The organism is Microcoleus sp. PH2017_35_SFW_U_B, from assembly GCF_020737865.1.
GTDB lineage: Bacteria > Cyanobacteriota > Cyanobacteriia > Cyanobacteriales > Microcoleaceae > Microcoleus.
This window is the reverse complement of sequence record NZ_JAEQDE010000063.1, coordinates 1-109,768: the sequence shown is the minus strand read 5'-3', so window position 1 is coordinate 109,768 and position 109,768 is coordinate 1. Positions and strand designations below refer to the sequence as shown.

Genomic DNA, 109,768 nt, shown 5'->3' with positions numbered 1-109,768 from the left:
GCTTGCATCGCAACAACATACCTTTCTTGGTACGTAGTTGCGCTTAAGCGCTCTTTCTTGGATTATTAAACAGCGCTTGCATCGCAACAACATACCTTTTCAATCCTTAAGAATCTCCCGGTAACAAACCGGGAGACTTGAAAATTATAACCTAACCAACTAGCCCGATCGCCCTTTTAGTCAAAGCATCAGCCGTCAACCCATTAAACGCCATCAACTCACCAGCGCTAGCAGTGGTTTCCCCCCGCTTCCATGCGAAAGTATCGCGCGGGCAATTGCTGCGAAGCATCACCGGCTCCAACATCCCAGAAGCACCGCCTGTCACGCCAATCAAGGCATCTCCACCAAACATTTCGGCAAATTTCTCATCGCTCAAAAAGCCACCGTCAGCTTCCGAACAAGTATTCCAAGCAACATCGCTGGGACGGTACAAACGGCGGGGATTCACAACAGAAACAATCCGCACTCCCAAGCCTTCTTTCTCCAATGATGCCGCCGCTTCAAACACCGGCATTAAAGTCATATCGCCGACAACAGCAAACACAACTTTCTTATTTCCGGTTGTTTCGTGCAACACAATTCCACCATCTTCTAAACCTTGGCGAGTCTGTGCAAAAGTAGTACGAATTGGCAGCGGCGACTTGCTCGCAGTAATCACAACTCCCTTATTTCTGGCACTCAAAGCCCAATCATAACAAGCTTGAATGCTGTTAGCATCCGGTGGAAACAAAGGAAACACATTTCCGTTACGCATCATCGCCGCAAAATAAGCCTCAATTTCCGGGCGTTGGTGCGTCCAACCGTTGCGGCCTTGCTCCAATGCACCCGCTGTAAATAAGGTGACAGTTGCCGGAGTTGCACGGCGCAATTCTGCCATTGCTTGCGTTACTGTTTGCCAAATTGGTAAACCGTTGATGGCAAAAGATTCGTAGGAACACCACAAACTCCGCGCTCCAAATAGCGACAATCCTACTGCCAAACCCGCGCAAGCATCTTCGCTCAAAGGTTCGTAAACTTGACCGTTTGGCGATTGATTGTACAAATCATCCGTCGTCGGGTGAATGATTTTGAGAGCTTGGTTGATGTTGGCAATTGCTGATGCTTCGTTGCCGTCTGCATTGGTGACAAGAAAAGTGCGATCGCGCTCGCCGACAGTTCCCACCAAACGTCCCATTGCAGTTGTCGAAATCTTCGCTTCTCCACCAACCGCAAATTCTTCTAAAGGCAATTCTCCCAAATCTGCTAGCGGCAATGTAAACTCAGTAACAACGGTTTTCGCAGCAGGCCCGCCACCAGCACGTTCGCAATTTGTCCGCACCAACTGCCACGCCTCAGCAGTCAAAGCCCGCTGTTTTAAGGCGCTGACAATGTGCGGAGCATCCAGCGTATCTTTCGGATAAAGGTTGTGAGATTTTGCACCCAATGCGTGTACGCCTGCACCTTTTAACTGTTTGATAATAAACACAGTTAATTTGCCGCCGAGAGCAGATTTGGCTGCTTTGTCAACTCCTTCTAAAACAGCTTTGGTAAATGCCATCCGCTGTTCGAGGGAAAAAGCCGTGCTGTCAACATAAGCTTCCGGTTGATTTTTGTCATCAAATTCCTTAGCGTCAACTAAGATGACTTCTTTAAAACCGTTTCCTTGCCAATAAGCAATCATTTCAGCATTAGTTTTAGTCGAAACCATACTGTGATGTTCTTGGGAATATCCGTTCCAAACTAACACTGGCAAAAAGTTAGTAGCTTTCGGATAAGCAGTGTGAAAATGTCCCATGCTGCTCATCGGATAGGGTTCGCCCATCCCACCGTCGCCCATTGTGAAAGCAAACAGTTTGTCGGGGTGCAAAAGTGCGCCCGCCATTGCGAAATGCTGTCCTTGTCCGAGGGGGCCTGCTGGTGCTAAAAGGCCGGGAATGAAGCCGGAAAGATGTCCTAATAAACCGTCTTTTTCGCGGAATTTATCGCGCGCTTGCTGCACTTTGGTAATTCCCATGTCTTCTAAAGATCGATCGAGAAACATGGCACTATAAAATCCTGGCGCGTGGTGCCCGACTTCGGTGACAATGTTCTTGTGTCCCAACATCACCAACGCAGCGTAGGCCTCAGCTTGGCTGGCAAAACCCCCCGGATGTCCCGATGCCTTGCTGGCTGTGATTTGCAGCGTTAAGTAGCGCAGGGCGTCTGCTCCGAGCATCGTTTGAAAGACGGCGGCTGGATCTGCTGGATCGGCGATCGAATTGCTTCCTTGGGCGATCGCAGGTGTTTTCCCGTAAGTCTCAAAACCCGGCACATTCTCCGAGAAATACTGGATTCCTTCACAAAAACTAGGAATTGCTGACGTTGCCTTCGGCGTAGTTGCAGTCATGCTTCTTTATACCTGAAAAATTTGACTTGGATTAAGTAACAGTAATTTTATAGCTTTTGTGTTGCAAAAAATCATCACTTCTGCTATGTCGAATCATAAATCTGTCAAATATCTCAAATTTTTATAGCAATCCCCAAAACGGTGACAACTTTGTTGATTGCTGAAACCATTAATTTTATTCCCTCTTCCTTCTTCCGTCTTCCTTCTTTTTACCTTGAGCGAAGCCGAAAGGCTATCTGCTTTTTTTACTCTGAGCGCAACCTTTCTATCGCGTCCGATCGATTGACTCCAATAAGTAAGGTTTGTAGTGCGGACTTCAGTCCGCAGCATAAAGCGGACTGAAGTCCGCACTACAAACTGTTTCTTTAGGGTTCGGCAATATCTACATCTAGTCGTTCCCCAAGATTAATATAAATCGGAGCGCCGCTTTCAAAAAGAGACGGTCTAGCCTTTTGATTCGCCAACCAAACGAAGAAAGTGCTAAGTGCAGGAGCTGGATCTTGATCGCGGCGCAACGTGTAGATCAAACCTTCGCAGGGCCCGTTAATCCGGCTGCTCGTGCAAATCGCTTTTTGATTGTTTACCAGACCGACAGTGACATAATTAAGCTGTTTGTTGCGGTTATAATTATCTAGGCGTTGAGTCACTTGTTGACAGCGAGTCAGAGGATCGTAGCCAGCACTAGAAAAGAAATTAGAATTCCAGCGAATCCAAGGCTCTCTAAACCCTTGGGGATTTTGATATACAGTCACTGGTTCTCCTGTTGAGGTATCGCACACAAATCCCCCCCGCTGGAGATTCGGTTGAGTTTGGGGAGAGCTGCGGTTGATGGCAATATTGCTGAGAATATCAAACCCGTTAGGTAAGGTTTGCGATCGCAACGCCGTAAAAGCATCGATCGGGATGGCGGCATTCAACCCAGTTTTAATTTCCTCAGTCTGACCGTTCCACTGGCTCTGCACCGTACCAACAGTATCACCCTGGCCGTGAATTCCCACAACCCTGCCATCAGCATCAAATACAGGCCCGCCACTCATCCCACGCCTTGTCACAGCTTGATAGCGCAATCCGTACCCGGATGATGCGCGACCGACGCGAGAAGAGATAATACCAGCAGTAAATTCGAGTTTTCTTTCAGATCCAGAGGCGACTGGTAGCGGATAGCCAGCAACGTAAATAGTAGAACCGACAACAGCACGTTGCGATTCGCCGATCGGCGCTACTGGATACCGATCTCGGCTCTGAAACTGGATCAAAGCTAAGTCTATATCGCGATCGTTTTTCGGGAGTCGCTGTATTCTGATTGCTGTATAGCTTTTTTCCGAATGAGTGCGAATGCTGTATTCTTGGGCGAGACTTGCCACTACGTGATTCGCCGTCAGAACAGTGTAAATATTCCCCTGTTTAGCAATAATTACTCCTGAGCCACCAGCCGCAAAACCCAGCGTGTTGTTCACTTCTACAGTTGTGAACATCGCTACCTCTGCAATTTCTTGGGCTGTTTTAGCACAAGCAGCATATTGTGGGCCGACAATTGCTGCCGCCGTTACTGCACCGGTCAAAATGACTGTCAGCGCATCAAACCGCAAACCCCACGAATTCATCGCTAACTCTCCACATGAGACGAGACGAACTGCAAATATGTACTGATAGGAATTCCCCAACTAGATTTAACCATCTTTTCCAATAATTCCGGCGTCGGTTCACTTCCATCTTCAAAAGCATAGACGCCAAAACCGGGATCTCGATACTTACCTCGACCGTTAATCCCAACCAAGAAACCTTTGGCATTAAAAATCGGGCCGCCGCTCATGCCAATTTTAACCTCATTTGTATAGCCCAAGCTATAGCCTTCAGGTAAAGATTTTGGCAGCAGCAGTTCTACGAACCCCTGCGCTACGGCCAACGCCCCAGTCTCCGCAGGGAATCCGGCCGCCAGCAGCGGCTCTCCCACCGCTGGCTGCTGCGCGCCAATCGGCGCTACTTTATACTCGATCGCGCTGCGAAATTTAGCGATCGCCAGATCCGTATCGCCCAGTCGCTGCGGAACTCCCAACAGTTGGTGGATCTGGCCGTCGCTCGTGATAATTGTGCGATCGCCCTTGTCGAAAGCCACAACGTGCCAGCTAGTCAACACAGTATACGTTTGTCCCTGGCGCTGGACGATCGCCCCAGAACCCGAGGATTTCGAGGTCTTGATGCGTATCGTCGCCTGTCGCGCCAAGTTTTCCACGTCACCCCCGGGAATTGGCAATGAGATTGGCAATTTTCCAGTCTTTACCGCAGTTCCGAGGGCCCAGAAAAAGGGGGCAGTTGCGCCCGATCGCCCATATTTTCCCCTAGTTTTTCCCCTAGCTTTTCTCTCACATCAATGTAAGGAATTTGGCTGCTTTCCTCCGTAGAGGGCATCCCCACCTGTCCTTGACGCCAAGCTAACAAATTATACAAAGAGCCGATCGGGTCTTGGCCCGGCCGCAGGGTATAAATCAAATTTTGGCACACACCATTGACTTGATTCGCCGTGCAGATGACATTTTGGCCGTTCATCTGACCAACGGTAATGTACCTCAGCATTCGGTTGCGGCGATAGCTTTCGAGGCGTTGGCTGACCAATTGACACCGAGTTGCCGGATCGTAGCCCGAACCGGAAAAATAATCAGAAGTCCACTCAATCCAAGGCTCTACTGCACCTTGAGGGTTTTGGTACAGCGTCACCGGCGCACCTGTCGAGGTGCTGCACCAAAATCCGCTTTCCCCCACTGTCGGCCGGGCATAACTTGGCGCAGAAGCCACTGTCAGAGCGCACAGGGCGATCGCTGCTGTCGCCAAAACTTTTGTTAATTGCTGTTCGATCATGTTTTCGCTCGATTTTTAGTAAATTTGTTACAAAAAGCACCTGATTCTGCGATAATAATCTTGATACGCAAGTTAATTAGAGATCCAAATCACAGCAAATTTCAGCTCGATCGACTGCACATCAGAAACTCGGAATCATGGCCGACACTCACAGGTGCAGCCTTACGGAAACCAGTTTTTTTTGTACTTCAGTTTGCTGAAATCTTCTGTATGTTGTTCGCTACTTGTACATTCCTTATCGCGGTGCTTTCGGCGCGGTTGTTGAACCATGCCACAATACGTGGCCAACTCTAAATTCTGTCGTCATTACTACTATCAAACTCAAGCTTTCGCCAACCGGAAAGAGGCTGTTACCTCAGACCTTGGAATAGCTAAATTTGCATCGGGTACATCACACCACTGACAAGGTATTTGATCTAACTTGTGATTTAAATCGCGAGGTCGATCTGCGGAGATACGAAGACGGCAGGGTTGCACCAATGAGGGGAGATACCCCTCTTGTGTAATCTAACACTAAAATAAAGGTATTAGCAAGCAATATTTCGGACATTTTTGATTGCCGACCGTAGAATCAGGGTTTCATGGCGATCCTCTGCGAGGGCTACGCTAACGAGGCACACGATACGCTTTCGGGTAAATCAAGGGTTTCAGGCTGCGATCTAAAAACTGTCCGGACTATTAAACAATAACTCTGAACTTATTTTCGTCTTCATACTGCGGAAATACTTCTAAGTGAGTGTAATTAGGGATTAAGTGCTTGCTACCACCAAAATTCTGCCCGACCTACACTGACGTTTAGTTGAGTATTAAAAAGTTATGAACCTTATCTGCAAACAGTTCGGGTATTTAGCGACTGGATTAATTTTGATCGGGGGTAGCAGTTGTTCTAGCTACGATGCAGCAGCTAAATCAGCCGAAAACCAGAGCCAACCCTCAGCAAGAACCCGTCAGTTCCCGCACCTACAGCTAACCGGCAATCAACTTGATAGTCGATCGGCCCCACCGGAGCCCTCTAACTCTGTTAGCTCGGTTTTACCGAGTACCAAAGTACCAGAAAGCACAGCTACAGTTACGGTTTATGAGGTAGACAATCTTTGTCAAAGTCTGAAGCCAGCAACAGTTACAGGCCCAGATAACCAGTTAATGTCATCGGCCGTTAATGAAGTATTAAAGCAGGAGATTTTCGCTAGTCTGGGTTTAGTTGGTTATCGGCTTAAAATCGATCGCGACCTCGGCATCGCTACCGTAGATTTACGGGCCTCAGGGAATTCGCGCCAGAAATTGCAAAATCTGTCAAGCTGTCAGATGTTAGGTTTGTTCGGAGGCGTGCGCCAAACCCTAACCAGTTATGCTCCTTGGCAAATTAAAACAGTCCGTTTTACAGAGCTCGGACAGGACATTGTGAGTACCGTTCGAGAATAATCTCTTAAAATTATGGGAGAGCGTACAACCCGCTTTCTGCGGGATTCCTATGGATGTTACCCGCGTCCTCTAACAGCGCCATAATTTTTATGACCCTACCTGACGGTCCCAAAACCCCCCGCTTCTTGCAGCTAATTCAATGGATTGGCGATCCGCTGACATACATGGACGGCAACGCCAAAAAGTACGGGGAGATTTTCACGACTCGATGGGGCAACCTTGAACCCTTCGTGATGATCCACAGCCCGCAAGCGATCCAGGAAATGCTCAACAGCAAGGCGCTTGATGCTCCAGGCGATATCAACGGTATTCTCAAACCAGTCCTGGGGGAACAATCGATGATTGTAATCTCCGGAGAAAAGCACAAACGGCAACGTCAATTATTGATGCCACCCTTTCACGGGGAACGGATGCGAAACTACGGCCAGCAAATTTGCGATATTACCCAAGATGTTGCTAGCAAGTGGAAGGTCGATCGACCTTTTGTCGCCCGCACAGCCATGCAGGAAATCACCATGCGGGTAATTTTGCAAGTAGTCTTCGGACTGAATGAAGGGCCGCGGTTGCAGCAACTTTCCCCGCTGCTGGCTTCAATTATCGATATGACCGGCTCTCCGGTGCGATCGAGTATCCTATTTCTGCCCTGGTTGCAGCAAGATTGGGGCCCTTGGAGTCCTTGGGGACGCATGAAACAGCAGCGCCAAAAAATTCACGAACTGATGGACGGCGAAATAGAAGAGCGCAAACAGCAACCAAATGCCGATCGTACCGACATTCTCAGCTTAATGATGGCCGCCCGCGACGAAAACGGCGAACCAATGACGAATGAAGAATTGCGCGACGAATTAATGACGCTGTTGTTTGCTGGCCACGAAACCACAGCAACAGCGCTAGCTTGGGCCTTTTACTGGATTCACAGTTTGCCCTCGGTACGCCAGAAACTGCTGCAAGAATTGGACAGTTTGGGCGAAAACCCCGACCCAATGGAGATTTCCCGCTTGCCTTACCTGAGTGCAGTTTGTCAAGAGACACTGCGAATTTACCCAGTGGGAATGCTGACATTTCCGCGAGTAGTGCGGGAACCCGTGGAACTAATGGGCCATCAACTCGAACCGGGTACGGTGGTTTTCGGCTCAATTTATTTAACCCACCGCCGGGAAGATTTGTATCCAGAACCGCTGCAATTCAAGCCTGAACGGTTTTTGGAGAGGCAATTCTCGCCTTACGAATATTTGCCCTTTGGGGGCGGTAGTCGCCGTTGTATCGGCTTAGCGCTGGCGCAGTTGGAAATGAAACTGGCGATCGCAACCATTTTGCGCGATTTCGACTTAACCTTAGCCGAGAAAAAGCCCGTACAAGCCAAACGCCGAGGGGTGACTTTAGGGCCGGCGGGCGGTGTGCGGATGGCCTTCCTGGGGCGACGGATGCGGCAGCAGATGCCTGAACCTGTTGCTACTGGGGTTTGAACTCGCAGCACCCAAGCGGGGGCGCAGCCATCGCACTTTTGCTCTTTGAATGCAAACAATTTAGGCCGATCGGGCGATCGACCCGCCTTTTTTATGTAGCGAGTGCTACACAAAAATAGCTAGAATCCTTAACCTGTAACCATCACCGCCCTCAAATTTCAAAATTCCAGTCTAAAATAGTAGAAGCCTTGCAAACATACCCAAAAAGTAAAAGTGGGTGATTGCAATAGTCCTCTTGATATCTAGAAGACTTGCCTGCCATACTTTAAAAACATATGCATACCCTGTTATTCAGCAAAGGTCGGAAGCGTGTTGGCAATGCCAGCAATCTTTCGGCCTCTTTATTTTTTGGGTACTGAAAACCTTCGGCTAGAGACGCACAAGGCAACTCAAAAATATAAATTCTCGCTATCTTCTCATCTGGCATCTCCTCAATTAGAGTGGTTTTGCCTCCAATTGAAAAAGGATCCGGCAGCAAGTTTAAGGAATTACTGTGGGTGATTGCAATAGTCCTCTTGATATTTATAAGGCTTGCCTGCCATACTTTAAAAACATATGCATACCCTGTTATTCAGCAAAGGTCGGAAGCGTGTTGGCAATGCCAGCAATCTTCCGGCCTCTTTATTTTTTGGGGTACCGAAGACCTTTGGCTAGAGATACCGAAGGCAAGGCAAAAGTATAAATTCTCCTCCTCTCCTCAATTAGAGTGATTTTGCCTCCAATTGAAAAAGCATCCGGCAGCAAGTTTAAGGAATTACTAAGGAATGATTAATAACTTGTTAAACAATCTCCTTGTGCACCCGATCTCAATCTTCTGTTTTGAGAAATTCCGATACCGAGACAGACTTGGGGAGGCTCTCGATATCTTGAATTTCGCTTTCATGGGCAAAAAACTCGACTTCTTTGTCATCAATCTGGATCTGATAGCTAGCGGTAGCAGTCACAATCCGCCGCTTTTTTTTATCTTCTATTAAAACCCAACACACCACAGGCCTTACCCACCTCTCAACGTGCTGGCTTTGCTTCGTACTCCCAAAGGCATACCAGCCTTTAGCTTCAATAATTTGAAGCACTTTAAAATCGTTACTTGCCATAAATATCAGGTTCGCGTTAACTTGACTATTATTCTGAGATCGAAGGGCACGCTTCCTAAGCGGAGCAAAGCTTTGGAAATTATAAGCTGGACTGGACAACCAGATTTTTCGTCGGGAATCAGCCAGTTAGCAGAGCATAGTCTGCTTTGTTACTCGCTAAAGTTAGTTCGATATTTTGCTACTCTCCCACAATTACGGGGAAGTATCGATACCGCCTCCTCAAAAAGTAGTCTTGCCCTCGGCTCAACACCAGCTAACTCAATCTTCGCTAGCTGCATTTAAGTGGATGCCAACTGCTTCTAACGCCTGGTTGGTAAGAGCGATGGGCATACAAGGCTGTTCGGATTTTATGCTGCAATCAACGGTCATTTTTACCAGCTCTGCTAAAAATTAACTAAAGATTGCCGCTTTCAATTCTAAGCCTGGGTGCGCGTAATTCTCAATTAATTGTATGGTGTAGTTGATTATTGCCAAACTGTCGATCGCACAAAACAGCCGTGTCTAACTCTTCGATTACCATCACCGTTAAACTATTCGCCGCCTTCAGTGAAGCCTACGGCGTTTCGGAACTTACACTAGAACTTCCTCCCGAAACCCCGGTATCTGAAGTGCTCGAAAGCTCGATCGGCCAATACCCTCAATTAGAACAGTGGCGCGATCGTACCCGCTTCGGCGTCAACCTAGAATTCGTCTCCCCCGACACCATCCTCCAAGACGGCGACGAAGTTGTACTCATCCCCCCCGTCAGCGGTGGATAATACAATTTTGGATTTCCTCAAGGTACGTAGTTGCGCTTCAGCGCTCTTTCTTTATATCTATGAAAGAGCGCTTGCATCGCAACAACGTACCTTTGCTTTAAATATGAGAGTTGCGTCTAGGACTTACCCAGCACAAAAAACTTTATAAAGTTTTGAAATTAGTTTTGCAGCAAAATTGTTCTTGAGTTCGGTTAATTGAGATAATTTTCCTCTGGGCCAGCATTCCCCAGCAGAGCTTAAAACCCTTTCTGAGAAAGAGATTGAGGACTATCAGTCAACCTCCAATTTCGGGCAAGAAACTGCCAAAAATTAATCCCGACTAAAAAAATCGGGTATAGTTGACGGGGTAGATCGAGCGTGCTAATCTTTCCTAAGACTTAAGAAAACATCGCAAAACTAGAGAGTTGAGCTATGACCCAGGCGACCAGAACCCAATCCACAGCAGCAACCTTCACAGCCCTCAAATGTAAAGAATGCGGCGAAGAGTACGAACTCCAAGCCAAGCACGTCTGCGATTGCTGTTTTGGCCCGCTAGAAGTCAAGTACGACTACGACGCCATCCGCCGCCGCGTCACTCGCCAAACCATCCAAGCAGGCCCCAACTCAATCTGGCGCTACCGCGAATTTTTACCAGTCGCTACAGAAAACGTCATCGATGTCGGCACGGGGATGACTCCTTTAGTAAAATCCCACCGCTTAGCGCGCCGCCTCGGTCTCAAAAATCTTTACATTAAAAATGATGCCGTCAATATGCCCACTCTGAGCTTTAAGGACAGAGTGGTGTCAGTCGCCCTCAGCCGAGCGAGAGAATTGGGTTTCACAACAGTATCTTGTGCCAGCACTGGCAACTTAGCTAACTCCACGGCTGCGATCGCCGCCCACGCCGGACTAGATTGCGTAGTCTTCATCCCCTCCGACTTAGAAGCAGGCAAAGTCCTAGGCACCTTAATTTACAATCCGACTGTGATGGCAGTTCACGGCAACTACGACCAAGTTAACCGCCTCTGCTGCGAAGTAGCCAATACACACGGCTGGGGATTTGTCAACATCAACTTGCGCCCCTACTATTCCGAAGGCTCGAAAACCCTCGGCTACGAAGTTATCGAACAACTAGGTTGGAAATTGCCCGATCACGTAGTTGCTCCCCTCGCTTCCGGTTCTTTGTTCACCAAAATCTATAAAGGCTTCAACGAATTCACCGAAGTCGGCTTGGTTGAAGGCAAGAAAGTCCGGTTCAGCGGCGCTCAAGCTGACGGCTGTTCCCCGATCGCCCAAGCATACCGCGAAGGTCGCGACTTCGTAACACCAGTCAAACCGAATACAATTGCTAAATCGATCGCGATCGGCAATCCAGCAGACGGAATGTACGCCCTCGACATCGCCCGCAAAACAGGCGGAAACATCGAATCCGTCAGCGACACCGAAATCATCGAAGGCATGAAACTGCTAGCAGAAACCGAAGGCATCTTCACCGAAACCGCAGGCGGCACGACGATCGCAGTCTTGAAAAAACTCGTAGAAGCAGGTAAAATCGACCCCGAAGAAACCACCGTCGCCTACATCACCGGCAACGGCTTGAAAACCCAAGAAGCCGTCCAAGGTTACATCGGCGAACCCATCACCCTCGAACCAAAACTGGAAGCCTTCGAGCGCGCCCTCGAACGCGCCCGGACACTCGAACGTTTGGAATGGCAGCAAGCTTCTGTTTAATAGTTATTGGTTGTTGGTTATTGGTTATTGGAATCAACAACTAACAATTAACAACTGACAACTCACAACTGACAACTCACAATTAACAACTAACCATGACCGTTAAAGTTTTAATTCCCACACCACTGCAAAAATTCACTAACAATCAAGCCACAATAGAATGCGGTGGTGCAAACATTTCCGAACTGATTGAAGCGTTAGAAACAAATTGTCCCGGCATCAAAAAAAGCCTGTGCGACGAACAAGGATCGCCTCGAAGATTTCTCAACTTCTACGTCAACAGCGAAGACATCCGGTTTTTGGAAGGTACGGAAACTGCTCTTAAAGATGGTGATGAAGTGAGTATTGTCCCAGCCGTTGCTGGTGGTTGATTTTTGACCGCAGATTTAAGCAGATAAACACAGATGAACGCAGATAGTTGTTAAATCTATCTGCGTTTATTTGTGGTTAAAATCGATTGATTTTTTTTGAGAAAATTTGACACTAAAAAAGCTGATTTATGAATCAATACGGTTCAGTTAACACTGTTAATTCCCCGGAGATCCCCCTCGCATCCCCCTGATAGTCGGAGGACGAAAGAGCAACTTCTTGTTTTCTTGTTCAGTATTCTGACCATAGCAATCCTAAATCATTTGTGAATTTCTTACTTTCTCCCCTTAGTAAGGGGAGGGTTGGGAGGGGTAAAACTTTTACGACTCCTGCAATGATTGCTATATCTGCATCATAAAATCAGTCAATAGTCTAATCTCAAATATTTACGCATTAACAGCTTTTCCTAATACTTGTCTTAGCTCATTCACCTGACAATTTTGTGCCAGTTGAATCAAGTGTTGAGCGAAAGCAGCGCATTCCGGATGAGTTTGTTGTACATATGCGGCAACTTCGGCAAGTTCGTCTAAATCCCCCCATTTGACTAAATCGTTCAGTTGCGCTAGAAGGTTGGCTGGGGGTAGCTGCGACTCTCGGATGTCGGATACAGGAGGTGTCGGTTCTGGTGTCGCCACATTTTCATACACCCATTCCAACTTCAGATATTTTTGTAGCAAAGCCAGCAACAATTCTGCGTCAATGGGTTTGGGCAAAAAGTCGTCTGCACCCGCATCCAAACTTTGAAATTGATCGGCTTCAAAGACACTGGCTGAGGAGGCGATCGCAACGACTTGTTTCAATGTTGGCGATTGGCGCAGGTGTTGCAGCAATTCAAAGCCGTGCATTACAGGCATCATTAAGTCTGTAATCACTGCATCGGGTGGCTGTGTAACGGCTTTTTCTAGCGCTTCTTTTCCATTGCTTGCTTCGATAACTTCAAATCCAATTGGTTCAAGAAGATTAACTAATACTGCACGATTTTCCCACTTATCATCCACCGCTAAAATGCGCTGTTTTGTGCCTCGATATCCTGCGATCGTACCTTGTTGAGAGGTGCGAGAAATTGTTGCCCAACTTTGCGATTCTGGAACTTCTATATCGAAAGAGAAAATACTTCCTTTACCCAGTTGGCTTTGTGCCTTAATTTGACTGCCCATTAACTCCACAATTTTCCAACTAATTGCCAGTCCCAAGCCAGTGCCTTCTGCTTGTTTTTTCGTATTTCCCACTTGTTCAAAGGGTAGAAAAATTGTGTCTAATTGCTCTGGAGTCATCCCAACTCCTGTATCGCTAACTTGGAAGCGCCAGCGATAGGTTGATGGATCTGATGCGATCGCCTGTGCTTGAATCGCGAAAGTCACGCCACCTTGTTCTGTAAATTTGATGGCGTTTCCCAGCAAATTAATTAAGACTTGTCGCAGCCGCTTTTCATCAGCATGAATACCGACAGGTAGGTTAGATTCGGGTACGTATATAAAGTCAATTCCTTTTTCTTCGGCACGGACGCGACAAATTTCGGTAACTGCTTCTAAAAAAGAGGGAAAATGGAAATCTGTGGGAATGAGTTCTAGTTTGCGAGCTTCAATTTTAGAGAGGTCTAAAATATCGTTAATTAAAGTTAAAAGGTGATATCCGCATTGATAAATAATCCCCAATCCTTTTTTATGTTTTTTCTCCAAGTGCTTGGAACGTTGAAGGATTTGGGCATAACCAAGAATGCCGTTGAGTGGAGTTCTCAGTTCGTGACTCATATTAGCGAGAAATTCGCTTTTGGCTTGATTGGCATTGTCGGCAGCTTCTTTAGCTTGTTTGAGTTCGATCGCGCGCTGTTGGGATTCTTCAAGTAAAATTTTATTTTCCTTTAAAGCCCCTGCTAATTGTTCAGTGCGATCGCGAACTCGCTGTTCTAAGTTACTTAGCAAATCGGATAATCGCTCAATTGTAGAGTTCACACCCAATTGCAGCTCTCCTATTTCATCGGATTGAATTTTGCGATCGCAGCGCACATCTAGACTGCCGGATTCAACTTGTTTGAGAATCTGTAAAATTTCTTTAATTCTGCTAAATATTGTAGAATTAAACAGCAATAAAATTGCAGCAGATGTTGCAGCAATACAAGCAGATGACCCCAGTAAAAATATAATAATAATGTCTTTCTTGCGGTTTTGAATTCGCTCGATTCCAGCTTTGATATACAAAAAACCAATCAATTTTCCATCTTCTAGACGCAGCGGTGCAATGTGGATTAATCCATCGGAAACTGCGATGACTTGCTTCACCTTAAAGGTTTGCTCGAAGTTTTCCTCAATCTTGAAGCCTGCGATCGCTTTAACCGATTTGCCTACATCCTCTGAATTCATCGAATAATAGACTTTGCCGTTAGTTCCAATTGCTAATGTATCTAATAACTTTTCTCCCACAAGGTTTTCCATCACAGCGCGATCTCTGACTGCTTCATAATTTAGCAACCCTTGAGCAATTAGTTTTGCTGGCAATTGGATTTGTGTTGTGAGTGTTTTATCAATCTCATTAGAAAATCGATTGACATAGTAAGAACCCATTAAAGTGAGTGCAACGATCTCAACACCAATGACTGCTGTCCCAATCTTAAATGCTAAGCTTTGCCAAAACTTTTTCATGATTTATTGAATTTTCGATAAAATTTGTTGGTAGGAATTTTTAGCAGTAATCTCACCCGCTAGAAGATTTCTGATTTGTTGATGAAGCACCTTCGATAAATTGCGATTTTTGGCTCCAAATAGATAACCCGTGTAGTTAGAATAATGCACATTGGCACCATACCGGGCAGTGATATCACTTTGAAACTCTCCGAAACTATCTATCCCAGATTCAGCAACAGCGAGATTTCCCCTAATTCCCGTCGGATTTCTGGTATAGCGAACCCATTTTTCTGCAACTTTTGGTGTACACCAATTCATCAGCAATTTAATAGCGCTATCGCGATTTTTAGAGTTTTTTAAGACTCCCCAAGTTGGGATATAACCTCCTAAATAATGGTTAGTTTTTTGAAAAGAAGGCAGTTCTACAGGGACAATCTTAGACATTTTTTGAGCATCCATTCCGTGCCAGTGGCTGTACATCCAAGTGCCATTGACATAAAAGAGAGCGCGATCGTCCAACATGAGATGTCGGGTATTTGCCCAATTATTTTCTCGATGCGATGGAATCAATGGATTAAACTTACCTAGCGTTTCTAATGCTTGTAATGTTTTGAAGAGGGCAGCATTCTTTTCAGATGAACCGACTTCCGATTTGGCTTCCTTAAAATCTAAAATTTCTGATTTGACTAAATTTTGAAACAGAATCTCTAGTGTCATCCAATCTTTGCTCTCATAAAATGTGGCGATGTTATTTTTAGTTTGGCGATTGTAGAGATTTACAGCTTCAGCATAACCGAGGAGGTCATCAAAAGTCATTCCTTCATATTTGATTTTAATGCCTATTTGAGCGGCAACATTTTTATTATAAAACAGCGCATGATAATATCCCTCTATATAAGGGCCGACTAAAAATCCCCCGGTTTGATTGCGATAGCTCGGATCTTGAATAATAAAAGGTTTTTGTGTTTCTGTAAATCCTGCAACTTCTTCAAAGTTGACGAGATGTTGTTCTCCCCATTTAGGATTGCCTAACTCTTCTGAAACTAGGGTGTAAATATCTTCATCCAACCAAACAATATCCCAATCTAACTTTCCCGATCGAATTGCAGATGCGATCGCTTTGGCTGTCCCCGGTTTATGCGCCAAATTCAGTTGTTGCCAAAATTTAAGTTTGAGAGCGATATTCTGATGTAAAAATGAGAACTCTTGTGCCACTTCTCGTACCAAAACCTCGCGTTTATCTTCCCTTAACCAGTGCCCCATCCAGTTAAGCTGATTTTGAGCAGCAAAGGAATTTGAATCATTTTCACCAGTCAACTCAATACCGCGCTCTCTAGGAGGGGAATCAGAATGAAATGGGAATGGATTGCAGCTTGTGAAGCCGAGTCCAAGTGCAAAAAAAGGTAGTGTATTAAATGTTCTACGTTTCATAAAGTTTATTGGTGTCACACCTTATTTATAGTCTACCCTAGGGCGTCGGTACAGTAGAATATTTTGACAAAAAGAACGAAATATGTGTTATGTAGGGGCGATCGCATGAGGGCGACAGTAGATCGCGACGCGATCGCCAACCATTTTTTTTTCCTCATGCGATCGCCCTGCCAAGGTCTACATCAACATACATACTATGCCACTTGTGTCAATTTCTTTTACTGAACCGATGCCCTAGTTGCTCGGTAAAATTAACTTTCGATGCTTTATAAAACATTCACACTGAAACGGTATAACTGAGGAAAGCGGTTGCTATAAATGCTTAAGTTTCAGCATTTAATTAAGTAAAATTAAATAATGGGAGTGGTGGTAAAAATAAAACTTTTACCACCACTCCCATTGTTTAATAAATACCATGAAAAATCGATCCAATTTAATAGCTAATCCTTCTTTTTAGGGTCGATAGGATTTAGATCGTTCCCGGTGGCATCCGAATAATATATTTGGATGATTGAAATACTCACCGACCTGAAGGAACGGTGATTCTTGACGCTTCATCGGGGAAAAGCTACCGAAGTAGTCTTACAGTCCCGAGCGCGTCCGTTTAAAGTCGTGGCGATTCCCCATCCCGACTTGTTCTATATTCTTAGCAGCATTCTCATCTCTATCTTGCTCGGTGCCACAACTTAAACAAAGAACCGAACGAATAGATAAATCAATCTTGCCCCATTTAAACCCACAGTCTGCACACACTTGACTGGTAGGTTCCCATCTACTAATTACTTTGAACTCCCTACCAAACTTCTCCGACTGACGCTCGCAAAGTGTTCGGAATTCTCTCCATCCTTGCCGACTAATTGCCCTGGAAAGCTTCCGGTTTTTGACCATGCCCGACACGTTCAAATCCTCCAAAACAATCACTTGGTTTTCGTTAACTATTTTGGTTGACAATTTGTGCAGGAAATCTTTACGGGTATCGGCAATTTGATTGTGCAACTTGGCAATTCTGATGCGAGTTACATTTCTTCTCCTAGAATCTTTTGGTTGGCGGGCTAATTTGCGTTGCAGTTTGCGAACTTTCTGGTCTAACTTTTTATAGCTAGGACTTTCGGCTTTCTCGCCATTACTCATCACCGCAAAGGTTTTAATCCCTAAATCAATCCCGATACTTGGATTCTTAGCCTCAGACTGAATTGGCTGAACTTCTACGACAAAACTCAGGAAATAGCGGTTTGTACAATCCTTGATTACCGTGACAGAGCTAGGCTCAGATGGTAACTTTTGCGACCAAATCGGCTTGACAATCCCAATCTTGGCTAAATAGACACCACCGTCCTCCGACCTGGAGAAACCGCGAAGAGTAAATCTAGCAGATTAATTGTTAGTCCTCTTTTTGAACTTGGGATACCCAACTTTACGTCCTTTTCTCTTGCCTTTGCAGGAATCGAAAAAGTTCTTAAAAGCTGTCTCCAAATCGGCTACGGATTGCTGCAAAGGAACTACCGATACTTCCCTTAGCCAAGCTCTTTCTTCGGATTGCTTGGCTTGAGTAATTACTATTTTCTGGAGTTCTGCTGATTTAAATCTTCTTTCTGATTGCTTGCAAAGTGCAAGAGCATCGTTCCAGGCTAGCTCGAACACAGCCAAACAATTGAGCCAAGCTCTGTCGTTGTTGGTCGGTTGGATAGATTCTGTACTGATACCTTGCTTTCATTATTTTTTGCTGTTTGATTTACTCGACCATACCATATATTATTGATCTAATCGATAAAATTAAAGAGAATTAAAGCCGTCCTATAAGGACGGGGCTTCAGACCCATTCTTTTGGTGAGAGTGCGAGCGGATCGAAAAGCGACATAGATCGATCGCTAAGACGATCGCACTCTTATAATTCCAATGCTACCGGATTTGATATTATCTGCCGTTGAAAAACAAATCCCTGGCGCAAAGCCAGGGATTACTAATACTAGGAGACAACGGAAGCTACTTTTGCAGCAGTCCGAGGACGACGACGACCTGTTACTGCGTTAGCCGGGACTGGTACTGGGGATGGCAATGATGGTGATGATGATGATGGTGATGATGATGATGCTAGCTTAGGTGCTTCAATCGAAAGCTGAGCTCTTTGCACAAATTCCGATCGCACTGCTTCTTCAGGAATTTGCATCAGGAATACCAGCATCGGATTGCTTTGCAGTTGCCGGCGCAGCACTCGCCCAATTGCTTTTTCGATTTGGGTTTGAACTCCTACCCAGTCAACATTAACTGGCGATTCAGCAGTAGCAGGTAGGACAAATTCCGACCAGCGATCGCTCAAAACTGTTTCAATGGTTTGATTGATTAGTCCGATCGTTTCCGCGCGATCGGCGGATGTCACTACACCTTTTAAGTGGACTTCTGGCTTAGCGACTAACTTGCCTTCCCAGTTCAAAGCTGCCGCTACCGTTACAGCGCCATCTCCGGCTAACTGCTGACGTTCCTTGAGGACGTTTGCTTTGACTACGCCCGATCGCGAAGAGTCTACCAATTCAATTCCTGAAGGCACTTTAGTACCGAGTCGCATCGAATTTTCGGTCAACTCAACCACATCGCCGTTGTCAATAATCACCATATTGCTCGCGGGAATGCCCATGCTTTGAGCAGTCTTGGAGTGCTGAACCAGCATCCGGTGTTCTCCGTGGACGGGTAAGAAGAACTTGGGACGAGTCATGTTAATCATTAACTTTTGGTCTTCTTGACAGCCGTGGCCGGAAACGTGAATTCCTTTGTCGCGGCCGTAAACCACGTTTGCTCCCAGCATCATCAGTTTATCGATCGTATTTACCACTGCGATCGTATTTCCAGGAATCGGATTAGCCGAGAAAATGACTGTATCGCCCTTTCTGATTTTCACTTCATGATGTTCGCCGTTAGCAATGCGAGTCATCGCCGCCATCGGTTCGCCTTGGGAACCTGTAGTTAAAATCAAAACCTTGTCATCTGGCAAATTGCGGATTTCTTTCAACGGTTTGAAAATACTATCTTCGCATTTGATGTAGCCGAGATTGCGGCAGTGAGCGATGACGTTCAGCATCGAGCGGCCAACCACTCCGACATACCGATTGTTTTTCTTAGCCAATTCCAAAACAATTTGCAATCGGTGTACCGAAGAAGCAAAAGTCGTCAGCATCACTCGTCCCGTTGCTTGAGCGATAATTCTGTCTAAATTCGGAGCTACAGAACGTTCTGAAGCGGTAAAACCAGGAACTTCCGAGTTAGTAGAATCGCTGATCAAGCACAGCACGCCTCTTTCGCCGTACTCCGCCAGCTTTTGCAAATCAAAATGCTCGCCGTCTACAGGAGTGTGGTCAATTTTAAAGTCTCCAGTGTGAATAATAATTCCGACGGGAGTGTGAATTGCCACAGTGAAACTGTCGGCCATCGAGTGAGTGTTGCGAATGTATTCAACTAAGAAATGCTTACCAATTCTGACCGTATCCCGGGGGCGAACAGTCCGCAATTCAGTGCGGTGAGACACTCCGGCTTCTTCCAATTTTCCGGCGAGCAAAGCCATCGCCAAGCGCGGGCCGTAGATGACTGGAATTTCAAATTGTTTGAGGTGATAGGGGATGCCACCGATGTGATCTTCGTGACCGTGAGTCACGATCATACCTTTAATTTTGTGGTTGTTTTCCCGCAGGTAAGTCATGTCTGGGAGGACAATATTTACACCGTGCATTCCATCTGTGGGGAAAGCTAAACCTGCATCTAAAAGAATTATTTCGTCGCCGTACTCGAACACACAAGTGTTTTTACCGATTTCGTGCAGCCCGCCGAGGGGAATAACTTTTAGAGCTGATGCAGTTGTATTTTTGATCATGCGTATCCTTTGTTAGTTATTTTTGTTATGAGTCTGTTGTCTGTTGTCTTTTGTCTGTCGTCTTTTTTCGGCTGTTGGTTAGTAGGGCGATTTTTTTCCACATATTTATGATGGAAAACTCCCCTGCGGGTTTTGCGAACCCGTACAGTCAGTTGTCTTCAGTCTTGAGTCTTTAATTCCCAGTCTTTAATCCTTGACAGTCAGTTACTTACTAACAGTTAATGACTAATGACTGATGACGTTCGCGAGTTCCGAGGCTCGCACTACTGACCGATCGCAACTAATATTCAGTTGTCTGAAAACTCGTTCTCGCCTATCTAGCTAGCAGATACTGCGGCTAGCTGACTCAGTACGTCCTTTAACTTTTGAGTTACCTCAAGGGGCGGAGCGCACAGGGGCGGACGGGTGGAACCCACATCCCAGCCTTGAAGTTTAAGAGCTGCCTTAACGGGAATGGGATTTGTGGTGAGAAAAAGAGCTTTAAACAGGTCAAAAAGTTGCAAGTGAATCTGGGTAGCGACTTGAACTTGACCGGCCTCGAAAGCTTTAATCATCTGTTGCAGTTGCTCTCCTACCAGATGGCTGGCTACGCTAACTACACCAGATCCTCCTACCGCCAACATTGGCAAAGTTAGGGAATCATCTCCAGAATAGATCGCAAATTCCGGTGATGTCAAGCACCGAATTTGACTTGCTTGATCTAGGTTGCCACTTGCTTCTTTGACTGCCACAATGTTGGGGATTTCTGCCAATCGAGCTACTGTCTCGGGCAACATATTCTGGCCAGTGCGACCGGGGATGTTATATAACATTATAGGCAATTCTGGAGCAGATTGCGCGATCGCCCGAAAATGATTGTACAAACCTTCTTGCGGCGGCTTGTTGTAATAAGGAACTACCTGCAAACAGCCGTCTAACCCGAGTTTAGCTGCTTTTTGCGTAGCTTCGATGGCTTCTGAGGTCGAATTCGACCCGGCTCCTGCGATTACCAAAGCTTTACCGGCTACTGCCTTTTGTACCACCTGAAATAATTGGTACTCTTCATCCCAGCTCATAGTGGGAGATTCGCCCGTAGTTCCGCACATTACCAAGCTATCCGTACCGCGATCGGCTAAATGAATTGCCAATTGTTCTGCTACCGCATAGTTAACACTGCCGTCTTCCTTAAACGGCGTAATCATTGCAGTCAGAACCCGTCCAAACTTTACCACACTTTCTCCGATTTTAGACTGTTGATTTTTGATTTTAAATTTTTGATTTCAGATGCAAGATTTATCTAAAATCTTCATTTCAATTGCCCTATTGTCAGATTCAGTCGATTTTAGATGTTAAATTTTAGATGTTAAATTGACTCCACAGATGAATCTGGGTTCTTCAACTAGGCTCTAAAATTTTGAGATCTCCACTCCTGACGTAGGGGACTTGCATCTATTTTTTGGGCCCACTCGCCCTAAGTAGAAATAGCCGCTGCTTGTTGGATTTGCAGCAAACCTTTGTCTGCTAGCAACTCAGCTATTTGCACCGCATTTAAAGCAGCCCCTTTGCGAATTTGATCGCCGCTCAGCCACATCTCCAACCCGCAGGGGTGAGAAATATCTTGGCGAATCCTGCCGACTAGCACTTCATCCTTACCGCTGGCCTCGACGGGCATCGGGAAATAATTAGCTTGCCAGTCTTCTACCAGCTTAACGCCGATCGCCTCCTTTAAGATTTCCTTAGCGTCGATCGGGCTAAAAGGCTCTGCAAACTCCAGATTAATCGCCTCCGAATGGGCGCGGAGTACGGGAACCCGGACGCAAGTCGCACTAATTCTAATCTCGTCAGTACCAAAAATCTTCCGAGTTTCGTTGACCATTTTCATCTCTTCCTCACAATACCCTAAATCGTTAATTGGTGTATTGTGCGGAAACAAGTTAAAAGCCAAGGGGTAGGGAAAAATATCGGTTTTGGGAATTTCCCCTGCCAAAATTGCTCTGGCTTGATCTTTCATTTCCTCCATTGCCCTGGCGCCCGCGCCGCTGGCAGACTGGTAAGTCGCTACAACTATGCGCTTGACTGGTTTAACTTTGTGCAGCGGCCAAACGGCAACTGCCATCAAAATCGTGGTGCAGTTGGGATTAGCAATGATACCTCGGTGAGTTGCCGCAGCTTGGGGATTGACTTCGGGAACAACTAGAGGTACCGTCGCATCCATACGGAAAGCGCTGGAATTGTCGATTACCACGGCCCCGGCTGCCACTGCTTTCGGAGCCCACAGTTTAGAGATAGAACCGCCGGCGGAGGCGAGCACTAGATCTACATTATCGAACGATCGCTCCGATACAGCTTCGACCGGCAACATCTCGCCGCCAAAGGGCAAAGTTGTGCCTGCTGAACGTTCCGAAGCCAGCAGCTTCAAGTCTGAAATGGGAAAACTCCGGCTGTGCAGGAGTTCTAGTAACTCGGCACCGACTGCGCCGGTGGCTCCTAAAATGGCAACTCGATAGGATTGAGACAAATTAGTTTCCTCCACAAATTAGAGTCTAAACGATCGAAATCTAAAATTTAAATAACTGCAATACTGAATAAGCTTTTGTGCATCTGGAGAGGGGGAGAGGGGGAGAGGGGGAGAGGGGGGGAGAGAGAGGATTTTTGATCGGTTTAGGAAATATACAATTTCAATGCACAGTAGCCGATCGAACTAAATTAATTTTATGCGACATCAGGGCGCGAGCAGATGGCAAGGGTGCAAGTAACCGAGGTGGTCGATCGTACTCAATCTTAGTTTAGCATCTTTTGCCATCTGCTCGCGCCCAATCCACATCAAGTTGGTTTTGGGATACCTGCATTTGAGCAAACGCATCCATTCAATCCGATCGCCCGCTCATGCCGGTCGGATTGACATCCGAGGGCGATATATGCTATGGTGCATCGGCTATTAGCTCGACAGACGGAAATCCCCACAGTATAGTAATACTCCACTTACTGTGGGATGAAAGGCGAGCGAGATGACGATTCCACCCGCCTGCCAACAAGCGCAGGTCTTGGGAGTGGGCGGGTGAATCAGGAGACGAGCAAATAGAACCAAAACTTTCCCCAGTAAGGGTTTGAGTGCTACGATTGTAGTTATTGGGCAGCCGAAAATGCTACCAATATACTGAACCTTGACAACTGAAGATAGGGGGTTTCGTAGGGAAGTGACACATTTAATTGTGGCGGCCTCCTGCGAGTAAAATTTTCAAGGCACGAAGGTGCTTGGAATTTCATTTTTGAAACCAAGAGTGGGGCGGGACGTGTTCCTCACTATAAAATGCCGTAGAGGGAAACAATTGGAGTACCTTGAAGGAAGATCTGGATATCCTTAACAGGACTCAGATGCCTACACCATAACGCTTGCAATTGGTGTAGGAGCGTCACTGGACTTAACCTCCACATTCCTAGCAGCAAAACCTAGTATCCTCAAACCAAAACTATTTGGCAAGAGCGAAAAAAGTAGCCGGAAACGACTTACAGTCTCATCCGGTAGAGGTGTTGGTAGTTATGTCGCTACAAGTCAAAGCGTACAAACTTAAAATGCAAGCAAAGTCAGATTTGTATGTATTTTATCAAAATTGTTAAATATCACAAAAGCCGATGAAAGTAACCCAGGAAAAACTTCCAGCCAGTCAAATTGGTTTGGAAATCGAAGTGCCATCAGAAAAATCAAAACAAGCTTACGAGCAGGTAATTAAACAATTCGCTCGCGAGGTCAATATTCCTGGGTTCCGCAAAGGCAAAGTTCCCCGCCAAGTTTTGCTACAGCGCCTGGGCCAGACTCGCTTGAAAGCTACAGCTTTGGAAAATTTGATTAATGATTCACTGCAAAAAGCTCTCGAACAAGAAAAAATTCCGGCAATTGGCAGTTTTGAACTCCGCACTGAGTTTGAAGAATTGCTAGGAAAGTTCGATCCAGAACAGCCTCTGACTTTTTCGGCTAAGGTTGATGTAGAACCCGAAGTAAAAATGGGTCAGTACACCGGCTTGCAGCTTCAAGCAGAAGAAGTTAAGTATGATGAGGCTCAGGTAGATGAGGTACTGGCAAAATATCGATCGGACAAAGCGACTTTAATCCCCGTAGAAGGCCGGCCAGCTCAATTGGGAGACATGGCTTTGGTTGATTTCGCAGGTAGATTTACCGAAGCAGCCGAAGGTGAAACTCCCGCAGAAATTCCCGGCGGCGATGCCGAAGACTTTCAAGTAGAATTGTCGGAAAATCAGTTTGTACCGGGCTTTATTCAAGGCATGATCGGGATGAACCCCGGAGAAACTAGAGAAGTTTCCGTCCAGTTCCCTGATGAATATAGCAGTGAAGAATTGGCGGGAAAACCAGCAGTATTTACGATTACTCTGAAAGAACTGAAGGAAAAGGAATTGCCGGAGTTGGACGACGACTTTGCCCAAGAAGTTAGCGAGTTTGAAACTTTAGCACAACTGCGCGAATCCCTCGAAACTCGGTTTAAAACAGAGCAAGAAAACAAGTTATCAGTTAATAAGGAAAAAGCCATATCAGCAGCACTGGTTCAGCTCATAGATGTGGAAATTCCCGCAACAATGGTCGATCGCGAAATCGATTATTTGCTCAACCAACAAGCCATGCAGTTGAAAAATTATGGCATAGATATCAACCAACTGTTTACCGAAGAAAATATCGGGCCGATGCGGGAACGCTCTCGTCCGGAAGCAGTAGAAAGGCTCAAACAAACTCTAGCTCTGGCAGAAGTAGCCAAGCTGGAATCCTTATCTGTTGAACCAGCAGAAGTAGTAGCAGAAGTAGCAAAAGTCAGAAAGCAGTTTCCCAAAGGGAATTTTGACCCTGAAAAGTTGCGGGAATTTGTAGCAGAAGACTTGCTAAAACAAAAAACCCTGAAATGGTTGGAAGAAAAAGGGACAATTGAACTCCTACCTGAAGGCTCTTTGACTCCAGCAGCAGAGGAAGAAGCAGAAGAATCAGACGCCGAAGAGTCTGCTGAAGCAGTCACGAGCGCGATCGACGTGGAAGTGGTAGGCCAAGAGTAAAACCTTCTAGTTTTGCTTCTAGAAACTACCAGCGTAGGGTGCACAACGCGTAGATTTGTGCTAAAAAGCACGTCAAACGCAGTTATAGATTGTTGTTGGATGGTGTGGTCCAGATCCGGAGGTACTCAAATTCCCCCTTCTTAAGGGGGATTTAGCCTAGGGGGCAAACGAATATTTATCAACTCTTAAGCTTAAATTGATACGAATGCCTCGCACCTGATGCTTGCTATAACATGGCGCGCGGGGGCTAGAAACCCGGTTTCTTAGGGTCACGCAGTCAAACCAAGTTTTTGCAACAGAAACCGGGTTTCGGTTGGCGCATACTAAAAACAGCCACGATTGGTGAGTAACTCTTTTAACTCATTCACTCTACCAGCGTTACGCCGATCGCAGCCATCAATCTCGATCGCTCAAAACTCTCCATTCCCCCCATCTGGCTTCAGAAGAGGCATAATAGTTAAAAGCTGGCGGCTTAATTTCAAGCTTTCATCAGCAGCAAATTGTCTAGAATCCTTGACTGGTGTCTTATGGTGGTATCTCAATCTTCCAATTACCTAATTACAAGCTATAACGATTTTGATGTCAGCTCCAGCCCCAGCAATGTAGTGCCGATGGTACTAGAACAGTCGGGGATGGGCGAGCGGGCATTTGACATTTACTCGCGCTTGCTGCGGGAGCGCATTGTGTTTTTAGGAACTCCCGTAACTGACGAAGTGGCTGATTCGATCGTAGCTCAGCTATTGTATCTAGATGCCGAAGACCCAGAAAAAGATGTCCAAATGTACATCAATTCCCCCGGCGGCTCGGTAACGGCGGGTATGGCAATTTATGATACCATGCAGCAAATTCGCCCGGATGTGGTGACGATTTGTTACGGTTTGGCTGCAAGTATGGGCGCATTTCTGCTGACAGCGGGAGCCCACGGAAAGCGGATGTCTCTTCCGAGTTCCCGGATTATGATCCACCAGCCGCTCGGAGGCGCTCAAGGTCAAGCAGTAGATATTGAGATTCAAGCCAAAGAAATCCTTTATCATAAGCGTAAGCTGAATCAATTGTTAGCGCACCATACTGGTCAACCGATCGACAAATTAGAGGCAGATACAGAACGCGACTTTTTTATGTCAGCCGATGAAGCCAAAGATTACGGATTGGTCGATCGAGTTATCGCAAAAGAAAACCTTCCGGCTGCGGGAGAAAACGTCACTGCACTGAATTAAGAGGCTGTTATGTCTAAGTACGACTCCCATCTAAAATGTTCGTTTTGCGGCAAGTCTCAAGAGCAAGTGCGAAAGTTAATCGCAGGCCCCGGGGTTTATATCTGCGATGAATGCGTTGATTTGTGCAATGAAATTTTAGATGAGGAGTTGTTTGATTCGAGTGCTGTGCCCGCAGCAGCAGCGGTTCCGAAGCAGGAAACAACGCAAAAACGCCGCGCTACCTCGGGCAAAAGTATCTCGATGAGCCAAATTCCCAAGCCGAGGGAAATTAAAAATTATCTCGACGAAAATGCGATCGGTCAAGAGGAGGCGAAAAAAGTCCTCTCGGTGGCAGTTTACAACCACTACAAGCGCCTCAGTTTTATCCATGCCAAAAATAGCGGCAAGCACCCGCCGGAAGAAGTAGAACTGCAAAAATCGAATATTTTGTTAATCGGGCCGACGGGCTGCGGCAAAACTCTCCTGGCTCAGACTTTGGCGGATATGCTGGACGTGCCGTTTGCGGTGGCTGACGCGACGACGCTGACGGAAGCCGGCTATGTCGGAGAAGATGTGGAAAATATTTTGCTGCGGCTGCTGCAAGTGGCAGATATGGACGTGGAAGAGGCGCAGCGCGGAATTATTTATATTGATGAAATTGACAAAATTGCCCGCAAGAGCGAAAATCCTTCGATTACTCGGGATGTCTCTGGGGAAGGAGTGCAGCAGGCTTTGCTGAAAATGCTGGAGGGGACGATCGCCAATGTACCACCCCAAGGCGGCCGCAAGCACCCGTATCAAGATTGCATCCAAATTGATACCAGCAATATTATGTTTATTTGCGGTGGCGCTTTTGTCGGTTTGGAAAAAGTGATCGAGCAGAGAACGGGTAAAAAGTCAATGGGTTTTATTCAGCCGGGAGAAGCTCAGCCGAAGGAAAAGCGGGCCGCTGATGTGCTCAAGCAACTGGAACCGGACGATTTGGTAAAATATGGGATGATTCCAGAGTTTATCGGGCGGGTGCCGGTGGCGGCGGTGTTAGAGCCGCTGGATGAGGAAACGCTGATGGCGATTTTGACGGAGCCCCGCAATGCTTTGGTGAAGCAGTATCAAAAGCTGCTAAAAATGGATAATGTACAGTTGGAGTTTAAGACGGATGCGATTCGGGCGATCGCGCAAGAGGCATACCGCCGCAAAACAGGAGCGCGGGCACTGCGGGGAATTGTCGAAGAATTAATGTTAGATGTGATGTACGAGTTGCCGTCGCGCAAGGATGTGACACGGTGTACGATTACTAAGGAAATGGTTGAGAAGCGATCGACTGCCGAATTGTTGGTGCTTCCGTCTTCGTTGCCAAAACCAGAATCGGCTTAAAAGCATCGGTTTTCAGGATAGCAATTTGATCGTACAAAATTGTAAAATTCCTTCTCATCAAATTTTCGGACGGGCAAGATGCCCATTCCACAAGAAAAAAAAGTTTTTGTGGGATGGGCATCCTGCCCGTCTTATTTTCGGACGGGCAAGATGCCCATTCCACAAGAAAAAAAAGTTTTTGTGGGATGGGCATCCTGCCCGTCTTATTTTCGGACGGGCAAGATGCCCGTTCCACAAGAAGAAAAAAAGTTTTTGTGGGATGGGCATCCTGCCCGTCTTATTTGTGGGATGGGCATCCTGCCCGTCTTATTTTTGGACGGGCAAGATGCCCGTTCCACAAGAAGAAAAAAAGTTTTTGTGGGATGGGCATCCTGCCCGTCCTAACTATTTTTGCAATAAATCTATGGAATCTCGCATTCAAGCATACCTGCGTTTTGCCGCCAGCCAGCAGCGCGACACCGAGCATATCGGCCCCTTCCTCGCTACATTCAGCCCCCACACCACCAACCCTTATCTGAATTATGCGATTCCCGAAGATGGCGCCACACCCTCCCTCGCCGATGTTAACGCACTAATTGCTGCGTACTCTGACCGCGATCGACAGCCACGTTTGGAATATGTCACGAAACTCGCGCCCGCTGTCGAAGAAGCCCTGATATCCGCTGGTTTCACCGTTGAGGGACGCTTACCGCTGATGATTTGCACTCCGGGATCGGAGAAATTGCTGCCGATTCCGCCGGAAATCGAGCTAATTCTGCCAGTTTCCGATGACGAACTTTTGGGTACTGTGGCGGCGCAAAACGAGGCTTATGGAGAGGCTGCACCCAGCCCTGAAGATGTTGACAGTCTTCGGAAAACTCTGGCGGCGGGTGGGATTGCGGTACTCGCCCGCGTCGCAGCAACGGGCGAACCTGCGGGCGCTGGAATCTGCACGCCACCGCAAAACCAGACGACGGAAATCGCGGGAATTGGTGTGCCGGCTGCTTTTCGGCGGCGGGGTATTGCAGGGGCTTTGACGGCGCGGTTGTTGCGAGAGGCTTTTGACGCGGGTGTTACGGTGGCTTTTTTGATGACGCTACACGAGCAGGAATTTCGAGTTTACACTAGGGCGGGATTTTCGGCGATCGGCTCCGAGGGCTGCGCCAACGACGAAATTCTCCACATTTCCCTCCCGCCCCAGTAAAACACCTGTCAAATAGGTTTGTAGTGAGGACTTTAGTCCGCATCTAAATTAGGGCTTGCTGAATAAAAGTAGAAAGTTTTCCAGATAACGGCTTCAATCTTTTGAAACTCTCACAAGTGCAAGTTATAGGATTATAGATTCTCAAAACCCTTGCACTGTCCTTGTTCGTTGATGGCTAAATTTGGGAAATTTAGCCAGAAACCTACTATTTGTTAATCTGTGTAGCCTCGTTTTTCCAGTACGTACACTTTTTCAGCAAGCCCTAAATTGGCCGACTAAAGTCCTCACTACAAACATCTTGATTGAACTCCCAAAATCAATCGATTACCAATCGATTAAATCATCCTCATCAACATCAGAAGATAACTCAGGAAAATCCGGTTCAGATTCCAATCTAAAAGTTTCCGACTCCCAAATCTCTAAATCATCCGACAAATCGACTACTTGCCCGTCAAACATATCAGCCCATTGCTTGCTCGTATTCGCGACAGCTTGAGCATCAGCCCGTACCGCTACAGCCTGAGCATTTAACTCATTCTGAGAGTCTGTAGAAGTGTTGATCTGCCGCAACGGTTCAGAAACATTTGGCACATTAGCAGCAGTATTTTCGTTCGCCCAAGAGTGTTTTTGCTCTTCTCCTCCGTCCCCCAAAAAATTACCTGCCATCTCAGAATTACCCGGGTGCTCCACCTGTTGATTCTCATCGATCGCAGCAGGAGAATTCCGAGGAGTTTCGGCAACACGTTCGTTATAATTTGGCAAATCTTGGGTGCGGGAACTATTAGTTGCAGCGGGATTTGTTAAAACTACTTTTACTGCTACTCGACTGTTAAACACTTGCAAAAAAGCTTCTTCAATATTAGGTACTTTGTCTTTAACCATATTCAGCAACGGCTGCGAACTAATCTTAACATAAGCCGTATCATTGCTAAACATTACTAGCTGTCCGTGTTGCCGGAGTAGCGATTGAGTCCCGTGGGGCCGCACGCGATCGAGTACCTGTTGCCACACTTTATCTAAATCAATTTCGCTACCTAAATTAGTTGGTGAATAATTGGTTTGACTCGTTTCAGCAGTTGGTATCGCTTCGGGAATCGGGGCAGGAGGTGTGCTTTGTGTGCGATCGACAATAGGTTGCGAAGTCGGTGGCGGATTTTGAGGTTTGGCTGCGGGAGGCTGTTCGATATTAGCTGTGGAACTCCCCCCCAAAGCTTGGGGGGGTTCGGGGGGGTGAATTTGGGATTGAGCAATATTTCTACCTGGTTGGGCTGCTGGTTGTGGCTGAGTTCTAATGGCTGAAGGCAACAATCCCAACAGCGTTACTTCCAGCCACAATCGCGGCTGAGTGGTGTTTTTAATTTGTACTTCGTGGGTTTGCAAGTGTTTCTGACTTGCCAGAATTAACTCGGCGTCCCAATTGCGGGCAAAATCGCAGAGTTTTTCCCAAGTTGCGGCGGTTAAAGCTACTAAATTTGACCGTTGTGGTGCTGCTTTGGCTATTAGCAAATCTCGGTAAAAGCTGGCGAGGCTTTGCAGCACGATTAGTGGTTCCCGTCCGCGATCCATGAGGTGCCGGGTCATGTCTATTAATGCTGTAGCGTTATCGTTTGCGATCGCCTGTAGTAGTTCCATCAAGTCATTTTCTGGGACGGCGCCGACTAAATCCCAAACTTTTTCGATGGTTATTTGACCGGGAAATAAGCTGAGTTGGTCGAGCAAACTTTCTGCATCTCGCAGTCCTCCTTGGGCGAGTTGAGCAACCATTTGTACGGCATCGCTGGCAATATTGATATTTTCTAATTGGGCAATCTTGTGTAAATGAGAGGTCATTGAGTCGAGGGGAATCCGGCGGAAGTCGAATTTTTGGCACCGAGAAATGATGGTTGGTAATACTCTTTGGGGGTCGGTTGTGGCGAGGACGAATACGACGCGATCGGGCGGTTCTTCTAAGGTTTTTAATAGGGCATTAAATGCCTGGGTACTGAGCATATGAACTTCGTCGATTACATATACTTTATAGCGGCACTGTACGGGGGCAAATTGGGCTCGTTCGATCAAGTCCCGAATGTTGTCTACTCCGGTGTTACTGGCGGCGTCGATTTCGATGACATCTAGTGTGGAACCTCGGGCAATTTCTTGACAAACGTTGCATTTGCCGCAGGGTGTCGGGGTAGGGGCGCCGGTAGAAATACAGTTGAGGGATTTGGCAAAAATTCTGGCACTAGAGGTTTTACCGGTGCCTCTGGGGCCGGTGAATAGATATGCTGGTGCTATGCGCTGTTGCAGGATGGCGCTGGTGAGAGTTTGGGCGATCGCCTCTTGACCGACTAATTCGGCAAATGTCTGAGGGCGATACTTGTGATGCAGGGGTTCGTAGGTCACGATCGAATATTTGTGGTATTAGCTGTAATCTTAGCTAAGGACACGTTGTTCGATCGCGCGATAGCTCTATTCTCACAGCCAGCCTCCCGGTGGGCTGGCAGGGCGGGAGCGATCGAACAGTAGTAATTAGCACCCGATAGGAGAGTCCGCTTCTCGATCGGTTGTTCTCCAGAAGTGTTTTTGGCGATCGCTGGAGAGAGTTAGTATTGATTTATGTGTACTTATTTTTCTTTTTCTAGAAACGGAGGCTGCGGAACAATTTTTTTTTGACCTATATTGGTATAATCTATCACAGACAATTCACCATTTCTTTTTGCCGGTGCCAGCGCGGGATTTTCCGATATTTCGGAAACCTGCTTGCAGTTAAAGATAAAGTATTAATTAGAGGGTGCCTGTTCGAGTTGTAGAAATCCAGTTATAGCAAGATGGTGGTGGAATGATGTCAATGTTGGTCGATCGAGTTACACTGCCAGCTCTACTCTGGAATCCTGTATAAATATAGCGTCAAAATTTACCCTTTAAAAGCCCATGTCAACCCAAATCATCCTTGTAGAACCAAGGTTGGCAGTAGCCTCTCCCAAACCTAAACAGGCTAAACCAGGATCTCCGTCCCCCGACCAAATCTTGATGGGAGCGTCGGGATTACTGTTATTATTGCTGCTCGGTTTAGCGGTATTTACCAAGCTAAGACTAGATGATTTGAGTAAGAAGCTCAAATTTGAAGAGTTTAGAAATAGAGAACTCCAGAAAAAATACAAAATGGCTCTGGAAACCATATCAAAGATGGAAAAAAACCCCGACCTCATTCACTCGCGAGACTTTAATTTAGACTACCTGAGAATGCGGATGGCGGAAGAAGTCTTTCACTTTGCCATTGTCAACCAGATTAAAGTAAAAGTCAAAGACAAAATTAGTATTGCCCTGCGCCCGACTCAGAGTGCAGTAGGAGATAAAAACGGGACTGCTGGCAGCGGCAGGCAAGTAGATTCGATGTTTGATATCGAATACGAAACTGGCGATCCAGCCGTAAAAATAGAAAGGCGAGTGCTGTTTCGGATTCAAATTAAGCTGATGAAACTGCCGACTCAGGCAACATCGGCGACAATTAATCAAATTATTGATTGTTTGGAAACTTATCTGAGTCCTTCAGATGACCATGATAGTTGGCAGCCGACTATTCAAGGTCGCATCGTTCACATTGAATGGGATCAAAAAGCGAAGCCGACGCCGATGTTGGTGTTGGAACAGTCGAATGAAGGGGTGAATGTTACCTTTAGGACTACGAGAACGCCTGCCGGCAGACCGGCTAATGAAAATGAGAGCCAGTTGGCAGGAGCCAAGGGTCAAAAAAATGCTAAAAGTAGTTCTAAAAGTGCAGCTAAAGGTGGAACAAAAAGCCCTGCGAAGGTAGGAGCAAAACGTCCCGGATCTCGGAAATAAGTTGAGCAAAATCACAATAATTGTGCTGAAAGAAGGTCAGTTGCAGCGGGTGTTTGTGTGTCTTGTGCGAGGTGACCGTCTTCTATAGCATTTCTCAGGTACATGAGGTATAGCTTGAGATTTTAGATTGGGCGATTGAGGGGATTGTTAATGAATTGTTGAATATCTCACTTACAATCTTTCGCGCTATATTGGAATAATGCGATCGGCTATGTCTAAAATACGGTTGTCGTGGGTGACGAGTAAAATAGTGCAGGGCTGTTCTTTTGCCAAACCTCCCTAAATATCGATCGCCAAACTCGAATTAAGGTTAACAAAGTTGTTTTACCAGACGCAGAATGCTAATTCATCAACACAACTTCGCCGTAATAAATTGCGGCGTTGCTGAATTAATGAATGACTGAGTGAGGAAGCGGAACATCCTGAAATTTTAGAGCATCTCCGTCTTTGAGAGAGCGGGGAGTTGCCAACCAGGTAGGAACAATTGTAAACAGATTTTAGCTATTTAGGGTAATCAAACAGCACCTCGGTCATGTAATGTTCTGCCCAATCTTGACCGAAAGCTTTTTCGAGTACGCGCCTGGTTTTGTCGTTTTGCTGCTGCTGGGTGCAGTAGTAAATTTGAGCGTCGAGAATTTTTGCTTCTTCGGCTACAGAAACTGGTTCCGAAGCGACTGCGAGTTTGCAGTGAATTTCGACGTAGGATTCAACTATGTCTAGAAATCGGCTTTCTTCTTCCTGTGAATCGGGGCGCACAAACAGGCAAAACTCTGAGAAAATATCGCCCCATTCGGGAATTTGGCGGGGACAAGAAAACTGGTTGACGGGCAAAGTTTGCAGTCGAGTGCGGTAGGTTTCCGACAAAGTTCGATCGGGATTGAGGGGAGAAAGGTCTGCGATCGCGGCGCTAATTTGACCTTTGCCTGCTACGATGTCTGTGCCGAACATCGGCAAAGCATAATTCGGTCTGGGAAACATCACGCAGTGGAGGATATCCAGCAGCGGCCCGACTTTAGCCAGTTCCAAGTGTATTTTGCGGAATTGGGGAGTTTGATAGCAGCGATTTTCTATGATCAGTTTTTCTCCTTCCAGCCGCCCTTCCACGTATCCCAACTCAGCGGGGAGGTGGTAGGGTTCGAGGTCGAGGTACCGACGCCATACTGATTCTATCCGATCGGCTAATTCGCGGATAAGGTAGTGCTGTTGGTCGCGCAGGGAAGGCTTGGATGTTTCTAACATTCTTATTTATCGGGCGATCGCTTAATAAAACTTCATTCTACGGTTGCAGGATGCAGTAAACAAGGTAGATACTTTTAAGGATATCAGCAGTTCGACGTGCGATCGAGTAAGTTTTACAAAAAAATCTGCCCTCTTATAGCAAGCCCTGTGACATTAGTCTAGGTATTCGCAGTGGCACAGGGCAATAAATTGCCATAAAAACCCGAGTAATGAGTAAGATTTCCGGAAACTCTCCGCTAAAATAAATGCACTAGCGGTAATTCGCAGGGAAAAAGCAAAGTAGGTAAGCGCGGAGATTTTGTATGTTTGGTCTGGGATTGCCCGAATTGGGCATTGTTGCGGTAGTCGCTATTCTAATTTTTGGCCCCAAGAAAATTCCTGAGTTGGGAAATGCTTTGGGCAAAACGCTGCGGAGTTTTAAGGAAGGGGTCGGTCAAGCTGATGATGATGAATCTACCCAGAAGGACAAGGATAAGGACAAGGAGGAAGAGCAAACGCTAGGAAAGTAATTTGCTGAACTTCCTGCAAATAGAATTAGCAACGCTCTGTCATCGTATATGTAGAGAATGTTTCATTGGGCAGTGTCCATATTTCCAAATAATAAGGCGCTGGCAATGAGCTCGATAGCCTTCAAAAATACCCAGATTTGGACTGTATTTATAGCTAATTTTTGTTGTAGTTTTTTGCAGATAGTTCGTCAGTTTTTGGCAATTTTTCCCTATTTTTGGGCGAGCCTTCGATAATATTTGGGGGTATTTTTTGAGGCTTGTATTTCTGATTGTCGGTTGCCTAACTGTTTGTTTGAAGAGATATACTGAAATTTCCCTAGCTTGATTTTCGGCTTTTTTAGGGAAACTGGCAGTTGTATTTTTTACCATTACTCAAAGCTGGCAAACGTCGATATTCCTAAGGATCGCGAATTAAATAATTTACACTCTTGAAAGTGGGATGGGCCAGAAGAACCCGTCTTTTCTGGACGGGCGGGACGCCCATCCCACAAGAACAATAAAAAATGTAAGTTATTTAATTCTCATTCCTAAGTCTATACCTGTAGGTTTTCTAACGCCACGGCACAAGGGAGGGAGTTTTAGTTCTAGTCTGATGGCGTATACGAGTGCGTGGGTTCGATGTCAAGGTATGATTACATTTGAGATTTTACCGTTGTTAGCACAGGAATGGTGGCGATCGCCCTTGCGATCGTCCCCGATGAGAGCCTCCGCAATGTCCGTGCGATCGCCAAATGTGAATTAAACCGCTATCTAGTAATGTCTCTGGGAAACATAAGGAGCAATTGAGAGCGACTCGCAGCACAGTCCGCTTGGAGGGTGGCTGGCCCGAATCAAGTCCTGATTCTGGCATCTATTCTGGTAAATGCCTCTTGCGAGGGATGCCGCCGGCCCGAAAATCTGCACTTAGATAAATAGCGTACAAGATAGATTTAGTGGTAAAATGAAATATGGTAACCCCCATAGGTGCCAAAGTTTCGGAAAACGTCAAACTGGCCAGTCCATAGGGCTGTGCCTTCCGATGTAAAACTCAAAGTACGTTACTGTAAACAGGCCATATTTTAAGCAAGTTACACTGCGCAGGAGAACTGACAAATGCTACAGCGCAAAATCTATCAACTCTGTTGTGATGGTCGTGAGGTTTCTATTTTTCTTCGAGATCAGCAACGTTGGATAGAGCGCGCTCGTATCCTAGATATTGAAGGGGATCTAGTCACGCTGCGCTACGAAACCGACGAAGAAGACGAAATTAGCTCCTGGGAAGAAATGGTGCGTCTAGAAAGTATTGGAGCTGTGTCCCAGAAGTTGGCTTCGGTGTCGAGAACTAACTGCGAACCCCTAGTTACTGACGATTGTCCCGAAGCCGAGCAAATTCGCAATCACTACCCGGACTCGAATTTAGAATAGTTTTGATCCTTAGCTTGAGTCACAAAAAATAGTTGGGGGAAAAGAAAACGACTTTTCTCCCTTTTTTGTCGAGGAATGGGGCAAAACTCGGGTTTTGCCGAAAAATCTGCTGGATTGTCACCAAATAAGCTATTTAGGATGGAAATTTGAGTTCGATCGCCAGTTTTCGCCTCTGAGCCACCAGAGCAGTCACAGACGCAGAACCGACGAACAACAAATACTGCGATCGCCTCATCAGAAAGCGCGCTAAGCTGTCGATCGCAATGACAACAATAGGTTTATTCCGCATCTAATTCCTCATCTATGAAAAATTCAGACTCCGGTATCGCTTCAAACACCGGACAGAAACCGTCGGGAGTGACTTTAAAGCCAAACAAAGCACTGGACTGGTTCCAACAGCGCTGGCCGCGGTAGTGCTGGCAATTGCCACAGCATTCGAGGTTTGCCTGAACGGCGTTGCCTTGAAATAGCAGTTCCCGCTGGGAGATGCCGCGCAGTACCAGTTCTTCGCCTTGCCAGCGCGCTTCTACTAAACCTGTATCGGCAAAATTTGCCCACCGAGGATCGGCTGTAATCGGACTCGGCAAGCTAATTGCTACCTCTGTCCCCAATTCGCTGAGTTCTCCCTCATAGTTAGTTTCGGGGATAGCGGGCTGCAAAAACATTTCCCCGATCGGCAATTCGACAACAGTCCCTACCGCCGGAGTGTGCAACTGGTAGCGGTTTCGCAGCTCGTCCAAGTTAGCCAAGTCAGCCAAATATGCAGGGGAACCGTGCACTAAAATTACGTGCTGCGGACGCAAATTGTGGATGAGCTGGGTAGTTCCCGGCCCGTCGCAGTGTTCGGCTAGCAGATAAGTTTCAATGAGCCGAACTCCTGATTCCTGCCAGTTGGCAAACCATTCCCTGACGGGATATCCGGGTTTTTGAGGTGCGAGTAAAATCCAAGGATTTGTGCGATCGGCAACGTACAAACCCAAATCGGAAATTTGGTCAGTAATTACAATACACGGGGTTTTCCCCAATTCGGAGCGCTGTTCGGCAGACAACCGGCGCACGCGAGGTTTCACCCTTTCGTCCCAAAACAAAGGTTGGTGGAGAGCAAAGTTTTGAACGGCGGTGGGAAAATGGGGCAGCAGTTCCAGATAAGCGTCGCACCCGTCGGCGACAGTGCCGTCTACCCAAATATCCAAGTCGCGCCCGGTGAAGTAGTGGTGGCTGCGGAGCAGCATCAGCAGTTCTTGACCCAAACCGAGGGCGGGTGCGGGTAGCAGTACCGAGCATCCGTCGGCGATCGCGCGGTGGATGCGATCGGCTAACTGATTTTCCAGTTGTCGGCGGTGAGGGTGGCGCGCTGTGCCGTAACTACCTTCCAAAATTAACACGTCGGGCTTCATGCCCCGGAGTTGTCCCAGCGGCAAACCTTCCACCAAACGACAATTCGATAGAAAAAAGTCGCCGGTGTAAACCAGGGTGTAGGTGCGATGGGGGGCTTCATAGGTCAAGAGTACAGTCGCCGCTCCGGGCAAATGGCCCGACGGGAACAACTGCACGCTCAGTCCTCGGCGCAGTTCGATCGGCGACTGCCAGGGTAGAGCCTCACAGAAATGCGACTCTGGCTGCTGAGACTGGGCCGGCCAGTTAAGCGGTAGCAGTCGCGCTGTGACTTCGCTGGCGTAAATTGGCAACAGGGGGAAAGCCTGGTGGAGTGCGAGCAAACCTCTGGCATGATCGGAGTGGGCGTGGGTGCACACTACGAAATCGACTGGGGGCGATCGATCTACTGTCGCTGACAGGGGTGCGACATCCTCTATACCGCAGTCGAGTAAAATGCGGTACGGCCCCATTCGCACTAGCAGACAGACCCCTTCCTGGGCGTGGCCTGCGCCGTAAGGTAAACAATCGAGATCCATCACTGCCGTTAGCTCCCTGTACAAGCGCGCAACTTGCTGTATCGCAACATCTAACTAAATGTTGGCTGCGACTGCATTCATTCGATCGAATCGAGTTGAGTCTTGGACGCAAAAACCAGGTTTGATGGAGGAAAAGACTGTGTTTCTGTCCTCGTTGCCGGTCAAAAAACCGTCGCTCAAAGTTCTGGTGCGTCAGCTTTGGACTTAAATTTTTCCTCTATACCTGCGGTTCCCGTCGTGCAAGCAAAGTAATTGCACTTGAAATTTGATGCGATCGACGAGGAAAGCGATTTTCAGAAGGCACGGCGAGAAATTGGCCTGTGACCTTCAACAAGGTTAATGCTAGTGGTTCTTGCATCAAAAGTTACATTAGTTACATTGTTATTGCACCTTGTCAGAGCAGCGAATTCCATCTCATAAGCTGAGTTTTAAATTTTTTTTCATAATTTTGCCTGCTAGAAGCTCGTCTTTTTTATGAGAAGATTTTAATTCAGCAACCCAAAGATGTTGACAAAACATTACAAATCTTCATCTTTCGGGTGTTGGGGGCGGTGTAGAGTCGAATAATCCAAAGTTAGAGAACCGGACTCATGCTGACGAAGTGCTTTTGTCACGAAGATAGCGGCTTTATGAGTGCGATCGGTTTATTTGTAAAAGTTTGATACATTTTTCTAAGCAAACCTTGTGCCGATCGAGGAGACACATCTTGCAGTGTCGGGCGCTTTTCTTGAGCCAACTTTTGAATCTTCAGCCTGACTCGCCCCATTTCTGAGCCCTCAATCTTCCAAAATCTCAACTAAATCTTCCATTGTCACGTCGAAAGCGCGGGCGATTTTGTAGACAGCAGAAATATCGGCCGTGTTCAAAGCATCGCGCTGAACGTAGCTTCTAACAGTGTTGTAATTCACTCCCGATCGATCGGCAACTTGCTTTAGCGTCCAACCCTTTTGCTCAGCTAGTTCTCGAATCCGCAGCCTCACGTATCCCATTAGCGCGCCCTTACTATTCCAAAATCTCGACTAAATCTTCCATCGTCACGTCTAAGGCGCGAGCAATTTTGTAGACAGCAGACAAATCGACTGTGTTCAAAGCATCGCGCCTCCCGTAGCTTTTTACCGTGTTGTAATTGACTCCGGATCGATCGGCAACTTCTTTGAACGTCCAACCTCTTTGCTCAGCTAGTTCTCGAATCCGCAGTCTCACGTAGCCCATTTTTTTGCTTGACTTCGGTGCATATATACCGGATAATATCTATGTACACTGAAAACGATCGCCCACCTAGCGTCGAAAACTTGAGGGCGATCGCTTTTCTACCCAACCCCGCAAACGCGGGGCACGATTTTCCTATGATACCAACATCAAAGCCCAAATTAAACTCTCATCCCTGCTGTATTGTGCGGCAATTGCCAAATATGCAGCGATTGGTTGTGGCGCGCTTCCACCGCCGCGGCGATGCTGACGGCTATATTCAGATATTACGGCGGTTGTTACCTGCGACTAAACACGCGATCGTCTTTGATACGACTGGGGCTGAGAAATTGCCGGAAGTGCGATCGATCTGAGATGTTGCACCATTGTGAAGAACGGGCAAGATGCCCGTTCCACAAAAGATAAATTTTCTTGTGGAACAGGCATCTTGCCTGTTTCTAAACAAGTAATTAAGAATGGTGTAAGATATCAGATGGCTCCTTCTGCAAATTCAATTAGCAACTTATAAGCTACAATATTCCAAGAGTATCTACGAGCTTTAATTACTATGAATACTCAATTAATGGTAAAACCTTCCTCCTTGATGCCCCAAGGCCTCAAAATGGTAGAGTTTGGGAACATTTACTTATTCAGATTTACCGACGATCTTCAATCTCGCATGGAAGAACTGCTAGAGAGAAAAAAACTAGATTTACTAACTGCCGATGAAGTTCCAGAATTAGCTGGCATCATCGAACTATCCCGAATTTTTACCTTGATTAACGCCCAACTTTCTACCCAAGCCAAATGGTGTCCGATCGCACTCCACAACTTATACGACAACGAGCTAAATACCTCTGCGAATACTGTCACTCTCCAGAATACCTAAGCCCCGATCGCTTTACCATAGATCATCTCATGCCCAAATCTCTCGGCGGATCTGATGACAGTGAAAATTTAGCATTAGCTTGCCGTCGTTGCAACGAACGCCACTACAATTTCACCAAGGGAATTGACCAGGAAACTCAGCAAGAATTTTTCTTATTTAATCCTCGTCATCAGCAATGATCAGAACATTTCATCTGGACAGCAGATGGTCTAAATATTGTCAGTAAAACTTCAGTAGATCGAGCAACTTGCAATCGGCTTGACCTTAATGACGAACGTTATGATGAAATGAAGAGGATTCGATTCGGCGATCGCGCAGGTTTTGGGTATAGCGGTTCTCAGAAAGATCAGGTACGTTGTTGGGCTTGGGCCCTCTTGGTTTCAGTGGTTATATAACCTGTCAGTCATACCTCACCTTTTTGAGAAAGGCTATAGAAGGTGGTTGGCATCCACCTGCGGAAGATCCTCGTCAATTAGAATAAGCAAAATCTCTCAATTCAACTTGACTTCTGCTATGTTATGTGCCATGAATAAGGTATCTAAAAATGAATTTCATAATTAAACTGCTTGATGTCGTTGCATTACTAGAAGACTTACCCGAACATGGCTTATATCGAGGTCAAGTGGGAACAGTAGTTGATGAATACGATGCAGAATTTGTTGAAGTTGAGTGGGAGCATCTCATTTTTGTAAAAAGCATTTTTTTCTTATAGTGCTGTCCCCGCTCGCGTATCCTATAATACGCGAGCGGGGACGCTCGCACTATTAAATGCAAAACTGAGATGCTCCCAGTTGAGTTTAGCGATTTGCAAGGTTGTACCTACGCACGAGAAGCTCTTAAAAAATCGCAGTTAATGATTTTGCATCACAGTCCGCTTGCAGAAACCCAATGGTTAAAAAGTCAGCCCTTATTACAAAAACCAGTTTTAAATCGATAATAATCCCCGTGCAGCTAATAATTAGCCGTTACCAACTAACAAAATAAGCATTTTTTATATTGACTGTTTGCGGTTTACTTATTATAATTACCAGGTCAAAAATAATAAAAATCTTACGCCTAACAGTTTTTCTCAAATAACAGGTAAAATATTCTAAGTTTGCGCGTACCGAACGCCGCAGGCTCAAACTATTATCTGTTAAGGATTCGTCCTAATTCTTAGGAGCGGGATTTTAAAATATGCATCTCAGCGAACTGACTCATCCAAACCAATTACACGGCCTGTCGATTCATCAACTCGAACAAATTGCCCGACAAATTCGAGAAAAGCATTTAGAAACAGTAGCCGCTAGCGGCGGACACCTTGGCCCAGGATTGGGTGTAGTGGAACTCACCTTAGCACTCTACCAAACACTCGACCTCGATCGCGACAAAGTTACCTGGGATGTCGGCCACCAAGCTTATCCACACAAGTTGATCACCGGTCGCTACAACAATTTTCACACCCTGCGCCAAAAAGACGGCGTTGCAGGCTATCTCAAGCGCTGCGAGAGCAAATTTGACCACTTCGGCGCCGGTCACGCTTCCACGAGCATCTCCGCAGCCTTAGGGATGGCGATGGCGCGCGACCTCAAGGGCGAAAACTTTAAAACTGTAGCAGTCATTGGCGACGGTGCGCTGACAGGGGGTATGGCACTCGAAGCGATCAACCACGCAGGCCATATGCCGAAAACTAATGTGATGGTAGTGCTCAACGACAACGAGATGTCAATCTCGCCCAATGTCGGCGCAATTACCCGCTATTTGAACAAAATGCGACTCTCGCAGCCGGTGCAATTTCTCAAAGATAACTTAGAGGAACAATTCAAGCAAATTCCGTTTGTTGGCGAAACATTTACACCAGAAATGGAACGCCTTAAAGAAGGCATGAAACGGTTAGCCGTGTCCAAAGTTGGAGCCGTAATTGAAGAATTAGGCTTTACCTACATGGGCCCGGTAGATGGACACAATTTGGAAGAGTTAATTGCTACTTTCAAACAAGGTCATACCATCCAAGGGCCGGTGTTAGTTCACGTTGTGACGGTGAAGGGCAAAGGATATGCGATCGCCGAAAAAGACCAAGTAGGATATCACGCCCAAAACCCATTTAATTTAGCGACTGGCAAGGGCATTCCTTCGACTAAGCCCAAGCCTCCAGCTTACTCGAAAGTCTTTGCTCACGCCCTGGTTAAGCTAGCAGAAAATAATCCAAAAATTGTTGGGATTACTGCGGCAATGGCAACGGGAACTTGTCTAGACAAACTTCAGGAAAAACTCCCGAAACAGTACATTGATGTCGGTATTGCCGAACAGCACGCTGTCACATTGTCGGCTGGTTTAGCCTGCGAAGGAATGCGCCCGGTTGTAGTAATTTACTCGACATTTTTGCAGCGGGGATATGACCAAATAGTTCACGATGTCTGCATCCAAAACTTGCCAGTGTTCTTCTGTTTGGATCGCGCTGGGATTGTCGGCGCCGACGGCCCCACGCACCAGGGAATGTACGATATTTCCTTCTTGCGCTGTCTGCCAAATATGACAATTATGGCGCCAAAAGACGAGGCAGAATTGCAGCGGATGGTAGTCACTGGCATCAACCACACGACAGGCCCGATCGCGATGCGTTACCCGCGTGGTAACGGTTACGGCGTGCCTCTGATGGAAGAAGGTTGGGAAGAATTGCCGATCGGCAAAGCGGAAATCCTTCGCAACGGCGATGACGTGCTAATCTTAGGTTACGGTTCAATGGTGTATCCGGCAATGCAAACCGCCGAGATGTTGAGCGAACATGGCATTGAAGCAACTGTGATTAATGCGCGTTTTGTCAAGCCTTTAGACACCGAATTAATCTTACCCTTGGCACAGCGAATCGGCAAAGTTGTCACAATGGAAGAAGGCTGTTTAATGGGTGGCTTTGGTTCGGCAGTAGCCGAAGCTTTGATGGATAACAATATCCTGGTTCCATTAATGCGCTTGGGTGTACCTGATACATTGGTGGATCATGCTACGCCTGAGCAATCCTTTGCAACTTTGGGATTGAATCCGTCGCAAATGTGCGATCGCATTTTAGCAACATTTAGCCGCAAACAGTCACCTGTGAGCGTCTAAATTTCACTCGTTACCAGGCTCTGCCTGGTAACGCAGATGCTTTTGCTCTGCCTCGATTTTATATCAAATCCGGTAGCATCGGAATCATTATTAGCCAAAATTAGGAGACTGCACGTGCCGTTTCCCTACAGTATTATTTTGGGTAGGGACACGGCATTGCCGTCTCCTCCATCATTCCGGTGCAGCCGGAATTGATATTACTCCCAAAACGAGGCAGAGCCTCTAGACATTGGTTCCCAGGCAGAGCCTAGGAACCAGTTAAAGCAGTTAAGAAATACCCGCTTTATGAAAGTGTAATAAAACGACCCTGCAAATCAGATGGTGTCACATTCATCACTCTACCTAAAATTCTACCTGTGGCAGCAATTTGAATCGTAGTAGCGTCATAACGGCCGTTTCTATCTACATCTAAATCGGCGGTCGAAATTTTGCCTTCTTGAGGAAATCTCCTCGCAACAAAACCAATGTTTGACAGCGGTACAAAATAAGGAATTAGTCTGATATTTGCCTCAGTTAAGCCGCCAGTCAAACCAATGCGATCGACCGAATTTTCAAAATCTAAAATAATATCCCACTGTCGCCCGTTGCGACTGGGATCTTCTGCAACAACATCCGTTCTCAAGACAAATACATCACTACCAGTTCCCCCTTTATAAAGGGTGTAACCCCGATCGCCACTCAGAGTATCGTTACCCGCACCTCCATCTAATAAATCATCACCTCGGCCGCCATTCAAGACATCATCTCCATCACCACCCACGAGATAATCATCATCAGAACCACCAATCAAAATGTCTCTGCCACCTTCACCATATAAATCATCTTCGCCTTTACCGCCTTGCAAGTTGTCATTGCCTTCTCTGCCGAATAAAATATCTCGACCATCATTACCATTGGCGATATCATTCTCAATTGAACCTACGATCGTATCATTGCCTCCTAATCCTAAAACACCTTCAGGAAACTGAGCCATTAAACCAGCAGCGATCGTAAAGTTATCAGCATTGTTAGTTAAGTTCAGAGTGTTTGCCACGTATCGATCTCCGAAAAATGTAATTCACGAAACACAGGCTAACACCTGACACAAAGAAGCGTCAAGAGTAACTGAGATCGTGCCAGATCGATTGCTTATTTTTTATGAACAGTGATAACATAGTGGATACCAGAATTACTCGTTTACTCGTTACCAGGCAAAGCCTGGTAACGCATATCTGGAGGCTCTGCCTCTCATTTTTCCACTCCCAAAACGAGGCAGAGCCTCTAAATATTGGTTCCCAGGCTCTGCCTAGGAACCAGTTAACCAGTTATGATATGATTGAATGAAAGTTTCACGATAAGGAAAAATCAACAATGACTTATCTCAACCCAACTCGCACACTACGTCGGGGAAGATTGTTCCCAGAAATTCAATGGTCAGAAGAAAAAAAAGCCCAGTGGCAAGCTGAAAGAGAAGCATTTTATCAGCGCTGCAAACCAACATTCGATCGCCTAAAACCAGAATTGATTAAAACCCACTACAACTGGTATATGGCAGTTGAACCCGACAGCGGGGACTATTTTATCGACAAGGATGATATGGTGGCCACCAAAATGTGCCGCCAGAAACACCCAAATGCTATCCCGTTCATGTTCCGCATCAACCCTACAGGGGTTTGTGGCACGATATGATTCAAGGCACATTTGGTAATGAGGATGAGCTATTTTTTGAAATTGAATTGATTGCTGATAACGGCTTAGAATTACCTGTTGATGCTCTGCTAGATACAGGTTTCTCGGGCTGGCTAGCAATGGATATTCAGGATTTAGAGGGACTTGATTGGATTTATATTAGACGACAAAAAATGCGAACAGCTAAGGGAGAATTTAATTTCGACCTTTATGCAGGAAAAATCAGAATTGACAATCAAGAATTCGATATTCCTGTTCACGTAGGTGACGGAGTACCGGAAATTTTAATCGGTCGCCAATGGCTAAAAAATCGGCGCTTGGTAGTTGATATTTCGGTGGGTGTTTTGACATTAGAAGCGAATTTATAGCAAGATGAATTTAAAAAATTTTGATATAGTAATAGTAGGAGCCGGCCCAGCAGGAGGCCACTGTGCAAGAATTCTAGCCAAATCCGGCCGCAATGTCTTGCTTGCAGAACAAAACGACAATTTTAATAAAAATGACTTTTCCAGCGCCGCCACACCTTTAGAAACTCTCTCTCAATTCGATTTACCCGAATCAGTTATCGGCAGTTTTTGGCACAAACTGACTATTGAAACTAGCAAAGTTAGTCAAACTTGGGAATCTCCCGAAAGTTTGGGAGTTGTACTCAACTTTGCAAAATTTAGAGCATTTTTAGCCGACGAAGTTGAGCGATTTGGCGGTGAAGTTTGGCTGGGTTGTCGCTACACCGGACATTCGCAAGCCAACGGCGAAACTACAGTAGAATTTAAACAGTTATCTGACGGGCAACTTATCAAAGTTAGCACGAAAGTCTTGGTTGATGCTACTGGCTTTGCTAGGGCGATTATGTACGACAAAGAAAACGATAAGCCTAATTTTTTGTCGGGAACCGGAATCGAATATTTAATTGAAGTTGAACCGGAAGTTTACAATAAATATGCCAATGATTTAATCTTCTTTTTGGGTGATAAATGGATGCCGAAGGGTTATTCTTGGATATTTCCTATGGAACAAAATAGACTGAAAGTTGGTGCGGGACGCATTTTTTTAGATGCCAAAACGGTTAAGCATTTGTCACCGATTAAACAGTATATTGATTTGCTGATTGATGAATATCTGAAGTCTAAAAGTTATAAAATTATTGACAAACACGGTTCGACGCTGAAATACAGTCGCGGTTTGCAGGATATTTATTGGAAGGATAACATAATTGCGATCGGCGATACTGTCTCGACAGTAAATTTTCTGGGCGGTGAGGGTATCAGACACGGAATGGATGGTGCCGAAATCGCTGGGAAATACATTGAAAAATATTTGGATGGGAAAATGTCAGATTTTCGGGATTATGAGACGGAAATGCACCGCAAGTTTGATCGGAAATGGAATATTTCGGAAAGGTTGGCGGTGAGAAAGTATATTGATGATGTGAATGATGAATTGACAGATAAAATGATTTCTTATTTGAAGTATATGAAAACTAAAGATGTGATGGATATTTTATTTGATTATAAGTTTGAGAAGATTTCCAGAGGATTTGGCGGTTATTTGCGACGTAAATTTCAGGGATTGATGCAGCAATTTCACTTGTAGGGTGCGTCAGTTGAAAGATTTTTGATTGAGTTGAAAATATCTGGCTGACGCACCTTGTTGCAGCAATTTCCCTTGTAGGGTGCGTCAGTTGAAAGATTTTTGATTGAGTTGAAAATATCTGGCTGACACACCTTGTTGCAGCAATTTCACTTGTAGGGTACGTCAGTTGAAAGATTTTTGTTGAGTTGAAAATATCTGGCTGACGCACCTTGTTGCAGCAATTTCACTTGTAGGGTGCGTCAGTTGAAATGTTTTTGATTGTCTTAAAAATCTCTGGCTGACGCACCCTACAAATATACACATCTACGAACCAATTCCCAGAAATTTTCTGCTGTTACTTGAAGGCGGGGTAGCGACATTAAAGAATCGTGAAAATTGCTCGTACTCCATCTATATGATACACCGAAACTATACCCACTTGCTCCGATTAAATGCGCTACAATTTCATCGACATTCCCGTAGGGATAGGCAAAAACTCTCACAGATTTCCCTAATCCCCGTTCCAAAGTTGCGCGGGATTTCGCCGCTTCGCGCACAATTTCGGTGGGGGACAATGAAGTCAGAGGCTGATAGGTGGCAGACATGGAACCAAATTCAATCCCTGCATCCCGCAATTGTCTAATTTCCGGCCATTCCATTAACTGTACTTGTTCAAATTCGGCTTTTTCCCAACTATTTGTCTTTCCTATTGACTCGGCTACTAGAAAAACAGTGGCTGTAAAGTCAAAGCGTTTTAGCAAAGGGAAAGCGTAGGTTAAAAAGTCGAGATAGCCACCGTCAAAAGTTATTAATACAGCTTTACCTGGTAAAGGAGTTTTAGTTAGTTTTGCATTTTGCCAATCTTCCCAAGTTGCACTGTAATAACCATTTTCTTTCAGATACTGCAACTGTTGTTCAAAAACCTGCGGAGTAATTGCATTTAAACCATCGGGAGAAATGCGACGGTAGGCGAGAATCGAGAGTTGTTCTGTAATGCTATCATTGTCAAATATTTGAGTTTTCACTGAGTGAGAAACTTCTCGGTAAGGCGATTTTTGCCAAATGATTTCTGGTGCGTAAAATACTTGCTTTGGTAACTCGTTTTCTCTGGGAATTTGGATTATCACTTCCCCTGCGATTGCTGCTGATTTCGTTAATTCCCGCAGCGCCTGGGCTGGGAGTGCGGCGCGGCGGCTGATACTGGTTCCTGTTGCACCACATCGCCTACCGAACATCACCGCATCTTGGGGGTAAATGCCCCTAGAACCCTTTGCATTCAACCAGTCGGGCAGATTCGACCTTTGTTGTGCAGTAGAGGTTAAGCGCGATCGCAACGATTGCTTATTATCTAACGGTTTTCCCAACAAAGCTTCTCGCACGGTGGCGACGCACAACTCAAAACCGATATTTCGAGTAATTGTCGATCGCACTTTTTGAGCAGAAACAAAGTTATTTTCCACGGTAACGGTTACAATAGCGATCGCCACACCGCCTACTGTCACCAGCACGTCAATTTCAGCAAGCTCAACTTTTATATTAGTCAATTCTTCGCTAACTTCCACAGCAATCAAGTCTCCATCGAGAGTGATTGTGACTGCTTCATCGACGGTTTCGGGATTGTAAAAATTAGCCTCAACCCAATTAGGACGATTCCAGATTTCTTGTAAAAATAGCGTCCATTCCAGTTGGGGAGTTTCTGGATTGTCTTGAAAGAAGCGTGAAAGTATTGGCCAAGCAAACTGGGCTGCGATCGCATCTGCCAACACCGTACCCGTCACAATCCCGTCACAGACTGGCAATTCAATAAGGGACTTGCGTAGAAATAAGAGCCCAGCCATGCTATTGTATTGTCGAAGGAGCAGCCAAAGGATTGGTATAGTATTAAGCTCCAAATCCCTAACTTCGAGTTCAACACCTGCTAACTTGATTGTACAGCAAACGCGATTGAATATTTGTGGAACCTTAATATCCGAAATTAATTCGCTCACCTCCACCGTAACCTTGTAGGCAATTCTCGAATTTACCCACTCGATATGAGTTAGAATATTTTTAATTTCACTATCTTTAAAAACTCGATGATATTTGTGAACCTTAGTGCTTTGAATATCCCTGGCAATTCCTTGATGCCAAGGTAAATTCAAACTCAGCTTAGCTGCTTTTTCCTTATAATTAATCAGCATTCCAGCATCATACTCAATTCCAATAAAATTACAAATATCCTCTAGAACTAACTTTTTGTTTTCTACAAGATCTTCATATCTAACCAAGATATGATTAGATTTATCAAGATAGTTATGGCTAGTTAATACTGCATATTTCCATCCCTCGATACAGCGATCTAAATCCCAACCACCGCCCCACAATTCGTTAAAATCCCGAGTGGCTTCATACATAGAAGCGATGCAATCCATACTATTTCGCAAAATATGTATAAACTTAACATCTGGCAAAAAGCGGTCTATATCCTCAATAAAATATATGTGTTCCGGCGTTTTTTCCAACCAAATGCTTTTGTTCTGTTCCGCAGCCAAACCATCCAAAACTCCGACAAACCAACTAACTTTAGCTTCCACACTTTGATTGTCATCAAAACCTTGCAAAAGTTCAGGGCGATTAATCTCATCATTAAAAAAAGCTTCCATCCTGCTTGGCAACTTTGCCGCAAACTTCTCGTACAATAAATAGTGAAAAAACTTAGATTCAGGAAAAGAAATAACTTCAGGATGAGCCGCTAATAAACTCTGAAGAATTGTAGTACCGCTTCTTGGAGCTCCTACTAAAAATATTCGTTGCATTGTTGATTTTATATTAATAAACTGGCGATCTAATTTTTTTCGTGGAGTGGGGGCGGGTTTATCTAGATTGTTGGTAAAAATTAAATATGGTTGGTTAACCCGCCCCTACAGGAATTATGTTTTACCGTATTAATCCGCGTTAATCCGCGTTCATCTGCGGTTTCACAAACATCCTAACTCCAACTAAAATCTTCCTTCAACAAATCAGAAAGCTCCTGATTGTAAGGCTTAAAATAATTGGTTAATTCTTGTTCTATTTCCGGAGGCATATTACTGTAATCTTCGGCACTATTACCCTGATATTCTTTGACAGCACTCGCCTTAACATCCAAGAATTCTAACACCTCTGAAAACACATCTCCCGGATTTTTTTGAAAATCTTCGCTTTTGATAATTAGCAACTGTTCCCTGGGAAAATAATCGAGCCAATTCTTGATTTGTTCGACATAAATTCCTCTCGACAAGTAGGAATAATGCTGGTGGTTGAAACTGTAATAGCCTTCATCGGCTTTGAATTTTTCGATCTCACCTTTGAGTCTGTCTGGTTCAGATGCGATCGCCTTTTCAAAATCTAGCTTTTCACAGCCGATCGCCACTTCTAAATGATAGTGCATCCACGCTCTTTGTACCGGGTTGCGGAGCATCACAATCAGCTTAACATCCGGGAAACACTTGTAAACCCGCTCGGCCACCAACGGATGGTAAATATAGTAAGGAGTCATCTCCCACAGCAGCACTTTGTCACCCGCAACACTCCGCGTCAACTGCTTGCTGTACCACTCAACACCGCGCTCGAAATTCAATTCAAAAAAGTGTACTTGCTTAGCACCTTCTTTGATATTTTGCAAGTGATTTTCTAGATAACCGTATAAAGCCTCGGTGCTGCACTTTTGAGCGCCCAGAATTAAAAAGTCAGGTGACTGCTTATTTTTCAACTGAGTGGAAATCTTGGCGTAGCTGGGATTATTTTTGTTCAAAGCGTGAACTTTGTCAGTTGTTTCTGGCAAATCCAGCACCTCCATTTTGCCGTCAAACTCCCAGCGGTAGGGCGGACAAAGGATCGTTTTTTGGTGTACAGTCGATCGCACGTACAGCGGATAAACGTGCCAGTGATAATCGTAAGCGTAGGCCCAACTCTTCTCGTAAACCCCAGGATTCACGTAATACTGCCCGTTTCCTAAATCCAGCCTGTCTACGTGCAGCCGGATTTTGCCTTTACCTTTCGCCAGCGGTATCAACCGGCCCATTTGATTAGTATTAGTCTCAAAACAACTTTGACCGTCTTCCCGACTGATTGTCACCCCAAAAATTGCAGCATCAATCGATTTGGGAACCGTGTAATGAATTTCAATAGTAATCGTATCGCCGCTGTCTATTTCCTCATCCGGCAACACTTTGACATCCGTAATTTCTACTTCCAAAGAACCGAAACGGTTTTCATTAACACGCAATTCCGAGCCTGTACTTGTGACTTCAGGAGGACGCATGGGAGTGCGCTTTTCTGTTTCCGATCGCATTTCCGATAAATACTGACCGGCTACAACTTCCGGCTCTCCGTAAGCCTGGATTTTACCATCCCGCAGCCACAAAGCTCGATCGCACAATTTCTGAATTTGTCCAGCATTGTGAGAAATTAAAACAATCGCACAACCTTTAGTTTTAAACTCGGCTATCTTGTTCAAACATTTAGTTTGAAAAGCCACATCACCAACCGACAAATGTTCATCAATTAAAAGCACTTCCGGATCGGTGTGTACCGCTACCGAAAAAGCCAGCCGCATTTGCATCCCCGTACTGTAAGTTCGTAGGGGGCTGTCAATAAACTGTTCTAATTCCGCAAATTCAACAATATCAGAGAAGCGGCGCGTCGCTTCCCGGTGAGTTAAACCAGCTACTACCGCACCCACAAACACATTTTCTCGCCCTGTTAAATCCGAGTGAAAGCCTGCACCCAAATCCAACAAACCGCCAATTTTGCCATTGACTTTAATACTTCCTTCCTCAGCACGGCCGATACCTCCAATCAGTTGCAGTAGTGTCGATTTTCCTGCTCCATTTTTGCCAAGAATTCCCAGCATTTCCCCAGGAGAAACACTAAAACTCACATCTCGCAAGGCCCAAAAATGTGCTTGTGGCTTCATCCGCCACCACCCCCACAAAGCAGCCTCCATAATCGTAAAAGGTCGATCGGCACTGTAGCTGTTGAAACGCTTGCCTAAACCTTTAATCACAATTGCTTGACGCATTTACAATTCCTCCACAAATCGATCGCTTTGCCGTCTAAAAATTCCCAGTCCGATCGGCAAAAGAGCAGCTACTACTACACTCACAATTAATAATGCCATCCAATCAGGCTGCGTGCCTCTGAGGAGTACAGCTCGGTAAGCTTCAATCAACGGCACCATCGGATTCAACTGATAAAATATCAGATATTCTTTCGGGACGCTGTTGAGGTCGTAGAAAATTGGAGTCAGATAAAAAAGCATCTGCAACAGTACGCCTAGAGTGTGCTGAGTGTCCCGGAAAGTAACGTTCAAAGCAGCGAGGGGATAAGCCAAACCGACTGTCAAAAAAAACTGAATTACCAGCAGCACTGGCAAAAAAAACAGCACTGAATTCGGCTGCAAACCGTCAATTATCAGAAATATCATTAAGACTGGGAGCGCCAGTAAAAAGTGAATTAGCCCTGTTGCTGTTGTGACTACAGGCAAAATGGCGATCGGAAAATTTGGCTGTCTAATTAAAGCGCGGTTGCTGGTGATTAGTCCTGTTGCTTGAAATAAGGCACTTTGAGTCCAAGTCCAAATTAATAAACCACTGAAAGCAAACGAAGAATATTTTGGAATGTTGATTGGAATTACCGATCGAAACACAAAAGAAAAAACCGCCAACTGCAACAGTGGATTGATCAAAGTCCAAGCAATCCCCAGGGCCGATCGCTTGTAGAGTAGTTTCATGTCGCGATCGACCAACTCGCGCAGCAAATCAAAGAAATGAGCGACTTGGCGCCTGTAAACCAGTTGTCCTGCATTTCTCACTGGACACCCCCAGCCATTACCTGCGGTTCAACTTCCTGCGATTCCTCTTCAGCAAGGGCCACCAACTGCCGCGCTTGCAACTGAGCTTCTCGGTAAGCAAAAGGACTTTGCAAAGCCCCCAGCAATTCGCTGACTACGAATTTGCGGGGAAGTTTGCCAGGATTCCGCAAGCGGCGCAGCAGCCACCAACCCAACCACTCAAACACGACAAAGTGCACAAGTTGGGCGCGCCCTACGGTACGGTTGCGATCGCAAGTCAGCAAATAAGCCCCAAAACTGCGCCCGTTATCCTGTAACTGTCGGCTCAAAGCTTTGTCGCTGCGCCGGTGCAAGTGCCACACCAAAGTGCTCGGATCGTAAAAAGTCGTATATCCCTTCGCCAAAATCCGGTGAAACATCTCGACATCGCCAGCGCCGCGTGTCGCCGTCCCCACATCAAGAGCCACGTCAAAGTTGCCCACAGCCTCAAAAATTTGGCGGCGGAAAGCCATATTTGCTCCAACGCCGTAATTGCAAGCCCACAGCAAATCTTTCACCGAAAGTTTGTTACCTTCAACTTTGAATTTGTGTAAATATTGCAGCATTCCGCCGTAAACCAGCTCAAATTGCTGTTGGGGCATGGTTTCCAGTTCCGCAGCCGAGACTAAACCGCTGACGGCCATGACTTCGGGATCGGCAAAGCCAGCAGCAATTGACCGCAGCCAACCTCGATCGGGTCGCGCGTCGTCGTCGGTAAAAGCAATAATTTCGTGGCGGGCTTCCGCGATGCCGCGATTTCGTGCCCAGTCCAATCCTGGCCGTTCCTCTTTGACGTAGCGTACAGGTAATCCCGCGACGTATTCGGCAGTTCTGTTGTTGGAGGGAGCGTTGTCTACAACGATAATTTCGCGATTGGGGTAGTCGAGGGCCAGCAGCGATTCCAGAGCGCCTTTGAGTAAGTCAGTGCGATCGCGCGTACAGATGACAACGCTAATTGGTGGCAATTCTCGATCGAACTCTGCGATCGGGGCTAACTGCTCTGCCAAACTCAATTGAATCAACGTCTTGCCCATCTGCTCGACAATTGTTTGTCGCACTCGATCTGCCGAGATTGTCTGTTCCCAGGGATTGTTATTAACATAGCCCCAGCCGATCGGGCGTCCTCGGTAGCGAACCAAGATGCGGACGCCTTCATATTTTTCTAGTCCCCTAATCGGATTTATCTGTTCAGTAAACTCGATCTCAAGCATTTTTATTGCCATAATTTCCTCCTAACTAAATATCCGACTTGGAATCTGGCACTTTTAGATTTTAGATTTTAGATTTTAGATTTTAGATTGAAAAATTGATGGCAATTGTAATCTCAAATCGGCAATCCAAAATCGGATGGAGCATTAGGTATTTAGTATTTGTGATTGGCGATTAGGAAAATTACTAGCCATTAACATGAAGCACTAGCTATTAATTTCACTATTCCCATTACCTATTACCCCTTACAACTTACCAATTAGCAATTATTTAATTGCCAAAACACGATCTTCAAAAGCAAGTAAAGGTTGTGTTGCGATCGACTCAGAACTGTGTGGCATACCGTTAACCGCCATCGCTCTCGCCAGCGGTTCGGCTAAGTGCAGCGCCAGAATCGTTCGCAGGTGAACTCCCCGTAAAGGTTCGGCGCCAACTTCGGGAGGGATGTGACCGATTGTCAGCTTGTCGTAGTAAAGGTAAATACCGGCGGGTCTTTCGGCATCAATCCTTTGTTCTGCTGCTTCCAAACCTTGCTGCAAATCGATTTCTATTTCGTTTTCTGCCAAATCCGCGCGGGCCGGGCCTTCTTGCAGAAAACTAGAAATGCCCGATCGAGTTTTCAATTCGTCTACCACACCACGGAAGTACCAGTAACCGCGCAATTTAGTGTTCAGCCACCGCCAAGTACCGCGCATCCGGACAGCTTCTAGTAAATCTAGCGATCGTCTCAGTCCCAACACCAGCAAATCTAGCGCGGCCGGCCAGTAAAAAACCAGGGCGACCAAAATCCGATCGACCAGAGAGTAAGGAGTTTCGTAATCCCCTACGTGCAGAGTAGGTCTGAGTTCTGGGTGCCTCTGACCCAGCAAGACATCGGAGCGGCCTTCCGCACGCGCGCGCCGAAAAGAGCGATCGAGGTTGTTAGTTTCGTGTTCGTAGTGATACCCGACTGCATCCGCTGCCACAGCAAAAGGTATATTTGCTTTGAGCAAGCGTAAGCCGAACTCGTAATCTTCATGGGCAGTGCCTTGGCCGAAGCCTGAATCGAAGCCTCCGGTGCTAGCAAACAGTTCTGCATCCAGAGAAAGGTTGCCGGTGAGCAAGTCTTGATAAGTGTAACGATGAGCAGGCTGGCTCATCTCATAAAATTTTTCTTCCCACCAAGCCCGCACTGTTACGTCAAAGAATCTAGTCCCTCCCTGCAATTTAGGAGGATAAGGGCCGATTACCGCGCAGCCCGGACGCTGTTGGTGAATGCGTACATGACTTTCGACTAAAGGCGGAGTTGGTTCGATATCGTCGTCTATAAATATCAGCAGTTTTCCGGTAGCGGAGGCTGCTCCGGTATTCCGGGCGATCGAAGCAGCCCGACACTTTGCTTCAATAACCTGTATTTTAAACGGAGCTTGGTAGTCTTTGAGCATTGCCAAAGTATCGTCAATGCAGCTATCTGCAACTACCGTCACTTCGATGAGGTCGATCGGATAAGTCTGCGAGTGCAGGGCATCGAGAGCGCGCCGCAGCGAATAACTGCGGTTGTGACTGGGAATAATTACGCTAACAGTGAGATTTTCCCTGTTCATAATTGGTAATTGGTAATAGGAATTGGAAGATGGAAGATGGAAGATGGAAGATGGAAGATGGAAGATGGAAGAATCTCAGCTAATAACGTTCGCGAGCGGGGACGCTCGCGCTAATAACGTTCGCGAGCGGGGACAGCACTATGACTAATGACTAATGACTAATGACTAATGACTAATGACTAATGACCAATGACTAATGACTAATGACTACTGACTACTAACTACTAACTACTGACTTCCCTTTAATTTCTTGCAACCGTTTGCGAGAAGCAAAATAAGCCATCGGGCCGCCGATGCAGCCGCGAAGTTGAGCTAAGAGCAAGTCTTTTGGGATAGAGTCCGGTTTGTTTCGCAAAGAAGCAATCAACTCAGGCAGTTGTTTGTAGCGCAGCCATCCCCAGGCTAACAGCGGTATGCTAAACTCCCGATTTTTCACCAAAGTGCGCGTCCAGAAAGCGTAGACTCCAATTCCGTAGCAGTACATCGTTTTGCGCAAATCTTCCCAATCGCGCCGGTGACGATGCCAGCTTAGAGCCCTCGGTTCGTAGATAATGCGATAGCCCGCAGTCAGGATGCGGACATAAAGTTCGTGATCTTCCCCGCATTTTGCAGGCGTCCCCACACCCAAAGCTTCGTCAAATAGACCTACGCAGTCGATCGCGCTCTTCCGCAAAGCCATACTCGCCGAAACACCTATAGGAGCTACAATCAGCGGGTTGCAGTACGCCCCGTCGAAGATGACTCGCTGAAATCCACGTCCGTGGGGGCTGTAACGCTCGAACCATTCTTGAGCTTCAGTTTCGAGTTCCAAAGGCATTACCAACCCGGTGACACACATAACTCGCGGATCGCCGAAATTGTGCAAGAGCGATCGCAACCAGTTCGGATCTGGTACTGCATCGTCATCTGTCAGAGCGATAACTTCCCCCTTAGCTTCCAGCACAGCGCGGTTGCGGGCAGTGCTAGACCCCGCCACGTCTTCCCGCACGTAGCGGACTTTTGGGTAATTTTCGACCAGTTCCCTCGTAGCCTCCGTGGCGGGACAATTGTCAATTACTAAGTATTCCTGACCGTCGTCGGGCAGCCGCATCAAGGCGTCGAGACAGCGCTGCAAATCTTCCGGGCGATCGCGCGTGCAAACCGCTACAGTGGCTGTGGGCATTGCCTGTACTGGCCCGCGTTCGTCCCATTCCAGGGTCTCGTAGAGCCAATTTTTCCACAGGTTATCGCCCACAGCATTCATCAGTGTTTCCCGCAATTGGGAGCCGTCTATGCGACCTCCGACTGCGGGTAAAGTCGCTTGACCGATCGGTTTTCCGTGCAGTCTAATTAAAACCAAGGCTTTGCTGTAACGCTCCTCAACCGCTATTTCTGGCGGTAGTTGGGAGATTTCCAGGTCGAGAATAGCTGTTGCCATTTTAGATTTTAGATTTTAGATTTTAGATTGCAGAATTGTGAATTTTAGATTGCTGAACAAGGTTCAAAAAAAACATCTATTCTCCGTATTTTACCGGATGTCTTTTAGCCAAAATTGTTGTACGAGATAGCAATTTATCAATGTCATACTTGTCGCTCACCGATCGCGAATCAAACATAAAGCCTCATTTTGGTGATTGCTGTTATTTATTTTTACTTTCTATCGTCGGCTGATGTCAAGTTTTTTTTCTACACAATTTTTACCGCCGAAGGCGATCGCACGTCCGGGCTGATGTCAATTGCAGGTGTTAATCGCCCATGCTGTCGAGGTGACGATAGAATATTTAGTCGAGATTTTGGCAAATTGAGGGCTAACATTGAAAGGACTAAAGTCCTTACTACGAACCAGTTTGTAGTAAGGACTTCAGTCCTTCTTTTTCTCTAAAGGTTTGTAGTAAGGACTTCAGTCCTTCTTTTTCTTAAAAGGTTTGTACTAAGGACTTCAGTCCTTCTCCTCTAAAGGTTTGTAGTAAGGACTGAAGTCCTTCTCCTCTAAAAGTTTGTAGTAAGGACTGAAGTCCTTCTCCTTCTATACTCGCGTTTGACTGTGCAGAATTTCTGCTAACAGCATCTCTTGGCTTTTCGCAGGTTCTTTGCAAGTCAAACACTCACAAACTAACCCGATAACACCTTCAGGTAAATCAGCCTCAATCTGACAGACAGCAGTCGGATAATACCGCGAAATCAATCCAGAAATCTGGTCGGGCGACGTGCGAATTAGGGTAGAATGCTGGTACCAATCTAAAGCCGAAAGTAGACTCGGACAAGCTTGGGGACTATCTCGGACAATACTGCTGAAAGCTTGCAAAGCTTGTTGGGCGCGATCGAGATATTCTAAATTTTGACCCAGCAGCGCCAAGCGAACCAAAGAGGCGATCGCAACTCCATTAGCCGCCGGAGTAGCATTGTCAGTATAACTGCGTTCCCGCACCAACAAATCCCCGCTAGCATCCTTAGCAGTATTGTAATACCCGCCCAATTCCAAGCTCCACAAAAACTCATCAAACTCATCTTGCACCCGCACAGCTTTCTCCAACCAAAACTGAGAATTCGGCAATTGCTGTACAGATTCCCCGTTTCCTAACATCAAACTCGCTTGATGCAAATCCAACAAAGCTTTCACAAACAAAGCATAATCTTCCGACTGCGCCGCCACCGCCGATTGTCCGTCATAATTGAGTCGCTGAAACCGCCCGTCAATCCACTGATTGTCTAAAATAAAATTAGCAGCTTTCACAGCCAATTCCAAATACTCAAAATTCCCAAAAACAGCCGCCGCCCGCGCCAAACCCGAAATCATTAAGCTATTCCAAGCCGCAATCATTTTCGTGTCAGTAACTGCTGGAATTCTCCCCGGCCAACTGTCGTTTTTTGCTTCCTGATTGTTCCGCGCTGGCGGAAAGGTTTTTACAGTATCTGGATGGCCGCCGTAGCGCAGAGCAAAAAGTTTAGCTAAAGCCGTTTCTACCGTGGTACTGAATTTTCCCGGATGTCGGCGCTGCAATACATTTTTGCCTTCAAAATTGCCGCTGCGACTAATATCAAACGCTTCTTGAACTTCAGCAAATTCCTCGACAGTTAACAGCGTTTGTAGTTCGGTGTAAGTCCAAACATAAAACGCTCCTTCTTCCGGCTCAGACCCCCCCGTTGTCCCCCCTTGGTAAGGGGGGGTTGGGGGGGTAAAACTGTCAGCATCCTGTGCAGCATAAAAATAGCCAGTCGGCGCAGTCATTTCTCGCTTCAACCATTCTACTGTCCGCGCGATCGCACTTTCAAAAGCTGGCTCTTCAATTCCCGCGCTCCACAAATTCGCTAAATACTCAACAATTTGACCGTTATCGTAGAGCATTTTTTCAAAGTGCGGCACAGTCCAAGTTGCGTCAACCGTGTAGCGGTGAAATCCCCCCGCTACGTGGTCGTAAATGCCGCCCAAGGCTAAGTCTAAGCCGCGCTGAGTGCAGACTTGTTTGCTGTCATATTTTGCATCAAAATTAAAGCGCGTTCCCCGCAGTGCTAAATCAGCATAGGGCATCATTGGAAAACTCGGCCCGGGGTTACTCCGGGCAATAATTCCGGTGTTGAGTTCTAAGCCTTTTTGGAATATTTCGTGATTTAATTCTGCGGTTGTTACTGACAGCAGCGCCGACTGGTGGAGGTTGTCTAAAATTTCTCCTTTGAAGGCTTGCAATTTGCGCTTTTCTGTATCGTAAAAGCGGCGAATAGATTGCAACACTTCTAAAAATCCCGGGCGTCCGTAGCGGGGAGTTACGGGGAAATAAGTGCCACCGTAGAAGGGAACTCGCTCGTCGGGAGTGAGAAAAACGTTGAGAGGCCAACCGCCTTGGCCCGTCATCATTTGCAAAGCTTGCATATATATGCTGTCGATGTCCGGGCGTTCTTCGCGATCGACTTTTATCGGTACAAACTGCGAATTCATGTATTCGGCGATCGCGCGATCGGAAAATGCTTCTCCTTCCATCACTGTACACCAGTGGCAACTAGAGTAGCCAATTGACAAAAAAATCGGTTTATTTTGGCCCAGGGCCGTTTCTAAGGCTTCGTCGCACCAGGGCCACCAGTCGATCGGGTTTTCGGCGTGTTTCCGCAGGTAAAGGCTTTGGGATTGAGCAAGACGGTTGACCATAATCAAAGATAATTTAACTTGTGCTGAGTAAGTTTGTCAGTTATTTAGCAGTTTAGCGTGAGATGTTTTAGTTAAGTTTTGGCGACAATCATGTTTTAATATTATTACTGATTATCTCGATATAAAATGAGTTTATCATCTCGTCGAAATTTCAATCAACGGCTAGGACATTTTTTGTTGAGTGTTGTAGTTCCTCCTGTCATTCTCAAACAGTGCCAATCCGAACCATCTGAAAAAGCAGAACCATCTAACAAGCCTCTATTAAAAAGCAATAGTGACTCCAAAAAACAGGCAAAAAAATTAGTTCAAGAAGTAGAATTATTCGTACCGACTTTTTTGGGAAATGACCAGCGCAGGTTTTACGGTAGAGGTGTCCCCAAAGGCTTGAAGTTAATCAAGAAATTTGAGCTAGGAAGCGGCCGGACTTTTTTGGGAAGGCAATCTCAAGTTTGGAGTGGTGCCGGTTGGACTGGACAGCCAACAATTATCAGAGATCGGGATAAAACTTATTTAATTATAGGTGCTTTTGACCACTATTTGCACAAAATAGACATGGCGACAAATAAAGAAGTTTGGCGCTATGAATTTGATGATATAATTAAAGGAAGTTCAACAATTTATATCGACAAAACAGCCAACGCCGAAAACAGAATTGTGATTTTGCAAGGCAGCCGCAGTGGCGGTGGTGGCAAAAATCTTGTCCCGAGTTTTAGGGCAATATCTTTTAGAACCGGTAAGGAACTGTGGAAGTTGGACATCCGGAGAACGCCCAGCTACAGTCAGGATAACGATAGCAGTGCTTTGTATCTGGGCGATGGCCTGTTGTTCAATGCGGGGGAAAATGCGATCGGCTATTTTCTCAATAGTTCTGCCAGCAAAGCTAAAGTTAAACAAGGAATTAAGCAACCGCAGATCTTGTCGGAAGTACAGCTTTATGCGCCAGGAGATATCAGCAAGCACGGCGGTAACTTGGTAGCAGAATCATCACCTTCTCGGCTCAAAGATAGACTGTTTATAGCTGCGGGTTCTGGACATATTTATGGGATAAGTATTAAAACAAAAAAGATAGTATGGGATTTCTATACTGGTTCAGATATTGATGGAAGTGCTGTAATATCTAAATCGGGTAAACTGTTTTGTGCGATTGAAAAACAATACATTGCAGGTAACGGCGGAGTCCTCAAACTAAATCCGAACAAAGAACCGAATGCCAGCGTCGAATGGTTTTTACCTACCGGAAATCGCCGACTTTCAGGCTGGGAAGGCGGGATAATCGGTTCGGTGGCGTTGAATGATGAGTACAATCCTGGGGGATTTCCAGCGCTATTTGCCACAAATGCGATCGATGGCAATTTGTACATCGGTTCCCAAGATACGATTACAGGTAAAAAGAATTCTGTACCTTGGCGAAATCAGTCTTACGATACTCCGGTAATCGTGTTTAAAAAGGAGATTGGTTCTTCGATTTCGACTCCGATTTTTACGGATGGCAATAAACTGATTAGTGCGGGATATAATGGTGTTTATTTGTTTGAGTTGAAGTGGGAACGAGCGAAGTCGGGGGATAAGAATGCTTTGAAAAATGCTAAGGGCGAGTTTTACCGTTTGAAGGTAAAAGAATCGGGTAGATTTAAGCCGGGTTTATCGTTTGAGGCGACACCTGTTGTTTGGGATGGGCTTGTGAGGATTTGCGCCCGGGATGGCTGGATGTATACTTTGGGTTAGAATTGATATTTTCCACAATACAGCAGCAACAGGCAAGATGCCTGTTCCACAATACAGCAGCAACAGGCAAGATGCCTGTTCCACAATACAGCAGCAAAGCAGCAACAGGCAAGATGCCTGTTCCACAATACAGCAGCAACAGGCAAGATGCCTGTTCCACAATACAGCAGCAACAGGCAAGATGCCTGTTCCACAACTAATCAATTATCTTGTGGAACGGGCATCTTGCCCGTTCGATCGACTTTCGGCAGTTTCCGGGTGTTGAAATCCGCCAATGTCACCACCTACCGTTTAACAGCGCTTGTCTCTATCATGGAAAGGATATCAGGAATTATAGGAAACTTATTATATGGCGACCAATGACAGTCAAATAAATCAAATTTACGGTGCTGAGGATGCCCAAGGTATTTTACAGCTTGCGATCGCACGGCGACAAGATGACGGCGAACTTTCCCGAGTGCAGCTTTTCGAGATTGGGGCGGAATTAGGCATTTCCGAACAGGATATCGTGGCGGCGGAACAGCAATGGTTAGCCACTAGAGGTGAATTTCAGGAAAAGCTGGTTTTTAACTCTTACCGTCGCGGCAAATTGCGAAAAAACTTGACAAAATACGGCATTGTCAATACTTTTTTAGTTTTGTTTAATCTAGCAGGATCGCATGAGCTTTCTTGGTCACTCTTCATTTTACTAACCTGGGGATTGGGATTGTCGCTGAATGCTTGGAATGTTTATCAAACTGAAGGGGAAGATTACGAACAAGCTTTTGGGCGGTGGCGTTTGAAGAAACAGGTGGGAGAGTCTATCGGCACTGCGACGGATAAGTTTATGAAGTGGTTGCAGTCTTGATATTCAGTCACTCTTTTGTCAATGACATATTTATCAGCTAAAGTCTGCGATTGATTCACAAACTTCGCAATTACAGAGGAAACTAATCAATTTTAACATCAGGCTTCATCGCCCTGACTTCTGCTTTTAGATGAGGATTTAACCTCCAGGCAGGCTATTGCGAAGTGGCAACAATTAATTGCAAATGTAATTAAGTTCGATCGCGCAATCCCAACCTCAACCAAAAAATGCTATAATACCAACTTTAACTGCTAAACATATCCGCGAGCCGAAAACACAAGAAAATCTTATGGTGATTATTACCTCACAAGAAATTGCCCAATTTCGATCGCAATTAGCGGAATATCCCGCAGCCCTCAAAGCCCTAGACGAAATCGAAGATTGTGAAGGCAACATCGAAGATGCAGCTATTTCTCTAGCAATTCAAGCTGGACAAGAACCGAATATCTCTGAAAACTGGTTGGATGGATTGGCAAAAAGATGCCGCGTTGCTATTTGCAAATCTGAGGTAAAAGAAGAGTTGATAAACGGACAATTGAATGCTGCTTTTAGAGATTTAGTTGCTGCCAAAACTTGCCCGCAGATTTTGGTGACATCGGTGATTATTTATGTATTTAAAACTGGGGTAAATGATTTTTGCGAGCCTCTTGAATATCAGTTGTAAAGGTATCGATGGAGTTAAGATTCCCCGATTTCCCAAAACATGATACAACGAGGGGATTGCGTAGGGGATAGCTACGCTGCGCGTACTTTTATCTATCACTGTGCGCGGCTGTAGCTAGCGGGCACGACATCCGGCGACAAACCCAAAGATTTCCCCAGCAAGCGAGCAAGTTGCACTAAAAAATTAGCAGTATCTTCGTCACCTTCCCGGGCCATTGAAGCTGATATCTGGATTAGCATCTGCACAAATCCCGCATCTATTAAATCGGAACAGGAACTTAAAACCTCTGGTTCTTGACCGTTGGGACAGGTAAGCACTCGCTCGATCAAGTTCAAATAAGCCTCTTGACGTTCTGGATTCATTTTGGGGGGAAATGTACAGTAAATAATTTATTATTACGTTTAACTCGGTTCTGTCAATCAGGCGATCGCACAAGCGATCCCCGTCTTTCCTCTAGAAACTCCATTCAGTCAGGAATAGACAGAAGCTTAAAGAAAATCTTAAGTTTTTTGATGCTACTTTAGTGGAGATCTCGGCGCTGATGGCGCACCCTACAATTTAAGGGTAAGGTGCTGATGGCGCACCCTACAATTTAAGGGAATTAGGAATATCAAACATGAAAATAGGAATATTTTTAGGAAATCTCGGAAATCCCGCCATCTACTATCCGACACTAGGCAAAATTACTGGCGGAGTCGCGGCGAGCATTTTTCTGTGCCAATTGTTGCAATGGCAAACACAACAGTCTAACTCGGGCGAATGGGTGAAAACTAACAGCAGCGAAATTGAAAAAGCTACTGGTTTAAATCGCGAAGAACAGGAATTAGCGATACGGCTGCTGAAAGTGCGATCGCTCCTGAAAGCAAAATCCACAAATCCCAACACCGACACTCTCGAACTCTGGGCGGATATTGACGCCTTCGAGGAAAAATTTAATAACTTGTTGACACCTACTTCCGGCGATAGCATAACACAAACAAGCCGCGAAAACAACAATCTTCCTCTAGAAATATTTGCCGAAACTTACACCCCAGAGCGTGCGGTTAAAACTGACAAGTTTTTCGGGCAACCGCGGCAGCAAATAGCGGTTGCAGTCAATCCAAATTATCGATTTAGCGGGCCTTGGAATTCCCAAGAAGAACTGCATAACTTTCAGCGAGCTTTAGAAGAATATGCCAGACAGCATAACTTATGGTTTGGCAATCCTTCGGGATGGGCTTTTAAAATTATTGATAGCATGACAAAGGGCTTAACTTCGACTTTTTGGGACGAGTTTATCGCGGGAATTCCTTTAGGAGAAAGTCAGAAAGTTAAGCGGGAGTGGGAAATTGAGCCGGAAGTGCCTTATCCGGCGTTTGAGGAGGAGCGAATTCAGTATTACGTGCACAAGGGCGAACCGCTGGAAGCAGCGGTATCTAAAGCTCGTGCTGATTTGAGAAACCCGGTTTTGGGGAAGGATTTGTGGGAGGGTTTTTTGCGAAAGTGCGATCGAATTGCGGACGATGCGCTCAAAGCCAAAAACCAAGGGGTAGAAACCGCATATTTACCGTCTTCCTTCAACGAAAGACCACAAATTACCAAAGAAAGTGTGATGAATAAATTAGGGGCGATCGCGCCGCAATTTGCCCTGAATCAATCCACATCTGAACCAATTCCTGAACCGCCAAAAATCGAACAACAACAGCCACCAACTACAGACGAAATCCCGAGTATTTCGTTTTTACAAAAAGCTTACCAAACTTCTCTCGGTCGAAGTATAGTTGAAAAACAAATTGCTGCTAATCCAGAATGGGGCTATGAAATTTTTGACGGTGAAATTGTAGAATCTATCCCTTTTTAATGAGGCTAAAATGAAACGAATTAGCGATATCAATCCGCTGGGAAGTGAGCGCCCAAATCCTTCTAATCCAGAAAGAGAAAAGCTGCGTCAGGAAAGATTGCAGCGCGAGAAAAATTCAGGTTTTCAGCAGTTAATAGAGCTTTGTATTTTGGGCGAATACGACATGGCTAAACAACTTGCAGCCAGAAATTCTAGCTGGGGTTATGAAATAGTTGATGGAGTTGTAGTGGAGCAGATAGATTAGGTTCGTAGTGAGGACTTTAGTCCTTTCAAGTTCGTAGTGAGGACTTTAGTCCTTTCAGCCTCGGTTTTAAGGACTGAAGTCCTTACTACAAACCTAGTTTTGTGCATATGTTATAATTACAATAGAGACTTAATTTGTTTGAAGATTATGACAGTTATTAATGCCAAAAACTTAACATTAGGAGAAGTCCACCGTCTTTTCGGCTTACAAAAGCACTACAACAGCTCATTTACCTCGCTGTTATCCCTTGAAGATATAACAGAACACGAACAGCAGGAACTTATACAAATCCGGGATGACTTCGATGACTACATCTCTACCGATCGCGTTTCTGAAGGATTGGTACAAGCTCTGACTACTTTTCCCTTAATGCGATTAGCTGGCTTCTACCGCCCACCTATTAAAATTAGTCTAGAACAAGACATTGCCGAAATTAGCATTGAAGATGAAGACATAATCATTAAAGGGCGGTTTGATATTTTGGCAGTCAATAAATTAAAATCATTAAGAAGTGAAACATCTTTTTGGGTTTTAGTGATTGAAACTAAAAATTCAGGAATCAACGCATTTATGGGTTTATCCCAATTGCTTACCTATGCTTATCAAAATTTAAAATATCAAGACGCAATCTGGGGTTTGACAACCAATGGAATGGAATATCAGTTTGTCAATATCCGTCGTGGAAATCCGCCCACCTATCAGTTAATGCCTTTGCTAAATCTGATGGAACCAGAATCTTCAGTTGTGTTGCTGCAAGTGTTCAAAGCTATTTGCAAGCTCTAACAATCCAATCTTGAAACGGCGGAAGCAGCTTTTATATGTACAGAGGCGGTTTCAACCGCCGAGTCTTCTGCACAAAAAAATGAGGCGGGGAGAATTCCCACGCCTCAATTTTTAGCTAGCTTTTTCTCTACAAAATAGAGTTGTTAAAGCTTAGTAGCCTCTGGTGTTAGGCTTGTGCACGATGAAGCTCAGCACTTGGCACTGCTTCACGTTGTCAAAACCCATGACGCGGATGTAGCAGGTGGGGTTTTCAGAGCGGCAAGCTTGAACTTCAGTCATGATTTCTTGGACGCTGCGAGCACCAAACAAAGGCAACTTCCACAATGTCCAGTAGCGCATTTCAGCGGCAGAGGTTTCGTTGAATTCTACGCCGGGAATATAGCCTTGATCCAAGATGTATTGCAGTTGCTTGGCAATTTGGGCGTCTGTCAGCGGGGGCAAATATGACAGAGTTTCGTAACGACGCTCTTTAGGTAAAGTCTTCATTTTTTGTATCTCTAAGGTGTGTGTTCGATTCGCCAAGTGCGATCGATTAACTCGACAAATTATCCAGATTCGGTTCAGAATCTATTGAGGATGTTTCAGGATTGCTGCTAGCCACAGACCAATTAAGTTGCGTAATTCGCTCCAAATGCTGGCGTCTGTGTTCCATATTCGACTGTTGAATGCCAGTACAAACCATTTCTGGCAAAAATTCCGTCACATCGTGCGCCAGATATTCTCGCACCGTCATGATCCGAAATCCTAAATCTTGATTTTCCCTCAGCAGTTCCTCAATGTAAGCTTCTCCATCTTGGATTTTGCCCTTGGTGGAAAAGTCATTCAGCCAGATTGCCAGAGGAGGATTGGTTTCGCTCAACTGAGCTACAACAATCCGCACGGATTGATAGGTTAGGTAACTTGCCAGCACCTTAGCGGTGTCTTTCGCAACTTGTTTGAGATCCATTTGACCCCAGCTCCCTCAAATTTTAGGTTTTGAATTTTAGATTTTGGATGCAAACTTACTTGTAAATCTTCTTCAAAGATAAAGACTTAACAGCAAGTTTGCGACCTAAAACTTAAAATCTCTAACCAAAAATCATCAAACGGTATCCATTGCCTCGAACTCAAACTTGATTTCTTTCCAGAGTTCGCAAGCAACAGCCAATTCAGGGCTCCATTTGCAAGCTTCGCGAATGATGTCTCCGCCTTCGCGCATCAAGTTGCGGCCTTCGTTACGAGCTTGAACGCAAGCTTCCAATGCAACGCGGTTAGCTGCTGCACCAGGTGCGTTACCCCAAGGGTGGCCCAAGGTGCCGCCGCCGAACTGCAAGCAGGAGTCGTCGCCGAAGATTTCAACCAAGGCTGGCATGTGCCAGATGTGGATACCACCGGAAGCAACTGGCATGACACCAGGCATGGAGGCCCAATCTTGGGTGAAGTAAATACCGCGGCTGCGGTCTTCTTCGATGTGGTCTTCGCGCATCAAGTCTACGAAGCCCATCGTGATGCCTTTTTCGCCTTCGAGTTTGCCCACAACTGTACCGGAGTGCAGGTGGTCGCCGCCGGACATCCGCAAGCACTTGGCAAGCACGCGGAAGTGGATACCGTGGTTTTTTTGACGATCGATCACGGCGTGCATGGCGCGGTGAATGTGCAACAGAATACCGTTGCGACGGCACCATTTGGCCAAGCTGGTGTTTGCAGTGAAACCACCGGTGAGGTAGTCGTGCATGATGATGGGGGTTTTGATTTCTTTGGCGAACTCAGCCCGTTCCATCATTTCTTCAAAGGTAGGGGCGGTTACGTTTAAGTAGTGACCCTTGACTTCGCCGGTTTCTGCTTGAGCTTTTTCAATAGCTTCTTGAACGAACAAGAAACGATCGCGCCAACGCATGAACGGTTGCGAGTTGATGTTTTCGTCGTCTTTGGTGAAGTCCAAACCGCCGCGTAGAACTTCGTAAACGGCGCGGCCGTAGTTCTTAGCAGACAGACCCAATTTGGGCTTAATTGTACAACCCAGCAAAGGACGGCCGTACTTGTTCAATTTGTCGCGCTCAACGGTAATACCGTGAGGAGGGCCTTGGAATGTTTTCAGGTAAGCAATGGGAATCCGCAAGTCTTCTAACCGCAGAGCACGCAGAGCTTTGAAACCGAAAACGTTACCAACCAAAGAGGTCAGCAAGTTGGTGACGGAACCTTCTTCAAACAAATCCAAAGGATAAGCGATGAAGCAGATGTATTGGTTGTCTTCACCGGGAACTGGCTCGATGTCGTAGCAGCGACCTTTGTAGCGGTCGAGGTCGGTCAGGAGGTCAGTCCACACAGTTGTCCATGTACCGGTGGAAGATTCAGCAGCCACAGCAGCTCCAGCTTCTTCTGGGGGAACTCCTGGCTGAGGTGTGACGCGGAATGCTGCCAAAATATCTGTATCTTTCGGCGTGTAGTCCGGTGTGTAATACGTTAGTTTATAGTCTTGAACTCCGGCTTTATACCCAGCCTTTGATTGAGTTTGGGTTTGCGCGTAAGCCATATCTCGCTTCCTAGTATTCGCTTAATTTTTTTGCCCGATCGCAGGCTCTTAGAAATATATCAATAAAGTGGCGCGTTACAATTTTAATATTCTTTTAATCATCATAAGTATTGTTTATTTAGCTTTACATTAGGAAATTTTATGTAACATATCTTATCAAACAAAAGTGGCGAAGGATGCAGGGCTAAGGGTTGGGGATCGATGAGATTTTAGATTTTAAATTTTAGATTTTAGATTGGAGAAGGAGAAAAAATTAGTCATAAATACTTAAATCATGGTGGAGATCGATTAAATTTTAGATATTAAATTTTGGGTTGGGGGTAGGAAAAAATTAGTTATAAATACTTATAGAACTCCAAAGGTACGTTGTTGGGCTTCAGCCCTCTTCTAATATATGTAAAGAGGGCTGAAGCCCAACAACGTACCTAAAAGTCGGCAGCATAGCACATAATATGGACAGGACTTGTGCGGCAAACCGGGTTTCTGCGTTAGCTGCACGTAAGTCTACTATGGATATCTAGCCCCATCTTTACTCTGGTTGTGCCTCACCCCCCTTCACAAGCCGTCCACTGCATCAATCCAGATTGCCCAAGGCCTTACCCTCAGACTTGGGGCAACAATTTTTGTCAGAGTTGCGGGACTCCGCTGCGGCTAAAAAATCGCTACATACCTCTACAAGGGCTCGGTACCGGGGGTTTTGCAGCTATCTACACAGTTTGGGACGCAGAAACTCAAACCGAGCGCGTCCTCAAATTGTTGCTCGAAACTTCTCCGAAAGCGCTAAAACTGTTCGAGCAGGAAGCTTGGGTTTTGGCAATTTTGCGGCACCCCGGCGTTCCAAGAGTCGAGCCGGACGGTTATTTTCACGTCCAAACCCAAAATTTGGGAGGCGGGGATGGAAATGCCACAGGGAGGCGCTTACCTTGTTTGGTAATGGAAAAGATTCACGGCAAAACTTTAGAAGAAATTCTTGAAGATCACCCTCAGGGATGTCCGCAGGAATGGGTGTTTAGCTGGCTGAGTCAAGCTGTGCAAATTTTAGAGGAGTTGCATCGGTGTCAGATTATTCACCGCGACATTAAACCGTCCAATTTGATGCTGCGAGACCCGGAGTCGCCCCAAGTGTTGCTGAGCAAAGGTTTGGGCGGTTTGCAGTTGGTGGCGATCGACTTTGGGGGAGTTAAACAGATGGGCGGTGGCGAACCGGCGGGGAAAGATTCTCCGAGCTCGACGCGGTTGATTTCGCCTGGGTACAGCCCGCCGGAACAAATTGTTGGGGGCCAAGTTGTCCCGGCGACGGATTTTTATGCCCTCGGGCGGACTTGCATTCATTTGCTGACGGGGAAGTATCCGGCGGAAATTGAAGATCCGATGACGGGGGAGTTGCGCTGGCGCCACATTGTGTCTGTGAGTCCGGCTTTTGCGAATTTGTTGGATGATATGGTGCGATCGAATATACAGCAGCGTCCGGCTTCGGCTGCGGATGTTCGATCGCGTTTGCAAGATATTTATGCTAAGAGTAAGGGCAAAATTGCGTTAGCCCCAGTCAGTCAAGCTATTGTGGAATTTTGCCGGCAAGTGGTGGTGGCGACGGCGCAAAAAACGGCAAGTTTGACGGTTTTGGTGTTCGGCGCGATCGCCCAACTTGTAGTAGCTTCTCTGGATACGGGCTGGGAAATGGTGCTCGGTGGGGTTGGTGGATCCGCAGGGGCGATCGGCGGTTTGGTTTTGGCCTATGCTTCGCCTATTGGCCCGGAATTTGCGAGTTTTTTGAATGAAGGTTTGCACCAATTAATTCCTTATATGAGTTTTAATGTCGGCCCGGAAGTGCTCTTGTTTGCTTTTGCGGGCTGGGGCACTGCGATAGGTTTGACGGATGCGGGGAGTTTTCGCCAGCAAAAACAGTATTGGCTGTCGGGATTGATGGGTGCTCAGGGCTATTTGTTGGCGAGTTTGTGCTGGATGGAAGCGACTGCTTTTAGCGGCGTGCAGGGGATTATTTTGGGGGCATTTGCGATCGCCACTTTAACGATCGGCATGGGTTTGCGGAGTCACCAATTAGCGCACGCTTTGGTGGTGGCTGCTTGTTCGACGGGAATGTTTCTATTTTTGAATGCTTTGAGCATTTTTCCAGGGAGTTTTTTAGGAATTTTGGATCTTTCGTCTGGTTATCCCTTCGGCTGGTTGCAGATTGGGAGTTCAATTGCATTTTTTGGTTTGTTGGGAAGTGCGATCGGGCTTTGTTTGGGAGTTAGTCATTATTTAGTTGTGCCCGTGTTGCGGTGGTTGGGATGGCGGTAGGCAATTTAGAGCGTGTCCGCTGGAATTTTTTTATGATTTTTAACCACATATAAACGCAAATATCAGCTTTTTATACTAAATCCGGCTTAAATACACCCTTTATTTATTAGTCCGCCTTCGCAGACTAAATTTTGTTTGCTTCGACCTCAAACTCTTATGACTGGCGCATTGCTACATTAGACTTGGAGGTCAAAAGTGATTTCAATCACCGAGCGATCGAGGGAGTAACGAACGCGGATTTCGTATTATACTGTCGGCTGACCGAAAATTATTTTAGGATTAGGGAGTTGTCATATCTCTATTCAGGGATTAATATAAGCTTTATAGGAGAGCAGGCTGAGCGGGATCTCTGGAGGAGGGTAGAATGATAGGACAAGGGCAAACTCTACCGATGGGTCAATCAGTAGGGGGTGGACGTTTCAAAATCATCCATATTTTGGGCAATGGGAATTTTGGCGAAACTTACTTAGCCGAAGATTGGCACGATTCGGGTAGGCAATGCGCTCTGAAGCGGTTCATCTTTGTCAGTAATAACCCTACAACTTTTGCCAAGGCAAAGGAGTTGTTCGAGCGCGAAGCCAAATTTTTAAAGAATTTAACGGAAAACCCTAAAAATTATTTGATTCCCAAGTACATAGGATACTTGTCAGAGGGTCAAGAGTTGTACTTAGCGCAGGAATACATTGACGGATGTACCCTTCGTGATGAACTAAATCGCAATACGAGGCTCAATGAGGATCGAGTTGCCAGTTTGTTAGAGGATGTACTCAATTCCCTGATATTTATTCATCAACAACAAAATATTCACCGGGATATCAAACCAGAAAATCTCATTAAGAGAAATGGGGATGGCAAGATAGTTCTCATAGATTTCGGTGCAGTTAAGCAGAAAGTCACTAAACTCACCTCTCCTGGAACTCAGATTCATACTGAAGGTTATGCACCGCTAGAGCAGATTCAAGGCTACCCAGAATATTGCAGCGATATTTATGCTTTAGGGATGACTGCTTTGGAAGCTTTGACAGGAGTGGAGCCTGAAAAACTCAAAGATGTTACTACAGGGAAGGTTGTGTGGCCTCATTCATTCAATGCTAGTAATAAGCTGAAGAAAATTTTGGAAAAGATGGTGGAGCATAATTGTAAAAGTCGCTATCAATCAGCAGAGAAGGTGCTAAACGATTTAAATTCAGGAGGTTTTACGGCTACTGCGGTAGTAGCCCCTATTTTACGTTCCACCATTCCATCGGTTCAAAATGGAGGAGGGGGAATATCCAAGCTGCCTATGTGGTTGTGGTTTGCGATCGCAACGCCCTTGGTTATGATCTTAGCTTTTGTGCTTGGGCTGCTTTCCACACCGCAGTCTCCGAAACCGGAGAGAGAAAAACAACAGGATATTCAATCACCTGAACCTACTCCCCAACCTAGTGATGACGATATATTCAAGCGTCCGCCAGGGACACCCTAGCCTTCGCTAGTGGATATAGGGACTTTTTGTGTTTGCGCCACAGGCTTGGCACGGAAAATTTCGCTAAGATACTTACAATTAAGAACACGCCTTCCTAGAGATGAATAGTACGAACAGCTTTTTGGAAAAAGCAGCACACATAGCAACAGTAATCGCAGCACTAGCTGTTTTAGTCGATGTTGGAATCAATCTCTCTCTATACTTCAGGGAGCAGAGTTCACAGATTACTAATGTAACCCCAGTTTCGCCAACCCTAGGTTCGATAACCCCAGATTCGGCAACGTGTGACCAAAACTCGTTGTTTTGTCGTCCTCCAGGGCAATAGCTTACAGATAGTTAGTCATCTTGATTCAAATTGGGTTAAGAACTATCACCGATCGGTAGACAAGTTGTGGTGAAAACTGCAATAATACAGTATAAGTTTTCTAAAAAATTAATTGTTCACGTTATGAGGTTGATCGATGAAAATTAAAACTACAGCTTCAGCCATTTTAACAATGGCTACGGTGCTATCAACATTTGGTTTGGCATTTACTAAATCGGCTGAAGCAGCACCCCGCACTTTCTCCTGTAAAATGAACTATGCCGTATGGACAACAGTCGTTAACGAAAGCGGCAAGCCCGAAAAAGCATTGATCCGGTGGGATTCTGATTTTGGTGGGCAAGTGGGTTATACGCGAGAGCGCCGATGCAACGAAGTCACTAACAGAATGAATAGCTACTTGAGCAACAGGGGTCAGTTCCTGACTCACGGTATTCAGAACGGTCAAAAAGTAATTTGTACAACAGACCGCCTGGGTAAAGACTGCCTCAACTTCCTTTACACGGTGAAACCAGAGCACGACCCCAAGGCAAGGCTAGAAGAATTGTTTGCACTGACAAACAAAAATAATACTCCATTGCCACTCCGAGAACGGCGTTGTGCTGCAACAAAAACATATATCTCTGTCGATGCCCTGCTTGGAGGGCAAACGGTTTTTGCGCGAGAAGTTTGTTCCGTTCGGTAAGTATCAGGTATCCTGATTAAATGAAGTTAACTTTAGTTAGATTTATCGCTTTAGCCTGTATAGGTGGTTGTCAATTGCTATCACCTACACAGGTTTCTCAGTCTTTTGACAAGGCTACCACTGCGGTAACAAGTGTTACGTCAGAGGCAGAAAACGGGCTCTCAAAGGATTTGATTCCTGAGAGGGCAAAATTAATTTCCTTGAGAGTTTATTCAATTAACCCACAAGAGTGGAAAAACAATGGTTTAATTTTGAATGAGAGTGGCTCTGGAGTTTTGATGGCTATGGAGCCGACACCAGCCAACCCGTCAGTCTATCAATATCTTGTCTTGACGGCTAATCATGTAGCCAAGGAATCGACAGGAAGAGCAAAAAAACCTGAGTTTTATATCCGTACCCCTGACGGTTTAATTCATAAGGCGCGTCGTCACCCCCAAAAATTCAATAAAACGGATTTAGCATTATTATATTTCTATAGCCCTTATCGCTACGAAGTGGCTGTAATTGCTAAGAAACAATCCTTAAAGCATGAAGATTTGATATATGTTAGTGGGTTTCCTTGTAACCTGGTTTTGACTACCATATCCTGTCCTGCGGAGTTTGTCGTGAAAAAGGGTCAAGTGAAGGCTGTACTGACTAAACCTTTAGTTGATAATTATAGTATTGGATACACCAATGAAGTTGTGGAAGGGACGAGTGGCGGCCCAATCTTGAATGAGCAAGGCGAAGTAGTAGGTATCAATGGCAGAGGTGAAGATGGGCCATCATCTCAATATAAGCGTGCAGATGGTTCAGACTCAAATGAAGATGAGATTAATTCGATGAAACCCTTGCGTTGGGGAATTCCGATTGACTTTTATCTCCAGCTAGATACCAAGAAACTGTTTAAGGAAATACCGCCTTTAAATCAGGAATTTGTACGCATCGGGTATATTGCCCAATCAGATTCTCAAACTAATCAATCAAAAAAGACACTACCTCCTGACCCTCAGAAATCTGCTGAAGAGAAGGATCAAGTTACATTTACGGCCGAAAAGCATAAAAATTCTCCGTCAGTAAATGAGTTTTTATCTAGATTAAAAGATAATGATTTATTGGTCAAAATTTTATTTTATTTCCTTCCTGCTGTAGTGGTAATCTTTTTACTTCTATTCTTTTTGGGTCGGTTTGGGAAAATAAATACAACAGGAGCTACGGGGGCGAGTCAAAATAATAAATCTCCAGACAAAAATAGTCAGGATACAGTGCCAAGAGAGACAGAAAAACCTGGTTTGCGCGTCAAAGTGGGTAATTTATTTAACGGTCTTATTCAGAAATTAAAAGATACAGAACAAAACAAGGACAAGCAGCAGCCTATAGCTAATATTTTGTTTACTTTAGTTCAAGATATTGGTTGGGAAGCAGAAATTTCATCTCATGATGGTCAAAAAAATCAAAGTTATAAGTTATATTATGATAAGTATTTAAAAGAAAAATTTGATAAATGTGATGATTATTGGTTAAAATACGAAATCAAGGAATTTGTCATTTTCATAAAACAAGAAATTCCCACAGGGCTAGAGGGGAAACCTCTTCCTAAACTAACCCCCAGTAATGATTGCGAGGTCGAAAAACATACAGGGAATGATTCTCAAATATCTTGGTCATTATACAAATCTAAAAAAATATCTCAAAATGCACCTTCTCGCATTATTATAATTGAGTTTATTTTTTAATCAAATGATCCACCTATTACGACTTCTCCAATATGAAATCTAACCAACTAAAATACTGTTTAATTATTGGCTTTTGTGTTTTGCTAAGTTTTATTTTAGGAAAATTTGTCAGCAATATTAATCACAATATCAGCACTCCGCTCAAGCCGACACCTGTAATTTTCAAAAATCAATTAGAAGAAATAGCCACAAAATCCACTGTTTTGATTGCAGTACCTGGCGGTGGTTATGGTTCAGGGGTAATCATTAGGAGTCAAGACAAATATTACGTACTAACAACTAAGCACGTTGTTGCAATTCCACCAGAACCTCAGAATCAGTACGAAATTAAAAGTTACGATGGAAACGTGTATCTAACAATTACTGATAAAAATTACGATCAATTAGTGGAGCAATTAGTTGCAGATACATTGGGAGACATTGATCTAGCACTCATCGAGTTGCCCACTCAATCGCAAAATTACACAGCAGCTAAATTATCGACAGGATTATCTGAATCTATATCTGTATTGGTATCAGGATGGCAACAATGTCAGCCTCAACCTCAATATGAATTAACTAAGGGAACAATATTAAAAAAAATATCATCGGAAAGTGAGATAAATCAATTATCCGAAAAGGATGATTCGTTGTACCTTCAGGATAAAGATAATAATTATAAGAATGGTTATAGAGTTAAATATACTAATTCAACTTTGAGCGGGATGAGTGGTGGGCCAGTATTTAATGAGAATGGTAGCATAGTCGCTATTCATGGGATGCCTGGGGCAGAGGGCAAGGAGAGAACTGACCGAAAGTGCCAGTCGATCAACAATCCAAATTTAGGTAATAACTGGGGGATTCCTATCAGTTTATTTTTAGAGTCTAACTTAGCTAAGGGTAAGAATTTTGACGAAGATAAAAAGCCAGTTAAATCAGCTAAGACTACACCAAAACCATCCCCAATAAACACAACATCTTCTTCAGATAACGGTGATATGTTAAAGTGTCCTGAAACGGGTAAGCAAGAAGGTTGGTGTAAGTGAATGGGAGACAGATCGCCTTTTTTGGTTTGTTGGGAAGTGCGATCGGGCTTTGTTTGGGAGTCAGTCATTATTTGGTTGTGCCTTTGTTGCGGTGGTTGGGTTGGAAGTAGGAATTAACTAATTAAATATTCAACATTTCACCTCAAATTCAGATACCCCTAAATCCCCCTTAGAAAGGGAAACTTTGAGAAGGCTCTTGTCCCCCCGACCTAAGCGGGGTTAGGGGGTTTCTCCGGGTTTTAAAACTCTTGTGGGGTAGGCTTCTAGCCCGCCCCAAAATCTACAATTTAGCTAAACAGACGGGAATCCCCACACTAATCGAAGCGATATAGTGTGGGATGAGAGGCGCGTGAATCGAGGATTCCACATTTTCATGTCCTCGCCCGCTATGCTGGCGAGCAATGAAGGTGTGGATGACGAGATGAACAAATCTTTATTTGCAAGCATCGTTACTCGACATAACTTATTAAATCACTACTTGACTTTGTATAGTATTTCCTGGTATTTTTATTACAAGCAAATGCGTAAAGGTCGCAACGCAATGAAAGTAACATATCAGTATCAGTTCTATCCCGACACCAGTCAAAAGTCAACCCTCAATCATTGGTTGAGGATTTGTCGCTATTGGTACAATAGACAGCTAGGCGATCGATTTGATTGGTGGGAGATGAACCGCACTGCTATAAATGCTTGTCCGTTGATTGCTAGTATCTCTACGCCTCGCGAAAAGCCCAACTACTACACCCAAAAACAACAACTACCCATCCTTAAAAAAGACTTAATAAAAGTCTTTCATAGTGGTGAATTGCTGGACTTCAAGCAAGTAGATTCAACTATTCTTCAAGATGTCTCTAAGCGAGTGGACAAAGCTTTTGAACGGTTGATCGTAGGAGACAGTAAAGGTGGGCGATCGGGAAAACCCCGGTTTAAGACTGAAGCGGATTACCGGACGATGACTTTTTCTACGGCTAATAACGACTGGATTAAGTTGGTTCGCAAGAATTGGCTTTATATCCGATTGCCGAAGTTGGGTGTCATAAAAGTTCGGATGCACCGCCCAATCCCCGATGGATTCACTGTTAAGCAAATTAGTGTAACTAGAAAGACTGACGGTTGGTTTACCCAGATAATGCTTGAAGACACTTCAGTACCCCACTTTATTCCTGATAAAGTTACCCCAAACTGGGATAACTCAATTGGGTTGGATGCGGTGCTGCATGAAGATGTCTATTTAGCAACGTCGTCAGGCACAAAGTTACCTTCGTTGAAACCGCTTCGCAAAAACCAAGCTAAGTTATACCAGATCTCAAGGAAGCGGAACAAACGGAAGCGCGGTTCTAAAAGCCGACGCTTCTTAGCCAAAAAAGAAGCGAGACAGCACCAAAAAATAGCGCGTTCTCGCCAAGACTTTCACTACAAAACAGCTCACAGACTTGTGAAATCTGGAGCTAAATTCTTTTTTCATGAGGATTTGAATTTAAAAGGCTTAACAAAGCGGAATAAAGTTAAGCAAGACGATGAAGGTAATTACCTCCCGAACGGTCAATCAGCTAAATCAGGACTTAATAAGTCTTGGTTGGATGCTGCATTTGGTCAGTTTTTTAAGACGCTGGAATACATAGCCGAAAAAGCTGGGTCAGCCGTCGTTCCGCAAAAACCTGCTTATACGTCAATGGTTTTGTGCTATCGGAATGAAATTGTTTTCACCGATTGCGGTATGCGAAACTATTGGGATGAGCAACATTCTTTAATGGTCGATCGCGATGTTAACGCCGCGATTAATTTAAAGAAACTTGGGTTGGGCATTTTCCCAAGGATAAAACGCCGTAGCGGGAATCTTTCTGTAGTAGGAAATATAGATGATAGTACCGCGAAGGAAATTTTGTATACCCTTCATCGGGCTGCAAAGATGCCCACGTCATAGCACCACGAGGCTTGACGTGGAAGTATGTCACAGGCTAGACAGCTTATAATCTAATACCGTTTACTTAAGACCGCCCTGAGGGTAAAACCCTATGATAAATAGATACGGAGATTGCTTCGTTCCTCTCTTCGGACTATTCTAAGTAAACCGTATTGGTGTATAAGCAGCAACTGTCAAAATTATGCGGTCGCCTACATTCATAAAAAAGCAACAAAACTTGTTGTTTTATTTGATAGTTAATTGGGCTGATTTTATCCGATCGCCCATTTTACCCGTAATCGCAATCTTTCCGGGGCGCAGCGCCCGAAACGTGCCCGGTTGCGCGCCCATATGATGAAAGGTGCGATCGAGTAACGGCCGCGAATTCGGAGGCTTGGTTGGCGCACCAGGCCCCGGTTCCTGATAATCTGGAGTCCGCAGCCCGAAAGTTAATGGGGGTAGCAAATTGCCTTTTGAATCAGAGGCGATCATTTCAAAGGTAATGCGATCGCCCACGCGCACTGTCGCCACTTCTGGCTGAATCCGAACATCCCAATCTGGCGGATAAACAACACCCGACATCAAGAGTGTTTTTTGTCCTGTTTTTGCCAACACGGTAAACTTTCCCGGCGCAATTCCCGTCACAGTTCCATCTTGGGAAAGTTGGATAACTTTGGTATCTTGTGATGACCAAACTGCTGGTTTTACCAACAATGCGAAGTCTGATACTCCGCAATCTGAACCGCTGCCTTCCCCGATTTTTAGTTTAACGTTTTTACCTGCAATTAAAGGGTTAACGTCTTCAAATTTGTAAGCCAGACAAGGAGTTGTTTTAAAGATACCGAGAGTGGTTTTAAAGATGCCTGCCGTCACCACGATCGCATCCCACGCGGTACAACCAATTGCTACCAGTACCAGCGCAACTGAGGTTCCGTAGCCGACGGTGATTATTTTTTGTTTTCGATCAAACTGATGCCAGTCTCTCATTGTTCTTTCGATCGCACTTTCCTCAAAAGTTACTTGCCTCTAAGGGCGATCGATCTATTTCTGTATGCCAAAAACAAAATTGGCATAGGGTTCGATAAAATATATTAAAATTTCGATATTGTCTAGTGCGAGCTTCTAGATCGCACTGTATGGTTAATCGATCGGATATAATATCATGGTAGACTAGATATTTGGTGAATCAGGTTTTATGAATTTGCGAACTGTTGACAAATAGAAGTCCAATGATACTTGAAACTGATAGATTGATTTTGACACCGATTGTAGAGAACGATCTCAACAAGCTGCACGCCATTTTTACCGATTCCTATGTCAGGAGATATTTGTGCGACGGTCAAATTTGGTCGCTAGATCCAGTGGAAGAAATGATCGAACAGAACGAACAACTGTTTGGAGAAAAGAAATTCGGCTTGTGGTTTATCGAGAGAAAGAACGATCGCGAAGTTATTGGATTTGTGGGGTTGTGGTATTTTTTTGAGGAACCGCAGCCGCAGTTGGTCTATGCGCTGTTGCCGAAAGCTATTAAAAAAGGCTACGCTACTGAAGCATCCACCAAAATATTAGAGTATGGTTTTGATGAACTTGGATTAGATTATCTGGTTGCAAGTTGCGATCGCCCAAACATTGAATCATGCAAATTAGCAGCCAGACTCGGGATGAGACAAGTAGAAGAAAGGATTGTCAATGAAAATCCCATATTATTCTTTAGAATCGATAAGTAGTAATTAGCAGTCAGGGCGCAATGCACAAATGGCTTTCGGTGGTGGGAATTGGCGAAGACGGACTTTCGGGATTGAGTTCGATCGCCCTTTCGTTACTTGATCGATCTAAAATCGTTGTCGGTGGCGCGCGTCACCTCGCAATGCTACCCACCGACGACACCCGCGAAAAATTAGTTTGGGCTTCACCACTACAAACCACAGTTGACAGCATCATCAGCCGTCGCCCAGAGGCTGTTTGCGTGCTCGCAAGTGGCGATCCGATGTGTCACGGGATTGGTGTCACGCTGTCGCGCCGGATTCCGATCGCCGAAATGACTGTGATTCCCGCAGCATCGGCTTTTAGTCTGGCTTGCGCCCGTTTGGGTTGGCCTCTGGCGGATGTTGAGACTTTCAGCTTAACAAATCGCCCGATCGCCTCGATCGCCCTTAGTTTCTCTCCCGGTGCGCGGTTGCTAGTCTTGAGTGCCGATCGACACACGCCTGAAAAAGTTGCCCAATTGTTGACACAGCGGGGGTTTGGCAGCAGTTTGATGACCGTGTTCGAGCGGATGGGATCGCAGGCGGAACGGCGGATCGAGGGAGTTGCAGCAGCTTGGAATGCGACGGATTTAGCCGATTTGAATGCGATCGCCATTGCAGTTACAGCCGATCGCGAAACTCTGATTGTTTCCCGCACCTCCGGCTTACCGGATGCAGCCTATCGCCACGATGGACAGTTGACAAAACGGGAGGTTAGAGCCGTTACGCTGTCGGCGTTAGCGCCGATTCCGGGGGAGTTGCTGTGGGATGTGGGCGCGGGCTGCGGTTCGATCGCGATTGAGTGGATGCGGAGTCATCGGAGTTGTCGGGCGATCGCGATCGAGCGCCATCCAACTAGACTGGAATATATTGCTGAAAATGCCTCTAATTTGGGTGTTCCCGAGCTCAAAATCGTCACCGGATCAGCACCGGATGCTTTGGCAAATTTGCCGCAACCAAATGCTATTTTCATCGGTGGCGGTGTCACCGCAGAGGCTTTGCTAGAAACTTGTTGGAATGCTTTAGGTGAAGGTGGCCGATTAGTTGTGAATGCGGTGACGATTGAAAGCGAACTTAAGATTTTGCAATGGCATTCTTTGCATGGTGGGGAACTGATTAGAATTGGGATTCAGCGGGTTGGTGCGATCGGTTCTTTTCAGGGTTGGAAACCGCTTGCACCGGTGACTCAGTGGGCGGTTGTTAAGAGGTAATATCAATTCTGATTGGATCGGATTGATTTAACCACAGAGTACGCAGAGAACACAGAGGAAGAGATCAGAGAGATGAATCATTCCGATGAAGAGCGGATTTAATCTAAAAGGCGATCGATCTTATTCCCAAAAAGCTATAATCAGTAATATCCTCTGGAATGAAAGTGAAAATGCCAGACGAATCATCTGTAGATCCTTATCTAGATCAACTGTTTGAAGACTATTCCAACACTGAAGTTATTGAACTACAGCAATATCTGTCTGAATGGGATAGAGGAACTTATCGAACTGTGGCCCAAAGTGTGTTAGACCATTCACAAAGAAAAGGATTCGATCCACTCAAATATCTGCGTAAGGCACACAATTTCAACACTAGAGGTGCTGTAAGAGTTCCTCGCACGGGATATCGGCAGGATGGAGCCGCTGTTTACAGAAAGGGAAATGAGTTTTTAATTGTTCGATCCGATCGGTATGGTGTTGAAAAAATCGTGACTTATGGCATCAATGAGGAATAGAAATATGACACAAGTTCAAAACAAGTTAGTAATGCAACAGGATATGATTGTGCAACTTTTGGCACAGTTGACGGTTGACTATCAAAACACTAAATCAGAGCGTAAAGAGATAGCCCAGATATATCTTGGTTCCGAGGAAGAGTTTTCGTTTCTGGAAGAGCTTGAGTTAGTGACAGTCAGTATTCGTGGTTATGCTAGTCAGATTGAGACTAGCGCAGGGGTTGAAATTCGCGAGGAAGCGATCGCAGACTTACATCACCTTCGGGTGTTCGATCGTTTTGCGATCGCTCAGTTTTATGATGAGACGCGATCGGGCTATCTTCAAATGCGGTCTTATATCCGAATGCTAGACTATTTGCGACTGCTGGTGTTGGAGTATTTGCAAATGGAATAGAGAAGGAGTTTTGCAAAGAAGATGAACGATAAAGAAATAGCAACCGTATTTAAAATCCCCGCAAAAATGCCATTTCTTCAGGCTATATGCTGGCAAATTGCTAATGTCAAAAATCTGAGTGTCCCGGAAATGCTATGTCGCTACGAATCTGGCTGGCATTATTGGGGAGTTTTGGGAGAACCCAACTCTGAGGAAATAATTTTTATTCAACAAATTAGCCAACATTATCAATCTTGGCTGGTAGCGGAACTCTTAAGCATTGGCCAGCCCCAAGAAACAGAAAAACTGGTAAATTTTAAACCCATGTTTAAACGTGAAATTCATCAAAAGATATTAACTGTACTCAGCCACTTGAATGTCGAGTTTTTACAGGAATGTCGCGCTTATTTTGGTGGCGGCACCCTGGTAAGTATGGAACATGGAGAATATCGGTTAAGCCAAGATATTGACTTTATGTGTCCGATGGATGGTGGCTACAGTCTCCTGCGCCGAAAAGTGGCAGAAGCTGGCTATGATGCGATTTTTGCTAATCGCAATCGCATTTTTCTCCCCAACGATATTCAATCAAACCAATACGGCATCAGATTTCCAGTTATTGTGGATGATACTACAATTAAATTCGAGATGGTTTGTGAAGGGCGAATTCAGTTTGGCGAACCAAATTATCCTAATTGGTCGCCTGTTCCTTGCTTGAATCAAATCGATATTATAGCAGAAAAACTGTTAGCAAATGCAGACAGATGGCCGAGCGAGCTGGTAAACTCTAGAGATTTAATCGACTTGGCAATTCAAAGGTTAGCGAGTCCGATTCCCCAAGAGGCGATCGACAAAGCTGAAGCAGCTTATCAAGTTATGAAACCGCTAAATCGAGCGATTCAGTATTTCCAAGAGCGTCCCGATTATCGGGAAAGATGCTACGATATTTTAAGTATTGCAGAACCAGATCGAGTTATTGACGGTATCGATTTATTAGCTCAGGATTTAGGTAGGAAAATCACAGTCAGGACATTTTGCGAGACTATTTCTCCGTTTCCTGGATCTTTGTCGTAATATCATGTCCGGGCGATTACATAATAAAAAAGGTTCGTAATGAATCAAACAATAATGAACGCGGGCATCTTCTGTCCACTATGCTAAGATGAAGGCTGGTTTACATTTTTTGATGAGGTCGTTATGACCAGTTCGCTGTCTCCTACAAGTATTTCTCGCTATGTCACCCGCAATCTTGAAGTTTTGCAGGGGGAACCGATTATTGCAGGTACTCAATTGACTGTACGGGATATTGTGGTGTTTTGGAAATCAGGAATAAAGCCTGAAGAAATCCCACAGAAGTTACTGCAACTCGTGACGGGTGCTCAAGTTTTTGATGCGATTAGCTTTTATCTGGATAATCAGCCAGAAATAGACGATCGGATTGCTTGGTACGAGGCGCGTCCGATGTTGAATGTTTCGCCTCTTTTGAGATGCAATCCGTTGTTGAATGAAGTCACGGAATATGTTGCAGCCTATCGGCACGATCGAAATACCGATATCGATTTTCCTGAGTCTGAAACTCTATGACTCAATATATTCTCGATACCGACCATATCACACTGCTGCAACACTTTCCTATGCAACTCCAAACCCTGTATACTGTCGCGCATACGGAGGCTGAACTCCTAACACGATCTCTTCTTTGGCAATCCCCATTTCTACTAATTCATCAGCAAAACTTCGATCGGTTTGATTGCGCTGAATCCAAATTTTTCCATCTTTGATATCTAAGTGAATGAAGCAGTTATAAATACGGTCATGTTCATTCCATCCTAAATCGATAACCAAATAGCGATCGCGTTCTTTGTCAAAAACGAATTCTACTTCTATCTGACCATTAATCGGCGGGTCTTCACCCGATTCGAGCAGTAACTTTTCGATGCACTGGCGATAAAAATCTAGTTTATGTCCATAGTCTTTGAACAGCATAAGCATCAAACATTTCATCACGGCTGACTAAAACTAAAGAATGATTAATGGATTGGGCAATTAAAATGCGATCGAATGGATCGCGATGATGAAATGGTAGGTTGCGAACCCGTACAGTATCCGCAAATGAAATTGGCAGTAACAAGATGCCAGCAGCAGGTAACTGAGCTTCGCTGCATAGTCTGATTGCAGCGTCAGTTTACCAATGCTGATTTTGATGGCAATTTCCCAAAGACTGGCAATACTCAAATAGACTCTATCGGCGGATTCAATCTGCTCTTTCAATGCAACTGATAGGTTAGGAGCATTTTCTGAAAACCAAATAAAAGTGTGAGTATCGAGGAGCAATGTACTCATTACATATACTCCTGGAAATCCTCTAATGGTGCATCAAAATCATCAGAAAGCGGTAAGATAAATGTGCCTTTCATCATCCCGGCTTGACGTTTCTTTTGAGGAGGATTTACGGCAACCTCATTATTTGCATATTTTGCAGCTAAGAATTCTACATAGTGCAAAACTTCCTGTTTTAGGGAATCTGGTAATTTGACTAAGGTTTCTAGGATTGTGGTTTCTAGCATTAGATCGCCTCTTGCTGGATAAAATTATGATAACAATTGCCAAGCAAAACTTACCGATCGCTTCCAACTTCTGCGAGATGCCAGAATATCATCCCATTTTCCGCATGACTGAGCAAAATCCCCAAATCTTCGAGGCTTTCTAGACAGTCGAGAATCACTTTTTGTTTGCGATTTGCGCCTTTGAAATGGGCGGTGACTTGGGCGGCTGTCCATTCGCCGCTTTGAGTGCGGAACAAGTCGCGGATGGCCCAAAGTTGCTCTTTCAGGGTTTTGGGGAAAGGTTGTTGTTCCGTAGGGGCGATCGCGATTTCTGTTTCGGTTATGATACCTGCAAGGGATGGTTGCACGTAGGTTTCGCCGGGGGCTTGGTAGTCGGGACGCAGCCAGCGAATGTGTCCGTTGCGTTCTTCTTCGGCGCGTTGGGCGTTGAGGGTGACGAGGTTTTCGAGGATTTGGTCGTCGGTGAGGGTTGCTTCCCAATCATAGGCGGCAAATACGGCGCGATCGAGTTCGTCGTGGATTTGTTTGAGGGTGGAGACTAGGGCTTTTTGATAGCGCTTCGCTTAACGGGTGGGGAATTGCCACTCTTTAAGTAAACGCGCAGCACAATTTAATTTGGTACTGATTGTTGTTCAACGTATTTTTTAGCTGTTCAATCGTAACGCCACCACAACTAGCTACAAAATACGAGCCAGTCCAGAACACAGGCTTATAGTAGAAATTGCTGAGATATTCCGAAAATTCTTTGCGGATTAACCGAAAACGATTTAGGATAATGACATGATGATAACGTACCAGTACCGAATTAAGCCTAACTCCGAACAAATTGCCATCATGGACAATTGGTTGGAGTTGTTGCGTCGGCACTGGAATTATGCTTTAGGACAAAGGTTGGACTGGCTACATCGTACTCGTTGCCGGATTGACCGATGCTCAATTATCTCAGAGCCCATTGGCAAAATACCTGAAACCGCCAATTATTACACTCAGCAATCAGCACTCAAGGAAACCAAAAAAATATTTCCTGAGTACAAAGATATTTATTCTGAAGTTCAGCAAATCAATATTCAAAGATTAGAAAAAGCTTGGTGGCGTTGGTTAACACCGGATAAAACCCTTAAACGTGCTGGTAGACCACGCTTTAAAAAGAAAGGTGAATTACGTTCGTTTTGTTTTTCTAGAGTCAATCACCCAAAAGCAGCTTGTTTTTTAACAGGAACTACATTACGAATTCCCAGAATTGGAGAAATACCAGTAATTGTACATCGTCCTATTCTTAACGGATTTACACTCAAAACGGCAACCATTGTTAAAAAAGCCGATGGTTGGTATGTTTGCTTAAGCATAGAAGATGGCAGTGTACCGACACTAATGCCAATAGATACCATAAAAACAGCAGTTGGCATTGATGTCGGTTTAGAAAAATTTTTAGCGACATCAGACGGTAAAATTGTCCGGATTCAACAAACAAGAAGAAAAGCTCAAAATCATTTAGGTAGACAACAAAGGAAGTTAGCAAATCAACAAAAAGGCTCCGCCAACTATCAAAAGCAAGCTAATAAGGTCGCCAAAATTCATCAACGAATTCAGAGACAGCGAAAAGATTTTCATTATAAAACAGCACACTTCCTGGTAAGACAATATGACTTAATTGCAGTTGAAGACCTGAATATAAAAGGACTTGCTCGTACTCACTGGGGGAAATCAATTTTAGATGCAGCTTGGGGAAGTTTCATGACGATACTGGAAGCAGTGGCGGTAATACGCGGCGTTCGTGTTGTTAAAGTTAACCCGAATAATACATCTCAAGATTGCTCAGGGTGTGGAGTTAAAGTTAAAAAAGATTTATCAATTAGGTGGCATTCTTGCCCTCATTGCCATACTGAATTAGACCGTGATATTAATGCGGCAATAAATATTTTGCATAGAGCAATTGAGGATTTTAAAGCGGTGGGACTCATCGTTTCTGCTTGTGGAGGCTTAGAGATTACTCAGCCATTGAAACAAGAAGCAAAGGAAATGTTAGCTGGGTTTCAGTTAGAATAATTCTTTTGAAGCCCCCGTTAACCGAAGCGGTATAACGGGGGAGAACGTCACCAAAGTCCCAAAAATCGCAGGTTCCACATTACACCAATCCCGCTTCGCCGCCTGTAACAACACTTCCAACTGCGTCTTTGTCAGCGCAAACGCCTGGGATTCCGCAAACAATCCGCCATTAAACCGCAACAGTTGGCCATGAAAGCCAAAACTCGTCCCCTGATTCATCGCCTCCCACAGCGCCTCTACCTCCGGCTTAAACATCTTCGGATTGAGAATCCAGCGCGTTTCCAGCGCCTGGGTAAACAGATGTTCCTTCAGCAACCCCACATCCTCAGCAAACATGGTGAAAATACAGCGCATCAAAAACTGGGCGACTTGCTGCGGATCGACATTTGCTTCCATCCCCTTCGCCAACTCTGCCAAATCCGCCGCCACTTCCCGCGTCACCCGCGCCGCAATCTTCTCTGGGTTGCGCTGCTGCGGATTGCTAAATATATCGACAAACAGATCGAAAACATCCGGCTTTCGCAACTCTGTCAGCGCAATTTCTCGCCGCGCCCCGTAGCCGCCGTAATCGCCGCTAAACCCCATCCACAATTCAAAATGATCGCCAATATCGCAAGTTAATAAAAACGGCGGCTTGCTGGTGAGAGTTCGAGTGTAAGCAACTGCCTGTACAAACGCTTTTTCCATCTCTCGCAAATAGCTATTAGTTCCCCGTTTTGCCGTTCCTTTTGTGCTGGTTGTTCCGCCTTGTTTTGCCTCGATTAAAAAATGCTCGGCTTTGTAAAAATCCACAAACATCGGGCGATCGACTCCCAGCGCATCGCACATTTCCGCAAAAAACAACTGGTAGTTGGCGCGTTCATTGCCGCTAGAACCTGCCCACCGATTGATGAATGTTTCGACTCTGGTGCGATCGACCTCATTCATGCTTCAATCCTGCTGCTTGCTTTTTCCTTATTTTATAATTAGATCGGTTCGGATTGGCGATTTATCTGGCGATTTTGCTTTATAGCAACCGCCTTGGCGGTTAGGACGCTTTACTATTGATATTTGCTATAATATGTTTGACGATATTCCTAGATACAGGCGGACTCAAAAACCCGGCTTCTGCCTTAAAGTCGATCGTTCACAACGAAGATTTTGCCTAGGAACCGGGTTTTTATGGCTTTAGTGCGTGAAAAATACCTCAATAAATCTATGAAAATTAGAGCGATCGTACATCCCGCAGAAGAAGGTGGCTATTGGGCAGAAGTTCCAGCGCTTCCCGGCTGCATTACTGAAGGAGACACGATAGAAGAAGTAATAATTAATTTAAAAGATGCGATCGAAGGTTGGCTGGAAGTTGCTAATAGTCGTGAAGCAATTGCCTCCACAGATCGAGTTGTGGAAATTGCTGTATGAAATCTATTTCGGGCAAGCGACTTTGCAAAATAGTAGAGCAGAAAGGTTGGGTTCTGAAAAGAGTTACTGGCAGTCATCATATCTATGAAAACCCGGAACTAGAACAAATTTTGTCAATTCCTGTTCACCGAAATCAAGATTTGAAACTTGGAACCTTGAGAGCTTTAATGAAAATAGCTCAGCTATCTGAGGAAGATTTACAAAGTTTTTCTTAAGTATAGCAGGTTTCATAAAAATCAGGAATTACGTAATTTCTAAAGCAAAAAGGTTGGGTTTCCTTTCGTTAACCCAACCTTTTAATTAAATGAGACTTCAGAGTTTAGCCTTGATTTACACCGAAGTTTTCAAGCTGTCGCGCGACTCGGAAACCCGATCGACAATAGCAGCATTTACCGCAGATTCCTTAATCGGTTTCCGGGCTTCAATCAAAGCCAGAGCTTTCGTGACGCCTTCGGGTAAAATCACCACCAAACTGCCTGCTGGTGCTCGATCTAAAGCCTTGTTAACAGCAATTGTCTCGTCGAGAATCAACTCGTATTCAACTTTAGACTTGTCTGGGGTGCGTGCGGCGATCGCCTCTGCAATCCCTTGGCAAATTAACTTGGCCACCACACCGGGTTCTCGCCCGCGCCTGTCAACATCTTCTTTGACAATAATCCGATCGAACATATCGGCAGAAAGTTTGCCCAAAGTGACAAAATCTTCATCTCGTCTATCCCCCGGCGCACCAACTACCCCGATCCGCATTCCTTCCCAATTCTGCACAAAACTACCCAAAGCTTTGTAGCTGTGCGGGTTGTGGGCGTAGTCGAGCAAGGCGTGATAGCTGCCCAAATTAAACAGGTTCATCCGTCCCGGAGTTTGACCGACGGAGGCCTGAAAGCTGGACAAAGCCGATCGAATATCCTCTATTTTCACTCCCTGAGCAAAAGCCGCCAAACAAGCCGCTAAAGCATTCGCAATCATAAACGGCGCCCGCCCGCCCATCGTCAGCGGCACATTCACAGCCTGCTCAATTCTCAGCGTCCAATCGCCTTTGAGGATGGACAAGTAGCCGTTTTCGTAAATTGCTGCCAGCCCGCCCGCAGCGGTGTGTTTGGCAACCAATTCGTTGTCCGGGTTCATTGAAAAATATGCAATTTGAGCCTTGACACGCTGCGCCATTTGTGATACAAGCGGGTCGTCTGCATTCAAAACTGCATAGCCTTTGGGCATTACTGACTCGACGAGGACGCTCTTGAGTTTGGCTAGTTGTTCCACGGTGTCGATGTCGCCGATTCCCAAGTGATCCGCCGCGACGTTCAAGACGACGCCGACATCGCACTGATCGAAGCCCAAGCCCGATCGCAAAATTCCGCCTCTAGCCGTTTCCAGCACCGCCACTTCCACCGTGGGATCGGACAAAATCAAATGAGCGCTCTGCGGCCCGGTATTATCTCCGCTTTCGACCAAATAATCGCCGATGTAAGTGCCGTCGGTAGTCGTGTAGCCGGTAATCTGACCTGTCTGCTTGACAATGTGGGCTAGCAGGCGAGTGGTTGTAGTTTTGCCGTTGGTTCCCGTTACCGCTAAAATCGGCACCCGGCTGGGTTGAGGCGAGGGGAAGAGCATATCGAAGACAGCGCCGGCGACGTTGCGGGGCAAACCCTGACTCGGGGCGACGTGCATTCTGAAACCCGGTGCTGCGTTGACTTCGACGATGACTCCGTTCGTATCGCGCAGGGGTTGGGAAATATCGTCTGTTACTACGTCAATGCCGGCGATGTCCAAGCCGATGATTTTGGCGACTCGGGAAAATAGCCAGACGTTTTCTGGGTGGATTTCGTCGGTGCGATCGACTGCAATGCCACCGGTACTGAGGTTTGCTGTCGCGCGCAAGAATACTCTTTCGCCGGCCGGCAATACCGAGTCCATCGCGTAGCCTTGTTTTTGCAGCAAATCGAGGGTCAATTTGTCGATCGTAATTCGGGTGAGCACGTTGTCGTGTCCGTCTCCCCGCTGCGGATCGCGGTTTACTTCTTCAACGAGCTGTTCTACTGTAGACTTGCCATCTCCCACAACGTTAGCGGGGACTCGTTCGGCGACTGCTACGACTTGTCCGTTGACTACTAATACTCTGTGGTCGCGGCCGGTGTAGTAGCGCTCGACAATCACACTCTTGGTTTTTGATGCGTTGCTGGCTAAATCGTAGGCTTCTTCTGCTACTTCCCAGGAGTTGATGTCGATCGTAATTCCGCGGCCGTGGTTGCCGTCTAGCGGTTTGAGGACGATCGGATAACCGCCCACATCTTCGATCGCTCCTTCCAGTTCGTCCAAATAATTAATCACCGTCCCTCTTGGAACCGGTACGCCAGCAGCCCCGAGGATATTTTTGGTACCTTCCTTATCACAGGCTAGTTCTACCCCCAAAACTCCCGTGCGGTTGCTGAGAGTTGCCTGAATCCGCTTTTGGTGCACCCCGTAACCGAGCTGAATCATAAACCGGGCGCTCAAAGGTATCCAGGGAATGCCCCGCGCTTCTGCTTCCTTGATCAGTGTTTCGGTACTCGGGCCCAGGGCCGCCGACAAAGCAAACTCTCTGAGATCTCTCAAATCTTGGGCTAATTCCGCTGCTGGATAGCTTCCAGTATCGGCAATGCTCTGGCACATCCGCACGCCCGCCCGGGTGGCATAGCGACCTGCTTGTTCGTTTTGATACTCGATTACTACCTGGTAAATGCCTGGTGTGGCAGTTTCGCGGGTGCGACCGAACCCGACCGGCATTCCTGCCATTTCCTGAAGTTCTAGGGCTACGTGTTCGATGACGTGTCCCATCATTGTGCCTTCTCTGACCCGTTGCAGGAAGCCTCCCTGATGGCCGGGGGAACAGTGATGGTCGTCCAAACTCGGGAGTGTGGCGGTCAACCCTTCGTAGAAGCCAGGAATTTCAGATGTGGTTTTATCTGCCAACTCCTCTAAATCCAGACGCATGAGGACGAGTTTGTGGCGTCTGATGCTCCAGTAGTTGGGGCCGCGTAACGTCTGGATTTTAAGTATTTTCATGACTGTCAGAGGGGTATGGGTCGCTAAATCTTATAGGTAATTGCAGCATTTATTCAATTTGGAGCTAGATTGCTCGATCGACTGTTCGCTGTGAACAGTTTTGCATTGAATTTCCAGTTATAGGCCGCCAGCGAAAGAAAATTAATGCCCCAGCGATCGGCTAGAAACAAGTGCAGGTAAAGGGCAGGAACCAACTAGAAGCCAGAAGGTAGAATAAGAGTGTGATTCTACCTTCTGGTGTCAGCGCGTGGCTGCTTTGGAATACATCCTTCTGTTGTATCTTTGATTGGGCCCAAATGCCGCATACTTTCTGCCCGATCGATGACTCTGATATCCTGCGTTAGTTTGCTGTGCGGCATTCCAAAGGCCAGCCAGACTCGGAACAGGCTGCCGATGGCATTGGTTTGCCTAGGGGCATATTGTAGCAATCTCCGTGACACAAGACGTGCAAGCGCATATTGAACAGACTTAAGGGTTCTGTCGCTGCTACCATTGCCTCGTTGGTATAAAAACTTTCCCTAGAATCAACAATAGTCACCGTGCCTTTACCTAGAACCTTCATAGTATCGTCTCCCTCAAACAAAGCGCAGGTATCTTCGTCAATACCAATAGCGAGGCGATCGGGATGACAAGCCACAGCCGACAACAAGCGAGCCATGCGGTTACGATTGTGAAAATGCTGGTCTACGATGATATTGGGAATAATGTTAAGTCCGTTTGCCATGTCTACCAAAGAGCGGTTGGGTGACGCGCCGCTTCCGCCACCTGCAATCATGTGATATCCCATTACCGCAGCACCCGCACTGGTGCCGGCGAGGGTAATCTTACCCGAGAGAGTATATTCGCGAATTTTTTCCATCAGCGGAGTGTCGGCCAGCAGCCCGCAGAGCCGCAGTTGGTCGCCACCTGTGATGAATACGCCCGTACAGTCTTCCAAGTAATCTTTCCAGACGGGGTTTTCGCCTTGTTCGCGTTCGCGGATGTCAATGACTTTGACGGCACTCACGCCCATTTCGTCAAATATGGTGCGATAGCGGTTGCTAATTCCTTCGGGATCTCGGGAAGCGCAGGGAACGATCGCCAGCCGAGCGTTTGTACCCCCAGCACGGCAAAAAAAGGTATTCAGAATCTCTCGCCCGTGAACCTTGTCTTCGGCTCCTCCGATGACCATAATCGAGGTTTTCGTGCGCTGGGAAAGATTGTGTTCTAGGGCTTGAGATGTCAACTGCTGCATGGTGTGTCTTCCTCTGTGAGATGTGAAATTAAATTTTGCCGTGCCTGTGAGTACAATGGGGCTTTTTAAGAGTAAATATTTTTTGGTGCGAGTAAGGTGCGATCGCGCGATCGCGCAGTTGTTTAAGGGCGATTTTACACAAGTCACCGTCCTGAGAACAGATGATTGTTGTACAAAATCGGCTCGCGGACAAAGGAAGAGAATTTAAGTGGCAAAAATTCTCAGAAATTATAAGAAATTATAAAGAATAAAGCAATTACTGAAAACCGATCGGCCTCTCCGGGTCAAACTAGAGGTGATGTATCAATAAATTCCAATAATTGTGCGATTTGACGTAGTTACCCTGTTTCCAGAATTTTTCCTGGCTCCCCTAGCATCGGGACTCATGGGCAAAGCCTTAGCTAAAAATATTGCTGAGGTAAATTTTGTCAATCCCCGCCATTTTACCACAGACAAGCACCAGCGAGTCGATGACGAACCTTACGGGGGCGGAGTGGGGATGCTGATGAAGCCGGAACCAATTTTTGCTGCGGTGGAATCGCTACCGGTTTTGCCGAGACGGGAGGTGATTTTGCTGACTCCCCAGGGCGAACCGATGCAGCAGCCGATGTTTCGGGAGTTCGCCACCGGGTGCGATCAGTTGGTGTTGATTTGCGGCCATTATGAGGGTGTGGACGATCGAGTGCTGCACTTGGTAACTCGCGAGGTGTCTCTAGGCGATTTTGTGCTCACAGGCGGGGAAATTCCGGCTTTGGCTTTGATTAATGGGGTTTTGCGATTGTTGCGGGGAACCGTGGCCAAGGAAGATTCGCTGAAATTTGAGAGTTTTGAAGACGGACTTTTGGACTATCCGCAGTACACTAGGCCGGCCGATTTTCGGGGATTGAAGGTACCCGACGTGTTGCTGTCTGGTAATCACGCAGAAATTGCTCGCTGGCGCAAGGAACAGCAAATTGAAAGAACTCGATCGCGCCGCCCGGATTTGCTAGCGGATTAATTAACTGTAGGCTGTGGGCTGTGGGCTGTTGACGTTCTTGATTTAACACTGGATTTTTTCCCAGAGAATTTATGCTAAAAAATCAACTTTTGTGCTGTTGGGCGATCGGCTTTTTGCTCGCGGGTGAAGTTACTGTAAATTTAACTCCCAGCAGCGGTGGCAAATGGTTAAATATTAACCAGGAAGCTTTGGCAAGAAGCAGCGGCGGCAGCAGTGGAGGAAGTAGTGGCGGGCGATCGAGTTCTTCTAGTTCTTCTTCTAGTTCTTCTTCCAGTTCCAGCCGTCCTAGCAATACCTCGCCTAATTCTTCTAGTTCTTCTAGTTCCAGTAACAGCAGATCGAATAGTGCTGCTAGTTCCAATCCCAGCCGCCCCAGCAACAGCAGCAACACTGGCGGAAGAGTTCGCAGCGGCTCTTTTGACAAGCCCGCCGCACCTGCACCTGTCGCCGCACCTAACCCTCCGATTCCGCCACAATCTAGCAATAACAGAACTGTAATTATCCAGCAGCGCACCTATAATTCAGGGCCGAGTTATGTAGTTCCTTATAATTCCGGTAACAGTCAGCAAAACACAGGTTCAAATCAACAACCAGCCGTCAATCCAGCACCAGTTACCACTAATAATAATTCGGGCGACAGCGATCCCAATTCGCCAACTTCAGACAATCCAGATAACAGTCAGCCAAATATAGGTTCAGAGCAACAACCAGCAGTCAATGCACCAGCACCAATTACCACTGACAATAACTCGAATAACCCTCCGAGTTCGGAATCTGATGATGATTGGAAAATTGTAGTGTTTTGGCTGTTTGTTGCTGGAGGTTGCGTTGCGTTAATTGCTTACTGTATTTACTATTATCGACAACACCCTGCCAAAGAATCTAAAAAACAAATTTTTGCGGTCACTAAGTTGCAAATTGCCATGTTGGCAGAAGCTCGCGAAGTTCCCAGTCAGCTAACTGAACTAACGTTAAGTTCTGACATAAAAAATGCTAATCAACGTGCGGAATTTTTGCAAGAAGCTGTTTTGATTGTTTTGCGAAATCGAGAAAAGTGGACTCACGTTTGTGCGAATTCCCAGATAGTCGAAAGTCGAGAACAAGCAACGCAAATATTCAATCAAATTTCGATGCAAGAACGCAGCAAATTAAGTGTGGAAACTTTGAGTATGGTGAATGGCGATATCCGTCGCAGACAGTCTGTTAGTGCTGGCGATGAAGAGCCTGGAGAGTATATTACAGTCACGTTTTTGATAGGGACAGAGAATAGCAGACCGCTGTTTGGAGACATTCGCGATGTTGCGAAGTTGAAAGCAGTGTTAGAAAAATCGGCGGCGACTCCTGCTGAGAATCTGCTGGTTTTAGAGGTGATTTGGAGTCCGCAGCAGGAAACGGATAGTTTGACGGGCGATGATTTGTTGGGTGCTTATCCAGATTTGATTCGGGTTGCTTAGACTAGCATTGCATAAATCTTTGATTGATAGATAGACCGCAGCTTAAAGTAGTCGTAGGGTGTGTCGCCACGAACAATTCCTAGTTACATATCGACCATTTAAGAGCGACGCACCTGACCACAATAGTTTTACAAACAAACACAACTTTATTTATTGTGTAGCAATCTTTTGTCAAAATGATATAAGGTGCAAGCTACGCACCATACAAAACCTAAGTCCTGCCTGATTAATTTATGCTAAACTTATGCCGAATCTTTACATAATTGGTGGCGCTAACGGTTCCGGCAAAACCACCGCATCAATGAGTTTATTGCCCAATTTTCTCGACTGTTTTGAATATGTCAATGCAGACGCGATTGCGGCTGCACTTTCGCCATTCAATCCCGAGTCGGTAGCGATTACCGCCGGACGAATCATGCTAGAAAGACTGCAAACACTATCTAATTCTGGAACTGATTTTGCTTTTGAGACTACTCTAGCAGCCCGTAGCTTTGCAACTTTTCTCAGAAGTTGTAAAACAAAAGATTATACAATTAACCTAATTTACTTTTGGTTGCGATCGCCCGAACTGGCCGTAGCAAGAGTAGCCCGACGGGTAGCTAGCGGCGGTCATTCTATCCCAGAAGATGTTATCCGCCGCCGCTATGACAGAGGACTGCGAAATTTGATAGCTCTGTATTTGCCACTGTGCGACAATTGGATTATCTATGACAACTCTCACGAAACGGCTCAGTTAGTAGCAGAAGGGAGTATCGAGGAAGAACAGATAATCTATAATATTGAAAGCTGGAATCAAATAACTCAAAAATAAAATGAAACAATCAAAACCAAGACAACTTTTATCTACAAAGATTAATGTTGGAGTGAAAGCGGCAGTTGCAGCAGCTATTGAAAGACACCGCAAATTAGGTGAATCTATTGCTGTGTGGGAAGATGGGAAAGTAGTAATTTTAACAGCCGATCGCATTCCTCCAATATCGCCCGAAACATAAAACAAGTCAGTCGCCCAAAAAACCTACTCATATCCACACAGACTATGACATAATACTCTACTGTCTGCTTTTTAGCCACCTAAAATTCACCAAAAAGAATTGGTTTAAAGCCCAAACCCCGATCTGGAAAAATTAAAATCAGATTATTCATTACTCCAATCCTCGGACTTCTAGGTAAAGGTGGCCCCTCCGAAGTCAACTGTCAACTGTCAACTGTCAACTGTCAACTGAATGACATGAACATCCGCATCGGTAACGGTTACGACATTCACTGCTTAGTTCCAGAACGCCCCTTGATCCTCGGTGGCGTCCACATTCCCCACGAATTAGGCTTATTAGGACACAGCGACGCAGACGTACTCACCCACGCGATTATGGACGCGATGCTGGGAGCTCTGTGTTTGGGAGATATCGGCCTGTATTTCCCGCCAACTGACCCAAAATGGAAAGGTGCAGACAGTCTCGTGTTGCTGGCACAAGTCAATCAGTTAATATTAGATAAAGGCTGGGAAATTGGCAATATTGACTCGGTGGTTGTGGCCGAACGTCCGAAGCTGAAACCGCATATTAAGCAAATGTGCGATCGCCTTTCTGCTGTCCTACAATTAAAACCAGACCAAGTTGCCATCAAAGCTACTACCAACGAAAAGTTAGGGCCCGTGGGGAGAGAGGAAGGAATTGCAGCCTATGCTGTAGTTTTGTTAATGCTAAAATAGTTGTCAGGTTATGACAATTTTCCGCTAATTTAGGAGTCAAATCTATGCTTGCCGAAAACTTGAAAATCGAAACCCCAATCGACGTTGACATCATCGCTCTCGATAAGGACGATCGGGTAGTCGTGCTGATTGAAGTCAAAATTATTCAAGCTCAAGAAACAGCAGCCAAGCAGAAGATTACCGATCGCATGATATCTTGGATGAAAGCTGCCTTGGCAAAAATGTCCGAAGAACGCACACTCATTCCTTATGCCATGTTTGTTGACACCGAACAAATTCTGATTTTCAAATGGGACGGAGTAAATTTATCTGAACCTGTTTGTTCTCTAAACACTGGTGAGATACTTCGCAATTATGAGCCGGAATTTCACAACAAGCGGATATTTAAGCGATACCTAACAAGATTGATTGAAGCATGGCTGCGCGACTTAGCTTATAATTGGAAGTCTGAGATTCCAACTGCGTCAGAACAGATAGAACAAATCGGTTTGCTGCCACTGCTAGCAGGTGGAACGACAAAATCAGGAGTAGAAATTGGTGGCAATTTTATATATCGAGACTAACTTTTTGATGAGCATTGCTACAGGACGCGACCCTGATGCTAACAACTTGTTGTTAAGTGTACCGACATCAGTCAACATAGCAATACCAGATATTTGCTGCATGGAAGCACTATCAGCTTTAGAAGACGAGATCAAGCGACGCAACCGTTTTTTCGGTGAAATGCAAAAACAAATCAGTCAGCTAAAGCGAGATAAAACTTCACCATCTGCCCAGTCTCTTGTCTTCCACTTAGAGGAAGCCCTCACCGAGAATGAGGGGCTGCTCAATGATATTAATGCACGTCTTTTTAATGCTCTTGATTTGTTGGTTGCCAAGGTAGAAATGATCCAATTAACAGCGCAAATACTTCGAGAAAATTTGGATTCAATTTTTATTGAAGAAGACCCGACAGACAATTTAATTCTCAACTGCATTTTGAACCATGCACACTTACAACCTAATCAAGTTAAGGTATTTTTGAGCAATAATACAAAGGAATTTGGTCTGCCATCAGTTCAAGATGCTTTGCGGGAAGTAGGGATAACCAAGTATTTTTCGCGTACTGAAGACTTTCTAGGGTGGTTGCAATCTCAGTCGTAGTTGGACGGAAATGGTATATTTAAAAGCTATGAAAAATTCTACGATGTTATATTCAAAACTACGATCGCTCTTGATTTTACTGGCGGTAATTGCCGCGATAACTCTGTCTGCGTGCACTCCAGCCCGATCGACTAACTTAGCAAACAGACTCGTCGTTCCCACCCCCAGCGGCCCGGCTACGTTTAACTACCCGCTAAATCAGTCTGCATACAGCGTGTTTGGCTATATGTACGAGGGATTGCTCAACGAAAACGGGGTGACATCGAAACTAGAACCCGGTTTAGCTGAATCCTGGGAAGTTTCTAAAGATGGCAAAAAGATTGTCTTCACCCTGCGAGAAGGATTGAAATGGTCGGACGGCGAACCGATGACAACTGATGATATTATATTCAGCTATGAAAAGATTTATTTCAATGAAAAAATTCCTAGCGGCTTGAAAGATAATCTGAGAGTTGGCATCAGCCGTCAATTACCAAAACTCAAAAAAATTGACAGCCGCCGCATTGAATTTTCAGTGCCAGAACCTTTTGCTCCTTTTATTAGATTTGCTGGGGGAATACCGATTTTACCAGCTCATATCTTGCAGGAAGCTGCCACCCAGACAGAGGCAGACGGCAAGCCTAAATTCCTGTCTGCTTGGGGTACGGATACTGACCCCAAAAAAATTGTCGGTAACGGCCAATACCGAATGCTGAGCTATACTCCCAACCAGCGCGTTGTTTTGGAACGAAATCCCTATTTTTGGCGCAAAGATACAGAGAATAACAGTCAACCTTACATCCAGCAAATTGTTTGGCAAATTATCGAAAATACTGACAATCAACTGCTGAATTTTCGATCGGGCGATTTGGATACTCTGGACGTGCAGCCGGAGGTGTTTCCGCTGCTGAAACGGGAGGAAAAACGCGGCAAATATACGATATTCAACGGCGGCCCAGACACTGGCAGCGTGTTTATGTGTTTCAATCTGAATAAGGGGCGTAACGCTCAAAATCAGCCGTTTGTAGACCCGATTAAGTCTAAGTGGTTTTTGAGTAAGGAGTTTCGACAGGCGATCGCCTATGGCATGAACCGCGACGCCATGACTAACAATATCTATCGCGGGCTGGGCGCACCACTACATTCGCCGATACCCGCGCAAAGTCCGTTCTACTTGTCTCCAGAACAGGGATTAAAAACTTACAGTTACAATCTGGAAAAAGCGAAAGAGTTACTGTTAAGTGCAGGATTCAAGTATAATAGTAACGGCGAATTGTTGGATGCTGAGGGCAACAAAGTGCGGTTTACTTTGTTGATGGCCGCAGGCAAAAAAGTGCGGGAGCAAATGGGAACGCAAATTAAGCAAGATTTGGGTAAACTGGGGATGGAAGTTGATACGCAGTTCCTGAGTTTTAACACTTATGTGGAAAAGCTGCGCCTGACTAAAAATTGGGATACTTACCTCGGCGGTTTTACCGGAGGTACTGAACCGCACAGCGGTTACAATATTTGGTCAGTCAAGGGGACTTTGCACAGTTTCAACCAGGGCCCGCAAGCTGGAGAACCGCCGATTAAAGGTCGGGAAGTTTACGACTGGGAGCAGAAAATTGATGACTTGTATGTGAAGGCTTCTCAGGAGCTTGACGAGGCGAAGCGCAAGGAACTGTATGGGGAGACGCAGCGGATTATCGCGGAACAAGTGCCTTTTATTTATATGGTGAATCCGCTGACTTTTGAGGCGGTGCGCGATCGCGTTTCGGGAATTCGCTATAGTGCTCTCGGCGGTGCTTTCTGGAATTTGTACGAGCTGAAAATTGCAGAATAGTCATTATTGGTTCGTAGTAAGGACTTTAGTCCTCAGAAAGAAGGACTGAAGTCCTTACTACGAACCAATCTTAAGTAGTGAGGACTTTAGTCCTCAGAAAGAAGGACTGAAGTCCTTACTAGGAACCCATCTTAAGTGTTGTTTGAACCCAGAAGATATCATTAGTTCATGGAACCTGAAATTTTACAGAAGTTACTCGAATCTGTGGCGGCGGGCGATGTTAGCCCGATCGCAGCTTTGGACAAATTAAAGCATTTTGACTTTGAACAAGTCGGCGATTTTGCCAAAATTGACCACCACCGCACCTTAAGAACCGGTTTTCCCGAAGTCATCTGGGGCCCCGGAAAAACGCCAGACCAAATTGTTGAGATTATCGGGGCGATGCGCGGCCGAAATCCTGCGGTGATGGCGACGCGAATTGAACCAGAGGTTTTTGAGCAATTACAGCAAAAAATACCCGACTTGTGCTACTACCAAACAGCTCGAATTTGTGCAATTTCTGATAAATTCCCAACTCCCCAGCGTCCGGGTACAGTGACTATTATCAGTGCAGGAACAGCGGATTTGCCTGTGGCGGAAGAGGCTGCTGTGACTGCGGAACTTTGCGGTTTTGGGGTGCGGCGTTTGTGGGATGTGGGAGTTGCTGGGATTCACCGCTTGCTAAGTAATCGCCACGTAATTGATGATGCTGATGTGTTGATTGCGGTTGCGGGTATGGAAGGTGCCTTGGCGAGTGTGGTTGCAGGTTTGGCGGATTGTCCGGTGATTGCTGTGCCGACAAGTGTAGGTTACGGCGCGAGTTTTGGCGGGATTGCTCCTCTTTTAACTATGCTCAATTCTTGTGCGGCTGGTGTGGGTGTGGTTAATATTGATAATGGGTTTGGGGCGGCGATTTTGGCTTGTCAAATTCTCAGAACTTCTGCCAAAGTGGGGAGAATAGGAGAGGGCGAATAGAAGAAAGACCGGGCGGTTAAAATTGCGTTATTTTCTTCAGTCCGCGGAGGCGGACTTAGTTTGTGTAGACGCGGTTTCAACCGCCGTCTTATTTTTCGTCCCAACAGATGGGAACTAAAGAATACAGGCGGTATGATTCAAAGGGATTTGATATTACTTACCAGCCAGCCAAATCGGATAACCCGAAGAATCCTCAGCTTTCAACTTTTGCGCCTGATAACTTTTGCTCGTCCAATTAGCTACTGTTTCCAGACTTTCGGTCAAAAAACCTTCGCTACCAAACGCTTCAAATCCCAAAGTCCACGACGCAGTGCCGTTAACATTTAACTGAGTAATTTCTACAATGCAGCCTTGGGGAATTGGGGCTTCGACAGGCACAGACATTAGCGCACCAGGGGCAGAAACTTGGTAAAGACGCTGGGCTCGCTTTTTTTTCACCCTCACCCACTTTCCTGTCGCGATTATATCCGCCGGTACTGGCGCCATCGTGTCGGCACATATCCACTTCAGCCATTTCTCGGCTTTGCCTTCCCAGCGGTTGCCGAACTGCATCACCCCCAATTCTTCCTGCCGCCACTTTACTTGTAAATTTTTCCCGCGCAGTTTTACTCCCAAGTAGTCGCAACTAGGTATCAGCAAATATAAATCTTCTCGCTCTTCAGGCGGGGATAGATACCCGCCCAGACTCTCGCTTCCAAACCATTGCCCGATCGGTTTTGGCAGCGCACCGCTATAAAACCACCGCATTTCCAGACTGGCCCGCATAAATTTTTCCTCCATTCTTCCACTATTTTCGTCAAACCCAGACTGGGATTTGCCACACCATCGATTTTTGCGCCTCTCAACTCTATCCTCCCCCCTCCGGGGCCGTGAGTCTACTGTCTACAGTCATGCCATTGGAGATTTAAGATTTGAGATTTTAGGTTGGGAATTACTTATTCTATAGGGGTTTCGAGCTTGTCAGCCCGTTGGATTTTTGGGGGAAACTGGTATCTGAGTCGCGACTTTGAAAAAAAAACTCATAATCCTTTACATCTCTTCATAAGTCTGTTACATTAGTTTACATTACACCAAAAACAACTTAGGACACTGACATGGCTGACAGAGGCTTACTACTTGACAACGACGGTAAAATGAACAATTTTGCGATCGAGCCCAAAGTATACATTGACGATGAAGCCCGCACAGGCTTTACACCCTACGCAGAACGCTTGAACGGCCGACTTGCCATGATTGGTTTTGTTTCTCTCTTGGCTTTAGAAGTTTCTACCAAGCACGGACTGATTAGCTGGCTAACTAACCTGTAATAACTTTGTTTAAAATTAAACTGTACGGCTATGGCTTGCCAACAATACACAATTGGCGATCCATAGCTTAACTATTTTTGCAAGGTTTGATGAGACAATTTAAATTAAATATTTTAGTGTTACGGTACTTGTAAAAATAATGCTCAAACGAATTGCAGCAATACTTCTGGTGGTTTTCTCTCTCAGCTTGACCGGTTGTGTCTCTGTAGCTACCGGACTCAAAAGCTACGTTGATACTGGCGACGGCTATCAATTTCTTTATCCTAACGGCTGGTTGCCGATCGCAGTTTCTAACGGGCCCGATGTGGTGTTCCGCGATTTGATCCAGCAAACCGAGAATGTCAGCGTGGTCATCAGTCCAGTGGCTGGGAACAAAACTCTCGCAGATTTGGGCACGCCAACGGATGTGGGATACAAGCTTAGCAAAAGTGCGTTAGCGAAGCCCTCGAAGAGGATCGCCCCGGCTGATTCCGGCCGCGAAGCTGAATTAGTCAATGCAGAAAGTCGGGAATCGCGATCGAAAAACTATTACATTTTAGAATACGCCGTCAAACTCCCAAACCAACAACGGCACAACTTAGCTAGCGTAGCAGTCAGCCGTGGCAAACTATTTACCCTGAACGTTTCCACTACCGAAGAACGCTGGCCGAAAGTCAAAGAAGCTTTTGAGAAAGTTGTTAAATCTTTCTCTGTTTATTAGGGTTAAAAAGTAATTTGACAGTGGGCATTGGGCATTGGGCATTGGGCATTGGGCATTGGTCATTGGAGGTAGAGCCTGGAAGGTTATTGGTAACAAATAACTAATGACAAATAATAACTGTCAACTGTCAACTGTCAACTGTCAACTGTCAACTGTCAACTGACTTCTTAACTTATGAAAACTCCAACTTTTGTATTAGCCTCAGCTTCTCCCGCGCGCCGCAGCCTGCTAAGCAATGCAGGCATTCAAGCTGTGATTTGCCCCAGCGACTTTGATGAAGGGCAAATAAAAATGAGGGATGCTACTAAATTAGTGCAGGTTTTAGCAGAAGGAAAAGCTGACGCTGTAGCTAGTTTTTTGCTGGCTAATTCTCACCCGCAAATCCCCAATCCCAAATCGTGTGTAGTGTTAGGATGCGATTCAATTTTGGTCATTGATGGTGAAATTCACGGCAAACCCAAGGATGCCGACGAAGCAATCTCGCGCTGGCAAAAAATGCGCGGTAAAGTTGGCGAACTTTATACGGGTCATGCTTTAATTGATACGAGATTTGATAGCTTTGATGTGGCAATGGATCGATCGCTCATTCGCTGTCAAGTTACAAAAGTTTATTTTGCGGAAGTTACCTCGCGTCAAATTGCTGCTTATGTCGCTACGGGAGAACCTCTCGCCTGTGCTGGCTGTTTTGCACTCGAAGGCAAAGGCGGCTTTTTTGTGGAAAAAATCGAAGGTTGTCATACCAATGTGATTGGTTTGAGTTTGCCTTTGCTGCGGCAAATGCTCCGCGAAATGGGATATGATGTGGCAGATTTTTGGCAATCTTAAACGGAACTTACCCCCTGTCGCGGTAGTTAGGCAGTCTAAATCGTTTGCTGTATATACGATAGAAGCATTTATTTGTCAAAAATAAGTAGTCATGTATGGTTGGCGATGGGAGCATCTCATTTTTGTAAAAAGCGTTTTTTCTTTGAGTGCGAGCTTAAGAGCTCGCGTATTGTACAATACGCGAGCTCTTAAGCTCGCACTATAATAATAAATGCAAAACTGAGATGCTCCCTTGGCGATCGCCCAAAAATTTAGTAAAATATCGCTTTTTTTATGTTCGCGTTGGCTATTTTTAGCATAATCTGATTCTTATAGCCTATTGAATTGAAGAAAAAAACGATGAAAAAGTTAATGCCCTTACTACTGAGTGCCGTATTACTCAGTAACGCTGTTGCTTGTCAGAAGTCAAACGAGCCGATCGGCAAAACTTCTGCTCCGGCTAACCAAAGCAACGCTAGTTCCGGTAAGCTAAAAAATCAGGCAGCGGCCATCCCTGCTGGAACCAGTTTTGATACCATTCTCCAACAAGATTTATCCACGGGTAAAAACCGCAACAACGAGCGTTTTACTCTGCGAGTCAAAGGAGGAGATAAAACTCTTAAAGATGCCGTGATTCAGGGACATCTGGAAGATGTCGTCAAAGCAGCTAAAGGCAAAAAAGCGAGTTTGCATCTAGTTTTTGATGACATTAAACTCGCAAATGGTGCAGCCGCTCCCCTTGATGTTACCTTAGTAAATACTCAGGTAGAAACCAAAACCAAAGGCAAGTTTGTTCAGAATGCTGGCATTATTTTAGCTGGAGCAGTGGCCGGTAAATTCGTTGGTGATAAAGCGAAATTCAAGCATGGTACTTTAGCTGGGGGTGCAGCAGCAACGGCTTATGTCTTGTCTAGTCCTGGTGGTGAAGTTGTCCTTAAAAAAGGAACCAATGTTAAGCTGAAACTTAAAAAGCCTCTCGATACGAGTCCATAAAAACCTGGTTTCTGACCACCCGTAATCTAAGAAACCGGGTTTTTTTGAGTTTCTACGCTGTCACCAACAATTTTCGTAAAAACCCGGTTTCTGGGCACTCGCGACCATCTAATAAACCGGGTTTTTTTCACAAATCCTATCCAAGGGCGATCGCACTATCAGACACAGAGGTAAATTGAAGTTGACTCGGCGAAACATCTTTCACCAAGCCCAAGATATTGCCGGTGCTAGCTTCCCGAATCACCGTCGCCTTAGTATCCAGAAATCTAAAATCAGCAGTTTGAATCGTTCCCGGAGGAACAGGGCCACTGCTCGCGTAATCTCTCGCATCACCAATTGTTAAAAACTTTTCCGTTAAAACAATATCATTTCGCGTCAGTCCTCCCGCCAATCCGATTACATCACCTTGCGCTGGATTGTAGTCAAGAATAAAATCCGCAGGCACTTGCTCTACGTTAGCAGGAAAAGTCCCAGCAGGACGTGGTTGATCGGAACCAATTTCACGCGAAGTTGCTCCAGCTTCTCTCCGGAGGACAAACAAATCTGCACCTTCTCCTCCCCAAAGTCTGTCAATTCCAGCATCACCGATTAGAGTATCGTTGCCACTTTCTCCTACTAAAGCATCACTGCCTTGGCCACCTCTAACAAAGTCATTTCCCGTGCCTCCATAGGCGTAATCATTGCCTTGATTGCCGCTGAGAATATCGTTGCCACATTCTCCGTACAGTATGTCAAAATCTTGACCGCCGCGAATAGTATCATTGCCACAACCTCCGATTAAAGTATCTGCGCCCCCATTCCCATTCATCAGTTCCGCACCACCGGAACCTCGGACAAAATCGTCGCCTGCTAAGGCTCGCAAACCTCCGGGAGTGTTGCGGAGAATTCCGTTGGCTAATTGAACTGTATCGTTGTTGGGAGTAAGGTCGAAAAAGTTGGGATCGCTAGGATTTGGCAAAGGCCCTGTGAGTAATCTGATGTTTGGTGGATCGGGAATAATTCGATCGGAGTCGATAGCTGAGGCTTTAACTGTTCCGAGATTTGTTTCTAACATTTAAGTTTTCCCTGATTGATTGATATGAACTTTCTAGACAGTCTTATTTTAATAAATGTTCCAATTAACAAATGTGCGTGTATTTGCGGTTAAACAAATTAAATGACTGTCAAAATTACCACAAATATTCAACAAGCACAGCTTATTGACACTTGGATGTAGCCCAAATCCGCAAATATTTTGAACTCTGCGCCAATAATTCTCGGGATCGCGTACTCTATTACCCGTCAGCAGTCAGTGTGGGAGAACCGACAGACTGCCAAATGTCATCAAACCTTGAGCAAAGTCAGGAATCGTTAATATGCAAGACACTGCGATCGAATCTATCAAAGCCAGAGAAATCCTCGACTCCCGCGGCCGCCCTACCATCGAAGCTGAAGTGTATCTAGCCAATGGTGTTGTCGGACTCGCCCAAGTGCCCAGCGGCGCGTCTACAGGCTCTTTTGAAGCCCACGAACTCCGCGACGATGACAAAAAACGTTACGGTGGTAAGGGAGTTTTGAAAGCGGTTGCTAACGTCGAACACAAAATTGCTCCCGCTTTGGCTAATCTGGATGCGATCGACCAACCATTAATCGATCGCACTATGATTGACTTGGACGGTTCCCCCAACAAGTCTAACCTCGGCGCTAATGCCATTCTCGGAGTCTCCCTAGCCACAGCAAAGGCGGCCGCCGAGACTTTACAAATACCCCTTTACCGCTACTTGGGTGGCGCTTTGGCTAACGTTTTACCAGTGCCTTTGATGAACGTCATCAACGGCGGTTCCCACGCCGACAACAACGTAGACATTCAAGAGTTTATGATTGTACCGGTGGGAGCACCTTCTTTTAAGGAAGCTTTGCGCTGGGGTGCAGAAGTATTTGCTAGTCTGGCTAAAGTCTTAAAAGACAAAAATTTGCTGACTGGTGTTGGCGATGAAGGCGGTTTTGCTCCTAATTTGGGTTCCAATCAGGAAGCTTTGGATTTGTTAATGATGGCAATTGAAAAAGCTGGCTACAAACCGGGTGAACAAGTTGCTTTGGCTTTGGATGTTGCTGCTAGCGAATTTTACAAAGATGGGAAGTACACCTATGACGGTGTGGCTCATTCGCCAGCAGAATTAATCGATTATTTGGATGGTTTGGTTGGACAATATCCGATCGTTTCCATTGAAGATGGTTTGCACGAAGACGATTGGGATAGTTGGGTGGCGCTAACTCAGAAAATGGGTAGCAGAGTTCAATTGGTGGGTGACGATTTGTTTGTTACTAATCGCACGCGCTTGCAAAAAGGGATTGATTTGAAAGCTAGCAATTCGATTTTGATTAAGCTGAATCAAATTGGTTCTTTGACTGAGACTTTGGATACGATCGACTTAGGGAAGCGCAACAGCTATCGATCGGTAATCAGCCACCGTTCGGGTGAAACTGAAGATACTACAATTGCTGATTTAGCCGTAGCGACTCGCGCCGGTCAAATCAAGACTGGTTCTCTGTGCCGCAGCGAACGGGTTGCTAAGTATAACCGTTTATTGCGGATTGAGGACGAATTGGGCGATCGGGCAATTTATGCTGGTGCGATCGGTTACGGGCCCAAATAAAATTTGGTAATGGGTAATTGGGAATTGGGAATTGGTGTCAACAACCAGGTCAAACGTAGTCACACATGGCTGTTTACCACCAAGGCTCGATCCCCCCTAGCCCCCCTTGAGAAGCAGGGTGGTTTTATTGTCGGGAAAAGAAATCTGAAACTACCAAAATTATCGCTCAAAGATTGGCTCGCGCTTGGGCGAAGGTACGTAGTTGCGCTTAAGCGCTCTTTCCTAATCTTATAAAGAGCGCTTAAGCGCAACTACGTACCTAATTTGTGTGACGACAATAAAACCACCCTGCCTAGCCCCCCTTGAGAAGGGGGGGACAAGAAGCATTCAAAGTCCCCTTTCTTAAGGGGGATTTAGGGGGATCGAGACTAAGCTACAAACGAGATTTATCAATGGTTTCAAACTTAAGTTGACACTGATCCCCATTACCAATTACCATGCCCCATAATCACGGATAGAAAGCCAATTGAGGTAAACCCAAAGTTTCTTCCCAGCCCATCATCAAGTTCATGCACTGGATGCCTTGACCGGCTTGACCTTTAATTAAATTGTCGATCGCCGACATCACAATTACCCTATCAGTGCGCGGATCTACTTCCACGCCAATGTAACAAAGATTCGTGCCGCAAGCCCATTTAGATTGCGGATAAACCCCAGCCGGTAACACTTTTACCAAAGGAGAATTGCGGTAAAAAGCACTGAAAATGGTGATTAAATCTTCCCGCACCAATCCCGGATCGCGCAAATTTGCGTAAACAGTTGCCAGAATTCCCCGCACCATCGGCATCAGGTGGGGAGTAAATTGGACTTTGATATCTTGTCCCGCTAAATGGCTGCAAACTTGCTCAATTTCTGGGGTGTGGCGGTGGCGGCCTACCCCGTAAGCGCCGATCGAATTGTCAGCTTCTGCCAACAACAGATTAACTTCGGCTTTGCGGCCCCCTCCCGAAGATCCTGATTTGGCGTCGATAATTGCTGTTTCTGGCTCGATCAGACCTTGTTTGAGTAAGGGGGCCAGGGCTAATAAACTAGCAGTGACGTAGCAGCCGGCACAGCCTACTAATTGAGCGTCTTTAATGCGATCGCGATACAATTCTGGCAAACCGTAAACAGCAGTTGCAGCTAAAGCAGAGTCCGATCGCTCGCCACCGTACCAAGCTTTGTAAGTGTCCAGATTTTCAAATCTGTAGTCAGCCGACAAATCCAAAACTTTGCAGCCGCCTTCAATCAGCGTCGGTGCCATTTGGCAAGCTAAACCATTCGGCAGCGACAGAAACACAACTTCACATTTTGCCGCTATTTTATCTAGGTCGATCGCCTCAATAGTCAAATCAATGCAGTTAGTCAGATGCGGATAAAGGCTGGAAAAAGGTTTTCCCGCACTGCTATCCCCGCCTACATACACTACTTCTGCCGCTGGGTGATCCGCCAGCAGCCGCACCAGTTGTACGCCGCCATAACCTGAAGCGCCAACTATGCCTACAGGCACAGGTCTAACATCTCCCATTTTCCTTTATCCCCTCAGCCTTTGAAGTCAAAAACGCTTGAACTTTTGCTGCATTGTAGTACCAAACGCCAACTTTGGTGGTAAATAATTGTGTTGTTTTGTTATTGACGTGGATTTTTGTAAATTTTCCGGTGTTTGACCAAGAATTTCAACGGTGGTACCCGCCACGTGATTTATCCGTGGAATCAATCCCAAATCGAAAATCGAAAATCCTCTCTTCCCCCGAATTTATCCGTGGGCTCAATCTAAAATCTAAAATCTAAAATCTAAAATCGATTGACTCCGCCCAAAAACCAATACAAAGTCCCGCAGGGCTGTGGTGGAGAGGCCAAAATTTCAGACTCGCATTGAATCTTCCAGAGTCAATCTCAAATCTAAAATCTCCTATCTAAAAACGGATGTGCGATCGCCAAAACCCTAAAATTAAGCAACGGATGTGCGATCGTGCTATAAAATCTTACATAAATCTATCCATAAACCGGGGATTAACTTTTTTCGCTCTTTCCTCGAACCTCAAAGCTCAACATCCGTTAAATCCATTACACTCATCCGTTGCCGAATTTCCTATGGGAATAGTTGTAGAAGACGTATCAAAACAGTTTGGCAGTTTCCAAGCACTCGATCGAGTCAGCTTGAAAATTGAATCAGGTTCTCTAGTCGCACTGCTGGGCCCGTCTGGTTCCGGCAAGTCCACCCTGCTGCGACTGATTGCAGGTTTAGAAATGCCCGACTCCGGCAAAATCTGGCTGACAGGTCAAGATGCCACCAATACTAGCGTCCAAGACCGCAAAATTGGATTTGTGTTTCAGCACTACGCGCTATTCAAGCACATGACAGTGCGAAAAAATATTGCTTTCGGCATGGAAATTCAGAAAACTCCACCGACGAAAGTCAAATCCCGCGTAGAAGAATTGTTAAATTTAGTCCAATTGGGAGGATTGGGCGACAGATACCCGTCGCAACTTTCAGGAGGCCAGCGTCAGCGGGTAGCCCTCGCCAGAGCCCTGGCTGTGGAACCAAAAGTGTTACTGCTAGACGAACCTTTTGGAGCTCTCGATGCCAAAGTCCGCAAAGATTTGCGCGCTTGGTTGCGAAGACTCCACGACGAAGTGCACGTTACCACAGTCTTTGTGACGCACGACCAAGAAGAAGCGATGGAAGTTGCCGATCGAATTACAGTAATGAATAAAGGTAAAATCGAACAAGTAGGCACACCCGCAGAAATTTACGACCATCCAGCTAGTGCATTCGTCATGAGTTTTATCGGGCCCGTCAACGTGTTACCCAGCAGTTCGAGAATGTTTCAAGACAACGGCTTTGACTCAGCCAACCCAGAAATTTTCTTGCGCCCTCACGACGTAGTAATTGAAACTACCGAAAATAGTGCAACAGTGCCGGCAAGAATCAGTCGCTTGATTCATTTGGGATGGGAAATTCAGGTGGAATTAACCTTAGATGACGGTCAAGTGCTGAATGCTAATTTGACAAGAGAAAGATTCGATAACTTGCAGTTGCAGCCGCAGCAAAGAGTGTTCGTCAAGCCGAAAGATGCCAAGTCATTTCCACTTTATTATTCTATCTGATATCATATCCTCTGAGAACAACACCATAAAATTGGTTTGTAGTAAGGACTTTAGTCAAGCGTAATGGATGCGGACGGGAGCATCTCATTTTTGTAAAAAGCATTTTTTTTATTATAGTGCGAGCTTAAGAGCTCGCGAGTTGTACAATACGCGAGCTCTTAAGCTCGCACTATATATAAATGCAAAACTGAGATGCTCCCGATGCGGACTCGCATTCCGAACGATCAAACACTCTGATCTCAATTCTTCAAACTAGAGCTAAATTGATATCGGACACAAAAAAATAAGGACACGGCATTGCCGTGTCCCTACTTTTTTATGCTGATAACTGTCGTGCATTTCAATTGCATATTCGGGACGGGCTAGAAGCCCATCCCACAAGACTTGAATTATTTCTTGACATACAGTTTAAATGCACAACAGCTTAGCTGCCCAATTAGTCTTTGATTTTGCTGACAGCCTTTTTGACTTGTTGCTCAAAGGATGTCGCGCTTGTATTAGAAGGATTTTTCATCTTCTCGCTGTCAGCATCTCCCTGAACTTCATTAATCCCTTCATTAGCTTTTTTCTGAGTTTCTTCCAGAGACATCGGGTCTTTCAAAACAGCTTTTTGAGCTTCTTTCTCAATCCCCAAAAGTTGAGCTTCACCTTTGGTGGGGCTGCTGGTAACGGCAAAAGCTGGGAAAGCATTAGAAACAAACATCAATGCACAAAAACAAACAGCTATTAAACTGCGAACTAAACGCTTGACTGGGAGGTTAAAGTTGATAAAAGACATACAAAATTTCTCCGTATTTAGAAGTTTTGATCGTTGAGATTGTTAACAGGCTGAATTTAACTCAATTTCTGCACAATCTTTAACTCAAGTTTGATAAAAGCCACTTGAATCAGCAGTGGCAATCAGTTAATTTGAGCTAATTAATATTTAGCTTAAATAACGGGGTTATGAAATCTTTCTCAGGGAATATTTGGGCTTTGTGTCTTCCGATAGTTGACACTCTCAGGGAGTCAACGCCACTGAGATTCTGCGGACAAAGTAGATTTAGGTAATACCCAAAGTCTAACTCTCGCTGGGAGTCGTCAAAGACCGTCTACCCAGTTGGTTTAAGCTTACACCTAACTTACTGGCTACTTTGATAGAGTCGAGGGAATAATTACTCATTCCCCCTCTCCTTCAAAACCGTACTTGTGACTTTCACCACATACGGCTCCTCAATGACCTGGCTC

105 protein-coding genes and 3 pseudogenes are annotated in these 109,768 nt (G+C 45.6%); 59 read left to right on the top strand and 49 right to left on the bottom strand.

Features of this window, described 5'->3' with window-relative positions; translation table 11 throughout:
- Positions 1-151: 151 nt before the first annotated feature.
- The 5 genes from JGK36_RS18275 to JGK36_RS18255 all read right to left on the bottom strand — a co-directional run bounded on the left by JGK36_RS18275 (position 152) and on the right by JGK36_RS18255 (position 5,221).
- Positions 152-2,365, bottom strand: coding sequence for a phosphoketolase (locus tag JGK36_RS18275; RefSeq protein WP_293196837.1), 2,214 nt, complete (start codon positions 2,363-2,365; stop codon positions 152-154).
- Between the two features lie 93 nt (positions 2,366-2,458).
- Entirely contained in the window at positions 2,459-2,695 is a 237-nt protein-coding gene (locus JGK36_RS18270) for a hypothetical protein (protein ID WP_293201035.1), read from the bottom strand.
- A 35-nt stretch (positions 2,696-2,730) separates the two neighbouring features.
- Complete coding sequence (locus JGK36_RS18265) at positions 2,731-3,969, bottom strand: COP23 domain-containing protein (protein ID WP_293181059.1); 1,239 nt, start codon at positions 3,967-3,969, stop codon at positions 2,731-2,733.
- 2 nt (positions 3,970-3,971) lie between these two features.
- Positions 3,972-4,619: a serine protease gene (locus JGK36_RS18260; protein WP_293181056.1), complete on the bottom strand. Its 648-nt coding sequence runs from the start codon at positions 4,617-4,619 to the stop codon at positions 3,972-3,974.
- Positions 4,620-4,642: 23 nt separating this feature from the next.
- Positions 4,643-5,221, bottom strand: a complete 579-nt coding sequence (locus JGK36_RS18255; RefSeq protein ID WP_293181053.1) for a COP23 domain-containing protein — start codon at positions 5,219-5,221, stop codon at positions 4,643-4,645.
- 816 nt (positions 5,222-6,037) lie between these two features.
- Between JGK36_RS18255 and JGK36_RS18250 the strand changes: the two genes are divergently transcribed.
- Positions 6,038-6,643, top strand: coding sequence for a hypothetical protein (locus JGK36_RS18250; protein ID WP_293181050.1), 606 nt, complete (start codon positions 6,038-6,040; stop codon positions 6,641-6,643).
- 89 nt (positions 6,644-6,732) lie between these two features.
- A complete protein-coding gene (locus JGK36_RS18245; protein WP_293196836.1) occupies positions 6,733-8,109 on the top strand; it encodes a cytochrome P450 in 1,377 nt (458 codons plus the stop codon).
- Positions 8,110-8,915: 806 nt separating this feature from the next.
- Here the strand turns inward: JGK36_RS18245 and JGK36_RS18240 are convergent.
- On the bottom strand, positions 8,916-9,203 hold the full coding sequence (locus tag JGK36_RS18240) for a hypothetical protein (protein WP_193973219.1): 288 nt from the start codon (positions 9,201-9,203) through the stop codon (positions 8,916-8,918).
- A 497-nt stretch (positions 9,204-9,700) separates the two neighbouring features.
- Here JGK36_RS18240 and JGK36_RS18235 point away from each other — a divergent pair, with 497 nt between their 5' ends.
- The 3 genes from JGK36_RS18235 to JGK36_RS18225 all read left to right on the top strand — a co-directional run bounded on the left by JGK36_RS18235 (position 9,701) and on the right by JGK36_RS18225 (position 12,042).
- Entirely contained in the window at positions 9,701-9,961 is a 261-nt protein-coding gene (locus tag JGK36_RS18235) for a MoaD/ThiS family protein (protein ID WP_293181042.1), read from the top strand.
- A 411-nt stretch (positions 9,962-10,372) separates the two neighbouring features.
- A complete protein-coding gene (gene thrC / locus JGK36_RS18230; protein ID WP_293181039.1) occupies positions 10,373-11,671 on the top strand; it encodes a threonine synthase in 1,299 nt (432 codons plus the stop codon).
- Between the two features lie 95 nt (positions 11,672-11,766).
- The gene (locus JGK36_RS18225) at positions 11,767-12,042 is read left to right on the top strand and encodes a MoaD/ThiS family protein (protein WP_293181036.1); all 276 of its coding nucleotides are present in this window, start codon (positions 11,767-11,769) and stop codon (positions 12,040-12,042) included.
- A gap of 384 nt (positions 12,043-12,426) precedes the next feature.
- On the opposite strand, the gene JGK36_RS18220 is transcribed toward JGK36_RS18225, so the two are convergent.
- The 8 genes from JGK36_RS18220 to JGK36_RS18195 form a co-directional block, all read right to left on the bottom strand.
- The gene (locus tag JGK36_RS18220) at positions 12,427-14,679 is read right to left on the bottom strand and encodes an ATP-binding protein (protein WP_293181033.1); all 2,253 of its coding nucleotides are present in this window, start codon (positions 14,677-14,679) and stop codon (positions 12,427-12,429) included.
- A gap of 3 nt (positions 14,680-14,682) precedes the next feature.
- Positions 14,683-16,092, bottom strand: coding sequence for an extracellular solute-binding protein (locus tag JGK36_RS18215; protein WP_293181030.1), 1,410 nt, complete (start codon positions 16,090-16,092; stop codon positions 14,683-14,685).
- Positions 16,093-16,674: 582 nt separating this feature from the next.
- Positions 16,675-17,385, bottom strand: a complete 711-nt coding sequence (locus tag JGK36_RS33920; RefSeq protein ID WP_363319694.1) for a transposase — start codon at positions 17,383-17,385, stop codon at positions 16,675-16,677.
- 81 nt (positions 17,386-17,466) lie between these two features.
- Complete coding sequence (locus JGK36_RS33915) at positions 17,467-17,733, bottom strand: hypothetical protein (RefSeq protein ID WP_363319161.1); 267 nt, start codon at positions 17,731-17,733, stop codon at positions 17,467-17,469.
- Positions 17,672-17,806: a helix-turn-helix domain-containing protein gene (locus JGK36_RS33910; RefSeq protein WP_363319154.1), complete on the bottom strand. Its 135-nt coding sequence runs from the start codon at positions 17,804-17,806 to the stop codon at positions 17,672-17,674. The genes JGK36_RS33915 and JGK36_RS33910 overlap by 62 nt, the downstream gene beginning before the upstream one ends.
- A gap of 252 nt (positions 17,807-18,058) precedes the next feature.
- Positions 18,059-19,951 (bottom strand): ribonuclease J, encoded by a 1,893-nt coding sequence (locus tag JGK36_RS18205; RefSeq protein ID WP_293196835.1) that lies wholly within the window; start codon positions 19,949-19,951, stop codon positions 18,059-18,061.
- 317 nt (positions 19,952-20,268) lie between these two features.
- Positions 20,269-21,162, bottom strand: a complete 894-nt coding sequence (dapA, locus tag JGK36_RS18200; RefSeq protein ID WP_293196834.1) for a 4-hydroxy-tetrahydrodipicolinate synthase — start codon at positions 21,160-21,162, stop codon at positions 20,269-20,271.
- 239 nt (positions 21,163-21,401) lie between these two features.
- Positions 21,402-22,448, bottom strand: coding sequence for an aspartate-semialdehyde dehydrogenase (locus tag JGK36_RS18195; protein WP_293181021.1), 1,047 nt, complete (start codon positions 22,446-22,448; stop codon positions 21,402-21,404).
- Between the two features lie 1,115 nt (positions 22,449-23,563).
- Between JGK36_RS18195 and tig the strand changes: the two genes are divergently transcribed.
- From tig to JGK36_RS18170, 5 genes are all read left to right on the top strand, one after another.
- On the top strand, positions 23,564-24,985 hold the full coding sequence (gene tig, locus JGK36_RS18190) for a trigger factor (protein ID WP_293196833.1): 1,422 nt from the start codon (positions 23,564-23,566) through the stop codon (positions 24,983-24,985).
- Positions 24,986-25,512: 527 nt separating this feature from the next.
- Positions 25,513-26,202 (top strand): ATP-dependent Clp endopeptidase proteolytic subunit ClpP, encoded by a 690-nt coding sequence (clpP, locus tag JGK36_RS18185; RefSeq protein ID WP_293181015.1) that lies wholly within the window; start codon positions 25,513-25,515, stop codon positions 26,200-26,202.
- 9 nt (positions 26,203-26,211) lie between these two features.
- Positions 26,212-27,555: an ATP-dependent protease ATP-binding subunit ClpX gene (gene clpX / locus JGK36_RS18180; protein ID WP_293155744.1), complete on the top strand. Its 1,344-nt coding sequence runs from the start codon at positions 26,212-26,214 to the stop codon at positions 27,553-27,555.
- A 78-nt stretch (positions 27,556-27,633) separates the two neighbouring features.
- Complete coding sequence (locus JGK36_RS18175) at positions 27,634-27,939, top strand: hypothetical protein (protein ID WP_293201032.1); 306 nt, start codon at positions 27,634-27,636, stop codon at positions 27,937-27,939.
- A gap of 19 nt (positions 27,940-27,958) precedes the next feature.
- Positions 27,959-28,738 carry a GNAT family N-acetyltransferase gene (locus JGK36_RS18170; RefSeq protein WP_293191047.1) on the top strand — a complete coding sequence of 260 codons (780 nt, stop codon included), beginning with the start codon at positions 27,959-27,961 and terminating at the stop codon, positions 28,736-28,738.
- Between the two features lie 324 nt (positions 28,739-29,062).
- Here the strand turns inward: JGK36_RS18170 and JGK36_RS18165 are convergent, their stop codons facing one another.
- Complete coding sequence (locus tag JGK36_RS18165; protein ID WP_293181009.1) at positions 29,063-31,120, bottom strand: DNA polymerase III subunit gamma/tau; 2,058 nt, start codon at positions 31,118-31,120, stop codon at positions 29,063-29,065.
- Between JGK36_RS18165 and JGK36_RS18160 the strand changes: the two genes are divergently transcribed.
- A complete protein-coding gene (locus tag JGK36_RS18160; protein ID WP_293181006.1) occupies positions 31,100-31,243 on the top strand; it encodes a hypothetical protein in 144 nt (47 codons plus the stop codon). The genes JGK36_RS18165 and JGK36_RS18160 overlap by 21 nt on opposite strands.
- Before the next feature lie 405 nt (positions 31,244-31,648).
- Complete coding sequence (locus JGK36_RS18155; RefSeq protein ID WP_293181003.1) at positions 31,649-32,560, top strand: hypothetical protein; 912 nt, start codon at positions 31,649-31,651, stop codon at positions 32,558-32,560.
- A 186-nt stretch (positions 32,561-32,746) separates the two neighbouring features.
- Here JGK36_RS18155 and JGK36_RS18150 read toward each other — a convergent pair.
- A pseudogene (locus JGK36_RS18150) lies at positions 32,747-32,851 on the bottom strand (ABC transporter ATP-binding protein); the annotation flags it as partial.
- 210 nt (positions 32,852-33,061) lie between these two features.
- Positions 33,062-33,799, bottom strand: a complete 738-nt coding sequence (locus tag JGK36_RS18145; RefSeq protein ID WP_293155731.1) for a phycocyanobilin:ferredoxin oxidoreductase — start codon at positions 33,797-33,799, stop codon at positions 33,062-33,064.
- A 302-nt stretch (positions 33,800-34,101) separates the two neighbouring features.
- Between JGK36_RS18145 and tatA the strand changes: the two genes are divergently transcribed.
- Positions 34,102-34,308 (top strand): twin-arginine translocase TatA/TatE family subunit, encoded by a 207-nt coding sequence (gene tatA, locus JGK36_RS18140; protein ID WP_293196831.1) that lies wholly within the window; start codon positions 34,102-34,104, stop codon positions 34,306-34,308.
- Between the two features lie 655 nt (positions 34,309-34,963).
- Here the strand turns inward: tatA and JGK36_RS18135 are convergent.
- Positions 34,964-35,158 (bottom strand): hypothetical protein, encoded by a 195-nt coding sequence (locus JGK36_RS18135; protein ID WP_293180997.1) that lies wholly within the window; start codon positions 35,156-35,158, stop codon positions 34,964-34,966.
- Between the two features lie 242 nt (positions 35,159-35,400).
- Here JGK36_RS18135 and JGK36_RS18130 point away from each other — a divergent pair, with 242 nt between their 5' ends.
- Positions 35,401-35,712: a DUF6679 family protein gene (locus tag JGK36_RS18130; protein ID WP_265236321.1), complete on the top strand. Its 312-nt coding sequence runs from the start codon at positions 35,401-35,403 to the stop codon at positions 35,710-35,712.
- A 133-nt stretch (positions 35,713-35,845) separates the two neighbouring features.
- On the opposite strand, the gene JGK36_RS18125 is transcribed toward JGK36_RS18130, so the two are convergent.
- The 5 genes from JGK36_RS18125 to JGK36_RS18105 form a co-directional block, all read right to left on the bottom strand.
- Positions 35,846-36,001 (bottom strand): hypothetical protein, encoded by a 156-nt coding sequence (locus JGK36_RS18125; protein WP_293180989.1) that lies wholly within the window; start codon positions 35,999-36,001, stop codon positions 35,846-35,848.
- On the bottom strand, positions 35,991-37,625 hold the full coding sequence (locus tag JGK36_RS18120) for an MBL fold metallo-hydrolase (RefSeq protein ID WP_293180986.1): 1,635 nt from the start codon (positions 37,623-37,625) through the stop codon (positions 35,991-35,993). Before JGK36_RS18120 ends, JGK36_RS18125 begins: the two co-directional genes overlap by 11 nt.
- 610 nt (positions 37,626-38,235) lie before the next feature.
- The gene (locus tag JGK36_RS18115) at positions 38,236-38,391 is read right to left on the bottom strand and encodes a hypothetical protein (protein WP_293180983.1); all 156 of its coding nucleotides are present in this window, start codon (positions 38,389-38,391) and stop codon (positions 38,236-38,238) included.
- A gap of 10 nt (positions 38,392-38,401) precedes the next feature.
- Positions 38,402-38,614 (bottom strand): helix-turn-helix transcriptional regulator, encoded by a 213-nt coding sequence (locus tag JGK36_RS18110; protein ID WP_293180980.1) that lies wholly within the window; start codon positions 38,612-38,614, stop codon positions 38,402-38,404.
- Positions 38,615-38,627: 13 nt separating this feature from the next.
- A complete protein-coding gene (locus JGK36_RS18105) occupies positions 38,628-38,837 on the bottom strand; it encodes a helix-turn-helix transcriptional regulator (RefSeq protein ID WP_293180977.1) in 210 nt (69 codons plus the stop codon).
- Positions 38,838-38,878: 41 nt separating this feature from the next.
- On the opposite strand from JGK36_RS18105, the gene JGK36_RS18100 reads away from it, so the two are divergent.
- From JGK36_RS18100 to dxs, 5 genes are all read left to right on the top strand, one after another.
- Positions 38,879-39,187, top strand: coding sequence for a hypothetical protein (locus tag JGK36_RS18100; RefSeq protein WP_363319155.1), 309 nt, complete (start codon positions 38,879-38,881; stop codon positions 39,185-39,187).
- 194 nt (positions 39,188-39,381) lie between these two features.
- Positions 39,382-39,702 (top strand): hypothetical protein, encoded by a 321-nt coding sequence (locus JGK36_RS18095; protein WP_293180974.1) that lies wholly within the window; start codon positions 39,382-39,384, stop codon positions 39,700-39,702.
- Between the two features lie 29 nt (positions 39,703-39,731).
- Positions 39,732-39,881, top strand: a complete 150-nt coding sequence (locus JGK36_RS18090) for an HNH endonuclease (protein ID WP_293180971.1) — start codon at positions 39,732-39,734, stop codon at positions 39,879-39,881.
- Between the two features lie 365 nt (positions 39,882-40,246).
- Positions 40,247-40,414, top strand: a complete 168-nt coding sequence (locus JGK36_RS18085; RefSeq protein ID WP_293180968.1) for a DUF4926 domain-containing protein — start codon at positions 40,247-40,249, stop codon at positions 40,412-40,414.
- A gap of 464 nt (positions 40,415-40,878) precedes the next feature.
- Positions 40,879-42,786, top strand: a complete 1,908-nt coding sequence (gene dxs, locus JGK36_RS18080) for a 1-deoxy-D-xylulose-5-phosphate synthase (protein ID WP_293196830.1) — start codon at positions 40,879-40,881, stop codon at positions 42,784-42,786.
- 283 nt (positions 42,787-43,069) lie between these two features.
- Here the strand turns inward: dxs and JGK36_RS18075 are convergent, their stop codons facing one another.
- A complete protein-coding gene (locus JGK36_RS18075) occupies positions 43,070-43,819 on the bottom strand; it encodes a calcium-binding protein (protein WP_293196829.1) in 750 nt (249 codons plus the stop codon).
- Between the two features lie 317 nt (positions 43,820-44,136).
- Between JGK36_RS18075 and JGK36_RS18070 the strand changes: the two genes are divergently transcribed.
- Genes JGK36_RS18070 through JGK36_RS18060 form a run of 3 tightly spaced genes read left to right on the top strand, consistent with a single transcriptional unit; the run spans position 44,137 to position 46,047 of the window.
- Positions 44,137-44,454: a hypothetical protein gene (locus JGK36_RS18070; protein WP_293196828.1), complete on the top strand. Its 318-nt coding sequence runs from the start codon at positions 44,137-44,139 to the stop codon at positions 44,452-44,454.
- On the top strand, positions 44,451-44,822 hold the full coding sequence (locus JGK36_RS18065) for an aspartyl protease (protein ID WP_293196827.1): 372 nt from the start codon (positions 44,451-44,453) through the stop codon (positions 44,820-44,822). The genes JGK36_RS18070 and JGK36_RS18065 overlap by 4 nt, the downstream gene beginning before the upstream one ends.
- A gap of 4 nt (positions 44,823-44,826) precedes the next feature.
- Positions 44,827-46,047 (top strand): NAD(P)/FAD-dependent oxidoreductase, encoded by a 1,221-nt coding sequence (locus JGK36_RS18060; protein WP_293196826.1) that lies wholly within the window; start codon positions 44,827-44,829, stop codon positions 46,045-46,047.
- Between the two features lie 287 nt (positions 46,048-46,334).
- On the opposite strand, the gene JGK36_RS18055 is transcribed toward JGK36_RS18060, so the two are convergent.
- The 8 genes from JGK36_RS18055 to JGK36_RS18020 form a co-directional block, all read right to left on the bottom strand.
- Complete coding sequence (locus tag JGK36_RS18055) at positions 46,335-48,821, bottom strand: sulfotransferase (protein ID WP_293196825.1); 2,487 nt, start codon at positions 48,819-48,821, stop codon at positions 46,335-46,337.
- A gap of 173 nt (positions 48,822-48,994) precedes the next feature.
- Positions 48,995-51,067: a Wzt carbohydrate-binding domain-containing protein gene (locus JGK36_RS18050; protein ID WP_293180950.1), complete on the bottom strand. Its 2,073-nt coding sequence runs from the start codon at positions 51,065-51,067 to the stop codon at positions 48,995-48,997.
- The gene (locus JGK36_RS18045) at positions 51,068-51,859 is read right to left on the bottom strand and encodes an ABC transporter permease (protein WP_293180947.1); all 792 of its coding nucleotides are present in this window, start codon (positions 51,857-51,859) and stop codon (positions 51,068-51,070) included.
- Positions 51,856-53,088, bottom strand: coding sequence for a glycosyltransferase (locus JGK36_RS18040; RefSeq protein ID WP_293191065.1), 1,233 nt, complete (start codon positions 53,086-53,088; stop codon positions 51,856-51,858). The genes JGK36_RS18045 and JGK36_RS18040 overlap by 4 nt, the downstream gene beginning before the upstream one ends.
- A 264-nt stretch (positions 53,089-53,352) precedes the next feature.
- Entirely contained in the window at positions 53,353-54,669 is a 1,317-nt protein-coding gene (locus JGK36_RS18035) for a glycosyltransferase (RefSeq protein WP_293191067.1), read from the bottom strand.
- 217 nt (positions 54,670-54,886) lie between these two features.
- Positions 54,887-56,086, bottom strand: a complete 1,200-nt coding sequence (locus tag JGK36_RS18030; RefSeq protein WP_293180935.1) for a glycosyltransferase — start codon at positions 56,084-56,086, stop codon at positions 54,887-54,889.
- A 248-nt stretch (positions 56,087-56,334) separates the two neighbouring features.
- On the bottom strand, positions 56,335-56,463 hold the full coding sequence (locus JGK36_RS18025; protein WP_293196823.1) for a hypothetical protein: 129 nt from the start codon (positions 56,461-56,463) through the stop codon (positions 56,335-56,337).
- A 211-nt stretch (positions 56,464-56,674) separates the two neighbouring features.
- Positions 56,675-58,789, bottom strand: coding sequence for a thioredoxin domain-containing protein (locus JGK36_RS18020; protein ID WP_293196822.1), 2,115 nt, complete (start codon positions 58,787-58,789; stop codon positions 56,675-56,677).
- Between the two features lie 126 nt (positions 58,790-58,915).
- Here JGK36_RS18020 and JGK36_RS18015 point away from each other — a divergent pair, with 126 nt between their 5' ends.
- The 4 genes from JGK36_RS18015 to JGK36_RS18000 all read left to right on the top strand — a co-directional run bounded on the left by JGK36_RS18015 (position 58,916) and on the right by JGK36_RS18000 (position 62,025).
- Positions 58,916-60,514 (top strand): PQQ-binding-like beta-propeller repeat protein, encoded by a 1,599-nt coding sequence (locus JGK36_RS18015; protein ID WP_293196821.1) that lies wholly within the window; start codon positions 58,916-58,918, stop codon positions 60,512-60,514.
- Between the two features lie 37 nt (positions 60,515-60,551).
- A complete protein-coding gene (locus tag JGK36_RS18010) occupies positions 60,552-60,779 on the top strand; it encodes a hypothetical protein (RefSeq protein WP_293201030.1) in 228 nt (75 codons plus the stop codon).
- A gap of 84 nt (positions 60,780-60,863) precedes the next feature.
- Entirely contained in the window at positions 60,864-61,361 is a 498-nt protein-coding gene (locus JGK36_RS18005) for a 2TM domain-containing protein (RefSeq protein ID WP_293180923.1), read from the top strand.
- Positions 61,362-61,650: 289 nt separating this feature from the next.
- Complete coding sequence (locus JGK36_RS18000) at positions 61,651-62,025, top strand: hypothetical protein (protein ID WP_293180920.1); 375 nt, start codon at positions 61,651-61,653, stop codon at positions 62,023-62,025.
- A gap of 95 nt (positions 62,026-62,120) precedes the next feature.
- On the opposite strand, the gene JGK36_RS17995 is transcribed toward JGK36_RS18000, so the two are convergent.
- Positions 62,121-62,387 carry a hypothetical protein gene (locus JGK36_RS17995; protein ID WP_293180917.1) on the bottom strand — a complete coding sequence of 89 codons (267 nt, stop codon included), beginning with the start codon at positions 62,385-62,387 and terminating at the stop codon, positions 62,121-62,123.
- Between the two features lie 254 nt (positions 62,388-62,641).
- Here JGK36_RS17995 and JGK36_RS17990 point away from each other — a divergent pair, with 254 nt between their 5' ends.
- The 3 genes from JGK36_RS17990 to JGK36_RS17980 all read left to right on the top strand — a co-directional run bounded on the left by JGK36_RS17990 (position 62,642) and on the right by JGK36_RS17980 (position 64,892).
- Positions 62,642-63,865: a hypothetical protein gene (locus JGK36_RS17990; RefSeq protein WP_293180914.1), complete on the top strand. Its 1,224-nt coding sequence runs from the start codon at positions 62,642-62,644 to the stop codon at positions 63,863-63,865.
- A 10-nt stretch (positions 63,866-63,875) separates the two neighbouring features.
- A complete protein-coding gene (locus tag JGK36_RS17985) occupies positions 63,876-64,109 on the top strand; it encodes a hypothetical protein (RefSeq protein ID WP_293180911.1) in 234 nt (77 codons plus the stop codon).
- A 147-nt stretch (positions 64,110-64,256) separates the two neighbouring features.
- Positions 64,257-64,892 carry a restriction endonuclease subunit R gene (locus JGK36_RS17980; protein ID WP_293180908.1) on the top strand — a complete coding sequence of 212 codons (636 nt, stop codon included), beginning with the start codon at positions 64,257-64,259 and terminating at the stop codon, positions 64,890-64,892.
- A 150-nt stretch (positions 64,893-65,042) separates the two neighbouring features.
- Here the strand turns inward: JGK36_RS17980 and JGK36_RS17975 are convergent, their stop codons facing one another.
- From JGK36_RS17975 to JGK36_RS17965, 3 genes are all read right to left on the bottom strand, one after another.
- Complete coding sequence (locus JGK36_RS17975; RefSeq protein WP_293154020.1) at positions 65,043-65,378, bottom strand: ribulose bisphosphate carboxylase small subunit; 336 nt, start codon at positions 65,376-65,378, stop codon at positions 65,043-65,045.
- A 46-nt stretch (positions 65,379-65,424) separates the two neighbouring features.
- Positions 65,425-65,838, bottom strand: coding sequence for a chaperonin family protein RbcX (locus tag JGK36_RS17970; RefSeq protein WP_293196819.1), 414 nt, complete (start codon positions 65,836-65,838; stop codon positions 65,425-65,427).
- 135 nt (positions 65,839-65,973) lie between these two features.
- The gene (locus JGK36_RS17965) at positions 65,974-67,404 is read right to left on the bottom strand and encodes a form I ribulose bisphosphate carboxylase large subunit (protein ID WP_293154026.1); all 1,431 of its coding nucleotides are present in this window, start codon (positions 67,402-67,404) and stop codon (positions 65,974-65,976) included.
- 540 nt (positions 67,405-67,944) lie between these two features.
- Between JGK36_RS17965 and JGK36_RS17960 the strand changes: the two genes are divergently transcribed.
- The 6 genes from JGK36_RS17960 (at position 67,945) to JGK36_RS17935 (ending at position 76,841) form a co-directional block, all read left to right on the top strand.
- Positions 67,945-69,705 carry a serine/threonine-protein kinase gene (locus JGK36_RS17960; RefSeq protein ID WP_293196818.1) on the top strand — a complete coding sequence of 587 codons (1,761 nt, stop codon included), beginning with the start codon at positions 67,945-67,947 and terminating at the stop codon, positions 69,703-69,705.
- A 364-nt stretch (positions 69,706-70,069) separates the two neighbouring features.
- Positions 70,070-71,170 (top strand): serine/threonine-protein kinase, encoded by a 1,101-nt coding sequence (locus JGK36_RS17955; RefSeq protein WP_293196817.1) that lies wholly within the window; start codon positions 70,070-70,072, stop codon positions 71,168-71,170.
- Between the two features lie 461 nt (positions 71,171-71,631).
- The gene (locus JGK36_RS17950; RefSeq protein ID WP_293196816.1) at positions 71,632-72,177 is read left to right on the top strand and encodes a COP23 domain-containing protein; all 546 of its coding nucleotides are present in this window, start codon (positions 71,632-71,634) and stop codon (positions 72,175-72,177) included.
- Between the two features lie 20 nt (positions 72,178-72,197).
- The gene (locus JGK36_RS17945; RefSeq protein WP_293196815.1) at positions 72,198-73,892 is read left to right on the top strand and encodes a serine protease; all 1,695 of its coding nucleotides are present in this window, start codon (positions 72,198-72,200) and stop codon (positions 73,890-73,892) included.
- Positions 73,893-73,924: 32 nt separating this feature from the next.
- The gene (locus JGK36_RS17940; protein WP_293196814.1) at positions 73,925-74,917 is read left to right on the top strand and encodes a serine protease; all 993 of its coding nucleotides are present in this window, start codon (positions 73,925-73,927) and stop codon (positions 74,915-74,917) included.
- Between the two features lie 373 nt (positions 74,918-75,290).
- Complete coding sequence (locus JGK36_RS17935; RefSeq protein WP_366034880.1) at positions 75,291-76,841, top strand: transposase; 1,551 nt, start codon at positions 75,291-75,293, stop codon at positions 76,839-76,841.
- A gap of 225 nt (positions 76,842-77,066) precedes the next feature.
- Here the strand turns inward: JGK36_RS17935 and JGK36_RS17930 are convergent, their stop codons facing one another.
- Positions 77,067-77,807 (bottom strand): hypothetical protein, encoded by a 741-nt coding sequence (locus JGK36_RS17930; protein WP_293196813.1) that lies wholly within the window; start codon positions 77,805-77,807, stop codon positions 77,067-77,069.
- Between the two features lie 242 nt (positions 77,808-78,049).
- On the opposite strand from JGK36_RS17930, the gene JGK36_RS17925 reads away from it, so the two are divergent.
- The 6 genes from JGK36_RS17925 to JGK36_RS33905 all read left to right on the top strand — a co-directional run bounded on the left by JGK36_RS17925 (position 78,050) and on the right by JGK36_RS33905 (position 82,245).
- Positions 78,050-78,547 (top strand): GNAT family N-acetyltransferase, encoded by a 498-nt coding sequence (locus tag JGK36_RS17925; protein WP_293196812.1) that lies wholly within the window; start codon positions 78,050-78,052, stop codon positions 78,545-78,547.
- 20 nt (positions 78,548-78,567) lie between these two features.
- Positions 78,568-79,776, top strand: a complete 1,209-nt coding sequence (gene cbiE, locus JGK36_RS17920) for a precorrin-6y C5,15-methyltransferase (decarboxylating) subunit CbiE (protein WP_293180896.1) — start codon at positions 78,568-78,570, stop codon at positions 79,774-79,776.
- Positions 79,777-79,946: 170 nt separating this feature from the next.
- Positions 79,947-80,291: a hypothetical protein gene (locus tag JGK36_RS17915; protein ID WP_293180893.1), complete on the top strand. Its 345-nt coding sequence runs from the start codon at positions 79,947-79,949 to the stop codon at positions 80,289-80,291.
- A 4-nt stretch (positions 80,292-80,295) separates the two neighbouring features.
- A complete protein-coding gene (locus JGK36_RS17910) occupies positions 80,296-80,685 on the top strand; it encodes a hypothetical protein (protein WP_293191098.1) in 390 nt (129 codons plus the stop codon).
- A gap of 21 nt (positions 80,686-80,706) precedes the next feature.
- On the top strand, positions 80,707-81,735 hold the full coding sequence (locus JGK36_RS17905) for a nucleotidyl transferase AbiEii/AbiGii toxin family protein (RefSeq protein ID WP_293196811.1): 1,029 nt from the start codon (positions 80,707-80,709) through the stop codon (positions 81,733-81,735).
- 123 nt (positions 81,736-81,858) lie between these two features.
- On the top strand, positions 81,859-82,245 hold the full coding sequence (locus JGK36_RS33905; RefSeq protein ID WP_363319156.1) for a DUF433 domain-containing protein: 387 nt from the start codon (positions 81,859-81,861) through the stop codon (positions 82,243-82,245).
- Positions 82,246-82,293: 48 nt separating this feature from the next.
- Here the strand turns inward: JGK36_RS33905 and JGK36_RS17895 are convergent, their stop codons facing one another.
- The 5 genes and pseudogenes from JGK36_RS17895 to JGK36_RS17875 all read right to left on the bottom strand — a co-directional run.
- Entirely contained in the window at positions 82,294-82,647 is a 354-nt protein-coding gene (locus tag JGK36_RS17895) for a XisI protein (protein WP_293180884.1), read from the bottom strand.
- Positions 82,622-83,004, bottom strand: a pseudogene (locus JGK36_RS17890) (type II toxin-antitoxin system VapC family toxin). Before JGK36_RS17890 ends, JGK36_RS17895 begins: the two are co-directional and overlap by 26 nt.
- On the bottom strand, positions 83,004-83,228 hold the full coding sequence (locus JGK36_RS17885; protein ID WP_293180881.1) for a DUF2281 domain-containing protein: 225 nt from the start codon (positions 83,226-83,228) through the stop codon (positions 83,004-83,006). Before JGK36_RS17885 ends, JGK36_RS17890 begins: the two are co-directional and overlap by 1 nt.
- Before the next feature lie 50 nt (positions 83,229-83,278).
- A complete protein-coding gene (locus tag JGK36_RS17880; RefSeq protein ID WP_293180878.1) occupies positions 83,279-83,575 on the bottom strand; it encodes a hypothetical protein in 297 nt (98 codons plus the stop codon).
- 263 nt (positions 83,576-83,838) lie between these two features.
- Positions 83,839-83,987, bottom strand: a pseudogene (locus tag JGK36_RS17875) (transposase); the annotation flags it as partial.
- A 21-nt stretch (positions 83,988-84,008) separates the two neighbouring features.
- Between JGK36_RS17875 and JGK36_RS17870 the strand changes: the two are divergent.
- On the top strand, positions 84,009-85,274 hold the full coding sequence (locus tag JGK36_RS17870) for a transposase (protein WP_293191107.1): 1,266 nt from the start codon (positions 84,009-84,011) through the stop codon (positions 85,272-85,274).
- Here the strand turns inward: JGK36_RS17870 and JGK36_RS17865 are convergent.
- Positions 85,266-86,201: a type IIL restriction-modification enzyme MmeI gene (locus JGK36_RS17865; protein ID WP_293201028.1), complete on the bottom strand. Its 936-nt coding sequence runs from the start codon at positions 86,199-86,201 to the stop codon at positions 85,266-85,268. The genes JGK36_RS17870 and JGK36_RS17865 overlap by 9 nt on opposite strands.
- A 270-nt stretch (positions 86,202-86,471) precedes the next feature.
- On the opposite strand from JGK36_RS17865, the gene JGK36_RS17860 reads away from it, so the two are divergent.
- Both JGK36_RS17860 and JGK36_RS17855 read left to right on the top strand, forming a co-directional pair.
- Positions 86,472-86,675, top strand: coding sequence for a type II toxin-antitoxin system HicB family antitoxin (locus JGK36_RS17860; protein WP_293181169.1), 204 nt, complete (start codon positions 86,472-86,474; stop codon positions 86,673-86,675).
- Positions 86,672-86,890, top strand: coding sequence for a type II toxin-antitoxin system HicA family toxin (locus JGK36_RS17855; RefSeq protein WP_293180869.1), 219 nt, complete (start codon positions 86,672-86,674; stop codon positions 86,888-86,890). The genes JGK36_RS17860 and JGK36_RS17855 overlap by 4 nt, the downstream gene beginning before the upstream one ends.
- A 115-nt stretch (positions 86,891-87,005) precedes the next feature.
- On the opposite strand, the gene cphA is transcribed toward JGK36_RS17855, so the two are convergent.
- On the bottom strand, positions 87,006-89,717 hold the full coding sequence (gene cphA, locus JGK36_RS17850) for a cyanophycin synthetase (RefSeq protein ID WP_293180866.1): 2,712 nt from the start codon (positions 89,715-89,717) through the stop codon (positions 87,006-87,008).
- Between the two features lie 340 nt (positions 89,718-90,057).
- Positions 90,058-90,951: a cyanophycinase gene (locus tag JGK36_RS17845; RefSeq protein ID WP_293181166.1), complete on the bottom strand. Its 894-nt coding sequence runs from the start codon at positions 90,949-90,951 to the stop codon at positions 90,058-90,060.
- 322 nt (positions 90,952-91,273) lie between these two features.
- Here JGK36_RS17845 and trmD point away from each other — a divergent pair, with 322 nt between their 5' ends.
- The 9 genes from trmD to larB all read left to right on the top strand — a co-directional run bounded on the left by trmD (position 91,274) and on the right by larB (position 99,011).
- Entirely contained in the window at positions 91,274-91,948 is a 675-nt protein-coding gene (gene trmD / locus JGK36_RS17840) for a tRNA (guanosine(37)-N1)-methyltransferase TrmD (RefSeq protein WP_293180863.1), read from the top strand.
- A 71-nt stretch (positions 91,949-92,019) separates the two neighbouring features.
- A complete protein-coding gene (locus JGK36_RS17835) occupies positions 92,020-93,402 on the top strand; it encodes a DUF1517 domain-containing protein (RefSeq protein ID WP_293196809.1) in 1,383 nt (460 codons plus the stop codon).
- A gap of 244 nt (positions 93,403-93,646) precedes the next feature.
- The gene (locus JGK36_RS17830) at positions 93,647-94,213 is read left to right on the top strand and encodes a zeta toxin family protein (protein ID WP_293180857.1); all 567 of its coding nucleotides are present in this window, start codon (positions 93,647-93,649) and stop codon (positions 94,211-94,213) included.
- Between the two features lies 1 nt (position 94,214).
- Positions 94,215-94,394, top strand: a complete 180-nt coding sequence (locus JGK36_RS17825; RefSeq protein ID WP_293180854.1) for a hypothetical protein — start codon at positions 94,215-94,217, stop codon at positions 94,392-94,394.
- A 236-nt stretch (positions 94,395-94,630) separates the two neighbouring features.
- Entirely contained in the window at positions 94,631-95,110 is a 480-nt protein-coding gene (gene ispF / locus JGK36_RS17820; protein WP_293191113.1) for a 2-C-methyl-D-erythritol 2,4-cyclodiphosphate synthase, read from the top strand.
- Between the two features lie 44 nt (positions 95,111-95,154).
- Positions 95,155-95,673, top strand: coding sequence for a hypothetical protein (locus JGK36_RS17815; RefSeq protein ID WP_293180848.1), 519 nt, complete (start codon positions 95,155-95,157; stop codon positions 95,671-95,673).
- A complete protein-coding gene (locus tag JGK36_RS17810) occupies positions 95,648-96,253 on the top strand; it encodes a PIN domain-containing protein (protein WP_293191115.1) in 606 nt (201 codons plus the stop codon). The genes JGK36_RS17815 and JGK36_RS17810 overlap by 26 nt, the downstream gene beginning before the upstream one ends.
- Before the next feature lie 43 nt (positions 96,254-96,296).
- Positions 96,297-98,057, top strand: a complete 1,761-nt coding sequence (locus JGK36_RS17805; RefSeq protein WP_293196808.1) for an ABC transporter substrate-binding protein — start codon at positions 96,297-96,299, stop codon at positions 98,055-98,057.
- 168 nt (positions 98,058-98,225) lie between these two features.
- Positions 98,226-99,011: a nickel pincer cofactor biosynthesis protein LarB gene (gene larB, locus JGK36_RS17800; RefSeq protein WP_293196807.1), complete on the top strand. Its 786-nt coding sequence runs from the start codon at positions 98,226-98,228 to the stop codon at positions 99,009-99,011.
- Positions 99,012-99,164: 153 nt separating this feature from the next.
- Here the strand turns inward: larB and JGK36_RS17795 are convergent, their stop codons facing one another.
- Positions 99,165-99,791: a hypothetical protein gene (locus JGK36_RS17795; protein ID WP_293196806.1), complete on the bottom strand. Its 627-nt coding sequence runs from the start codon at positions 99,789-99,791 to the stop codon at positions 99,165-99,167.
- A 314-nt stretch (positions 99,792-100,105) separates the two neighbouring features.
- Between JGK36_RS17795 and JGK36_RS17790 the strand changes: the two genes are divergently transcribed.
- The 4 genes from JGK36_RS17790 (at position 100,106) to JGK36_RS17775 (ending at position 102,815) form a co-directional block, all read left to right on the top strand.
- A complete protein-coding gene (locus tag JGK36_RS17790; RefSeq protein WP_293154096.1) occupies positions 100,106-100,318 on the top strand; it encodes a chlorophyll a/b-binding protein in 213 nt (70 codons plus the stop codon).
- 139 nt (positions 100,319-100,457) lie between these two features.
- Positions 100,458-101,018, top strand: coding sequence for a photosystem II reaction center PsbP (gene psbP / locus JGK36_RS17785; protein ID WP_293180832.1), 561 nt, complete (start codon positions 100,458-100,460; stop codon positions 101,016-101,018).
- 174 nt (positions 101,019-101,192) lie between these two features.
- Positions 101,193-101,843, top strand: coding sequence for a nucleoside triphosphate pyrophosphatase (locus tag JGK36_RS17780; protein WP_293196805.1), 651 nt, complete (start codon positions 101,193-101,195; stop codon positions 101,841-101,843).
- A 339-nt stretch (positions 101,844-102,182) separates the two neighbouring features.
- Complete coding sequence (locus JGK36_RS17775; protein WP_293180826.1) at positions 102,183-102,815, top strand: hypothetical protein; 633 nt, start codon at positions 102,183-102,185, stop codon at positions 102,813-102,815.
- 136 nt (positions 102,816-102,951) lie between these two features.
- Here the strand turns inward: JGK36_RS17775 and JGK36_RS17770 are convergent, their stop codons facing one another.
- The gene (locus JGK36_RS17770; RefSeq protein ID WP_293180823.1) at positions 102,952-103,869 is read right to left on the bottom strand and encodes a calcium-binding protein; all 918 of its coding nucleotides are present in this window, start codon (positions 103,867-103,869) and stop codon (positions 102,952-102,954) included.
- Between the two features lie 292 nt (positions 103,870-104,161).
- On the opposite strand from JGK36_RS17770, the gene eno reads away from it, so the two are divergent.
- The gene (gene eno, locus JGK36_RS17765; protein WP_363319160.1) at positions 104,162-105,451 is read left to right on the top strand and encodes a phosphopyruvate hydratase; all 1,290 of its coding nucleotides are present in this window, start codon (positions 104,162-104,164) and stop codon (positions 105,449-105,451) included.
- A gap of 448 nt (positions 105,452-105,899) precedes the next feature.
- On the opposite strand, the gene argC is transcribed toward eno, so the two are convergent.
- Positions 105,900-106,958: an N-acetyl-gamma-glutamyl-phosphate reductase gene (argC, locus tag JGK36_RS17760; RefSeq protein WP_293180817.1), complete on the bottom strand. Its 1,059-nt coding sequence runs from the start codon at positions 106,956-106,958 to the stop codon at positions 105,900-105,902.
- Between the two features lie 566 nt (positions 106,959-107,524).
- Between argC and JGK36_RS17755 the strand changes: the two genes are divergently transcribed.
- Positions 107,525-108,541, top strand: a complete 1,017-nt coding sequence (locus JGK36_RS17755) for a sulfate/molybdate ABC transporter ATP-binding protein (protein WP_293180814.1) — start codon at positions 107,525-107,527, stop codon at positions 108,539-108,541.
- Positions 108,542-108,977: 436 nt separating this feature from the next.
- On the opposite strand, the gene JGK36_RS17750 is transcribed toward JGK36_RS17755, so the two are convergent.
- Positions 108,978-109,319 (bottom strand): low temperature-induced protein, encoded by a 342-nt coding sequence (locus JGK36_RS17750; RefSeq protein WP_293180811.1) that lies wholly within the window; start codon positions 109,317-109,319, stop codon positions 108,978-108,980.
- Positions 109,320-109,768 lie beyond the last annotated feature (449 nt).

Coding starts and splice junctions, on each gene's coding strand:
- JGK36_RS18275 (WP_293196837.1), bottom strand. CDS start 2,365: ATGACTGCAACTACGCCGAAGGCAACGTCAGCAATTCCTAGTTTTTGT.
- JGK36_RS18270 (WP_293201035.1), bottom strand. CDS start 2,695: ATGCTGCGGACTGAAGTCCGCACTACAAACCTTACTTATTGGAGTCAA.
- JGK36_RS18265 (WP_293181059.1), bottom strand. CDS start 3,969: ATGAATTCGTGGGGTTTGCGGTTTGATGCGCTGACAGTCATTTTGACC.
- JGK36_RS18255 (WP_293181053.1), bottom strand. CDS start 5,221: ATGATCGAACAGCAATTAACAAAAGTTTTGGCGACAGCAGCGATCGCC.
- JGK36_RS18250 (WP_293181050.1), top strand. CDS start 6,038: ATGAACCTTATCTGCAAACAGTTCGGGTATTTAGCGACTGGATTAATT.
- JGK36_RS18245 (WP_293196836.1), top strand. CDS start 6,733: ATGACCCTACCTGACGGTCCCAAAACCCCCCGCTTCTTGCAGCTAATT.
- JGK36_RS18240 (WP_193973219.1), bottom strand. CDS start 9,203: ATGGCAAGTAACGATTTTAAAGTGCTTCAAATTATTGAAGCTAAAGGC.
- thrC (WP_293181039.1), top strand. CDS start 10,373: ATGACCCAGGCGACCAGAACCCAATCCACAGCAGCAACCTTCACAGCC.
- JGK36_RS18225 (WP_293181036.1), top strand. CDS start 11,767: ATGACCGTTAAAGTTTTAATTCCCACACCACTGCAAAAATTCACTAAC.
- JGK36_RS18220 (WP_293181033.1), bottom strand. CDS start 14,679: ATGAAAAAGTTTTGGCAAAGCTTAGCATTTAAGATTGGGACAGCAGTC.
- JGK36_RS18215 (WP_293181030.1), bottom strand. CDS start 16,092: ATGAAACGTAGAACATTTAATACACTACCTTTTTTTGCACTTGGACTC.
- JGK36_RS33910 (WP_363319154.1), bottom strand. CDS start 17,806: ATGAAAGCAAGGTATCAGTACAGAATCTATCCAACCGACCAACAACGA.
- JGK36_RS18205 (WP_293196835.1), bottom strand. CDS start 19,951: ATGATCAAAAATACAACTGCATCAGCTCTAAAAGTTATTCCCCTCGGC.
- tig (WP_293196833.1), top strand. CDS start 23,564: ATGAAAGTAACCCAGGAAAAACTTCCAGCCAGTCAAATTGGTTTGGAA.
- clpP (WP_293181015.1), top strand. CDS start 25,513: ATGGTGGTATCTCAATCTTCCAATTACCTAATTACAAGCTATAACGAT.
- clpX (WP_293155744.1), top strand. CDS start 26,212: ATGTCTAAGTACGACTCCCATCTAAAATGTTCGTTTTGCGGCAAGTCT.
- JGK36_RS18175 (WP_293201032.1), top strand. CDS start 27,634: ATGCCCATTCCACAAGAAAAAAAAGTTTTTGTGGGATGGGCATCCTGC.
- JGK36_RS18170 (WP_293191047.1), top strand. CDS start 27,959: ATGGAATCTCGCATTCAAGCATACCTGCGTTTTGCCGCCAGCCAGCAG.
- JGK36_RS18160 (WP_293181006.1), top strand. CDS start 31,100: ATGCAGGGGTTCGTAGGTCACGATCGAATATTTGTGGTATTAGCTGTA.
- JGK36_RS18155 (WP_293181003.1), top strand. CDS start 31,649: ATGTCAACCCAAATCATCCTTGTAGAACCAAGGTTGGCAGTAGCCTCT.
- JGK36_RS18145 (WP_293155731.1), bottom strand. CDS start 33,799: ATGTTAGAAACATCCAAGCCTTCCCTGCGCGACCAACAGCACTACCTT.
- tatA (WP_293196831.1), top strand. CDS start 34,102: ATGTTTGGTCTGGGATTGCCCGAATTGGGCATTGTTGCGGTAGTCGCT.
- JGK36_RS18135 (WP_293180997.1), bottom strand. CDS start 35,158: ATGCCAGAATCAGGACTTGATTCGGGCCAGCCACCCTCCAAGCGGACT.
- JGK36_RS18130 (WP_265236321.1), top strand. CDS start 35,401: ATGCTACAGCGCAAAATCTATCAACTCTGTTGTGATGGTCGTGAGGTT.
- JGK36_RS18125 (WP_293180989.1), bottom strand. CDS start 36,001: ATGCGGAATAAACCTATTGTTGTCATTGCGATCGACAGCTTAGCGCGC.
- JGK36_RS18120 (WP_293180986.1), bottom strand. CDS start 37,625: ATGGATCTCGATTGTTTACCTTACGGCGCAGGCCACGCCCAGGAAGGG.
- JGK36_RS18115 (WP_293180983.1), bottom strand. CDS start 38,391: ATGGGGCGAGTCAGGCTGAAGATTCAAAAGTTGGCTCAAGAAAAGCGC.
- JGK36_RS18110 (WP_293180980.1), bottom strand. CDS start 38,614: ATGGGATACGTGAGGCTGCGGATTCGAGAACTAGCTGAGCAAAAGGGT.
- JGK36_RS18105 (WP_293180977.1), bottom strand. CDS start 38,837: ATGGGCTACGTGAGACTGCGGATTCGAGAACTAGCTGAGCAAAGAGGT.
- JGK36_RS18100 (WP_363319155.1), top strand. CDS start 38,879: ATGTACACTGAAAACGATCGCCCACCTAGCGTCGAAAACTTGAGGGCG.
- JGK36_RS18095 (WP_293180974.1), top strand. CDS start 39,382: ATGAATACTCAATTAATGGTAAAACCTTCCTCCTTGATGCCCCAAGGC.
- JGK36_RS18090 (WP_293180971.1), top strand. CDS start 39,732: ATGCCCAAATCTCTCGGCGGATCTGATGACAGTGAAAATTTAGCATTA.
- JGK36_RS18085 (WP_293180968.1), top strand. CDS start 40,247: ATGAATTTCATAATTAAACTGCTTGATGTCGTTGCATTACTAGAAGAC.
- dxs (WP_293196830.1), top strand. CDS start 40,879: ATGCATCTCAGCGAACTGACTCATCCAAACCAATTACACGGCCTGTCG.
- JGK36_RS18070 (WP_293196828.1), top strand. CDS start 44,137: ATGACTTATCTCAACCCAACTCGCACACTACGTCGGGGAAGATTGTTC.
- JGK36_RS18065 (WP_293196827.1), top strand. CDS start 44,451: ATGATTCAAGGCACATTTGGTAATGAGGATGAGCTATTTTTTGAAATT.
- JGK36_RS18060 (WP_293196826.1), top strand. CDS start 44,827: ATGAATTTAAAAAATTTTGATATAGTAATAGTAGGAGCCGGCCCAGCA.
- JGK36_RS18055 (WP_293196825.1), bottom strand. CDS start 48,821: ATGCAACGAATATTTTTAGTAGGAGCTCCAAGAAGCGGTACTACAATT.
- JGK36_RS18050 (WP_293180950.1), bottom strand. CDS start 51,067: ATGCGTCAAGCAATTGTGATTAAAGGTTTAGGCAAGCGTTTCAACAGC.
- JGK36_RS18040 (WP_293191065.1), bottom strand. CDS start 53,088: ATGCTTGAGATCGAGTTTACTGAACAGATAAATCCGATTAGGGGACTA.
- JGK36_RS18035 (WP_293191067.1), bottom strand. CDS start 54,669: ATGAACAGGGAAAATCTCACTGTTAGCGTAATTATTCCCAGTCACAAC.
- JGK36_RS18030 (WP_293180935.1), bottom strand. CDS start 56,086: ATGGCAACAGCTATTCTCGACCTGGAAATCTCCCAACTACCGCCAGAA.
- JGK36_RS18025 (WP_293196823.1), bottom strand. CDS start 56,463: ATGTTAGCCCTCAATTTGCCAAAATCTCGACTAAATATTCTATCGTCA.
- JGK36_RS18020 (WP_293196822.1), bottom strand. CDS start 58,789: ATGGTCAACCGTCTTGCTCAATCCCAAAGCCTTTACCTGCGGAAACAC.
- JGK36_RS18015 (WP_293196821.1), top strand. CDS start 58,916: ATGAGTTTATCATCTCGTCGAAATTTCAATCAACGGCTAGGACATTTT.
- JGK36_RS18010 (WP_293201030.1), top strand. CDS start 60,552: ATGCCTGTTCCACAATACAGCAGCAACAGGCAAGATGCCTGTTCCACA.
- JGK36_RS18005 (WP_293180923.1), top strand. CDS start 60,864: ATGGCGACCAATGACAGTCAAATAAATCAAATTTACGGTGCTGAGGAT.
- JGK36_RS18000 (WP_293180920.1), top strand. CDS start 61,651: ATGGTGATTATTACCTCACAAGAAATTGCCCAATTTCGATCGCAATTA.
- JGK36_RS17995 (WP_293180917.1), bottom strand. CDS start 62,387: ATGAATCCAGAACGTCAAGAGGCTTATTTGAACTTGATCGAGCGAGTG.
- JGK36_RS17990 (WP_293180914.1), top strand. CDS start 62,642: ATGAAAATAGGAATATTTTTAGGAAATCTCGGAAATCCCGCCATCTAC.
- JGK36_RS17985 (WP_293180911.1), top strand. CDS start 63,876: ATGAAACGAATTAGCGATATCAATCCGCTGGGAAGTGAGCGCCCAAAT.
- JGK36_RS17980 (WP_293180908.1), top strand. CDS start 64,257: ATGACAGTTATTAATGCCAAAAACTTAACATTAGGAGAAGTCCACCGT.
- JGK36_RS17975 (WP_293154020.1), bottom strand. CDS start 65,378: ATGAAGACTTTACCTAAAGAGCGTCGTTACGAAACTCTGTCATATTTG.
- JGK36_RS17970 (WP_293196819.1), bottom strand. CDS start 65,838: ATGGATCTCAAACAAGTTGCGAAAGACACCGCTAAGGTGCTGGCAAGT.
- JGK36_RS17965 (WP_293154026.1), bottom strand. CDS start 67,404: ATGGCTTACGCGCAAACCCAAACTCAATCAAAGGCTGGGTATAAAGCC.
- JGK36_RS17955 (WP_293196817.1), top strand. CDS start 70,070: ATGATAGGACAAGGGCAAACTCTACCGATGGGTCAATCAGTAGGGGGT.
- JGK36_RS17950 (WP_293196816.1), top strand. CDS start 71,632: ATGAAAATTAAAACTACAGCTTCAGCCATTTTAACAATGGCTACGGTG.
- JGK36_RS17945 (WP_293196815.1), top strand. CDS start 72,198: ATGAAGTTAACTTTAGTTAGATTTATCGCTTTAGCCTGTATAGGTGGT.
- JGK36_RS17940 (WP_293196814.1), top strand. CDS start 73,925: ATGAAATCTAACCAACTAAAATACTGTTTAATTATTGGCTTTTGTGTT.
- JGK36_RS17935 (WP_366034880.1), top strand. CDS start 75,291: ATGTCCTCGCCCGCTATGCTGGCGAGCAATGAAGGTGTGGATGACGAG.
- JGK36_RS17930 (WP_293196813.1), bottom strand. CDS start 77,807: ATGAGAGACTGGCATCAGTTTGATCGAAAACAAAAAATAATCACCGTC.
- JGK36_RS17925 (WP_293196812.1), top strand. CDS start 78,050: ATGATACTTGAAACTGATAGATTGATTTTGACACCGATTGTAGAGAAC.
- cbiE (WP_293180896.1), top strand. CDS start 78,568: ATGCACAAATGGCTTTCGGTGGTGGGAATTGGCGAAGACGGACTTTCG.
- JGK36_RS17915 (WP_293180893.1), top strand. CDS start 79,947: ATGCCAGACGAATCATCTGTAGATCCTTATCTAGATCAACTGTTTGAA.
- JGK36_RS17910 (WP_293191098.1), top strand. CDS start 80,296: ATGACACAAGTTCAAAACAAGTTAGTAATGCAACAGGATATGATTGTG.
- JGK36_RS17905 (WP_293196811.1), top strand. CDS start 80,707: ATGAACGATAAAGAAATAGCAACCGTATTTAAAATCCCCGCAAAAATG.
- JGK36_RS33905 (WP_363319156.1), top strand. CDS start 81,859: ATGACCAGTTCGCTGTCTCCTACAAGTATTTCTCGCTATGTCACCCGC.
- JGK36_RS17895 (WP_293180884.1), bottom strand. CDS start 82,647: ATGCTGTTCAAAGACTATGGACATAAACTAGATTTTTATCGCCAGTGC.
- JGK36_RS17885 (WP_293180881.1), bottom strand. CDS start 83,228: ATGCTAGAAACCACAATCCTAGAAACCTTAGTCAAATTACCAGATTCC.
- JGK36_RS17870 (WP_293191107.1), top strand. CDS start 84,009: ATGATGATAACGTACCAGTACCGAATTAAGCCTAACTCCGAACAAATT.
- JGK36_RS17865 (WP_293201028.1), bottom strand. CDS start 86,201: ATGAATGAGGTCGATCGCACCAGAGTCGAAACATTCATCAATCGGTGG.
- JGK36_RS17860 (WP_293181169.1), top strand. CDS start 86,472: ATGAAAATTAGAGCGATCGTACATCCCGCAGAAGAAGGTGGCTATTGG.
- JGK36_RS17855 (WP_293180869.1), top strand. CDS start 86,672: ATGAAATCTATTTCGGGCAAGCGACTTTGCAAAATAGTAGAGCAGAAA.
- cphA (WP_293180866.1), bottom strand. CDS start 89,717: ATGAAAATACTTAAAATCCAGACGTTACGCGGCCCCAACTACTGGAGC.
- JGK36_RS17845 (WP_293181166.1), bottom strand. CDS start 90,951: ATGCAGCAGTTGACATCTCAAGCCCTAGAACACAATCTTTCCCAGCGC.
- JGK36_RS17835 (WP_293196809.1), top strand. CDS start 92,020: ATGCTAAAAAATCAACTTTTGTGCTGTTGGGCGATCGGCTTTTTGCTC.
- JGK36_RS17830 (WP_293180857.1), top strand. CDS start 93,647: ATGCCGAATCTTTACATAATTGGTGGCGCTAACGGTTCCGGCAAAACC.
- JGK36_RS17825 (WP_293180854.1), top strand. CDS start 94,215: ATGAAACAATCAAAACCAAGACAACTTTTATCTACAAAGATTAATGTT.
- ispF (WP_293191113.1), top strand. CDS start 94,631: ATGAACATCCGCATCGGTAACGGTTACGACATTCACTGCTTAGTTCCA.
- JGK36_RS17815 (WP_293180848.1), top strand. CDS start 95,155: ATGCTTGCCGAAAACTTGAAAATCGAAACCCCAATCGACGTTGACATC.
- JGK36_RS17805 (WP_293196808.1), top strand. CDS start 96,297: ATGTTATATTCAAAACTACGATCGCTCTTGATTTTACTGGCGGTAATT.
- larB (WP_293196807.1), top strand. CDS start 98,226: ATGGAACCTGAAATTTTACAGAAGTTACTCGAATCTGTGGCGGCGGGC.
- JGK36_RS17795 (WP_293196806.1), bottom strand. CDS start 99,791: ATGGAGGAAAAATTTATGCGGGCCAGTCTGGAAATGCGGTGGTTTTAT.
- JGK36_RS17790 (WP_293154096.1), top strand. CDS start 100,106: ATGGCTGACAGAGGCTTACTACTTGACAACGACGGTAAAATGAACAAT.
- psbP (WP_293180832.1), top strand. CDS start 100,458: ATGCTCAAACGAATTGCAGCAATACTTCTGGTGGTTTTCTCTCTCAGC.
- JGK36_RS17780 (WP_293196805.1), top strand. CDS start 101,193: ATGAAAACTCCAACTTTTGTATTAGCCTCAGCTTCTCCCGCGCGCCGC.
- JGK36_RS17775 (WP_293180826.1), top strand. CDS start 102,183: ATGAAAAAGTTAATGCCCTTACTACTGAGTGCCGTATTACTCAGTAAC.
- JGK36_RS17770 (WP_293180823.1), bottom strand. CDS start 103,869: ATGTTAGAAACAAATCTCGGAACAGTTAAAGCCTCAGCTATCGACTCC.
- argC (WP_293180817.1), bottom strand. CDS start 106,958: ATGGGAGATGTTAGACCTGTGCCTGTAGGCATAGTTGGCGCTTCAGGT.
- JGK36_RS17755 (WP_293180814.1), top strand. CDS start 107,525: ATGGGAATAGTTGTAGAAGACGTATCAAAACAGTTTGGCAGTTTCCAA.
- JGK36_RS17750 (WP_293180811.1), bottom strand. CDS start 109,319: ATGTCTTTTATCAACTTTAACCTCCCAGTCAAGCGTTTAGTTCGCAGT.